Origin of the sequence: Actinophytocola sp. (assembly GCF_035942955.1) — a bacterium.
Taxonomy (GTDB): domain Bacteria; phylum Actinomycetota; class Actinomycetes; order Mycobacteriales; family Pseudonocardiaceae; genus DASYTH01.
In genome coordinates this window covers 1-95,070 of the sequence record NZ_DASZCQ010000128.1, presented here as the reverse complement: position 1 = coordinate 95,070, position 95,070 = coordinate 1, and the positions used below count along the sequence as shown (strand labels likewise).

90 protein-coding genes and 1 tRNA gene are annotated in these 95,070 nt (G+C 69.7%); 47 read left to right on the top strand and 44 right to left on the bottom strand.

Translation table 11 applies throughout. The annotated features are described in order from the left end of the window. Both VGX25_RS12900 and VGX25_RS12895 read right to left on the bottom strand, forming a co-directional pair. On the bottom strand, window positions 1-600 hold a 600-nt coding region (locus VGX25_RS12900), incomplete at its 3' end, for a hypothetical protein (RefSeq protein ID WP_326917947.1). Window positions 601-880: 280 nt separating this feature from the next. Next, window positions 881-2,272, bottom strand: coding sequence for a lysine 2,3-aminomutase (locus VGX25_RS12895; RefSeq protein WP_326917946.1), 1,392 nt, complete (start codon window positions 2,270-2,272; stop codon window positions 881-883). Between the two features lie 104 nt (window positions 2,273-2,376). On the opposite strand from VGX25_RS12895, the gene VGX25_RS12890 reads away from it, so the two are divergent. From VGX25_RS12890 to VGX25_RS12860, 7 genes are all read left to right on the top strand, one after another. Continuing rightward, a complete protein-coding gene (locus VGX25_RS12890) occupies window positions 2,377-3,411 on the top strand; it encodes an L-erythro-3,5-diaminohexanoate dehydrogenase (protein WP_326917945.1) in 1,035 nt (344 codons plus the stop codon). Continuing rightward, window positions 3,408-4,898 carry an amidohydrolase gene (locus VGX25_RS12885; protein ID WP_326917944.1) on the top strand — a complete coding sequence of 497 codons (1,491 nt, stop codon included), beginning with the start codon at window positions 3,408-3,410 and terminating at the stop codon, window positions 4,896-4,898. The genes VGX25_RS12890 and VGX25_RS12885 overlap by 4 nt, the downstream gene beginning before the upstream one ends. After that, window positions 4,895-6,460 carry a lysine 5,6-aminomutase subunit alpha gene (locus VGX25_RS12880; RefSeq protein ID WP_326917943.1) on the top strand — a complete coding sequence of 522 codons (1,566 nt, stop codon included), beginning with the start codon at window positions 4,895-4,897 and terminating at the stop codon, window positions 6,458-6,460. The genes VGX25_RS12885 and VGX25_RS12880 overlap by 4 nt, the downstream gene beginning before the upstream one ends. Further along, entirely contained in the window at window positions 6,457-7,191 is a 735-nt protein-coding gene (locus VGX25_RS12875) for an OAM dimerization domain-containing protein (RefSeq protein WP_326917942.1), read from the top strand. Before VGX25_RS12880 ends, VGX25_RS12875 begins: the two co-directional genes overlap by 4 nt. Next, complete coding sequence (locus VGX25_RS12870) at window positions 7,188-7,598, top strand: hotdog domain-containing protein (RefSeq protein ID WP_326917941.1); 411 nt, start codon at window positions 7,188-7,190, stop codon at window positions 7,596-7,598. The genes VGX25_RS12875 and VGX25_RS12870 overlap by 4 nt, the downstream gene beginning before the upstream one ends. A 66-nt stretch (window positions 7,599-7,664) precedes the next feature. Further along, complete coding sequence (locus tag VGX25_RS12865) at window positions 7,665-8,537, top strand: helix-turn-helix transcriptional regulator (protein ID WP_326917939.1); 873 nt, start codon at window positions 7,665-7,667, stop codon at window positions 8,535-8,537. Next, window positions 8,446-8,712 (top strand): DUF397 domain-containing protein, encoded by a 267-nt coding sequence (locus tag VGX25_RS12860; protein ID WP_414635786.1) that lies wholly within the window; start codon window positions 8,446-8,448, stop codon window positions 8,710-8,712. Before VGX25_RS12865 ends, VGX25_RS12860 begins: the two co-directional genes overlap by 92 nt. On the opposite strand, the gene VGX25_RS12855 is transcribed toward VGX25_RS12860, so the two are convergent. Beyond that, window positions 8,655-9,347 carry a hypothetical protein gene (locus tag VGX25_RS12855; protein ID WP_326917937.1) on the bottom strand — a complete coding sequence of 231 codons (693 nt, stop codon included), beginning with the start codon at window positions 9,345-9,347 and terminating at the stop codon, window positions 8,655-8,657. The two genes, VGX25_RS12860 and VGX25_RS12855, sit on opposite strands and share 58 nt — an antisense overlap. Window positions 9,348-9,421: 74 nt before the next feature. Here VGX25_RS12855 and VGX25_RS12850 point away from each other — a divergent pair, with 74 nt between their 5' ends. The 3 genes from VGX25_RS12850 to VGX25_RS12840 all read left to right on the top strand — a co-directional run bounded on the left by VGX25_RS12850 (window position 9,422) and on the right by VGX25_RS12840 (window position 11,494). Then, window positions 9,422-10,159 (top strand): metallophosphoesterase, encoded by a 738-nt coding sequence (locus VGX25_RS12850; RefSeq protein ID WP_326917936.1) that lies wholly within the window; start codon window positions 9,422-9,424, stop codon window positions 10,157-10,159. 121 nt (window positions 10,160-10,280) lie between these two features. Further along, a complete protein-coding gene (locus VGX25_RS12845) occupies window positions 10,281-10,772 on the top strand; it encodes a GNAT family N-acetyltransferase (RefSeq protein WP_326917935.1) in 492 nt (163 codons plus the stop codon). Between the two features lie 305 nt (window positions 10,773-11,077). Continuing rightward, window positions 11,078-11,494 (top strand): VOC family protein, encoded by a 417-nt coding sequence (locus VGX25_RS12840; protein ID WP_326917934.1) that lies wholly within the window; start codon window positions 11,078-11,080, stop codon window positions 11,492-11,494. A gap of 7 nt (window positions 11,495-11,501) precedes the next feature. On the opposite strand, the gene VGX25_RS12835 is transcribed toward VGX25_RS12840, so the two are convergent. Continuing rightward, on the bottom strand, window positions 11,502-12,068 hold the full coding sequence (locus tag VGX25_RS12835; RefSeq protein ID WP_326917932.1) for a helix-turn-helix domain-containing protein: 567 nt from the start codon (window positions 12,066-12,068) through the stop codon (window positions 11,502-11,504). A gap of 129 nt (window positions 12,069-12,197) precedes the next feature. Between VGX25_RS12835 and VGX25_RS12830 the strand changes: the two genes are divergently transcribed. Continuing rightward, window positions 12,198-14,366 carry an MMPL family transporter gene (locus tag VGX25_RS12830; RefSeq protein ID WP_326917931.1) on the top strand — a complete coding sequence of 723 codons (2,169 nt, stop codon included), beginning with the start codon at window positions 12,198-12,200 and terminating at the stop codon, window positions 14,364-14,366. A 188-nt stretch (window positions 14,367-14,554) separates the two neighbouring features. Then, window positions 14,555-16,621, top strand: coding sequence for an AMP-binding protein (locus tag VGX25_RS12825; protein ID WP_326917929.1), 2,067 nt, complete (start codon window positions 14,555-14,557; stop codon window positions 16,619-16,621). On the opposite strand, the gene VGX25_RS12820 is transcribed toward VGX25_RS12825, so the two are convergent. Further along, complete coding sequence (locus VGX25_RS12820) at window positions 16,618-16,833, bottom strand: dodecin (RefSeq protein WP_326917927.1); 216 nt, start codon at window positions 16,831-16,833, stop codon at window positions 16,618-16,620. The two genes, VGX25_RS12825 and VGX25_RS12820, sit on opposite strands and share 4 nt — an antisense overlap. Before the next feature lie 210 nt (window positions 16,834-17,043). Between VGX25_RS12820 and VGX25_RS12815 the strand changes: the two genes are divergently transcribed. From VGX25_RS12815 to VGX25_RS12805, 3 genes are read left to right on the top strand one after another with little or no spacing between them, the layout of a single operon-like run. Continuing rightward, entirely contained in the window at window positions 17,044-17,685 is a 642-nt protein-coding gene (locus tag VGX25_RS12815; RefSeq protein WP_326917926.1) for a helix-turn-helix domain-containing protein, read from the top strand. 42 nt (window positions 17,686-17,727) lie between these two features. Beyond that, window positions 17,728-19,344 carry an apolipoprotein N-acyltransferase gene (gene lnt / locus VGX25_RS12810; protein ID WP_326917925.1) on the top strand — a complete coding sequence of 539 codons (1,617 nt, stop codon included), beginning with the start codon at window positions 17,728-17,730 and terminating at the stop codon, window positions 19,342-19,344. Then, entirely contained in the window at window positions 19,341-20,087 is a 747-nt protein-coding gene (locus tag VGX25_RS12805) for a polyprenol monophosphomannose synthase (protein ID WP_326917924.1), read from the top strand. Before lnt ends, VGX25_RS12805 begins: the two co-directional genes overlap by 4 nt. 219 nt (window positions 20,088-20,306) lie before the next feature. Here VGX25_RS12805 and VGX25_RS12800 read toward each other — a convergent pair whose 3' ends face one another. From VGX25_RS12800 to VGX25_RS12790, 3 genes are all read right to left on the bottom strand, one after another. Then, a complete protein-coding gene (locus VGX25_RS12800; RefSeq protein ID WP_326917923.1) occupies window positions 20,307-20,651 on the bottom strand; it encodes an RNA polymerase-binding protein RbpA in 345 nt (114 codons plus the stop codon). A 355-nt stretch (window positions 20,652-21,006) separates the two neighbouring features. Further along, a complete protein-coding gene (locus VGX25_RS12795; protein ID WP_326917922.1) occupies window positions 21,007-22,434 on the bottom strand; it encodes an MFS transporter in 1,428 nt (475 codons plus the stop codon). A gap of 49 nt (window positions 22,435-22,483) precedes the next feature. Beyond that, window positions 22,484-23,257, bottom strand: a complete 774-nt coding sequence (locus VGX25_RS12790; RefSeq protein WP_326917921.1) for a glycerophosphodiester phosphodiesterase — start codon at window positions 23,255-23,257, stop codon at window positions 22,484-22,486. Window positions 23,258-23,375: 118 nt separating this feature from the next. Here VGX25_RS12790 and VGX25_RS12785 point away from each other — a divergent pair, with 118 nt between their 5' ends. The 4 genes from VGX25_RS12785 (at window position 23,376) to VGX25_RS12770 (ending at window position 29,210) form a co-directional block, all read left to right on the top strand. Then, window positions 23,376-23,738 carry a hypothetical protein gene (locus VGX25_RS12785; protein ID WP_326917920.1) on the top strand — a complete coding sequence of 121 codons (363 nt, stop codon included), beginning with the start codon at window positions 23,376-23,378 and terminating at the stop codon, window positions 23,736-23,738. Window positions 23,739-23,798: 60 nt separating this feature from the next. Further along, window positions 23,799-25,538, top strand: coding sequence for a putative bifunctional diguanylate cyclase/phosphodiesterase (locus tag VGX25_RS12780; protein ID WP_326917919.1), 1,740 nt, complete (start codon window positions 23,799-23,801; stop codon window positions 25,536-25,538). Window positions 25,539-25,871: 333 nt separating this feature from the next. Next, the gene (locus tag VGX25_RS12775; protein ID WP_326917918.1) at window positions 25,872-26,801 is read left to right on the top strand and encodes a sucrase ferredoxin; all 930 of its coding nucleotides are present in this window, start codon (window positions 25,872-25,874) and stop codon (window positions 26,799-26,801) included. A gap of 90 nt (window positions 26,802-26,891) precedes the next feature. After that, complete coding sequence (locus tag VGX25_RS12770) at window positions 26,892-29,210, top strand: choice-of-anchor Q domain-containing protein (RefSeq protein ID WP_326917917.1); 2,319 nt, start codon at window positions 26,892-26,894, stop codon at window positions 29,208-29,210. Between the two features lie 70 nt (window positions 29,211-29,280). Here the strand turns inward: VGX25_RS12770 and VGX25_RS12765 are convergent, their stop codons facing one another. From VGX25_RS12765 to VGX25_RS12755, 3 genes are all read right to left on the bottom strand, one after another. Continuing rightward, the gene (locus tag VGX25_RS12765; protein WP_326917916.1) at window positions 29,281-30,468 is read right to left on the bottom strand and encodes an SPFH domain-containing protein; all 1,188 of its coding nucleotides are present in this window, start codon (window positions 30,466-30,468) and stop codon (window positions 29,281-29,283) included. A 116-nt stretch (window positions 30,469-30,584) separates the two neighbouring features. Beyond that, window positions 30,585-31,013 (bottom strand): NfeD family protein, encoded by a 429-nt coding sequence (locus VGX25_RS12760; protein WP_326917914.1) that lies wholly within the window; start codon window positions 31,011-31,013, stop codon window positions 30,585-30,587. A gap of 89 nt (window positions 31,014-31,102) precedes the next feature. Next, window positions 31,103-31,915, bottom strand: coding sequence for a DUF3097 domain-containing protein (locus VGX25_RS12755; RefSeq protein ID WP_326917913.1), 813 nt, complete (start codon window positions 31,913-31,915; stop codon window positions 31,103-31,105). Window positions 31,916-32,022: 107 nt separating this feature from the next. On the opposite strand from VGX25_RS12755, the gene VGX25_RS12750 reads away from it, so the two are divergent. Beyond that, window positions 32,023-32,547 carry a sigma-70 family RNA polymerase sigma factor gene (locus tag VGX25_RS12750; protein ID WP_326917911.1) on the top strand — a complete coding sequence of 175 codons (525 nt, stop codon included), beginning with the start codon at window positions 32,023-32,025 and terminating at the stop codon, window positions 32,545-32,547. Beyond that, on the top strand, window positions 32,544-33,134 hold the full coding sequence (locus VGX25_RS12745; protein ID WP_326917910.1) for a VOC family protein: 591 nt from the start codon (window positions 32,544-32,546) through the stop codon (window positions 33,132-33,134). Before VGX25_RS12750 ends, VGX25_RS12745 begins: the two co-directional genes overlap by 4 nt. Here the strand turns inward: VGX25_RS12745 and VGX25_RS12740 are convergent. Beyond that, complete coding sequence (locus VGX25_RS12740) at window positions 33,127-34,077, bottom strand: YafY family protein (RefSeq protein WP_326917909.1); 951 nt, start codon at window positions 34,075-34,077, stop codon at window positions 33,127-33,129. The two genes, VGX25_RS12745 and VGX25_RS12740, sit on opposite strands and share 8 nt — an antisense overlap. Window positions 34,078-34,138: 61 nt before the next feature. Between VGX25_RS12740 and VGX25_RS12735 the strand changes: the two genes are divergently transcribed. Continuing rightward, window positions 34,139-35,299 carry an epoxide hydrolase gene (locus VGX25_RS12735; protein ID WP_326917908.1) on the top strand — a complete coding sequence of 387 codons (1,161 nt, stop codon included), beginning with the start codon at window positions 34,139-34,141 and terminating at the stop codon, window positions 35,297-35,299. On the opposite strand, the gene VGX25_RS12730 is transcribed toward VGX25_RS12735, so the two are convergent. Beyond that, complete coding sequence (locus VGX25_RS12730; protein WP_326917906.1) at window positions 35,296-36,090, bottom strand: SCO1664 family protein; 795 nt, start codon at window positions 36,088-36,090, stop codon at window positions 35,296-35,298. The two genes, VGX25_RS12735 and VGX25_RS12730, sit on opposite strands and share 4 nt — an antisense overlap. A 1-nt stretch (window position 36,091) precedes the next feature. Continuing rightward, the gene (locus tag VGX25_RS12725; RefSeq protein WP_326917905.1) at window positions 36,092-36,661 is read right to left on the bottom strand and encodes a DUF3090 domain-containing protein; all 570 of its coding nucleotides are present in this window, start codon (window positions 36,659-36,661) and stop codon (window positions 36,092-36,094) included. 79 nt (window positions 36,662-36,740) lie between these two features. On the opposite strand from VGX25_RS12725, the gene VGX25_RS12720 reads away from it, so the two are divergent. The 4 genes from VGX25_RS12720 to VGX25_RS12705 all read left to right on the top strand — a co-directional run bounded on the left by VGX25_RS12720 (window position 36,741) and on the right by VGX25_RS12705 (window position 41,813). Beyond that, on the top strand, window positions 36,741-38,690 hold the full coding sequence (locus VGX25_RS12720) for a S9 family peptidase (RefSeq protein ID WP_326917904.1): 1,950 nt from the start codon (window positions 36,741-36,743) through the stop codon (window positions 38,688-38,690). Then, window positions 38,687-39,601 (top strand): LD-carboxypeptidase, encoded by a 915-nt coding sequence (locus VGX25_RS12715; protein WP_326917903.1) that lies wholly within the window; start codon window positions 38,687-38,689, stop codon window positions 39,599-39,601. Before VGX25_RS12720 ends, VGX25_RS12715 begins: the two co-directional genes overlap by 4 nt. A 23-nt stretch (window positions 39,602-39,624) precedes the next feature. After that, window positions 39,625-40,884: an aminotransferase class V-fold PLP-dependent enzyme gene (locus VGX25_RS12710; RefSeq protein WP_326917901.1), complete on the top strand. Its 1,260-nt coding sequence runs from the start codon at window positions 39,625-39,627 to the stop codon at window positions 40,882-40,884. A gap of 260 nt (window positions 40,885-41,144) precedes the next feature. After that, complete coding sequence (locus VGX25_RS12705) at window positions 41,145-41,813, top strand: allene oxide cyclase barrel-like domain-containing protein (RefSeq protein ID WP_326917900.1); 669 nt, start codon at window positions 41,145-41,147, stop codon at window positions 41,811-41,813. Here VGX25_RS12705 and mptB (VGX25_RS12700) read toward each other — a convergent pair. From mptB (VGX25_RS12700) to VGX25_RS12675, 6 genes are all read right to left on the bottom strand, one after another. Then, window positions 41,738-43,297 carry a polyprenol phosphomannose-dependent alpha 1,6 mannosyltransferase MptB gene (gene mptB, locus VGX25_RS12700; protein ID WP_326917898.1) on the bottom strand — a complete coding sequence of 520 codons (1,560 nt, stop codon included), beginning with the start codon at window positions 43,295-43,297 and terminating at the stop codon, window positions 41,738-41,740. The two genes, VGX25_RS12705 and mptB (VGX25_RS12700), sit on opposite strands and share 76 nt — an antisense overlap. Then, the gene (mptB, locus tag VGX25_RS12695) at window positions 43,272-44,819 is read right to left on the bottom strand and encodes a polyprenol phosphomannose-dependent alpha 1,6 mannosyltransferase MptB (protein ID WP_326917896.1); all 1,548 of its coding nucleotides are present in this window, start codon (window positions 44,817-44,819) and stop codon (window positions 43,272-43,274) included. The genes mptB (VGX25_RS12700) and mptB (VGX25_RS12695) overlap by 26 nt, the downstream gene beginning before the upstream one ends. Window positions 44,820-44,867: 48 nt before the next feature. Then, window positions 44,868-46,595 carry an ABC transporter ATP-binding protein gene (locus tag VGX25_RS12690; RefSeq protein ID WP_326917895.1) on the bottom strand — a complete coding sequence of 576 codons (1,728 nt, stop codon included), beginning with the start codon at window positions 46,593-46,595 and terminating at the stop codon, window positions 44,868-44,870. Window positions 46,596-46,599: 4 nt separating this feature from the next. After that, window positions 46,600-47,499, bottom strand: coding sequence for an ABC transporter permease (locus VGX25_RS12685; protein ID WP_326917894.1), 900 nt, complete (start codon window positions 47,497-47,499; stop codon window positions 46,600-46,602). Continuing rightward, window positions 47,496-48,536: an ABC transporter permease gene (locus tag VGX25_RS12680; protein WP_414635789.1), complete on the bottom strand. Its 1,041-nt coding sequence runs from the start codon at window positions 48,534-48,536 to the stop codon at window positions 47,496-47,498. Before VGX25_RS12680 ends, VGX25_RS12685 begins: the two co-directional genes overlap by 4 nt. A gap of 74 nt (window positions 48,537-48,610) precedes the next feature. Continuing rightward, the gene (locus VGX25_RS12675; protein WP_326917892.1) at window positions 48,611-50,425 is read right to left on the bottom strand and encodes an ABC transporter substrate-binding protein; all 1,815 of its coding nucleotides are present in this window, start codon (window positions 50,423-50,425) and stop codon (window positions 48,611-48,613) included. A gap of 102 nt (window positions 50,426-50,527) precedes the next feature. On the opposite strand from VGX25_RS12675, the gene VGX25_RS12670 reads away from it, so the two are divergent. After that, on the top strand, window positions 50,528-51,355 hold the full coding sequence (locus VGX25_RS12670) for a M55 family metallopeptidase (RefSeq protein WP_326917891.1): 828 nt from the start codon (window positions 50,528-50,530) through the stop codon (window positions 51,353-51,355). Further along, on the top strand, window positions 51,348-52,652 hold the full coding sequence (locus tag VGX25_RS12665; RefSeq protein ID WP_326917890.1) for a M20/M25/M40 family metallo-hydrolase: 1,305 nt from the start codon (window positions 51,348-51,350) through the stop codon (window positions 52,650-52,652). Before VGX25_RS12670 ends, VGX25_RS12665 begins: the two co-directional genes overlap by 8 nt. 184 nt (window positions 52,653-52,836) lie before the next feature. On the opposite strand, the gene VGX25_RS12660 is transcribed toward VGX25_RS12665, so the two are convergent. Genes VGX25_RS12660 through VGX25_RS12650 form a run of 3 tightly spaced genes read right to left on the bottom strand, consistent with a single transcriptional unit; the run spans window position 52,837 to window position 56,414 of the window. Next, window positions 52,837-53,808: an aldo/keto reductase gene (locus tag VGX25_RS12660; RefSeq protein WP_326917889.1), complete on the bottom strand. Its 972-nt coding sequence runs from the start codon at window positions 53,806-53,808 to the stop codon at window positions 52,837-52,839. Between the two features lie 12 nt (window positions 53,809-53,820). After that, the gene (locus VGX25_RS12655; protein WP_326917887.1) at window positions 53,821-55,671 is read right to left on the bottom strand and encodes an AMP-dependent synthetase/ligase; all 1,851 of its coding nucleotides are present in this window, start codon (window positions 55,669-55,671) and stop codon (window positions 53,821-53,823) included. After that, window positions 55,668-56,414, bottom strand: a complete 747-nt coding sequence (locus VGX25_RS12650; RefSeq protein WP_326917885.1) for a GNAT family N-acetyltransferase — start codon at window positions 56,412-56,414, stop codon at window positions 55,668-55,670. Before VGX25_RS12650 ends, VGX25_RS12655 begins: the two co-directional genes overlap by 4 nt. A gap of 59 nt (window positions 56,415-56,473) precedes the next feature. On the opposite strand from VGX25_RS12650, the gene VGX25_RS12645 reads away from it, so the two are divergent. Further along, window positions 56,474-59,731, top strand: a complete 3,258-nt coding sequence (locus VGX25_RS12645; protein ID WP_326917883.1) for a GH92 family glycosyl hydrolase — start codon at window positions 56,474-56,476, stop codon at window positions 59,729-59,731. A gap of 12 nt (window positions 59,732-59,743) precedes the next feature. On the opposite strand, the gene VGX25_RS12640 is transcribed toward VGX25_RS12645, so the two are convergent. The 3 genes from VGX25_RS12640 to VGX25_RS12630 form a co-directional block, all read right to left on the bottom strand. Then, the gene (locus VGX25_RS12640; protein ID WP_326917881.1) at window positions 59,744-60,427 is read right to left on the bottom strand and encodes a hypothetical protein; all 684 of its coding nucleotides are present in this window, start codon (window positions 60,425-60,427) and stop codon (window positions 59,744-59,746) included. Window positions 60,428-60,496: 69 nt separating this feature from the next. Next, complete coding sequence (locus tag VGX25_RS12635; RefSeq protein ID WP_326917880.1) at window positions 60,497-61,219, bottom strand: histidine phosphatase family protein; 723 nt, start codon at window positions 61,217-61,219, stop codon at window positions 60,497-60,499. 24 nt (window positions 61,220-61,243) lie between these two features. Continuing rightward, complete coding sequence (locus VGX25_RS12630; protein WP_326917879.1) at window positions 61,244-62,212, bottom strand: YafY family protein; 969 nt, start codon at window positions 62,210-62,212, stop codon at window positions 61,244-61,246. A gap of 62 nt (window positions 62,213-62,274) precedes the next feature. Here VGX25_RS12630 and VGX25_RS12625 point away from each other — a divergent pair, with 62 nt between their 5' ends. The 3 genes from VGX25_RS12625 to VGX25_RS12615 all read left to right on the top strand — a co-directional run bounded on the left by VGX25_RS12625 (window position 62,275) and on the right by VGX25_RS12615 (window position 64,068). Further along, entirely contained in the window at window positions 62,275-63,366 is a 1,092-nt protein-coding gene (locus VGX25_RS12625) for an epoxide hydrolase (RefSeq protein ID WP_326917878.1), read from the top strand. 76 nt (window positions 63,367-63,442) lie between these two features. Beyond that, window positions 63,443-63,661 (top strand): type II toxin-antitoxin system VapB family antitoxin, encoded by a 219-nt coding sequence (locus tag VGX25_RS12620; RefSeq protein ID WP_326917877.1) that lies wholly within the window; start codon window positions 63,443-63,445, stop codon window positions 63,659-63,661. Beyond that, on the top strand, window positions 63,658-64,068 hold the full coding sequence (locus VGX25_RS12615; protein WP_326917876.1) for a PIN domain nuclease: 411 nt from the start codon (window positions 63,658-63,660) through the stop codon (window positions 64,066-64,068). The genes VGX25_RS12620 and VGX25_RS12615 overlap by 4 nt, the downstream gene beginning before the upstream one ends. A 5-nt stretch (window positions 64,069-64,073) precedes the next feature. On the opposite strand, the gene VGX25_RS12610 is transcribed toward VGX25_RS12615, so the two are convergent. Both VGX25_RS12610 and VGX25_RS12605 read right to left on the bottom strand, forming a co-directional pair. Then, window positions 64,074-64,913, bottom strand: a complete 840-nt coding sequence (locus tag VGX25_RS12610; RefSeq protein WP_326917874.1) for an undecaprenyl-diphosphate phosphatase — start codon at window positions 64,911-64,913, stop codon at window positions 64,074-64,076. Between the two features lie 30 nt (window positions 64,914-64,943). After that, a complete protein-coding gene (locus VGX25_RS12605) occupies window positions 64,944-65,993 on the bottom strand; it encodes an LLM class F420-dependent oxidoreductase (protein WP_326917873.1) in 1,050 nt (349 codons plus the stop codon). A 105-nt stretch (window positions 65,994-66,098) separates the two neighbouring features. Here VGX25_RS12605 and VGX25_RS12600 point away from each other — a divergent pair, with 105 nt between their 5' ends. Continuing rightward, a complete protein-coding gene (locus tag VGX25_RS12600; RefSeq protein WP_326917871.1) occupies window positions 66,099-67,070 on the top strand; it encodes an aldo/keto reductase in 972 nt (323 codons plus the stop codon). On the opposite strand, the gene VGX25_RS12595 is transcribed toward VGX25_RS12600, so the two are convergent. Continuing rightward, window positions 67,067-67,987: an ABC transporter substrate-binding protein gene (locus VGX25_RS12595; protein WP_326917870.1), complete on the bottom strand. Its 921-nt coding sequence runs from the start codon at window positions 67,985-67,987 to the stop codon at window positions 67,067-67,069. The genes VGX25_RS12600 and VGX25_RS12595 overlap by 4 nt on opposite strands. 313 nt (window positions 67,988-68,300) lie before the next feature. After that, window positions 68,301-68,687 (bottom strand): hypothetical protein, encoded by a 387-nt coding sequence (locus VGX25_RS12590; protein WP_326917869.1) that lies wholly within the window; start codon window positions 68,685-68,687, stop codon window positions 68,301-68,303. A gap of 151 nt (window positions 68,688-68,838) precedes the next feature. Between VGX25_RS12590 and VGX25_RS12585 the strand changes: the two genes are divergently transcribed. From VGX25_RS12585 to VGX25_RS12575, 3 genes are all read left to right on the top strand, one after another. Next, complete coding sequence (locus VGX25_RS12585; protein ID WP_326917867.1) at window positions 68,839-69,546, top strand: carbonic anhydrase; 708 nt, start codon at window positions 68,839-68,841, stop codon at window positions 69,544-69,546. A 113-nt stretch (window positions 69,547-69,659) separates the two neighbouring features. Further along, window positions 69,660-70,667: a hypothetical protein gene (locus VGX25_RS12580; protein ID WP_326917865.1), complete on the top strand. Its 1,008-nt coding sequence runs from the start codon at window positions 69,660-69,662 to the stop codon at window positions 70,665-70,667. Further along, the gene (locus VGX25_RS12575; protein WP_326917864.1) at window positions 70,664-70,882 is read left to right on the top strand and encodes a DUF5703 family protein; all 219 of its coding nucleotides are present in this window, start codon (window positions 70,664-70,666) and stop codon (window positions 70,880-70,882) included. The genes VGX25_RS12580 and VGX25_RS12575 overlap by 4 nt, the downstream gene beginning before the upstream one ends. A 14-nt stretch (window positions 70,883-70,896) precedes the next feature. Here the strand turns inward: VGX25_RS12575 and VGX25_RS12570 are convergent, their stop codons facing one another. The 3 genes from VGX25_RS12570 to VGX25_RS12560 all read right to left on the bottom strand — a co-directional run bounded on the left by VGX25_RS12570 (window position 70,897) and on the right by VGX25_RS12560 (window position 73,662). Beyond that, window positions 70,897-71,376, bottom strand: coding sequence for a DUF2231 domain-containing protein (locus tag VGX25_RS12570; RefSeq protein ID WP_326917863.1), 480 nt, complete (start codon window positions 71,374-71,376; stop codon window positions 70,897-70,899). Window positions 71,377-71,471: 95 nt separating this feature from the next. Continuing rightward, the gene (locus tag VGX25_RS12565) at window positions 71,472-72,350 is read right to left on the bottom strand and encodes an alpha/beta fold hydrolase (protein WP_326917861.1); all 879 of its coding nucleotides are present in this window, start codon (window positions 72,348-72,350) and stop codon (window positions 71,472-71,474) included. 10 nt (window positions 72,351-72,360) lie between these two features. Then, window positions 72,361-73,662 (bottom strand): M20/M25/M40 family metallo-hydrolase, encoded by a 1,302-nt coding sequence (locus VGX25_RS12560; protein ID WP_414635788.1) that lies wholly within the window; start codon window positions 73,660-73,662, stop codon window positions 72,361-72,363. Window positions 73,663-73,720: 58 nt separating this feature from the next. Between VGX25_RS12560 and VGX25_RS12555 the strand changes: the two genes are divergently transcribed. The 4 genes from VGX25_RS12555 (at window position 73,721) to VGX25_RS12540 (ending at window position 76,166) form a co-directional block, all read left to right on the top strand. Continuing rightward, a tRNA-Leu gene (locus VGX25_RS12555) sits at window positions 73,721-73,804 on the top strand. Between the two features lie 84 nt (window positions 73,805-73,888). Next, the gene (locus VGX25_RS12550; protein ID WP_326917858.1) at window positions 73,889-74,359 is read left to right on the top strand and encodes an AbrB/MazE/SpoVT family DNA-binding domain-containing protein; all 471 of its coding nucleotides are present in this window, start codon (window positions 73,889-73,891) and stop codon (window positions 74,357-74,359) included. Then, complete coding sequence (locus VGX25_RS12545) at window positions 74,356-75,414, top strand: site-specific integrase (RefSeq protein WP_326917856.1); 1,059 nt, start codon at window positions 74,356-74,358, stop codon at window positions 75,412-75,414. The genes VGX25_RS12550 and VGX25_RS12545 overlap by 4 nt, the downstream gene beginning before the upstream one ends. After that, window positions 75,411-76,166, top strand: coding sequence for a DUF2637 domain-containing protein (locus tag VGX25_RS12540; protein WP_326917854.1), 756 nt, complete (start codon window positions 75,411-75,413; stop codon window positions 76,164-76,166). The genes VGX25_RS12545 and VGX25_RS12540 overlap by 4 nt, the downstream gene beginning before the upstream one ends. 533 nt (window positions 76,167-76,699) lie before the next feature. Here the strand turns inward: VGX25_RS12540 and VGX25_RS12535 are convergent. Together VGX25_RS12535 and VGX25_RS12530 are read right to left on the bottom strand one after the other, a co-directional pair. After that, window positions 76,700-76,975, bottom strand: a complete 276-nt coding sequence (locus VGX25_RS12535; RefSeq protein ID WP_326917853.1) for a hypothetical protein — start codon at window positions 76,973-76,975, stop codon at window positions 76,700-76,702. Between the two features lie 46 nt (window positions 76,976-77,021). Further along, window positions 77,022-77,462: an Imm1 family immunity protein gene (locus VGX25_RS12530; RefSeq protein WP_326917852.1), complete on the bottom strand. Its 441-nt coding sequence runs from the start codon at window positions 77,460-77,462 to the stop codon at window positions 77,022-77,024. A 383-nt stretch (window positions 77,463-77,845) separates the two neighbouring features. On the opposite strand from VGX25_RS12530, the gene VGX25_RS12525 reads away from it, so the two are divergent. The 7 genes from VGX25_RS12525 to VGX25_RS12495 all read left to right on the top strand — a co-directional run bounded on the left by VGX25_RS12525 (window position 77,846) and on the right by VGX25_RS12495 (window position 85,118). Further along, window positions 77,846-79,261, top strand: a complete 1,416-nt coding sequence (locus VGX25_RS12525) for an XRE family transcriptional regulator (RefSeq protein WP_326917851.1) — start codon at window positions 77,846-77,848, stop codon at window positions 79,259-79,261. Window positions 79,262-79,469: 208 nt separating this feature from the next. Next, window positions 79,470-79,673 (top strand): helix-turn-helix domain-containing protein, encoded by a 204-nt coding sequence (locus tag VGX25_RS12520; protein ID WP_326917850.1) that lies wholly within the window; start codon window positions 79,470-79,472, stop codon window positions 79,671-79,673. Further along, window positions 79,670-80,014, top strand: a complete 345-nt coding sequence (locus VGX25_RS12515; protein WP_326917849.1) for a WhiB family transcriptional regulator — start codon at window positions 79,670-79,672, stop codon at window positions 80,012-80,014. The genes VGX25_RS12520 and VGX25_RS12515 overlap by 4 nt, the downstream gene beginning before the upstream one ends. Further along, complete coding sequence (locus tag VGX25_RS12510; protein ID WP_326917948.1) at window positions 80,014-80,349, top strand: hypothetical protein; 336 nt, start codon at window positions 80,014-80,016, stop codon at window positions 80,347-80,349. The genes VGX25_RS12515 and VGX25_RS12510 overlap by 1 nt, the downstream gene beginning before the upstream one ends. Then, window positions 80,346-81,158: a hypothetical protein gene (locus VGX25_RS12505; RefSeq protein WP_326917848.1), complete on the top strand. Its 813-nt coding sequence runs from the start codon at window positions 80,346-80,348 to the stop codon at window positions 81,156-81,158. The genes VGX25_RS12510 and VGX25_RS12505 overlap by 4 nt, the downstream gene beginning before the upstream one ends. Next, entirely contained in the window at window positions 81,155-83,410 is a 2,256-nt protein-coding gene (locus VGX25_RS12500; RefSeq protein WP_326917847.1) for a cell division protein FtsK, read from the top strand. The genes VGX25_RS12505 and VGX25_RS12500 overlap by 4 nt, the downstream gene beginning before the upstream one ends. A 691-nt stretch (window positions 83,411-84,101) precedes the next feature. Continuing rightward, window positions 84,102-85,118 (top strand): site-specific integrase, encoded by a 1,017-nt coding sequence (locus tag VGX25_RS12495; RefSeq protein WP_326917846.1) that lies wholly within the window; start codon window positions 84,102-84,104, stop codon window positions 85,116-85,118. A 74-nt stretch (window positions 85,119-85,192) separates the two neighbouring features. Here the strand turns inward: VGX25_RS12495 and VGX25_RS12490 are convergent, their stop codons facing one another. The 9 genes from VGX25_RS12490 to VGX25_RS12450 form a co-directional block, all read right to left on the bottom strand. After that, window positions 85,193-86,185, bottom strand: coding sequence for a hypothetical protein (locus tag VGX25_RS12490; RefSeq protein ID WP_326917845.1), 993 nt, complete (start codon window positions 86,183-86,185; stop codon window positions 85,193-85,195). A gap of 876 nt (window positions 86,186-87,061) precedes the next feature. Beyond that, on the bottom strand, window positions 87,062-88,009 hold the full coding sequence (locus VGX25_RS12485) for a caspase family protein (protein ID WP_326917844.1): 948 nt from the start codon (window positions 88,007-88,009) through the stop codon (window positions 87,062-87,064). A gap of 6 nt (window positions 88,010-88,015) precedes the next feature. After that, window positions 88,016-88,405: a TIR domain-containing protein gene (locus VGX25_RS12480; RefSeq protein ID WP_326917843.1), complete on the bottom strand. Its 390-nt coding sequence runs from the start codon at window positions 88,403-88,405 to the stop codon at window positions 88,016-88,018. Window positions 88,406-88,575: 170 nt separating this feature from the next. After that, window positions 88,576-89,304 carry a DUF6338 family protein gene (locus VGX25_RS12475; RefSeq protein WP_326917842.1) on the bottom strand — a complete coding sequence of 243 codons (729 nt, stop codon included), beginning with the start codon at window positions 89,302-89,304 and terminating at the stop codon, window positions 88,576-88,578. A gap of 301 nt (window positions 89,305-89,605) precedes the next feature. Continuing rightward, complete coding sequence (locus VGX25_RS12470; protein ID WP_326917841.1) at window positions 89,606-91,045, bottom strand: recombinase family protein; 1,440 nt, start codon at window positions 91,043-91,045, stop codon at window positions 89,606-89,608. A 217-nt stretch (window positions 91,046-91,262) separates the two neighbouring features. Continuing rightward, window positions 91,263-91,472: a hypothetical protein gene (locus VGX25_RS12465; protein ID WP_326917840.1), complete on the bottom strand. Its 210-nt coding sequence runs from the start codon at window positions 91,470-91,472 to the stop codon at window positions 91,263-91,265. A 711-nt stretch (window positions 91,473-92,183) separates the two neighbouring features. Beyond that, window positions 92,184-92,618, bottom strand: coding sequence for a hypothetical protein (locus tag VGX25_RS12460; protein WP_326917838.1), 435 nt, complete (start codon window positions 92,616-92,618; stop codon window positions 92,184-92,186). 91 nt (window positions 92,619-92,709) lie between these two features. Next, window positions 92,710-94,383, bottom strand: coding sequence for a DUF262 domain-containing protein (locus VGX25_RS12455; protein ID WP_326917836.1), 1,674 nt, complete (start codon window positions 94,381-94,383; stop codon window positions 92,710-92,712). Window positions 94,384-94,723: 340 nt separating this feature from the next. Continuing rightward, window positions 94,724-95,070, bottom strand: a 347-nt coding sequence (locus VGX25_RS12450; protein WP_326917834.1) for a hypothetical protein, incomplete at its 5' end; no start/stop codon positions are given.

The window sequence follows — 95,070 nt, the reverse complement described above, 5'->3', positions numbered from 1 at the left end:
CGCGGCCTTGCCGCGCTCAAACCGGTCCAGCTCGGTCAGGACCAGCTGCCGCAGGCAGGTCGACTTGCCCGACCCGGGCTCGCCGAGCAGCACCGCCCGTTCGAAGCGTTCCGGCACGGCGCTCAGGTCGATCTGCTCCGGCTCCGCGGAGGTGAAGTTGTGCCCGGTCTTTCGGCTCAGCCACTCCAGGTTGGGCAGCAGCTCGGGTCTCGTCACCGGCTTGGTCGTATCGGCGACCGTGGTCAGCGGCACGAAACCGGCCAGCTCACCGGCCAGCTCCAGCAGCCGCCTGCGCATTTGGCCGACGTATTCCCGGCAGGACTCCCACTCGCCCATTTCCGACAGTTGCACGGTCTGGATCACGCTGGGCATGGAAGCCGGTCGGGGCGATGTCCGTGCCTCGCGCTCCTTGAGCCGCTTTCGGCCGCCCACCCACCCGAACACCGCCGTGCCCACACTGGCGCACGCCACGACGGCCTTCAGCGCGAGCTCGATCTCGTTCTTGGTTCTGGTCAGCGACACGTCGAATGTGAAAATCGCGGTGACCGACGCGGCAAGCATGACCAGCAGCCCGAGCGCGACCCAGAGATAACGATTCATGCCACCCCTCACGTACGGCCAAAGCCATCATGCTAGAACGGTCCAGCCCGGTGAGATAGAGGCCAACGGCCAGATGTGCGGGCGAAATAAGGCAGTGCTTTACCGCGAACCGCCGGCGGGGTGTCGCGAAAGCGCGCCTGCCCGAGGGCGGAACACGGCTGCCCGGAGGCGGGACACGCCGGTGCGGTGGGCCGCGGCCGAGCGCGTCCCGGCTTCGGGCAGGTGTGTTCCGCTAACGCGCAGCCTCACCCGGCGTACCCCGGGCTTCTGACACCCTGGCTTAGCTGGCGACCTTGCCTTCCCACCAGCGTTGGCCCGCCGCCGGCAGCGTGGAGATGGGGTCGTAGTAGGGGTAGTGGCGGCTGAGGGCGTCGGGGTCGTCGAGCTCGATGCCGGTTCGGTAGTTCTTGGTCCAGTAGGAGATGCCGCGCTCGCGGTCGTACTCGGCGAGCTGGTGGACCCAGCGTTTGCCGACGTAGGGAACGTCGCAGATGATCCGCGGGGTGGCGTAGCCGGGGAGGTAGCCCATGATCGCGTGCTGGAGGTCCTGCGCCTCCCACACCGCCAGCCGCCAGTGCTCGGCGTTGGGGATCATGTCGCACATGTAGAAGTAGTAGGGGAGGATGTTCGCCTCGCCCTGCAGCGCGAAGCAGAGGTCGAGCAGCGCGGTCGGGGTGGCGTTGACGCCGCGCATGAGCACCCCTTGGTTGCGGACGTCGCGCACGCCCACCTCCAGCGCGGTGCGGGCGGCCTCGGCGACCAGCGGGGTGACCGACCGGGCATGGTTGACGTGCGTGTGGATGGCGAGGTTCACGCCGCGCCGGCCGGCGGTGCGGGCGACCCGCTCGAGGCCCTCGACGACCTTGGGCTGCAGCCAGTGCTGGGGGAGGCCGGCGAGGGCCTTGGTGGCCAGGCGGATGTCGCGCACGGTGTCGATGTCGAGCAGCCGCATGAGGAACGACTCGAGCTGGTGCCATGGGACGTTGGCCACGTCGCCGCCGGACACGACGACGTCGCGCACGCCCGGGGTGCGCTTCAGGTAGTCGATCATCTGTTCCTGCCGGTCGACCGGCTTGAGCAGCAGCTTGTGCTTGTCGACCGACGGTGTGGAGTTGCCGACCAGGTCCATCCGGGTGCAGTGGCCGCAGTACTGCGGGCAGGTGGACAGCAGCTCGGCCAGCACCTTGGTGGGGTAGCGGTGGGTCAGGCCCTCGACCACCCACATCTCGGCCTCGTGCAACGAATCCCGGGAGGAATGCGGGTGGCTGGGCCAGACCGGGTCGCGGTCGCTGCGCACGGGCAGCATGTACCGGCGGATCGGGTCGGCCAGGAAGGCGGCGGTGACCTTGGCTGGGTCGGTGCCGGCGTCGGGCGCCATCGTGTTGAGCATCTGCGGCGGCAGCAGCATCGACATGGTGGCCATCCGCTCCTGGTCGGCGGCCAGGTCGTCGAAGAAGCTCTCGTCGAGCAGGTTGCCGACCACGGCGCGGAGTTGCTTGGCGTTCTTGACGCAGTGCACCCGCTGCCACTGGGCGTCGCGCCACTCGGCCTCGGTGACGTGGGCCCAGCCGGGGAACCGCCGCCAGTCCGGCTCCACCAGCTCCTTGCGGACGTACTCGTATGGCTGCCGACCAGTCTTCGCGATCGCGTCGGATACTGTCGTTGCAGTCATCTGTACTCCTCGTCGGTCGGGCTGCGTAAAGATATGCTGCCAGAACGCTTGGATGACGTAAATTCTACGGGAACGGGTGTGATGTGGCCGATGTCGTCCGGGGCGTGTCGTCGCCCTACGGTCTGCACCGCGTGCTCGAGCCGCCCGGGGTGCTGCCCCAGCAGGCGTGGCGGCTGGACGCCGATCCGCGGCCATGGCCCGACGAAGTGATCATCGACGTCGAGCGGATCAACCTCGACGCCGCGTCCTACCGCCAGCTCCGCGAGCAGCACGGCTACGGGGCCGCGGTGCGCCGGGTCGTGCTGGAGATCGTCGAGCAGCGCGGGAAGATGCAGAACCCGGTCACCGGGTCCGGCGGGATGCTGCTCGGCACGGTCCGCGAGGTCGGGCCGGAGTCGCCCCACGGGCTGGCCAAAGGCGACCGGGTCGCGTCGCTGATCTCGCTGACGCTGACCCCGCTGCGCATCGACGACGGCCTGCGGGCCTGGGACGGCGCGACCGAGCAGGTGCCGTGCCGGGGGACCGCGGTGCTGTTCGGCCGCTCGATCGCCGCGGTGCTGCCGGACGACCTGCCCGATGCCCTGTCGCTGGCCGTGCTGGACGTGTGCGGCGCACCCGCGCTCACCGATCGGGTGGTTCGCGAGCACGTCGAACGGACGACGAACACGCCGTCGGTGTGCGTGCTGGGCGCCGGCGGCAAGTCGGGCTCGCTGTCGCTGGCGGCCGCGCGCCGGGCCGGGGCGACGCCGCTGATCGCCCTGGTGCCCACCGAGGCCGAGGCGCGCCAGGTGCGCGACGCCGCGCTGGCCGACCGGGTGGTGATCGCCGACGCGCGTGACCCGGTGGCCGTCGCGGACGCGATCGGCCGGCAGGTGGACGTCACCGTGGTGTGCGTCGACGTGCCCGGGTGCGAGCATGGTGCGATTCTGGCGACGGCCGACTCAGGAACGATCGTGTTCTTCTCGATGGCCACCTCATTTCCCGCGGTCGCGCTCGGGGCGGAGGGCCTCGCCGCCGACGTCCGGCTGCTGATCGGCAACGGCTACGTGCCTGGGCACGCCGAGTTCGCGCTGGACCTGATCCGCGCCGAGCCCGGGGTGCGGACGATCTTCGAGTCGCGCGGAGCCTCGGGGACGTGACCAGCACGCTGCTGCGTGGCGGCCGGATCCACGGCCCGTCCCGACCCCACGCGACCGCGTTGCTCGTCCGGGACGGGGTGGTCGAGTGGGTCGGCCATGATCCGGACCGGCCCGCCGATGAGATCGTGGACCTGGACGGCGCGCTGGTGACGCCCGCGTTCGTCGACGCCCACGTGCACAGCACCAGCGCCGGCCTGCTGCGCACCGGGTTGGACCTGACGGGCTGCCGGTCGATGGCCGAGCTGCTCGCGCGCGTCCGGGACCGGTCGGCGCCGGGCGCGCTGGTCTGGGGCCACGGCTGGGACGAGACCGCCTGGCCGGAGGGCCGCCCGCCCACCAGGGCGGAGCTGGACGAGGCCAGCGGCGGCGCCGCGGTGTACCTGTCGCGCATCGACGTGCACTCCGCGCTGGTGTCCACCGCCCTGGTGACCCCGCGGGCGCGGACCGCGGCCGGCTGGTCGGACGGCGATCCGGTCAGCCGCGCGGCCCACCACGTGGTCCGCAAGGCGTTCCTGGACTCGATCACGCCGGCGCAGCGGCGCGCCGCGCAGCGGGAGTTCCTGCGGCACGCGGCGTCGATGGGGGTGACCGCGGTGCACGAGTGCGCCGGCCCGGACATCTCCGGCGCCGACGACTTCGCCGATCTCCTTGCCCTTTCGGCGGAACCGCTGCCCGAGGTGATCGGCTACTGGGGCGAGCGCAACACCGTGCTGCCCGACGGCGCCCGCGGCCTTGCCGGTGACCTGTTCGTCGACGGCGCGCTGGGCTCCCGGACGGCCGCGCTCGGGACGGCGTACGCCGACCGGCCGGACACCGCGGGCGCGCTGTACCTCGACGCCGAGCAGATCGCCGAGCACGTGGTGGCCTGCACGCTGGCCGGGATCCAGGCCGGGTTCCACGTGATCGGCGACGCCGCGGTCGCCGCGGTGGTGGCCGGGTTCGCCCGCGCGGAGCGGATCGTCGGCGTGCCGGCGCTGCGCGGTTCCCGGCACCGGCTGGAGCACCTGGAGATGGTGACGGCCGAGCAGGCCGCGCTGCTCGGCCGGTGGGGTGTGATCGGCTCGGTGCAGCCGCTGTTCGACGCGGCGTGGGGCGGCCGCGACGGCATGTACGCCCGGCGGCTCGGGCCGGACCGGGGCAGCGCGCTCAACCCGTTCGCACATTTGGAAAAGGCGGGCGTGGTGCTGGCGTTCGGGTCGGACTGCCCGGTCACGCCGGTCGATCCGTGGGCCGCGGTCCGGGCCGCCGTGCACCACCGCACCGACGGGTTCGGCCTCGCGCCCTGGTCGGCTTTCGCCGCGCACACCCGGGGCGGCTGGTATGCCGCGGGGGTCGACGGGGCCGGCGAGCTGGTGCCCGGGGCGCCGGCGACCTATGCGGTGTGGGACTGCGCCGGGTTCCCGTCGCTCGAGCCCGGCGCACCGCTTCCGGTGTGCCTGCGCACCGTGCGGGACGGCCGGATCATTTACGAGAGGGGGTCGGCATGAGTCTGCTCAACCTCGATCCGACGGTGGTCGCCACCGCCCGCCGGCTCGCGGCGCGGGCGGCCGAGCCGGTGATCGCGCTTGCCAGGGCGCACACCACGGTCGCCGTGGAGCGGGCGACGCTGCGGCTGGCCGGGATCACCGGCGCCGACACCGGGCACCGGGCCGGGGACGTGCCGTGGGTGAACCGGGTGGTGGACACCGTGCGCGAGCACTGCGGGCTGGAGCACGGCGTGGCGCTGCCGGTGTTTCACGCGCTGCGGCAACACGATCTGGCCGGCCTGACCGAGTTGGCCGAGGCCACCGCCGCCGGCCAGATCCGTTACACGCTGCCGAAGGGCCGGGAGGCCACCCGCGCGCTGTCGGCCGCCCGCACCGCGATCGGCCGGGGGCTGCGCACCATCGACCGCAACCGGGCGCAGCGCGACCGGCTGGTGGCCAGGCTGGGCGACCCGCCGCAGCGGCCGTGGATCTACCTGATCGTGGCCACCGGCGACATCGACGAGGACGTGGTGCAGGCCGCCAGCGCGGCAAGGGCCGGGGCGGACGTGATCGCCGTGATCCGCTCGACCGGACAGTCGCTTTTGGACTACGTGCCGGAAGGCGCGACGCACCACGGGTTCGCCGGTACCTACGCCACCCAGGAGAACTTCCGGATCATGCGCGCGGCGATGGACGAGGTGTCCAAAGAGGTGGGTCGGTACGTCCGGGTGACCAACTACGCCTCCGGGCTGTGCATGCCGGAGATCGCCGTGCTCGCCGGGCTGCAGCGGCTGGACATGATGCTCAACGACTCGATGTACGGCATCCTGTTCCGCGACATCAATCCGATCAGGACCTTTGTGGACCAACGGTTCTCCCGCCAGGTGCACGCCCGCGCCGGGATCATCATCAACACCGGCGAGGACAACTACCTGACCACCGCCGACGCGGTCGAGGCCGCGCACACGGTCACCGTGTCGCAGCTGCTCAACGAGCATTTCGCGCACGAGGCCGGGCTACCGGACCCGTTGCTGGGGCTGGGCCACGCCTTCGAGATCAACCCCGACCTGCCCGACTCGTTCCGGCTGGAGCTGGCGCACGCGCTGCTGGCCCGCGAGCTGTTCCCGGACGCCCCGCTGAAGTGGATGCCGCCGACCAAGCACATGACCGGCGACGTGTTCCGCGGCCACCTGCTCGACGGGTTCTTCAACCTGGCCGGGGTCCTGACCGGGCAGAGCATCCTGCTGGTCGGCATGATGACCGAGGCCGTGGTGACGCCCTGGCTGTCCGACCGGGACCTGGCCCTGGCCAACGTGAGGTACGTGCTGGGCGCGGCCGGCAACCTGCGCGAGGACTTCCGCCCGGCCCCGGACGGGTTCATCGTCAAGCGCGCCCACCAGGTGCTCGGCGAGGCGGTGGACCTGCTCGAGCGAATCGTGGACGACGGGCTGCTCAACGCGATCGCCGACGGCACGTTCGGTTTGATGAAACGCCCACCGGACGGCGGAAAGGGCGCCGACGGCGTGGTCGAGAAGGCCGACGGCTACCGCAACCCGGCCATCGAGCTGCTGGAGGCCCGATGACCCAGGTCCGCCCGTACGGGGATGCCAAGGGCGACGGCATGGTGCAGCTGTCGTTCACGCTTCCGGTGCCGTCCGGCCCGCGCGCGGACGGCGCCGCCCAGCAGCTGGCCAACAAGATGGGCATGGACCCGGCGATGGTGGTGCACTCGCACCCGATCGGCGACGGGTTCACGTTCTTCGTGGTGTACGGCTCGGTGCGGCATCTCGTCGACCTCGACGAGGTGCGCGTGGTGGAGCGGGAATACCCGCTCCTGCCACCGTCCGAAGTGAACTCTACGGTAAAGAAGCTGTTGCGCCGCAAGCTGGTCGTCGTCGGCGGCTGCATCGGTACCGACGCGCACACGGTCGGCATCGACGCGATCCTCAACGTCAAGGGGTTCGCGGGGGAGAAGGGCCTCGAGTACTACCGGGAGCTGCGCGTGATCAACCTCGGCGCCCAGGTGAGCGTGCCCGAGCTGGTCAAGCGCGCCCGCGCGGAGAAGGCCGACGCCGTGCTGGTGTCCCAAGTGGTCACTCAGCGGGACGCGCACATCCTCAACACCCAGGAGATGTCCGCGGCATTCCGGGAGGCGATGGGTGATCGCCGCCCGATCCTGGTCGCCGGCGGCCCGCGGTTCGACCCGCTGATGGCCTCCGAGCTCGGTGTCGACCGGGTCTTCGGCCGCGGCACCACCCCCGGCGAGGTGGCCAGCTACCTCGTTCACGCGATCAAGGAGAAGAAGACCGCATGACCCTGGTCGAGGGTTTCTCGGTGACCCACAAGCGTTACGTGCCCTACTCGCACGCCCACTACGGCGGCAATCTCGTCGACGGCGCCTACGGCCTCGGCCTGTTCGGCGACGTCGGCACCGAGCTGTCCATCCGCACCGACGGCGACGAGGGCCTGTTCGCGGGATACTCCTCGGTCGAGTTCCTCGCCCCGATCCACGCCGGCGACGTCCTGGAGGCCACGGCCACCCTCACCCGCATCGGCAACCGCTCCCGCACCATCGAGTTCGAGCTGCGCGCCGTCTGCCGCGCCACCCCCGACCGCGGCCCCTCCGCGGCCAACGTCCTCGACCCACCCCTCCTGGTCACCCGCGCGACGGGAACTGTGGTCGTCCCCCTTGCCAGCCCGGCAAACCGCGACCCCGACTGATCCGTTGGAGTGGACTTCCCGCGCGCCGGGGTCGCACCCGTTACCGCAGGTCCTAGCGTTGTCGCCATGGCACGAACCCACGCCCCTGCGTGCTACCGCGAACTCGGCGCCGAACTCCGCAAACGGCGCGAAGCGGCCGGTGTGACCGGAGTGGAGCTGGCCGACCGCACCGGCTGGACGCAGACCAAGATCTCCCGAATCGAGAGCGGCCACCTCCCGGTCAGCACCGTAGATCTGCTGATCTACCTAGGGTTCTGCGAGATCTATCGCGGCCAGGCACTCGACGTCTTGGCAATGTGCCGCGCCGCCGAACGAGTTCACGGCTACTGGCTCAATCCGCACGAGCCCGGCCTGGAAGATACGTTGTGCTCCTTGATCTACCACGAGTCCACGGCCAGCGGATCCCTCAGCTATGAGCCGGAAATCGTGCCGGGACTCCTCCAGACCGAGAGCTACATCAGGGCCATGATCGCCGACCGATGGCCGCATCTCGAACCGGACGCAGCCGTTCGCGTTCGATTGGAGCGGCAGCAGGTCCTACACCGGCCCCGTCCGCGCCCCTTCACGTTCTTCATCAACGAGAACGCGTTCCGGCTCGAAATTGGCGACGCTGCGATCATGCATGAGCAACTGCTCGCGCTCACCTTGCTCGATACATTGCCTCACATCACGATCCGCGTGATACCCGCATCGGTCAGGGTGGGCGGTGCCTTCCGCATGTTCACCTTCACCGAGCACCTGCCGCTGGTGTACCTGGACACCTACGGTGGCGGGATATTCCTGGAGGACAACGAGTACGTCAACTCCTACCGCGAGCTGATTCCGGCACTCGCGCTCGCCGCCCTGGATGAGGGAGAATCTCGGGAGTTCGTTGCCGCCCTGGCATACGACCACGACCGAGGGAGCGCCCACGACCGTGTGGAGGAAAAGCAGCTTTAGCGGCGACCCCACTGCCAGCGACTGCGTCGAGGTGGCGCTGACCGACGAAGGTGTTGTGATTCGCGACTCCAAGAACGCCGATGGCTCGATGCTCCGGTTCTCCACCGAAGCCTGGCATCAGCTCCAGGGGGCGGAGGCGATCTTGTCGGCCATGTCCCGGGCGGCCTGCTCGTAGAGGGCGACCTCGGAGCGGTCGGCGATCGTGGTGGCCTGGCCGAAGTCGACGTACATCAGCACGGTCCGGCCCTTGCGCGTGAGCACGCCGCGGTGGTGGCCGTGCGTGCCGCGATCTCCTTCGTAGCGTTGGCCGGCGAGGAACAGGGCCTCGTCGCCGATGTCAAGCGGCTCCCAGATCCACACCGTGGTGGCGCCGTCGGGCTCGGGGTGGCGGGCGCACCGGGTGAGGGCGTCGCGGTAGCCGTCCATGGCCCGCGCGGCGGCGGACTCGTCGCGGTAGATCACCATTCGCTCGATCTTGTACAGGGTCGGCGCGACCAGGGCCATCTGCCGGCCGGCCGCGCGCCCGGCCTCGTCGCCGGGTTGCGTCCCACACGGGCTCAGCAGCGACGGCAGGCCGGGCTCGTCGGTGCGCACCCACCGCACCTCCGGCTGGTCGAGCGGCCGCCTGGACAGCTCCTCACCGCGCAGGAACCCCTCCGGAATGGTGATCCCGGCATCCGCTGTGCCCGTCGCGGTCGGCGTGATCGGCGGATGCACCGCCACGGTCTCCTGCCGGCCGGGCCGGATGATCAGGTACACCCCGGCCGCCACGATCAGGGCGGCCACCACACCGATGAGCACGATCCGCATGCCCGCTGATACACCGCCGCCCGCGCGGGAGTTCCGCCTTGCCGCGCCGGGCGGCGTCGCACAGGATCACGGGCATGATCGTGCTGGCGCACCTCAGCGACATCCATATCGACCTCGGCGACCGCAACCAGGAGCGGGCCGAGCGGGTCATGCGCTACCTCGCCGGCCTGCCCGGCCGGCTGGACGCGATCCTGGTCACCGGCGATCTCGCCGATCACGGCCTGCCCGCCGAGTACGAGCAGGTGGCCACGGTCCTGACCACGTCCCGCCCGGTGCTGACCTGTCCCGGCAACCACGACGACCGCGCCACCTACCGCAAGGCCCTGCTCGACGAGCCGGCCGACAACACGCCCATCAACCGCGCCCACCGCGTCGCCGGCGCGCTCTTCCTGCTCTGTGACTCCTCGATCCCCGGCCGCGACGACGGCTTCCTCGCCGACGAGACCCTCGCCTGGATCGAGGCCACCCTCGCCACCGACCCCGACGCCCCGGCGTTCATCTGCTTCCACCACCCGCCGATCCCGCTGCACGCGCCTTTCGTCGACCGGATAAGGCAGACCGGCGAGCAGCGCCTGGCCGGACTCGTCTCGCGGCATCCGAACGTCGTCGCGCTGCTGTGCGGCCACGCGCACACGGCCGCCGCCAGCACCTTCGCCGGCCGCCCCCTTCTCGTGGCGCCCGGCGTGGTCTCCACCCTCACGCTGCCGTGGGAGGCCGGCGGCCCGCTCGATCTGGTCCAGCCGCCGGCCATCGCCTTCCATATCCTGGCCGATGATCGACGGCTCACCACCCACTACCGCGTGATCCCCTAGCGACCATATTCCTGCGGCCCAGCGGAAATCGCGTTCCTTACGGCGGGAAATGGCGAGCAATTCCCTGGAATGGACCCGAATTTATGTTGAATCGTTCGTGACGCGCAAGTACGGTTCCGCCATGACTGGTGGCGTCCGGGTACGGCGGCTGGAGCCGGACGACTGGAAACTGTGGCGCGACGTCCGGCTGGCCGCCCTGGCCGACGCGCCCTACGCCTACGGATCCACCCTCGCCTACGAGCAGCAGTTCGACGAGGCCACCTGGCGCAGCCGGCTCGCGCCAAGCAGCGGCATGACGGCCGTGGCGCTGCGCGGCGACGAGACGATCGGCGCGATCGCCGGCTGGACTCCCGACGGCGCCGAGGCGGTCTTCCTCGTCGCCGCCTGGGTGTCCCGCGACGCGCGCGGCCAGGGCGTTGGCGACGCCCTGGTGACCGAGGTGCTGAACTGGTCCCGCGAGCACGGCTACGACACCGTGGAGCTGCGCGTGGCCGACGGCAACGAGCCGGCCCGCCGGCTGTTCCTGCGCAACGGCTTCGTCCCCACCGGCCGGCGCGAGCCGCTGGAGAGCGACCCCACCGTCGGCACCGAGTATTTCGTGCACGACCTGTGAGGGCTTACCGGCGCCGAGGCCGGGCCGCCAGGGTCGCCGAGGGGTCGGTGTCCGCCGACCGCCGGCCGGCAACGGTGAGTAGTGCTTCCAGCCTCGCCCTCACGTTGGATTCAACGCTGTGAGGGCTTACCGGCGCCGAGGCCGGGCCGCCAGGGTCGCCGAGGGGTCGGTGTCCGCCGACCGCCGGCCGGCAACGGCGAGAGCGGGGACGCGGCGGGGGGATGGCGGATGGGTGTGAACGGTGCTTCCAGCCTCGCCCTCACATTGAATCCCACACTGTCGTAGTCCCCGCGTACGGTGCGGGAATGGCACACAAGATCGATCTGACGCTCGACTGCGCGGACCCGGCCAAGCTGGCGGAGTTCTGGAAGCTGGCCCTCGGCTACCTCGACGAGCCGCCACCGGCCCCGTACAAGACCAGGGAGGAATGGCTGGCCCAGTTCGACCTCTCCGACGACGACGGGGACGGCGCCTGGCTGTGCGACCCGGACGGGCAGGGGCCGCGGCTGTCCCTGCTGAAGGTGCCGGAGCCCAAGGTGGTCAAGAACCGGATGCACATCGACATCCGGGTGGCCGGCCAGGGCAGCGCCGAGGAGCGCTGGGCCCGGATCACTCAGCACGTCGACCGGCTCACCGCGGCGGGCGCCACGGTCCTTCGGGTGGACGACGGCCACCACGTCACGATGGCTGATCCCGAGGGCAACGAGTTCGACGTCGCCTGAGGCAAGGCTAGGCGGGCGCCCGGTCGTCCAGCCGCAGCACCGCGGTGGCGCACTCCAGCAGCACCGCGCGCAGCTCCTCGTCGGGGACGTCGGTCACCGTGGGCCCCCAGCCGAGGGCCGCGCCGAGCGCCTCGGTGCAGGCCACCGCACGGACCCGGTCGGCGGCCGTGGGCGACGGGCCGGCCAGCCAGGTGTGCAGGCGCTGGCTGAGGTCGAACAGCTCCTCGTACACCTTGCCGACCGCCTCGAGCACCGCCGGAGCGTCCCTGGTGAACATGCCGGCGATCGGACGGTGCCGCAGCAGCACGTCGAGCAGCTCGCCGAGCACCCGCTCGACGTTGGCCCGGGTGTGCGCCAGGGTGTCGGTCTTGTCCGCGACGGTCTTCCACTCCGAGATCAACGGCTCGATGATCGCGAGCAGGAGGGCCTGCTTGGACTGGTAGTGGTAGTACAGCGCGGCCTTGGTGATGCCCAGCCGCTCGGCGATCTCACGCAGGCTGGTCCGCTCGTAGCCGTGCCGGGAGAACAGGTCCAGCGCGACGGCCCGGATGGCGTCCCGCGTGTCCTCGGTCATGCAGGCCACCTCCTCGCCCTCAGCATGCTCTCAGGGGGGTGAGGCTAGCTTGAGCTCGCACATGGGGTACCGTTCGATCGTACTTACCGTGCGGCAAGTAAGCCCACGCGCAAGAAGGGGAGGGGTGCGATGTTCGGTCGGTTAGCACGGTTCGTGGTCTACAACCCGTGGAAGGTGATCGCGGTCTGGGTGCTGGCCACGATCGCGATCGTGGCGTTCGCGCCGACGCTCGCCGACGTGGTCAACCGCGACCAGACCAACTTCCTGCCGTCGTCCTACGAGTCGGTGCAGGCGGGCGAGCTGGCGGAGCAGGCGTTCGGGCGGGGCAACGACTCGAGCGCGACGATCGTGGTCAAGCGCGCGGACGGCGGCACGCTGTCCGAGGCCGACCAGGCCAAGGTGGGGGAGCTGGCCCAGAAGATCCAGGGCGCCGGGATCGAGCGGGTGTCCCGCGTGGTCACCGGGCCGCAGGCGGTCTCGCCCAACCAGCAGGTGCAGCTGGTCAACGTGGCCCTGGACGGCATCGGCGACGATCCCAAGCTGCTCGAGGCGGTCAAGAAGGTCCGCGACGTCGGGCGGCCGGTCATGGACGGCACCGGGCTGACCATGAACGTCACCGGTGACGTGGCCATGTGGGCGGACAACGAGTCCGCGTTCAACAACGCGTTCGTGATCGTCGGCATCGCCACGATCACCTTGATCATCGTGCTGCTCGCGCTGATGTACCGCAGCCCGGTCGCGGCGTTCCTGCCGATCCTGACCGTCGGCCTGGTCAGCGCCGTCGCGCCGGGGCTGATCGCCATGTGCGCCAAGGTGTTCGGCTTCCAGGTAGACCAGTCGCTGCAGATCCTGCTGACCATCGTGCTGTACGGCGTTGGCACCGACTACATCGTGTTCCTGCTGTTCCGCTACCGGGAACGGCTGCGCGCCGGCGACGATCCCAAGCAGGCGCTGGTGACCGCGGTGACCCGGATCGGCGAGGTGATCGCCTCGGCCGCGGCCGCGATCATCATCGCGTTCAGCGCGCTGCTGCTGGCGGTGTTCGGCGGCTTCCGCAGCTTCGGGCCGGGGCTGGCGATCGCCGTGGCGCTGATGGCGATCGCGGTGGTCACGCTCATCCCGGCCGTGGTGTCGCTGTTGGGCGCCAAGGTGTTCTGGCCATCGAAGTCGTGGCAGCGCACCCCGAGGGGCACCGCCTTCCAGCGCCTCGGCAGGCTCACCGGGCGGCGGCCGGCGGTCGTCGCGCTGGCCTCCGGCGGGGTCATGGTCGCGCTCGCGCTTGGCATGCTGGGCTTCAAGACCGACTACGACCAGGCCAGCCAGCTGCCGAGCGGCACGGAGTCGGCGCAGGGCCTCGCCGATCTGCAGTCCGGGTTCCCGGCCGGCGCGCTCAACCCGACCTCGGTCTACGTCCGCAGCGACACCGGCCGGCCGCTGGACCCCGCGCCACTTGAGCAGTTCGCCAACGAGCTGCAGCAGGTCGACGGGATCGGCGGGGCGATGCCGGGTCCCGACGGAAACCCGGTGCAGCTCAACCCGGGCGGGACGGTCGCCAAGATCGACCTGTTGCTGGACAGCCGACCGTACTCCAACGAGGCGTTCGACCTGGCCGGCGACCGGTTGCGGACGTTTGCGCACGAGCGGACACCGGACGGCACCACGGCGTTCGTCGGCGGGCTGAGCTCGGCGTTCGCCGACGTCAAGGCCGCCAACAACCGCGACCTCGCGGTGATCTTCCCGGTGGCCGGTCTGTTCATCGCGGTGATCCTCGGCCTGCTGCTGCGCAGCGTGGTCGCGCCGCTGTACCTGATGATCGCCGTGGTGCTCGGCTTCTTCAGCACGCTGGGCGCCACCGTGATCGCGTTCGTGGTTCTCGGCGGCAACGCCGGGCTGACGTTCTCGCTGCCGATGATCCTCTACCTGTTCGTGGTGGCGATCGGCACCGACTACAACATCCTGATGATCGCCCGGCTGCGCGAGGAGGCCAGGGAGGGCAACGATCCGCGCACCGCGGCCGATCTCGCCGTCGAGCATGCCGGGCCGTCGGTCGGCGCGGCCGGCCTGATCCTGGCCGGCACGTTCGCCTCCATGCTGCTCGGCGGCATCTCGTTCCTGATGGAGATGGGCTTCGCGGTCTCCATCGGAATCCTGATCTCGGCGTTCGTCATGTCGATGTTCCTGGTACCCAGCGTGACCGCGTTGCTGTGGCACAAGGCATGGTGGCCGGGCCATGGTGACGAACCCGACAGGCCGAAGTCACCGACCGGCCGGCAACGGGAAACGGTGCAGGTCAACTAAGGTCGAGCCATGAGGGCCACCTTCACCGCGGTGACCGTGGTGAAGGTGGCCCTCGGTGCATATCCCACCTCGTGAGACGAACACCTTGCTCCAAACGGACCAATACTGGTAACTAATCGGGGCTAGCGTGCAACGGATGCATTGCGGGCAAAGGAAGTCGCCGTGACGCGTCCGCGGACGGAGTCCCCATGTCGACAGAGCTGGTCGAAGTAGCGAAGGTCCTTGCACACCGGCCGGAGCGGGTGTGGCAGGTGCTCAGCGACCCCGAGCTGTACCCGAGGTTCGTCCGCGAGGTCGCCTGGAGCGAGCGCGTCGACCACGGGCAGACCGGCGTCGGCGCGCGCTACCGGGTCCGGTTCAGCCTCGACGGCAGCGCGCCCGCGCCGGATGAGATCGAGATCCTGGTGTACCGGCCGATCGAGCACCTCGTCCTGGTCAGCCCGCGGTGGGACGGCGGCCACCTGTCGATCCGGCTCGCCGGCAGCGGGCGCGGGCGCACCGAGGTCCAGGTGATGCTGTCCATTCCGGACACATTGGGCTCGTCGATCGGGTTGACCGCGTCCTGGCTGCGCAAGCGGGTCCGGCAGGTGCTGACGCTGATCGACCACCACCTGTCCGGGCGGGCGATCACCGTGACGCGCACCGGGCTCGACCAGGCGGCCAAGGGCCAGTCCTCGCTGGCCGTCGCGAAAACCCTGATCCGGGCCGGCGCGCTGGCCCCCGGGCGGCCGGACCGCGTGCTGCGTCAGGTGAACGCGCTGGCCAGGTGGGGCGCGACGGTCGCGGGCGGGTACCGGGCCAACGCCGGGCGGCACCCGCACGAGCTCGCGCTGGTCGACGAGCACGGCAAGCTCACCTTCGAGCAGGTCGACCGGCGCACCACCCGGCTGGCCAACGGTCTGGCCGAGTACGGGGTCCGGCAGGGCCGCCGGGTCGCGCTGATGTGCCGCAACCACGCGGGAATCGTCGAGGCGACGGTGGCCTGCGGCAAGCTCGGCGCCGACGTGGTCCTGCTCAACACCGGGCTGTCCGCCGACCAGGTCGCCAACGTCGTCCAGACGCACCGCCCGGTCGCGCTGCTCGGCGACGACGAGTTCGTGCCGCTGTTCCACCACGTTCCCGGCAACCTGCCGTGGATCTCCACCTGGAGCACGCAACCGGGGGAGACCAGCATCGACACCGTGATCGAGCGGGCCTCGTCGCGCCCGGTGCGGCCGCCGTCGAAGCCCGGCAAGATCATCGTGCTGACGTCCGGCACCACCGGCTCGCCCAAGGGCGCCCGCAGGCGCAACCCGAAGGGGATGGGCACCGCCGCCGCGCTGCTGTCCCGGATCCCGCTGCGCGCGGGCGAGCGGATGTTCGTCGCCGCGCCGCTGTTCCACACCTGGGGACTGGCCGCGATGCAGATCGGCATGGTGCTGCACGCCTCGCTGGTGCTGCAGCGCCGCTTCGACCCGGTGGCCACGCTGGCCGCGATCGAGCGCTACCGGTGCACGTCGCTGTTCGCCGTCCCGATCATGCTGCAGCGCATCCTCGATCTCCCCGAGCGCGTCCGCAACCGCTACGACACCTCGTCGCTGCAGGTCGTCGCCAGCAGCGGGTCCGCGCTGCCCGGTCCGTTCGTCACCCAGTTCATGGACACCTTCGGCGACATCCTCTACAACCTGTACGGCTCCACCGAGGTCTCCTGGGCGAGCATCGCCGACCCGGCGGACCTGCGCGCCGCCCCCACCACCGCCGGCCGCTGCCCGATCGGCACCCGCGTCGGGATCCTCGACGCCGACGGCCGCCCGGTGCCGCCCGGGGTCGTCGGCCGCATCTGCGTCGGCAACGACATGCTCTTCGAGGGGTACACCAACGGCACCCGCAACGAGGTGCACGACGAGCTGATGGTGACCGGCGACCGTGGCTACCTCGACGCCGACGGCCGCCTGTTCGTCTCCGGCCGGGACGACGACATGATCATCTCCGGCGGCGAGAACGTCTTCCCCCGTCCGCTGGAGGACCTGCTGCTCACCCTGCCCGACGTGCTCGACGTCGCGGTGGTCGGCGTGCCCGACCGGGAGTTCGGCCAGCGCTTCGCCGCCTACATCGCCTTACGCCAGGGCAGCCGGCTCAACGCCAACGCCATCCGCAACTACGTCCACGACCACCTGCCGAGGTTCGCCGTCCCGCGTGACGTGATCTTCCTGGACAACCTGCCGCGCAACGCCACCGGCAAGGTGGTCAAGCGGATGCTGGCCAACGAATACTAAGCCGGCTCCTCGAGCCGGAAGCCGATCTTCATCGCCACCTGGAAGTGGCCGATGTCGCCGTCCTCGATGTGGCCGCGGATCTCGGTCACCTCGAACCAGTCCAGGCCGCGGACGGTCCGGGAGGCACGGCCGATCGCACCGCGGATCGCGTCCTCGATGCTGTCCTTCGATGAGCCGACGATCTCGGTGACGCTGTAGTTGTGGTCCGACATGCCTGCCACCCTAGGGCTCCCGATGGACAACCTGCTGTGGATCGGTGGCCCGCCGGGCTCCGGGAAGACCACCGCCGCCCGGCTGCTGGCCGCCGGCACGCACGGCGGAGGCCGAGCTGGCCATCGCGGACCTTCCGGCGGAACCCCTGTTGGCACCCGGCCACGGAATGGCAGAACGGAATGCTATGTTCTAGTGCTACACTCGAGGTCATGACGCAGTCACCGCCGATGAGCGGGCGCAAGGCCGAGGCGGCCCGCAACGACACCCGGATTCTCCAGGCCGCGCGGGAGGTGTTCGTCGCCAACCCGGACTCGCCGATCTCCGCGGTGGCCGAGCGGGCCGGTGTCGGGATCAGCGCGCTGTACCGGCGGTATCCCAGCAAGGAGGACCTGCTGCGGACCCTGTCGGCCAACGGGTTGCGGACCTACCTCGACGCCGTCGAGGAGGCGCTCGAGAACGCCGACGACGTGGCGGGCGCCTGGGCCCGGTTCCTCGAGCGGGTCGTGGAGGCCGACACGCACGCGCTGACCACCGCGCTGGCCGGCACGTTCACCCCGACCGAGGAGCTGTACCGCGACTCCGAGCTGGCCAGGGTGAGCAACGAGCGGCTGGTCGAGCGGGCCAAGCAGGCCGGGGTGGTCCGGAAGGATCTCGACGTCAACGACCTGTCGTTCATCTTCGAGCAGCTGTCGGCGGTCCGGCTCGGCGACGAGCAGCGCACCCGGATCCTGCGCAGGCGCTACCTGACGCTGTACCTGCGGGCCATGCGTCCCGACCCCACCGAGCCCGACCCGTTGCCCGGCCCACCGCCGACCTGGCAGGAGATCGGCGAGCGGTGGGCGCCGAAGTAGCACCTTTGCCGTGATCACACAGCCGGTGCGTACGCTGTGCGGGTGGCTGCACCTGCGGTGACGTCCGAGCCGGGCGCGCCGGATGACGAGCAGGGACCGCGATCTTCCCGACGTCCGCTCCCGGTCCTCGGCCGCTCGCTGGCCGCCGTGTGCGCCGGGCTGCTGCTGTTCCTCGCCGCGCCGCCGCGGCCGACCTGGTGGCTGGCCCCGCTCGGCTTCGCGGTGCTCGGCGCCGTGCTGCGCGGGCGGCGGGTGCGGGCCGGCTTCGCCTACGGCTTCCTGGCCGGCGCCGGCTACTTCGCCCCGCTGCTGTCCTGGACCGGGGAGTTCGCCGGGGCGGTCGCCTGGCTTCCGCTCAGCGGCGCCGAGGCCGCGTTCGTGGGCCTGACCTGTGCGGCCATCGTCCTCGCCACGACGCTGCCCGGCGCGCCGGTGATCGCGGCCCTGCTCTGGGTGGGCGGCGAGGCGCTGCGGACGGTGTTCCCGTTCGGCGGTTTTCCGTGGGGCAACGTCGCCTTCGGCCAGCCCGAGGGTGTGTACCTGCCGCTGGCCGTGGTCGGCGGCGCCCCCCTGATCGGCTTCGCGGTGGCGCTGACCGGGTTCGGCCTGGCCGAGCTGGCGCACCGGGTGATCGTCGAGCGGTCCCGCCGGGTGCTCGTCCCCGCACTGGCCACGGTCCTGCCGATCCTCGCCGCGCTGGCCGCGATTCCTTTGGTGGCAACGGAGGCGCAGGACGGCGAGGTGACCGTGGCGGCCGTGCAGGGCAACGTGCCGCGCGCCGGCTTCGACTTCAACGCCCAGCGCCGGGCCGTGCTGGACAACCACGTCAGGCGCACCGAGCAGCTCGCCGATGACGTCCGCGCCGGCCGGGTGCCCAAGCCGGACCTGGTGATCTGGCCGGAGAACTCCTCGGACATCGACCCGATCCGCAACCGCGACGCCTACGCCGTGATCGACCGCGCGGCCAAGGCCATCGACGCGCCGATCGTGGTGGGCGGCGTGCTGCGCCGCGACGACGGGCGCCCGACCAACACCATGATCCTGTGGGATCCGCGGCGCGGGCCGATCGACTTCTACACCAAGCGCCAGCTGCAGCCGTTCGGCGAGACCATGCCGTACCGCTCGCTGTTCCGGATCTTCAGCTCGGACGTGGACCGGGCGGGCAACTTCGCGCCCGGCGACGAGCCGACCGTGTTCGGCGTGGGCGGCGCCAGGGTGGCGATGGCGACCTGCTACGAGGTGGCCTTCGACGGCGTGGTGCGCGACTCGGTGCTCAACGGGTCCAACCTGCTCGCGGTGCCGACCAACAACGCCACGTTCGGGTTCACCGAGATGACCTACCAGCAGCTGGCGATGGACCGGGTCCGGGCCGTCGAGCACGGCCGGTCGGTCGTCGTGGCCGCCACGAGCGGGGTCAGCGCGATCGTCCGGCCGGACGGCTCGGTCACCCGACGGACGGGACTTTTCACCCCCGCGGCCCTGGTCGAACGGGTGCCGCTGCGGTCGGCGACTACGCTGTCCGATGAGTTGGGTGCGTGGCCGCAGTGGATCATGGTGATCGGCGGGCTCGCCGCGCTCGTCGCCGGGGTGGCCGTGCGGCGGAAAGCTCAATCCCAGTCGGGGACCGGCGCACGCGCGCCGCAAGGAGGAGACGAATGACGGAGGCGCTCGAGCCGGTGCTCGTGGTGATCCCCACCTACAACGAGCGGGAGAACCTTGAGCCGATCGTCAAGCGGCTGCACGCGGCCGTGGCCAAGGCGCACGTGCTGGTGGTCGACGACGGCAGCCCGGACGGCACCGGCGAGGTGGCCGACAAGTTGGCCGCCGCCGACGACCGGGTGCACGTGCTGCACCGCACCGAGAAGGCCGGCCTGGGCCGCGCGTACGTCGCGGGGTTCGAGTGGGGCATCGAGCGGGGCTACGCCGTGCTGGTGGAGATGGACGCCGACGGCTCGCACGCGCCCGAGGACCTGCCCCGCATGCTCGACGCGCTCACCGACGCCGACCTGGTGATCGGCTCGCGGTACGTGCCGGGCGGCAAGGTGGTCAACTGGCCGAAGAGCCGGGAGGTGTTCTCCCGCGGCGCCAACCTGTACTCCCGCATCGCGCTCGGCGCCCGGATCAAGGACATCACCGCCGGGTTCCGCGCCTACCGCCGCGAGGTGCTCGAGAAGCTCAAGCTGCAGACCGTGGCCTCGGCCGGCTACTGCTTCCAGATCGACCTGACCATCCGCACCGAGGAGGCCGGCTTCACCGTCGTCGAGGTGCCGATCACGTTCACCGAGCGGGAGTACGGCGAGTCCAAGATGACCGGCCCGGTGGTGCGCGAGGCCCTGCTCCGGGTGACCAAGTGGGGCCTACGTCGCCGCGGCAACCAGCTCCGCTCCCTGTTCACCCGCTAGCCGGCGGCCGGACCAGCTCCGGCGCAGGTCGCGCATCGACCGAGCAGCGCTCGGGCGCGCGCAGCGGCAGCCGGTGTCTGGACGACAGGAGCGCCAAAGGCCGCCCGCGGCCGACGTGCGACGAGGAAGACACCGGATCAAGGCCGCGAGCACGACCGAGCAATCAAGCACGAAGGCCGCCCGGTGCGGGACCCGGGCGGCCTCCTGGTCTTGCGTGCTCTACGCGGAACGGCTACGCCGACCGCGCAGCTCCTGCAGCCGCTCGGCGAGCAGGTCCTCCAGCTCGGGAATGGACCGGCGCTCGAGCAGCATGTCCCAGTGCGTACGCGGCGGCTTGCTCTTCTTGGGCTCGGGATCGGAGCCGTCGATCATCTTGGACTCGGTGCCGTGCAGCCGGCACTCCCATACCGGCGGGATCTCGGCATCGTCGGAGAAGGGAACCTCGAACTCGTGATCCTTCGGGCACGCGTAGCGAACGGTACGGCGGGGCGCAAGATCATGGTTACGGTCGGTCTCGTAGCTGATCGCGCCAAGCCGGCTTCCTCGGAGAACTCTGTCGGCCATGGCGTGTCCTTTCGTTAGGCTCGTGGGGAGCCAGGGTGGTGCTCACCTAGAGCAACGACGTACCCGGTCCGATGGTTCCCGCCTGCCCGGACGCAGTTGCTCAGGGTGACAAGTTTCACCCCTCAACTACAGCTTCCTCCATAGGGACAGAATCTGAATGAATTTGTGACGCCTAATTCCAGATTCGGCAGACCGAGATCGCCCACTTGGGGGAGGGCGTTCGCCAGGATGGGGGCCCGCGATAGCCGCGCCGTCCAGCTTTGCCCACCATCGGGGCGCACGATGCGGGGAAGTGCCCGCAATCGGTGACTGCCAGTGATCACCGGCTGGCGACGCCGGCGCCTCACTGTGCGTGTCAGAGCACGGACGGCTCGGGGTTGCCGGCCGCCTGGATGGCCCGGCGCACCGGCACGAAGTAGAGCAGCACGAGGCCGGCAAGGAAGAAGATCACCAGGGAGATGATCGCCGGCCGGAACGAGCCGGTGATCTGCGCCATCGCCGCGAACAGCAGCGGCCCGAGCCACGACGTGGCCCGCTCGCCGACCTCGTAGACCGAGTAGTACTGGGCCTCCTTGCCCGGCGGGATCAGGTGGCTGAACAGCGACCGGGACAGCGCGTTGGTGCCGCCGAGCACCAGGCCGATGCCGACCGCCAGGCCGTAGAACTGCAGCTGCTGGCCGGCCTGCACGAAGTAGGCGGCGCCGACCACCAGCACCCACACGGTCAGGCTGAGCATGATCGTGGTCTTGGCGCCGAGCCGGCGGGCGACCACGCCGTGCAGCATCCCGCCGATGAACGCGATGAACTGCACGATGAGGATCGTGGTGATCAGCACGTCCTGGTCGAACTTCAGCTCCTCCCGGCCGTACTGGGCCGAGACGTTGGCGACCGTGGCGATGCCGTCGGTGTAGATCAGGTAGGTGCCGAGAAACGCCAGGGTCAGCGGGAACGCCCGCGCGGCGCGCAGCGTGTCGCGCAGCTCCCGGAACCCGCCGCTGAGCACGAACGCGCCCTGCTCCTCGCCGTGCGGCCGCTGCTGATCACGCAGCCGGCGCAGCGGGATGAGGGTGAAGCCGGCCCACCACAGCCCGGAGATCAGGAACGCCAGCCGGGCCGCGTCGCCCTCGGAGATGCCGATGCTGTCGCCGCCGAGCACCAGCACCAGCTGGATGAGCAGCGCCGTGCCGCTGCCCAGGTAGCCGAACGCCCAGCCGCGCGCGGACAGGCCGTCGCGCTCGTCGGCCGTGGCGATCTCCGGGATGAACGAGTAGTAGATCGCGATCGAGGTGCCGTAGCCGATGTTGGCCAGGACGAACAGCACCACGCCCAGGCCCCAGTTGCCCCCGGTCACCAGCGCCATGAGCGCGGTCGCGCTGGCCCCGCCGAAGGCGAAGATCGCCAGCATCCGCTTCTTGTGCCGGGTGCGGTCGGCGATGGCGCCCATCAGCGGCACGATCAGCACCTGGATCACGGTGGCCAGGGCCAGCAGGTAGCCCCACAGCGAGCCGGCCGGGAAGTCGAAGCCCAGCACGCTGATGTCGCAGTCGTGCAGCTTGTCCCGGTTGCCCTCGGCGTCGGCCGGGCACGCGTTGGGCCCGTTGCGGCCGACGTCGACGCGGGCGCCCTCGGCCGCGACGGCGGTGAGGTACAGCGAGCCGAACACGGTGACGACCGACGTCGGGAAGACCGAGTTGGCCCAGTCGTACCAGACCCAGCCGTTCTGCTCGCGGCGGCGATCGGCCTTGCTCTTCGCCATTCCCGGGCTGTTGTCCACCGCGCTCATGCGTCCTCCATGCGGCCACCCCGGCGAATCGCCGGCACGGGGACTTTACTCAGACCCAGACTCCGCGTTCGCGCAATACCCGCCTGAGGATCTCCGGGTGGTCGGTCATGATCCCGTCCACGCCGAGGTCGAGCAGCTGGTGCATCTGGGCCGGGTCGTCCACCGTCCACACGTGCACCTCGATGCCGCGGCGGCGGGCGGTGGCGATCAGGCGCCGGTCGACGACGGTCAGGCCGCCCTGGCGGACCGGCACCTGGGCCACCGGCTGGTACCGCGAGTTGCGGAAGATCCACGACAGCCGGCCGGCCGCCCACAGCCGGGCGATCGCGCCCACGCCCATCGAGGTGAGCAGGCCCTCGCCGGCGCTGCGGCGCACCTTGACCAGCCGCGCCTCGGAGAACGACGCCACGCACACCCGGTTGAAGGCGTTGGTCCGGCGCAGCGTGGCGACCAGCGGCTCGATCGCCGTCTCGGCCTTGACGTCGATATTGAACTTGGCGTCTGGCAGCTCGTCGAGCACGTCCTCCAGCCGGCTGACCGGCTCCCGACCGCCGATCCTGGCCCGCCGGACGGTGCGCCACGGCAGGTTCGCGATCATGCCCGAGGCGTCCGTCGTGCGGTCGAGCATCGGGTCGTGGTGCACGACGACCACGCCGTCCCTGGTCGCGTGCACGTCGGTCTCCAGGTAGTGGTAGCCCTCGTGGACCGCTCGGCGGAACGCGGTCAGCGAGTTCTCCATGCCGGCCAGCTCGCCGGCGTGCCACCCCCGGTGCACGAAGGCCCGCGGGTGCGGCCCCGCCAGGAACGCGTGCTTCAGCTTCACCCTTTCGAGTGTGCCTGACCTGCGTGGAATGCGCGTGTATTGACGATGGCCGGACAGGTGACGGACACCCGGCGTGGCGGGTTCGGCGGCGGCGGGTCGCGAGATAACGTGCCCGGCCATGGCGGTACTGACGGATCCCGCGGCCGAGTTCCGGCGGCCGGCGCCGGTCCGGCACTGTGGCTGGTGCGGTGGACGGTTGCCCGACGAGGGCCGGGTGGGGCGGCCGCGGCGCTACTGCACCCAGTCCTGCCGGCAGCGCGCCTACGAGCGGCGGGCGGCCGTGCAGCGCGGCGGTCTGCCCGATGACGCCGTCGTGCTGTCCGCCGCCGAGCTCGCCGATCTGCAGGACCGGCTGTTCCAGCTGCGCTGCGCGGCCGAGGACGTGGTCACCGCCGCGGAGGACGGCGCGGGGCCGGCGGAGCTGAAAAGCCTGGCCGCCAACGTCATGGCCACGGCGGCGGGCCTGGAACGGCTGCGCTGAGCGCTCTTCGTCCACTACCCTCCACTAGATCGTGTCCACATCCGGCCAAAAGGTGACCGCATGAGCACTGACAGCCTGTCGCTGGCTGAGGTGCTCGACGCGACCGACGCCGCGTTCGCGGTCACCGACCAGCGCTGCCGGGTGCGCTGGGCGAACCGGGTCATGGCCGAGCTGCTGGGGCTTTCCGCCGAGCAGTGCGTCGGCCGGTCGCTTCCGGCGCTGCTGGCCGGCGCGCCGGACGGGCCGCACGACGGTGTCGTGGTGTCGTTCCGGGTCGTCAGCGCCTCGGCGTGCCGCAAGGGCGGGCCCGAGCCGGACGCCGAGATCCGGTGGCTGGAGGTGCGCTGCACGGCGCTGCCGGACGGCCGGCTGCTGTACCGGGCCGCCGACGTCACCCGGTGGCGGGAGCGGGAGCTGGACTCCGCGCAGCTGGGCAAGAACGACCTGCTGCGGATGGCCGAGGAGGACCCGCTCACCGGCCTGCCGAACCGCCGCACGCTGACCAGGGCGCTTGAGCATCACCTCGCGCTCGGCGGCCGCGGCGCGCTGCTGCTGCTCGACCTGGACAACTTCAAGGACATCAACGACTTGCGCGGGCACCCGGCGGGGGACCGGGTGATGTGCATGCTGGCCAACGTGCTGCGCGAGCGGCTCAACGACGGTCAGGTGCTCGGCCGGCTTGGCGGCGACGAGTTCGCCGTCGTGCTGCCCGGCGCCGACGAGCGCGAGGCCACCGAGGTGGCCGACCGGCTGCGCACCGCCGTCGCCGCGGTCCCGCTGGCCGGTGGCTCGACCGCGACCCGCACGACGGTCAGCGCCGGCGTTGCCAAGTTCGACTCGGGGGAGAGCTGGCAGGCCGTGCTGGCCAACGCCGACCTGGCGCTGTACGCGTCCAAGGCGGCCGGGCGCAACCGCGTCACGGTGTACGAGCAGGGCCACTACATGGACACCGCGCTGCGGGTCACCGTGCTGGACCGGGTGCGCGCCGCGCTGGCCAACGGGCACCTGTCGCTCAACGCCATGCCCATGGTCAAGCTGGGCAGCGGCCGGGTCATCGGGCACGAGCTGTTGCTGCGCCTGGAAGACGGCCGGCAGCCGGCGATGGGGCCGGGGGAGTTCCTGCCCGCCGCCGAGCGCAGCGACCTGGTGCTCGACATCGACCGGTGGGTGGCCGGCACCGCCATCGATGCGTTGGTCGCCCATCCGTACCCGGGGTTGCGGTTCAACGTCAACGTCTCCGGCCGCACGCTGGAGGACGAGGACTTCGGCGACTTCGTGCTCGACCGGCTGGCCGCCGCCGGCGTCGCGCCGGGGCGGCTCGGCTTCGAGATCACCGAGACCGCCGCGGTGACCAATGTGGACGCCGCACGCAGCCTGGCCCAGCAGCTACGGGCCAGCGGCTGCCGGATCTCCCTCGACGACTTCGGCGCCGGCTTCGGCTCGTTCGTCCACCTCAAGCAGCTGCCGATCACCGGCGTGAAGATCGACGGCGAGTTCGTCCGCGGCATCGACTACGGCAGCCGCGACACCGTGCTGGTGCAGGGCATCGTCGACATCGCAAGGGGCCTTGGCCTGTCCGTGGTCGCCGAATGGGTCGAACGATCGTCCCAAGTGGACGCTCTGGCCCGCCTCGGCGTCCGCGTCGCCCAGGGCTTCCACCTCGGCCGCCCCGAACCCCTTGCCGACCTGCTGGCCCGGCCCCAGGGCGCCTGGATGCGCCGGCCCCAACTGATGCGCGAGCCCACCAACCACTACGACGTCCCACGCAACGTGCCGACCGCACCTAATAACGTCACGTGACGTTATGGCCCCGGTGTCCAGGAGAACCTCGGTCCGGCCACGGGAGAGCCGTGTCAACCGGGCGTGTCGGCGCCTCACGTCGTTGTGTGTCGGCCGCGCACGACGCCAACGCGACGACGGCACAGGGCCCGCACACCGAAGCCAGGGGGTACGCGAGTGTGAGGGGCGGGTCCCGGCGTGCCTCCCTCCACCTGCTCAAGCCCAGTAAGTTCGATAAAGTTCGATAATCGACATTATGTCAAGTAGGCGACCCGGGAGTCATGAGGGCTTGGTTACCGCGGATTGACCACTCCTCTCCCGTGGAGCGGTGCCGGGCGTGAGAGCCTGGAGTTGATGGACCTGTACCGGGCTTCAGCGATCGGTGGGCCGCGTTGCTCGGTCCTGGCCGGTCGGCTCGACGAGCCGCTGGCCGGGACCTCGGCGGTGGCCTCGACCTGGCTGTGCATCGAGCAGCCGGGTCCGTGGGGTCGTGAGGCGCTGCTGGAGAGCCACCTCGAGCAGGTGGTCGGGCGGGAGCTGGCGGAGCGGGCGAAGGGCACCGGCGTGCGGATCGCGATGATCCGCCGGCCGGGCAACCACCCCGACCGGCACCGCCCGACGCCGCACCGGATCTACGTCGCGCACACCCGGCCCGGCCGGTCCTGGTTGGAGCGCGGCCGGGTCGCCGACGTCAAGGAGCTGCTCGATCTGGACTTCGCCGCGGCCGGTGCGGGCGAGCCGACCGGATACGGCGAGCCGGTCACCGAGCCGCTGCTGCTGGTGTGCACCAACGGACGGCGCGACGTCTGCTGCGCGTTGCTCGGCCGCCCGGTCGCGGCCGCGCTGTTCGCCACGCACGGCGAGCAGGCCTGGGAATGCAGCCACCTCGGCGGGCACCGGTTCTCCCCCACCGCGGTGCTGCTCCCCCACGGCTACTCCTACGGCCGGCTCGACGTCCTCGCCGCCGAGCGGTTGCTGGCCCCGGACGCCGGCGTGCTGATCGAGCGCTGCCGGGGCCGGTCGACCTGGTCGCCCGCCGGGCAGGTGGCCGATCTTGCGGTGCGGTGGGCGATCTCCGACCGCGACCCGGACGGCGTGCGGGTGGCCGAGGTCAGGCCGGACGGCGCCGGCAGGTGGCTCGTCACGGTGTCCCATGTGGACGGACGGCGGTGGGCGGTTCCGGTGGTCGAGCGGACCTCGGCCGAGCTGCGGTCGGCCAGCTGTGGCGCCAAGCCGACGCCGATGACGGTGCTGGACGTCGACGGCCGGCCCGAGTTGATCTGACTTTGCCCTTTCGGACGCCCCCCAGACGGCTGTGTCGCCCCGGTTTGCCCGCTACCTTTCCGCCCTAACTCGCGGCAGAAGGGGAGCACCATGCGTCGAGCTTGGCGGTCAAGAACGCTCAGAATCCTCGGGGTCGGCGCCCTGGCGATGGGCGCCGGTCTGGTGGTGGTCTCCCCCGCCGAGGCGGCCCCGGTCGCCGACGCCACCGCGCTGCGGGCCGCGGTCACCGACCTCAACGGGGAAGGGCCGGCGGCCGAGATCGAGCTGGTGCCGGGCACGACCTACAGCCTTCCCGGCGACGCCGGGTGCGACGACGAGGACGACAACAAGTCCGGCGACCTGGACATCCGGCGCAGCCAGCCGTTGAAGATCTTCGCGCCGGCCGGCCAGGCGCCGGCCGTGCTCGACATGACGTGCGATCCGGCGAAGACCCCGGACCGGGTGATTCACGTGCGGGCGCCGGAACGGGCCAGCGCGGTCGGCAAGCTCACGCTGAGCAACGTCGTGATCAAGAACGGGCACGCGCCGAACGGTCCGGCGCTCGGGCGGAACCTGGGCGGCGGGGTGCTCAGCGGCGGCGACGTGGACCTGCTGAACGTCCGCTTCGAGAACAACACCGCGGGCGACGGCGGCCCCGGCGATGCCGGCGGCGGCAACGGCCGGGCCGGTGGCTCCGGCGGCGCGGTGGCCGCCTTCGGCGTGCTGTCGATCGACGGCAGCACCTTCACCGGCAACCGTGCCGGCGCCGGCGGCGCCGGGCTCGGCCTCGCCGACGGCAAGTGCACCGGCGCGGCCGGTGGCCACGGCGGGATCGGCGGGCACGGCGGCGCGGCGTTCTCGCTCGGCGGGCTGACCATCACCAACTCGACGTTCAGCGGCAACTCGTCCGGCAACGGCGGTGACGGCGGCGCGGGTGCGTGCGGCGCCATCGCGGACGGGCAGGCAGGTGGGGCCGGCGGCGACGGTGGTCCGTCCGGGCCCGGCGGCGCGGCGCTGTGCGGCGGGTTCGTCGCGGCCAACAACGACCTCCAGCCGATCCCCTGCTCCGGCAGGATGACCGTGCGCGGCTCGACCTTCGACGGCAACACGACCGGCAACGGGGGCGCGGGCGGCGCCGGCGGCAAGGGCGGGCTCGGCGCGGCCGGTGGCAACGGCGGTGACGGCGGGTCGTTCGAGCTCAACGGCCTCGGCGGGGCGATGGTGTTCATCGGGCGCAGCGCCGAGACCACGCTGCTGGTGGAGAACTCCACCATCGACGGCAACTCCTCCGGGACCGGCGGCGCCGGCGGCAACGGCGGGCCGGGTGGCGACCAGCCGCCGACGGGTGCGCCGGCGGGCAACGGCGGCAACGCCGGGGACGGCGGCCGGGGCGGCACGGCCGGTGCGATCGTCGCCGGGTTCACCGACGACGACATCAAGGCCGAGGTGGCCCAGCTGGTGCACGTGACGATCACTGAGAACGGCGGCGGGGGCGGCGGCGGTCAGCCGGGGCAGGCCGGTCCGGCCGGTAGCGGTGGCGGCGGCGACGCCGTGGTGGCGGCCGCGGCCCCGGGCCAGGCCGGCGAGGCGGGCGACTCCGGTGGCGGCAGCGTGGGGATCTTCGGCGTGTGGGCCAGCGTGTCCACCGTGATCGGCACGACGGCCGCGAGCACCGACGGGCCCGACTGCTTCACGCCGGCGAAGCGCTCGGAGTTCAGCCGGTCCACCGACGCCGACGTCTGCGGCTTCGCCGACGGCAGCACGCTGGCCTTCGACACGTTCGGGCTCGGCGCCCTGGCGAGCAACGGCGGGCCGACCAGGACGCGGCTGCCGGCCGCGACCAGCTCGCTGGTGGACAAGGTGACCGGAGTCAACGGTCAGCTCGCCTCCGACCAGCGTGGCGTCGGCCGGCCGCAGGCAGCCGGCGCCGACATCGGCGCGGTCGAGTTGCAGCTGATCGACATGGTGGTGACCAAGTCGGCCTCGGCGACCAGCGTTCCCGCCGGCACCGCGGTGACGTTCACGATCACCGCCAAGAACGTCGGCACGAGCAGCCCGCAGCCGGGCGTCACGGTCGACGACCCGAACTGCTCGGCGGTGTCGGCGGCGTCCGGCGACGCCAACACCAACGACACGCTCGACCCCGGCGAGACGTTCAGCTACACCTGCACGGCGACGCCCACCGAGGTCGGCACGTTCACCAACACCGCGACGGTGAAGATCACCGACGGCGCCGGCGGCGAGATCAGCCGCACGGCCAGCGTCGACGTCGAGGTGACCGCGGCCGCCGGCACTCCCCCGCTGGCCAAGACCGGCGCCAACAACCCCGCCCCGGAGCTGCTGACCGGCGTCGGCCTGCTCGCCGGCGGCGTGGTGCTGGTGCTGCTCGGCCGGCCCCGGCGGATCAAGACCCAGCCCTCGACGAGGTAGAGCCCCGGGTCAGGTGTCGTGAGTCCTTTCTGGTGCCACATAGGCCCAGGAAGGACTCACGACACCCTTTTCAGCGCTCGTCGTCGGGCAGGTCGGGCGGGGAGAGGGCGGAGCGGGAGCCGCCGAGCGCGGCCGAGGTGGACCGGCCGGCGGCGGCGATCGGGCTGGGGACCTCCTGGCGGGCGACCGCCTCGGCCTCGCGGACGGCCTGGGCGACCTTGGGGTCGGTGGAGGTGTCGAACCAGCCGGCGACGGCGGCCTCGTCCTCCTCGGGGCGGGCCGGGGGCTCGTAGGCGGGCGGCTCGTAGCGGAACACGCCGTCCTCGCCGGGCGCGCCGAGCATGCGGGCGAAGCCTTCGAGGGCCTTGCCGTAGTCCGAGGGGACCAGCCAGACCTTGTTGGCGTCGCCCTGGGCCATCTGCGGCAGGGTTTGCAGGTACTGGTAGGCGAGCACCTCGGGGGTCGGGCGGGCGGCTTTGATCGCGTTGACCACCTTCTCGATGGCCTTGGCCTGGCCCTGCGCCTGCAGGTAGCGGGCGGCGCGCTCACCCTGGGCACGCAGGATGCGGGACTGGCGCTCACCCTCGGAGGCCAGGATGGCGGCCTGCTTGGCGCCCTCGGCCGACAGGATCTGGCTCTGCTTCTGGCCTTCCGCGGTCTTGATCGCCGCTTCCCGGGAACCCTCGGCGGTGAGGATCATGGCGCGCTTCTCCCGGTCGGCGCGCATCTGCTTCTCCATGGAGTCCTGAATGGACGGTGGAGGGTCGATGGCCTTGAGCTCGACCCGGGCTACCCGGATCCCCCAGCGGCCGGTGGCCTCGTCAAGGACGCCGCGCAGCTGCTGGTTGATCGAGTCGCGGGAGGTCAGCGTCTCCTCCAGGCTCATGCCACCGACCACGTTGCGCAGCGTGGTGGTGGTCAGCTGCTCGACACCCACGATGTAGTTGGAGATCTCGTACACCGCGGCGCGCGAGTCGGTCACCTGGAAGTACACGACGGTGTCGATGGACACGGTCAGGTTGTCCTGGGTGATCACCGGCTGCGGGGGGAACGACACGACCTGCTCGCGGAGGTCGATGCGGGCCCGCACCTTGTCCAGGAACGGCATCAGGAAGTTCAACCCCGGCTCGGCGACCGTGCGGAACCGACCGAGGCGCTCGATCACGGCGGACTGCGCCTGCGGGATCACCAGGATCGACTTGACCACGATGATCGCCACCAGCAGCACTCCGATGGCGACGATGATGAGGACGGCCAAGGTTTCCTCCACTCAGGACGTGGTGTGTGCCGCGGAAGTAGACCACACCGGCCGGCTACCCGCAGGCATGCACGACCGGGGACGCGGTGGGGAGATGGCGGGCGGGAAGAACACGGTCAGATCGTCTCGGCCCACACGATCGCCGTGGCGCCGGCGATCTCCATGACGGTCACCGAGGTGCCCGGCTCGATCACCTGCTTCTCGTCGAACGCCCGGGCCGACCACACCTCGCCGTTCAGCTTCACCTGGCCGCCGTGCTCGTCCACTGTGGACAACGCGACGGCCTTGCCGCCGATCAGCGCCTGGACGTTGTCGGGCACGATCGCCCCGTGGAACCGGGCCTTGAGCCACGGCCGGGCGAAGGTGACCAGCCCGATCGACGAGAGCGCGAAGATGATCAGGCTGACGAACGTGTTGCCGAACAGCACCTCGCCCAGCGCCGCGCTCAGCGCCCCTATGCCCAGCATGAGCAGGAAGAAGTCGCCGGAGAGGATCTCGGCTGCGACCAGCACGATTCCGCCGATCAGCCAGATGAGCGCGGCCATGACTCTATGTTCTCAGAAAGCAACGCTCCGGCGATACGGGGACGCGGTGGGGGACGGCGGGCGGGTGGGTTCAGTGACCCATGGCGTCCTCAGGACTCCGGCTCGGTGACGAAGTCGATCAGCCGCTCGACGGCGCCGATCAGCGGGGTCTCCAGGTCGCGGAAGCTGGTCACGCCGGCCAGCACCCGCCGCCAGCCGTCGGCCGGGTCGCCCCAGCCGAGCGCCGCGCAGATGCCCTCCTTCCACGGCACGCCCCGTGGCACCCGCGGCCAGGCGGCGATGCCGACCGCGGCGGGCCGCACCGCCTGCCAGATGTCGACGTAGGGGTGCCCGGTCACCAGGACGTTCGGATCGGCGAGCCGTTCGGTGATGCGAGCCTCCTTGCTGTCGGCCACCAGGTGGTCGACCAGCACGCCCAGCCGGCGGCCCCGCCCGGTGCCGAACTCGGCGACCCGGTCGGCGAGCTCGTCGATGCCGTGCAGCGGCTCCACCACGACGCCCTCCACCCGCAGGTCGTGCCCCCAGACCCGCTCGACCAGCTCGGCGTCGTGCCGTCCCTCGACCCAGATCCGGCTGTCCCGCGCGGTTCTGGCCCGGACCCCGGCCACCCGGACCGAGCCGGACGCGGACAGCCTTGCGGCCGCCGGCGGCGTACGCGCCGGGCGGACCAGCGTCACCGGCTTGCCGTCGACCAGGAACCCGGCCGGGGTGAGCGGGAACAGCCGGCGCCGGCCGTGCCGGTCCTCGAGCACCACGTTGCCCTGCTCGAAGCCGACGACGGCGCCGCAGAACCCGCTGCCCGGGTCCTCGACCACGAGCCCCGGCTCGGCGGTGATCTCCGGAACGGCCCGTCGCGGCCGGCGGCCGGCGAGCACATCGCGGCCGTAGTCCTGGAAGCGCACGGCTGGCAACGGTAGGCGAGGCCGGCCCGCCGGGGTCCGCGACTCGCCGGAGGAGAATTTCTCGGGTTGCCCGTCGGAGTGTGTCCCGTTCGGACGACGATAGGGACGTGAGCACGCAACCCGGCGTGCGGCCCGACCCGGCTTTCGGGCTGCTGGAGCTGTACGACGAGGCGTTGCCGCACGTCTACGGCTACCTGCTGGCCCGGTGCGGGGAGCGGTCGCTCGCCGAGGATCTCACCGCGGAGACCTTTCTCGCGGCGGTGAGCGCGGTGCGCAAGCCCGACGCGCCGGAGCTGTCGATCGGCTGGCTGATCGGTGTGGCCCGGCACAAGCTGGCCGACCACTGGCGGCGGGTCGAGCGCGAGCAGCGCGGGCTGCGGGTGCTGGAGGGCGATCCGGACCCGGTCGAAGACCCGTGGGAGGTCAAGCTCGACGCGATCCGGGCCAGGGCCGCGCTGGCCGAGCTCGGCGCGCACCACCGGGCCGCGCTGACGTTGCGGTACCTCGACGGGCTGCCGGTGCCCGAGGTGGCCGCGCACCTCGGCCGGACGGTGCACGCCACCGAGGCGCTGCTGGTCCGGGCCCGCAACGCGTTCCGCCGGGTCTACACGGGAGAGGAGGGCCGGCCATGACCGATCCGCTGGACGCCCTCCGCGCGCCCGTCGAGCCGGTGGATCCCGATCCGGCCTTCGCGCTGCGGCTGCGCGAGCGGCTGCGGCAGGCGGTACTGAACCCAGAAGGAGGAGCCATGACCGAAACCGTTGCGGCGACCCAGGATCTGGACTGGGGGCCGGCCCTGTCGCCGTACATCGTCGTGTCCGACGCCCGCGCGGCCATGGACTGGTACGTGGAGGTGCTCGGTGCGAAGCGGCGCGGCGAGATGTACATCAACGAGGACGGCACCGTCGGGCACGCCGAGGTCCGCATCGGCGACGCGGTGCTGATGTTCGCCGAGGCGTCCGAGCTGTGGCCCGACGTGCCGGTCGCTCCCCCGCCCGCGACACCGTCGACGCACAGCCACACCCTGCACCTGCAGGTGTCCGATGTGGACGGTATGACGCGGCGCGCGGCCGAGCGCGGAGCGACCGTCGAGCGGGAGCCGACCGATCAGCCGTACGGGCGGGGCTCGGTGATCGTCGACCCGTTCGGCCACCGCTGGATGCTGCTCAAGCCGCCGTGGCGGACCACCGACACCGGCACGGCGACATCGTCTACGTGACCGATCGACTGAACATGCCGGCCAGCGTGCGCACCTGCTCGATCAGCTCCGGCGGCTCGAGCACGGTGAACTCGAAGCCGATCCGGGCCAGGTAGATCGGGATCACGCTCAGCTCGGGGCCGCCGACGTGCAGCACGCAGCTGTCCTCGTCGACGGCTTCGACCATCCCCGACGCCGGGGTCACCCGCTCGCGGACCCGCTCGGCCGGGGCGTGGACGACCACCTTGGCCCGGTAGGGATAGGGCGCGGAGGAGATCGCGCGGCTGACGTAGCCGGCGATGTCGGCCTCCGGCGGCTCGCGCGGGGTGAACCGGGCGCCGAGGCCGGGTGCGGCGGTGATCCGGTCCACCCGCAGCGTGCGCCAGTCGCCCCGGCCGGTGTCCCAGGCCAGCAGGTACCACAGCCGGCCCGTGCAGGCCAGCCGCGCCGGCTCGACGACCCGCCGGCTCGCGGTGCCCCCGGCGCTGCGGTAGTCGACGTGCAGGCGCTGGTGGTCGCGGCAGGCGGCGGCGATCGTGGTCAGGGTCTGCGGGTCGACGGCCGGGGCGCCGCCGGGCATCGGCACCACCGCCGACTGCAGCGCGTTGATCCGGCGGCGCAGCCGCGACGGCAGCACCTGCTCCAGCTTGGTCAGCGCGCGCACCGAGGTCTCCTCGATGCCGGCGATCGTGCCGCCCACCGCGGTGCGCAGGCCCATCGCGACGGCCACGGCCTCGTCGTCGTCGAGCACCAGCGGGGGCAGCGCGGTGCCGGACCCGAGCCGGTACCCGCCGGCCACCCCGGGCGTCGCGGCCACCGGATAGTCCAGCTCGCGCAGCCGCTCGACGTCCCGGCGGATCGTGCGCGGCGTGACCCCGAGCCGCTCGGCCAGCTCGGCGCCTGTCCAGTCCCGCCGGATCTGCAGCAGCGACAGCAGCTTCAGCAACCGGGCCGCGGTGTCCACGGGAGAATTCTCTCATCGATCGCGGACCGGTCCTGTCCGCAATCGCCGATAGCGTGAGCGCATGGCGAACAACAGCGAGATCCGACCCTTCCACATCGACGTCGCGCAGGCCGACCTCGACGAGCTGCACACGCGGCTGGCCAACACGCGGTGGCCGGCCACGCTGACCGGCGTCGGCTGGAACCGCGGGGTCCCGGTCGAGTACCTGGAGGAGCTGGCCGAGTACTGGCGCACCCGCTACGACTGGCGGGCGCACGAGAAGCGGCTCAACGACATCCCGCAGTTCACCACCGAGATCGACGGCCAGAGCATCCACTTCCTGCACGTCCGATCCCCCGAGCCGGACGCGCTGCCGTTGCTGCTTGCGCACGGCTGGCCGGGCTCGGTGATCGAGTTTCTGAAGGTGATCGGCCCGCTGACCGACCCCCGGTCGCACGGCGGCGACCCGGCCGACGCGTTCCATGTGGTGATCCCGTCGATGCCCGGGTTCGGCTTCTCCGGGCCGACCAGGGACGGCGGGTGGAGCAGCCGCCGGATGGCCGCCGCGTACGCCGAGCTGATGCGCCGCCTCGGCTACGAGCGCTACGGCGCCCAGGGCGGCGACTTCGGCGCGTTCGTCGCGCCCGACCTCGCCCGGGTCGACCGGGACGGCGTGGTCGGGGTGCACGTGAACGCGGCCACGTACGGCTTCATCCCGCTCGGCGAGGTCAGCGAGGAGGAGCGCGCCTCGCTGACCGAGGTGGAGCGGGCCCGGCTGGAACGGCTCACCAACTTCCTCAGCGAGGGCAACGGCTACTTCCAGATCCAGGCCACCCGGCCGCACACGGTGGCGTACGGGCTGACCGACTCGCCGGCCGGCCAGCTGGCGTGGATCGTCGACAAGTTCAAGGAGTGGACGCACCCGTCGAGCGGGCTGCCCGAGGAGTCGGTCGACCGCGACCACATGCTGACCAACGTCATGCTCTACTGGCTGACCGGGACCGCCGGCTCCGCGGCCCAGATCTACTACGAGAGCATGCACGCGCAGGAGTGGCCGACGCCGACCGACGTGCCGGTGGGAGTCGCCGTGTTCGCCGAGGACATCGCCATCCGCCGCTATGCCGAGCAGGCCAACAACATCGCGCACTGGTCGGACTTCGACACCGGCGGGCACTTCGCCGCGATGGAGGTCCCGGAGCTGCTCGTGGGTGACGTTCGGAAGTTCTTCCGCCCGCTGCGTTAGAACGCCGGCCAGGGGATTGCGCGCCAGTCGGAGGTGGGCATCGGGAAGACCGGGTCGGCGAGCAGGCCGTCGATCCGGTCTTCCAGCGCGCGGACCTCGGCGCGGGTGAGGTGCTCGGTCAGCCGCTCCCCCAGCCCGGCGTCGATGGCGGAGCGCAGCTTGCCGAACGCCTCGACGGCTTCGGCGGGCATCGGCTCGCCCACCCAGCCCCACAGCACCGTGCGCAGCTTGTGCTCGGCGTGCAGGCAGATCCCGTGGTCGACGCCGTACACCCGGCCGTCGGTGGCGTGCAGCACGTGCCCGCCCTTGCGGTCGGCGTTGTTGATCACGACGTCGAGGGCGGCGAGCAGGCACACGCTCGGGTGGTCGGCGTGGGCAAGGACGGCCGGATCGCCGAACCGGTCCCTGGCCCGCAGCACGCGCCGCCAGCCGGGCGGCACGTCCCGGGGGGTGAGCACGTCGACCAGGTCGTCGCCCTCCTTGGTGTCCACCCACAGCTGCACCATGCCGGGGCCGAACGGGCCGTCGCGGTAAACCGTTGGCGGCACCAGGTGCAGGCCGGCGGCCTCGGACACCAGGTAGGTCGCGACCTCCCGGCCGGCAAGCGTGCCGTCCGGGAAGTCCCACAGCGCGCGCTCCCCGCTGACCGGTTTGTACACGCATTTCGCCTCGGCGCCGGCCGAGCTGATGCCGCAGAACAGCGTGGTGTTCGACGCGTCGACCAGGCGGCCCTCCACCTCGATCCGGCCGCGGGCCACGAGCTCGATGGCGGCGGGATCCGTGGGCAGCACCTCAGTCGGACTCTCCGCCTCGGCGGTACCCGTTCTGCCGCGGGCACACGTGGCCGTCGGGGTCGAGCGGCTCGGCGCACAGCGGGCACGGCTTGCGCCCGGCCCGGACCACGCGGTCGGCCCGCTCGGCGAACGCCCTGGCCTTGGTCGGCGTGAGGAACACGCGCACCGCGTCCGGGCCCTCCTCGGTGTCGTCGAGCACGACGGACTCGTCGACCTCGCCCTCGGTCACCGCCAGCAGCTCGATCACCACCGCCCGGCTTTCGGAGTCCCAGCCCAGGCCCATCGTGCCCACCCGGAACTCCTCCTCAAGCGGGATCTCCAGCGGGTCGACGTCGAGCTGGTCCTCCGAGGGCTCCTCGGGCAGCTCGGCCCCGAACCGCCGGTGAACCTCCTCCAGGAGCGAGCCGATCCGTTCGGCGAGCACCGCTACCTGCTGCTTCTCCAGCGTGACGCTGACCGTCCGAGCGTCCTCGACGGCCTGCAGGTAGAACGTGCGGTCGCCGGGTTGCCCGACGGTGCCGGCGACGAACCGGTCGGGCTGGCGAAAGATGTGAATGACCCGAGCCATAGCACCTCCGACCCTAAGGCAATCGGCACTCCGGAGCAGGCTCGTTCTCGGTCTTCGCCGACCGGTTAGGGTCGTCGCCGTGACGAAGATCGCCGCCTACGGCACCTGGACCTCGCCGATCACCGCCGCCGACGCGGCCACGGCCCAACGCGGCGTCGGCTGGGTGAACCTGCGCGGCGGGTTCGTCTGGTGGACCGAGACCAGGCCGCAGGAGGGTGGCCGGGTCACGCTGCTGCGGGCCGAGCCCGGCGGCGCGGCGGTGGAGCTGCTGGCCGCGCCGTGGAACGTGCGCAACCGCGTGCACGAGTACGGCGGCCGGCCCTGGACCCCGGTGGACACCCCGGCCGGCCCGCGGGTGGCGTTCACCGACTGGGCGGACCAGCGGGTGTACCTGTTCGACCCGGACGGTGGCGAGCCGGAGCCGATCAGCCCGGCGCCCGAGCGGGAGCACGGCATCCGCTACGCCGATCTGTCGGCCGGGCCGGGTGGCACGCACGTCTGGTGCGTGCGCGAGACGGTCACCGGGGACCGGCCCACCGACATCCGGCGGGACCTGGTCGCGCTGCCGGTCTCCGGCGGTGCGGTCGTCCGGCTGACCGCCAGCCACCACTTCATGACCGGTCCGAAGGTGAGCCCGGACGGGCGGCACGCGGCCTGGATCGGCTGGGACCACCCGCGGATGCCGTGGGACGGAACCGAGCTGTGCGTCGCGCAGATCGAGCCCGGCGGGGAGTTCGGACCGCACCGGGTGCTGGCCGGCGGGCCGGCGGAGAGCGTCTGCCAGGTCGAGTGGGACGGTCCGGACGCCGTGCTGGCGCTGACCGATCCGGACGGCTGGTGGAACCTGCACCGGTTCGGCCTGGACGGCACGGGCCGGAACCTGGCGCCGTGCACCGAGGAGCTGGGCGGCCCGATGTGGCAGCTCGGCTGGCGGTGGTTCACGCCGCTGGGCGGTGGCCGGCACGCCGTCCTGCGCTCAGGGCGGCTCGCGATCCTCGACGAGCACGGCGGGACCGTGACCGACGTGGCCACCGACCGTCCCGTGTGGACGCCGGATCTGACGGCGACCGGCGAGGTCGTGGTGGCGCCGGCCGGTGGGCCGACCCGCGGCACGGCGATCGTGTCGCTGGATCTGGCCACCGGCCGGCTCGCCGAGGTCAGCAGCCCGGCCGCCAACCTGCCGGACGAGCGCTACCTGCCCGTGCCCGAGGAGCGGCGCTTCACTGACCACAGTGGACACTCCATTCCGGCCTACGTGTACCTGCCGAGAAATCCCGATTTCGCCGGCCCGGATGGCGAGCGTCCGCCGTTCGTCGTGCACGCGCACGGCGGGCCCACCGGGAAGTTCTCCCCGACGCTGAGCCTGGATCTTGCCTACTTCACCAGCCGGGGCATCGGCGTGGTCGCGGTGAACTACGGCGGCTCGTCCGGTTACGGGCGCGCCTTCCGGGAGCTGCTCTACGAGCAGTGGGGCGTGGTGGACGTGCGGGACTGCGCCACGGTGGCCGCCGAGCTGGCCAGGACCGGCGTGGCGGATCCGGCGCGGCTGGCGATCCGCGGTGGCAGCGCGGGCGGTTGGACCGCGGCGGCGTCGATGACCACTGTGGACACCTACCGGTGTGGCACGATCATGTTCCCGGTCCTTGACCTGATCACATGGAACCACGAGGGCGGCCAGACCCACGACTTCGAGTCCCGGTACGACGAGCGGCTCGTCGGCGCCCTGCCCGAGCACGCCGACCGCTACGTCGAGCGCTCCCCCATGAACCACATCGACACGCTGGCCGGTCCGGTGCTCCTGCTGCAGGGTCTGGAAGATCAGGTGTGCCCGCCGGAGCAGGCCGACCGGTTCGTGGCCAGCCTGGACGGCAGCGGGATCCCGCACGCCTACCTGGCCTTCGAGGGCGAGCAGCACGGGTTCCGCCGGGCGGAGACCATCGAGGCGGCGCTGCAGGCGGAGTTGTCGTTCTACGGCCAGGTGCTCGGCTTCACCCCGCCCGGCATCCCGGAGCTGGAACTGCGCCGGTGAGCACGCGGCCGCGCCGGTTGGCGCCGGGTGACCGGGTCGCCGTGGTGGCGCCGGCCGGGCCGGTCGACGCCGCGCGGCTGGACCGCGGGGTGGCGGTGCTCGAGGCCTGGGGACTGCGGGTGGACGTCGGCAGGCACGTGCTCGGCCGGCACCCCAAGCTGCCGTACCTGGCCGGCGGCGACGCCGACCGGGCGGCCGATCTGCAGCGGGCGTGGTGCGATCCGGGTGTGGCCGCGGTGATCTGCGCCCGCGGCGGCTACGGCTGCCTGCGCATGGTGGACCTGCTGGACTGGGACGCGATGGCCGCGGCGGGGCCCAAGGCGCTCGCCGGGTCGAGCGACGTCACGACCCTGCACGAAGCGATCCGCGCGCACCTGGGCGTGGTCACGCTGCTCTCCCCCATGATCGCCGGTGACCTGTTCGACCCGGTGGCCCAGGATCACCTGCGCCGCATGCTGTTCGAGCCGGAGCGGGCGCTCACGCTGACCGGCCCGGCCGCCGCCACGCTTGAGCACGGGACGGCCGAGGGCGTCCTCGTCGGCGGCAACCTCAGCCTGCTCGTGGCCGGGTTGGCCGCGCCGGACGCTCCCCCGCCGCCGGAGGGCGCGATCATGGTGCTGGAGGACGTGACCGAGCCGCCGTACCGGCTGGACCGGATGATCACCCAGCTGCTCCGGGCCGGCTGGTTCACCGCCGTCTCCGGGATCGCGCTCGGCTCGTGGACCGGCTGCGGCGAACCGTCCGATGTGTATGACGTGATGGCGGATCTCCTTGGCTCCCTTGGCATCCCGACGATCTGGGAGCTCGGCTTCGGGCACTGTCCCTGCTCGCCGACGATCCCGCTCGGCGCACCGGCGAGGCTCGACGCCGACGCAGGCACGCTCACCCTGCGGCAACCGGCCCTGTCGTGAGCCTTGCGGGATACCGTGGAGGCATGGTCAGGCTTGGGCGGCGGGCGGTGCTGGGGGCCGGGCTTGCGTCCGGGGTCGGGGTGCTTGCCGGATGCACGGACAACGCCGGCCCGGCGCAACCGTTGTTCAACCCCAACGACTGGGACTCGGTGCGGGCGCAGTTTCCGTTGAACGCCGAGCTGGCGCACTTCGCGGCGTTCGTGCTCGCCGCGCACCCGGCGCCGGTGCGCGAGGCGATCGAGCGGCACCGGGCCGGGCTGGACGCCGACACGCATGGATACCTGCGTCGGGACACTGAGCTCGAGCGGCAGGCCCGCGAGGCGGCGGCGGCCTACCTCGGCGCCGTCCCCGGCGAGATCGCGCTGACCGACAGCACCACGATGGGCATGGGGCTGCTGTGCGGCGGGCTGAAGCTGTTGCCCGGCCAGGACGTGCTGACCACCGAGCACGACTTCTTCGGCACCCACGAGGCGCTGCGCCTGATGTCCGAGCGCACCGGCGCGCCGGTGCGGCGGGTCGCGCTCTACGACGACCCGGCCGCGGCCACCGAGGGCGACATCGTGGCGCGGCTGCGGGACGGGATCGCCCCGCGCACCCGGGTCGTGGTGATCACCTGGGTGCACTCGAGCACCGGCGTCCGGCTGCCGGTCAAGGCCATCGCCGCGATGCTGGCCGAGGTGAACGCCGGCCGGGATCCCGCCGACCGGGCGCTGCTGTGGGTCGACGGGGTGCACGGCTTCGGCGCGGTGGACACCACGGTCACCGAGCTCGGCTGCGACTTCCTGACCACCGGCACGCACAAGTGGCTGTTCGGCCCGCGCGGCACCGGGCTGGTGTGGGGCCGGGCCTGGGACGCCGTCGGCCCGGTGATCCCGAGCTTCTCCGATCGGGGCACTCCCGGCGGGGCCGCGACCCCGGGCGGCTACCACTCCTTCGAGCACCGCTGGGCGCTCACCGAGGCGTTCCAGTTCCACCAGAGCATCGGGCGGGACCGGATCGCCGATCGGATCCGGGTTCAGGTCGCCCGCCTCAAGGAGGGCCTGGCCGGCATCCCGACCGTCAAGTTGATCACGCCGATGGACCCGGCGCTGTCCGCCGGCCTGGTGATGTGCTCGCTGGCCGGGATGAGCCCCGGGGTGGCCGTGCGGCGGCTGCGCGACGAGCACCGGATCGTGGCCAGCGTGACCCCGTACGACGACCCCTTTCTGCGCTTCGGCCCGAGCATCGTCACCACGCCGGAGCAGGTCGACCAGGCGGTGCAGGCCGTCGCGGCGCTGCGCTGACCGCATTCCACGTTGCCCCAGAAAGTGCAGTGTTTTCCAATTGGCGGGTATTTGTTCGGGCGGCCGCGAAAACATCGCGTGACATTGTTCTCGGGCCGTCACGGACGGGGGATCCGGCGGGCTCACTCTTTTGTTTTGGATCGCCGTCACGTGTCGTAGTCGTCGCTGGCAGCCGGGGTTGCCGATGATCGATTGATCCCTACTGTGTGTGTTGGCCACGTTCCGTGGCCGGACCTATTACGGAGGGAAAGGTCGATCACATGAAGCTCGTCATTCCGGGGGCGTTGGCCGTTCTGCCGGCGGCGGCGCTGATCACGGTGGCGTCGGCGACCATCGCTACGGCGGCACCGCAGGCCGACCCGCTGGTGGACGCCACCGCGACGATCAAGAGCACCACGTTCACCGCGGAGCTGGAGGAAGGCGCGCCGTTCACGGCGAGCCTGTCGGTCGTCGACAACCTGACCGGTTACGAGGGCGACGGCTCCAGCGAATGTGCCGTCGTCAGCAAGGACGACAGCGGGATGCTGTCCCAATGTGTGGCGATCCTGCGGCTGGAGAACGGCGAGGTCCACATCAGCGGTCTGGTGTCGGACGACGTGTCCACACCGAAGAAGGGTGCGGTGATCGGCGGTACCGGCGACTACAAGGACATCACCGGGGAAGCCGAGATCACCGTGACGGACGACGTGACGATCAACTTCACGGTACCGGGGTCCGAGGGTGCCGAGCCGGCGGAGGAGCCTGCCGAGGAACCCGCGGAAGAGCCGGTCGATGAACCCGTGGTGGACGAGCCCGTGGTCGACGAGCCGGTCGTCGATGAGCCCGTGGTCGACGAGGAGATTCCGGCCGTGGATCAGCCCGACGTGGAGACCCCGGAGGTGCCGGACGCGCCCGAGTCGGGCACCGTCGTCGGCCCCACCGGGCGCTGACGACCTCCGAGTCCCAACGGGTCGGGACGCACCAGCGACACCCCGGCCAGAACGGACAGGGCGATCGCCACGGCCATGAACGGCCACACGTAGAGCAGGGTCTCGCCGTCCGGCGAATACGGGACCACCAGGAACGCGGCGACCGCCACCATGATCGCGAGATGCCCGCGCCGCCAGGCGAGGCCGGCGGCGAGCACGAGGCTCCAGGTGAGGTACCAGGGCAGCGTGCTCGGCGACAGGACCGCCACGGCGAGTAGGGCGATGGCCGCCCGGCGGACGGCGTCCGGACCGCCGTCCCGGGCGAGCCACCACTGCCTGACCAGGATCGCCGCCAGCGCCGCCATGCCGAGCAGCCGGGTGACCGCCACGAAGTCGTACCGGCTCACGTCGGCGACGATGGCCGTGAGGGCGTGCAGCAACTCCCCCACCGCCGTCGACAGGGACAGCCAGTTCACGATCCTCGACGAGGCGCTGAGCATCGAGATCCAGCCCAGGTCCACCCTGGCGAGCACGGTGACCACCGCGAACACGGCGCCGACCGTGACCAGCGAGCCTGCCGCCGCCCTGGCGAACCCGCGCCAGCGCGTGGCGTCCAGGTGCCCGGTCCAGATCCACACCAGGAACGGCAGGGCGACCACGGCGGTGGCCTTGATCGCCACGGCAAGGGTCAGCAGTGCGATGCCCAGCAGGTGCCGCCGCTCGAGCACCAGCGCGGTGCCCGCCGCCAGCAGGCCGATCATGAGGACGTCGTTGTGCGGCCCGCCGATCAGGTGCACCACGGTCACCGGCCCTGCGATCGCCAGCCACGCCGCGACCGGCAGGTTCCCGCCAAGGTGCCGGACCAGCCTGGGCAGCGCCCACAGCAGCGGCACGATGCCCAGCGTCAGCACCAGCCGCATCAGGATCACACCGGCGAGCACGTTCGTCCCGGTGATCCACACGACGCCCTTGGCCAGCAGGATGAACAGCGGCCCGTACGGCGCCGGCGTGCCCATCCAGAACGGGTGCACCCCCGACACGAGCTCCGGCGAGTCGAGCACGGCGGGGCCGACCGCGTAGGGGTCGAGGCCGCGCAGCGTGATCGCCCCCTGCGCGAGGTAGGAGTAGACATCCCGGCTGAACAGGGCCGGCGCGACCAGCAGCGGCGCCGTCCAGCACGCCGCGGCCGCGAGCACCGGCCGGGTCCCCACCCGACCCGCCAGCACGTGCCGGCCGAGCCGCACCCAGGCCCAGAGCAGCAGTCCGAAGCCGGCGTAGACCATCAGCCCGGCCAGCATCCGGCCGTGCCCGAAGCGCAGCCAGGACAGCGGCCCGGTGCCAAGGACGGGGTCGGGCACGAGCACCGCCGCCGCACCGAGGCTTCCGGCCAGCATCAGCAGGCTGCCCGCGGTGCCGAGCGCGATCGTGCGCACCGGTGGGGGACCCGCGGACGCCGGACTTGCCGGTGCGCCGCCGGTCTCAGCGGTCAGCAGGGTGCGGGTCATCGGATTCGCGGTTCGACGAGAACAGCTTCAGCGGGTCGGGCCGCAGCAGTGACACTGCGGCCAGCACGGATATGCCCACCGCGCCGGCCATGAACAGCCAGTTGTAGAGCAGGTCGCGGCCCGCGGGCGAGTACGTGAGCACCAGGAACACGGCCAGCGCCACCAGCGCGGCCAGCTGCCGCCGGCTCCACCGCAGGCCAGCGGCGAGCACGAAACCCCAGGTCAGGTACCACGGCAGGGTCGCGGGCGAGAGGATCGCCACGGCGAACAGCGCGATGGCCGCCCGCCGCACCGCGTCCGGGCCGCCGTCCCGGGCCGCCCACCACTGCCGGGCCACGATCACGAGCAGCACCAGCCCGCCGAGAATCCGGGTGACCGTCACGAAATACGTCTTGTTCAGATCGCTGAAGAAGATCCCGGCCAGCGTGTGCAGGAACTCCCCCACCGCGGTCGGCAGCGACATCCAGTTGACGATCGCGCCCGGCGCGTCCAGCGCCGTGATCCATCCCAGGTCCACCCCGGACACCAGGGTGGCCGCCGCGAACGTGACCAGGAAGATCGTCACCGATGCCGTGACCGCCCTGGCGAAGTTGCGCCACCGGGTGGAGCTCAGGTGCCCGGCCCATACCCACACCAGGAACGGCAGCGCGACCACCGCGGTCGCCTTCACCGCCACCCCCAGCGTCACCAGCGCGATGCCCAGCACGTGCCGCCGGTCCAGCACCAGCACGGTGCCCGCCGCCAGCAGGCCGATCATGAGGACGTCGTTGTGCGGCCCGCCGATCAGGTGCACCACGGTCATCGGTCCGGCGACCGCCAGCCACACCGCGACCGGCAGCTTCCCGCCAAGGTGCCGCACCAGCCCCGGCAGCGCCCACAGCAGCGGCACGATGCCCAGCGTCAGCGCCAGCCGCATCAGGATCACGCCGGCGATCATGTTCGTCCCGGTGATCCACACGACGCCCTTGGCAAGCAGGATGAACAGCGGTCCGTACGGCGCCGGCGTGGTCTGCCAGAACGCGTCGACGTTCTCCACGATCGGCTGGATCTCCAGCACCCCGGGCCCCACCGTGTACGGATCCTGCCCGTGCAGCGGCAGCGTCCCGTACGCGATGTACAGGTACACGTCCCGGGTGAACAGGGCCGGCGCGATCAGCAGCGGCGCCGTCCAGCAGGCCGCCGCGAGCACCACCGGTCGCGTCCCGACCCGCCCGGCCAGCACATGCCGCCCCAACCGCACCCAGGACCACACCACAAGGCCGAATCCCAGGTACACGACCATCGTGGCCAGCATCTGCCCGTGCCCGTACCGGATCCACGACAGCGGCCCATTCCCCAGGATCGGGTCGTGCAGCAGGATCCCGCCCGCCCCAAGGGCGCCGAGCAGGATCAGCACACTCCCGACGGATCCGAGCAGGATCGTTCGGACCGGCAGCGGCGCACCGGTCTCCCCGTGATCGCCCGTACTGACGGACTGCGCTTCTGTCTCCACGTCTGACGACGCATCGGCGGTGGTGGCCATGGCGCCTTGAGATTACACAGTGCACTCGCCCTGTTTCCGCCCAACGGCCTATTGAACGTTCACGGTGCCGGAGTCCGGGAGGGCGGCGAGCAGGGAGCGGGTGTAACCGTGCCGGGGATTGGCGAGGACGTCGTCGACGGGGCCGACTTCGACGAGGGCGCCGCGGTACATGACGGCGACCCGGTCGGCGATGTTCCAGGCCAGGCCGAGGTCGTGGGTGATGACGAGGGCGGCGAGGTCGAGGCGGGCCCGCAGGCGCAGCAGGAGGGCGAGGATCTCGCCGCGCACGGAGGCGTCGAGGGAGGCGACGGGTTCGTCGGCGACGAGCAGGCGGGGCTCGAGGGCAAGGGCGCCGGCGATGACGACGCGCTGGCGCTGGCCGCCGGACAGCTCCTGCGGGAGGACCGGCATGAACTCCTCCGGCGGGCGCAGCTCGGCGTTGCGCAGGGCCTCGGCGACGCGCTCGTGCTCGTCGCCGGCGAGGCGGTGGATGCGCAGGCCCTCGGCGACGGCCTCGTAGACGGTGTGGCGGGGGTTGAGCGCGCTTGTCGGGTCCTGCAGGACGAGCTGGACCTGGCGGCGGTACGCGCGCAGGCCGCGGGAGGTGGTGGGGATGGGTTCGCCGGCGAAGATCACTTGCCCGGCGGTGGGTTTCTGGAGGCCGAGGATGGTGCGGGCGAGGGTGGTCTTGCCGGAGCCGGACTGGCCGACCAGGGCGACGATCTCACCCTCGTGCACGTCGAGCGAGACGCCGGCGACGGCGTGGGTGATCTCGCGGTGCCGGCCGTGGAACGTCACCCGCAGGTTGTCAACCCGCAGCAGCGGTGCTGTGGACACCTCCGCCACCTGTGGATGGCCGGCCGGATCTGGATCTTGTTGTCGGGGATCGGCGGTAAACTGCCCACGAACCCGCCCCCCACCCCATATCGGGGTGGGGGCTGGCTGTTGAGGGGTTGGCGAGGTGAGGGTGGCGGGGGCGTAGCGGTAGATCGGGTCGCCGACGGTGGGGAAGGCGGCGGCGAGGGCCTTGGTGTGGGGGTGTTGGGGGTCGCGGATCAGGGTGCGGGAGTCGCCCTCCTCGACGATCTCGCCCCGGTACATGATCGCGAGGCGGTCGCAGGTGGCGGCCAGGACGGCAAGGTCGTGGCTGATCATGATCAGGCCGAGGTGGTGCTCGGTGACGAGGCGGGTGAGGACCTCGAGGACCTGGGCCTGGACGATGACGTCGAGCGCGGTGGTCGGCTCGTCGGCGATGATCAGGCGGGGCCGGCAGGCAAGGGCCATGGCGATCATGACGCGCTGCTTCTGGCCGCCGGACAGCTCGTGCGGGTAGGCGTCGGCCTTGGCGGCGGGCAGTTCGACCTGGCCGAGGAGCTCGTTGACCCGGGCGCGGAGCGCGGGCGCGGACTGCGGGCCGGAGTGGTGGATGACGAGCGGCTCGGCGATCTGCTCGCCCACCTTGCGGACCGGGTTGAGGGCGTGCATCGCGCCCTGGAACACCACGGACGTGCTGGCCCACCGGACGGCCCGCAGGCGGCCCCAGGACATGGCGCCGACGTCCTCGCCGTCGAGCAGGATCTGGCCGGACACCGTGGCGGAGCGGGGCAGCAGGCGCAGCACCGACATGGCCAAAGTGGACTTTCCACAGCCGGACTCCCCGGCAAGGCCGAGCTTCTCGCCGCTGTCCAGGCGCAGGCTCACCCCCCGCACCGCCGGCACGCCGGTGCGGGCCCCGGCGTAGCTGACCGAGACGTCCCGGAACTCCAGCAAGCTCATCGGGCTACCGCCTCCCGGCCTTCAGGTTGGGGTTGACCACGATCTCCAGTGCCCGCCCGCAGAGGGTGAACGACAGCACGACGGCGACGATGGCGATGCCGGGCGGCAGCAGGTACCACCAGGCGCCGGCGGTGACCGAGCCGGTGTCCAGCGCCTGCTTGAGCATCAGGCCCCAGGAGACCTTGCTCGGGTCGCCGAGGCCGAGGAAGGCCAATGTGGACTCGGAGATGATCGCACTGCCGACCGCGAGCGTGGTGTTGGCCAGCACCAAGGGAAGCACGGCCGGGAGCACGTGCCGCAGGAGGATGTGCGGGTGCCCGCCGCCGAGCGCCTGGGCCCGCTCGATGTACGGCCGGGCCTCGATGGTCAGCGTCTGCGCGCGCACCAGGCGGGCGGTGGACGGCCAGGAGGTGACGCCGATGGCCAGGATGATCGTCGACAGGCCCCGTTCGAGCATCGTGGACAGCGCGATGGCCAGCACCAGTGCTGGCAGCACAAGGAAGAAGTCGGTGACCCGCATGAGCACCGCGGACACCCACCGTCCAAAGTGGCCGGACAGCATGCCGACGATGGTGCCGATGCCCACCGAGAGCACCGCCGCCGCGATGCCGACGAGCAGCGACACCCGGGCGCCGTAGACGGTCAGGTCGAGCACCGAGCGCCCGGCGTGGTCGGTGCCCAACCAGAACTCGCCGCTCGGCGGGGTGAGGATCCCGCCGGTCGCCTTGATCACCGACAGGTCGTCCGCGCTGATCCACAGCGGGGCCAGCAGCGCGATCAGCACGATGCCGAGCAGCGCGGCCAGGCCGACGAGGCCGGAGCGGCTGTCGGCGAAGTCGCGCCACAGCTTGCCCGCCGCCCGGCGCCGCCGGGCCCAGGCGATCCGTCCCGCTCCGGTGCTCATGCCGCACGCACCCGCGGGTCGAGCAGCCGGTACACCAGGTCGGCCAGCACGTTCATCACGACGACCGCGCCGGCCAGCACGATCATCGTGCCCTGCAGGAGCGGGTAGTCGGGGAAGCCGATCGCGTTGTAGGTGAGCAGGCCCAGCCCCGGCCAGGAGAACACGGTCTCCACGGTCACCGCGCCGGACACGAGCAACCCGGTGTGCAGGAAGATGATCGTGACCGTGGGCAGCAGCGCGTTGGGCACCGCGTGCCGGCGCCGGACCTGGTCGTCGGTGAGTCCCTTGGCCCTGGCCGTGGTCAGGTAGTCGGCGTTCATCTCCTCCAGCAGCGACGAGCGCATCACCATGAGGTACTGCGCGTAGGTCACCGCGGTCAGGGTGACCGCGGGCAGCACGAGGTGGTGTGCGACGTCCAGCACGGCGGGCAGGAACCCGTCGACGCCGCCGGGCGTGGTCATCCCTGCGGTCGGGAACAGGTCAAGCGCCACCGCGAACACCATGAGCGCGATCAGGCCGAGCCAGAACGTCGGCACCGACCACAGCACCAGCGAGGTGCCGGTGGCCAGCCGGTCGAACCGGCTGCCGTGCCGCCACGCCGCCCTCGTGCCCAGCCACAGGCCGAGGACGAGGGCGAGCAGCAGCGCGGCGCCGGTCAGCAGCAGGGTCGGGCCGATCCGCCCGAGGATCAGGTCGCCGACCGGCTGCTTGTACTTGAACGAGGTGCCGAGGTCCCAGCGCAGCAGGTCGCCGAGGTACTCGACGAACTGGCCGGGCAGGGGCTCGTCCATCCCCCACTCGGCGCGCAGCTTCTCGATCTGCTCGATGCTGGTGTGCGAGTCGGTCGTGATCGACCGGATCGGATTGCCCGGCAGGGCGCGGAACAGGAAGAAGCCGAGCACGACCACCAGCAGCAGGCTGACCAGCCCGCCGCCGATCTTCACCGCGACGAAGCGGGCGGTGCCGAGGGCGCGGACCCGCCCGGCGGCCCGCTCGCCGCCGGGCAGCTCCGCGACCGGTTCGGTCGTGGTCAGCATGTCGACCACTGCTGCGCTCCCAGGTCAGGTGTCGTGAGTCTTTTGTGGGCACCGCAAAGACTCACGACGGTGGACTACTCCCGGTCGTCGGCGGTGGCCCGGCGCCGGCGGCTGAGGCCCCACACGGCGCCGGCCACGAGCACCGCGGCGCCGCCGACGATGCCGACGACCGCGCCGGTGCCGAGGCCGGAGTTGGGCTCGGACGCCGCCTGCGTGTCCTCGGCCCCGACCGGGACGGCGTTGTAGTAGCCCCAGTAGCCGCTCTGGTTGGCGATGATCCCGTTCTCGGCCGGCTGAGTCGCGAACGAGCTGAACCGGTCGGAGCGGTAGGCCTCGAGCTGCTTGTCGTAGTAGAGCATGATCGCGGACACGTTGTCGTGCAGGATCGCCTGCGCCTGCTGGACGAGCTGCATCCGCTTGGACTTGTCCAGCTCGCCCTGCTGCTTGGCGTAGAGCGCGTCGTACTCGGTGCTGCAGAAGTTGGAGTCGGACAGCTCGGTGCCGACCACCTTGCAGGTCTGCTGGGCGAGCTGGTAGTCGGGGTCCGGGCTCACGCTCCAGCCGCTGATCGCCATGTCGTAGTTGCCGGCGTTGGTGTCGTCGTTGACCTGGTTGGAGCCCTTGAACTCGACCGTCACGCCGACGCCGAGCTCGGCGAACCAGCCCTTGACGAACTCGGCGATCTGCTGGCGCTCCGCGTCGTCGCTGGTGACCAGCAGGCGCAGGTTGATCTCCTTGCCCTGCTTGTCGGTCCGGGTTCCGCCGGCGCCCTTGGCGTACCCGGCCGCCTCGAGCAGGGAGTTCGCCTTGGCCAGGTCGAAGTTGTGCTTCTGCGACTCCGACGGCTTGAACGTCCAATCGGGATAGACCGCCGGCATGACCTGGGTCGCCGGCTCCGCCAAGCCCTGCTTGACCTTGTCGATAATCGTCTTCACGTCGACGGCGTGGGCCAGCGCCTTGCGGAAGTTGACGTCCTTGAGCACGGGGTTGCCGTTGCCGAACGCGCTGCCGTCGGCCTTCGGGTTGCCCGGGTTGAAGATGATCTCGGTGTACCGCCGGTTGTTGCCCGCGTGGGTGGTGATGTTCGGCTCGTTCTGCAGGGCCTTGTACTGGTTGGCCGTGAGCCGGTAGACGAGCTCGACGTCGCCCTTGCGCAGACCCTGGACGGCGGCGTCGGTGCTCTCGTACTTGACGTACTGCAGCTTGTCCACCTTGGACCGGCCGCGCCAGAACTTGTCGTTGGCCTCCAGCGTGACCGACTGGCCCTCCTGGTACCCGGTCAGCACGAACGGGCCGCTGCCGACCACCGGGAACTTGTCGGTGTTGGTGAAGTTCTTGATGTCCTTGACGTCCTTCCAGACGTGCTCGGGCACGATCGGGACCTCGGAGGTGAGCATGGACGCCTGGGGCTGCTTGGTCTTGATCACGAGGGTGGTGTCGTCCTTGGCGGTGACCGACTCGTAGTTGGTCACCGCGACGCCGTTGGCCGCGGCCGCGTCCTCGTTGGTCATGATCAGGTTGTAGGTGAACGCCACGTCCCGCGCGGTGATCGGCTGCCCGTCCGACCACTGCATGCCCTTGCGGATGTGGAACGTCCAGGTCAAGTTGTCGCTGGAGGTCTCCCAGCGCTCGGCGAGGCCCGGTTCGGGCGACGAGTCCTTGGCGCTGGCCACCGTCAGGTACTCGTACATCATGCGCAGGATCTGCGTGGGAACCAGCAGGACGGACTGGAACGGGTTCATCGAGTCGACGTCCGTCGTGAACGCCACGCGCAGCGTGACGGGCCCCTGGGCGCCTGCCGCCGGGATGCTGTTCGGGGTTGCCAGCGGGGCCGCGACCAGCGTTGATATCGCCAGTACGGCGCCGAGTCCCCATCGCCTCAATCGCACGGTGACCACCTCTTCCTTCCCGGATTGCAAGGAAGTAACCATCTACCGGCCTACAAAGTCAATGACTGCCGGCGAGTGGTGCCAAGAAGTAACGTAGCGCGCATGCGGATCATGATTTCGGCGGACATGGAGGGCGCCACCGGCGTCACCTGGGCCGCCGACGTGGAGCCCGGCACCGAGCAGTGGCAGCGGTTCCGCCGGATGTTCACCGGCGACGTGAACGCCTGTGTGGCCGGGCTTGTCGACGGCGGCGCCACCGAGGTGCTGGTCAACGAGGCGCACTCCAGCCAGCGCAACCTGCTGCTCGAGGAGCTCGAACCCCGGGCGCGCCTGCTCACCGGCCGGCACAAGCCGCTGTCGATGATGCAGGGCATCGACGCGGGAATGGATGGCGTGGTGTTCCTCGGCTACCACGCCGGCGCCGGCGTCGACGGCGTGCTGTCGCACACCTACCTGCCGAACTCCATCACCGGGGTCTGGCTCGACGGGGTGCTGGCCAGCGAGGGCCGGCTCAACGCGGCCATGGCCGCCGAGCACGGCGTGCCCGTGCTCCTGGTCACCGGCGACGACCTGACCTGCGTGGATGCCGAGGACTACGCGCCGGGCGCGCGGCGCGTCGCGGTGAAGGAATGCGTCAGCCGCTACGCCGCGATCTGCTCCCCGCCCAAGCACACCGCCGCGGAGATCTTCCAGGCCGCCAAGACCGGCATGGCCATGGCCGGGCGGGTTGAGCCGGCGTCAAGCTCGCATCGAATCGAGGTTGAGTTCGACGCCACACACTTGGCCCACGCGGCCGCGGTGATACCCACGGTCGAGCTGGTCGGGGTGCGTCGGGTCGGGTTCGACGCGCCGACGATAACCGAGGCGATGAAGGCGTTCAAGGTGGTCACCGCGATAGCCTCGGGGGCCGTGGAGGGTGCTTATGGTTGACGCGGTCGAGGAGCTGTGCGCCCAGCTGATCAGGTTCGACACCACGAACCGGGGGCACGGCCAGTGTTGCGGGGAGCGCGAGGCCGCCGAGTTCGTCGCCGATCACCTGGTCGACGCCGGGCTCAAGCCGCTGACGCTGGAGCGGGCGCCGCGGCGCACCAACGTGGTGGCCCACCTGCCCGGCCTTGACCCGGCGCTGGACCCGATCCTGGTGCACGCCCACCTCGACGTGGTGCCGGCCGACCCGGGCGAGTGGTCGGTGCCTCCGTTCGCCGGCGAGATCCGCGACGGCTACGTGTGGGGGCGCGGCGCGGTGGACATGAAGGACATGTGCGCCATGCTGCTCACGGTGGTGCACCGCTGGGCGGCGGAGGGGCGCGGCCCGCGGCGGGGGCTGGTGCTCGCGTTCGTCGCCGACGAGGAGGACCGCGGCGACTACGGCGCGCACTGGCTGGTCGACGAGCACGCCGAGCTGTTCGCCGGCTGCCGGGCGGCGATCGGCGAGTCCGGCGGCTACACGATCCCGATGCGGTCGGCGTCCGGCCGGCGTGTGCAGCTGTACCCGGTGGGCACCGCCGAGCGCGGCACGTCGCACCTGATGCTGACCGCGACCGGCCGGGCCGGGCACGGGTCCCGGCGCAACGACGACAACGCGGTGGTCACGCTGGTGAACGCGCTGGCCCGGCTGGCCGCGCACCGCTGGCCGGTGCGGCTGATCCCGGCCGTGCGGGCCTATATCGAGCGGACCGGAGCCGCGCTCGGCGTAGAAGTCGATCTGTCCGATGTGGACGCCACGCTGGCGCGCCTCGGGCCGGCGGCGAAGCTGGCCGAGAGCACGGTACGCAACAGCACCACGCCGACCGTGCTCAACGCCGGCTACAAGGTCAACGTGATCCCCGGGGTGGCGCAGGCCCAGGTGGACACCCGGGTGCTGCCGGGCACCGAGGAGGAGCTACTGTCCGAAGTGGACGCTCTGCTCGGCCCCGGCGTGCGCCGCGACTTCATCACCCGGCAACCGCCCGTGCAGGCCCCGGTCGACTCCCCGTGGTTCACCGCGATGGCCGACGCGTTGCGCGCCGAGGACCCGGACGCCGTGGTCGTCCCCTACTGCATGGGCGGCGGCACCGACGCGAAGGCATTCTCCCAGCTGGGCATGGACTGCTTCGGCTTCGCTCCCCTGCTCCTACCGGAGGGCTTCGACTACCGCGCAATGGCCCACGGCGTCGACGAACGGGTCCCCATTGAAGGCCTCCGATTCGGTGCCAACGTGCTCGACCGGTTCCTCTCCACGGTTTGAGCCGAGGCGCCACGTGATGTGGCTTTCCTCAGGGCAACTTCTCGAACATCGTGCGGAACGAGACCGCGCCGCGCGCGCGGCGCGCGGCGGCGCCTCGTTCCCCGCGGCGATCATGTTCGGTACCCGACAACACAAGCCCCGCCACTGCGGCGGTGAGACCTCGCTTCCTTCGGTGAGGACGGTGTCAGGCCGGCAGGTAGAAGTTGCGTTCCCAGCGGTGGCGGGTCAGTGTGGCCAGTTGGTCGTCGGTGAGGGGGCCGGCGTCGCCGATGGCGGCGTTGCGTTCGACGTTGCGGACGTTGCGCATGCCCGGGATCACGGTCGACACGGCGGGGTGGCTGAGGACGTAGCGGAGCGCGATCTCGGCCACCTGGTCGGGCGTGATGCCGAGGTCGTCGACGAGGGCGTTGACCCGGCGCTCGATCTGGGCCGGGCGGTCGCCCTGGAAGTAGACGCGGCGGAAGTCGCCATCGGGGAAGGTGGAGTCGGCCGTGATGGTTCCGGTGAGGCCGCCCTCGTCGAGCGCCACCCGGACGATCACCCCGATGTCGTGCTCGGCGCAGGCGGGCAGCAGCCGCTCCCGCGGCGCCTGGTGGAAGACGTTGTAGATCACCTGAACGGTGTCGACATGTCCACTTTCGATCAGACCGAGCACGTTCTCCGGCTGGTAGTCGTTGATGGACACCCCGAAGAACCGTAGCTTGCCCTCGTCCCGCAGCGCGGCGATGGTCTCCAGCCAGTCCCCGCGGCCGATCCACTCGTCGCTCCACACGTGTAGCTGCACGACGTCGAACGCCTCCAGGCCGGAGGCGCGCAGGCTGGTCTCCAGGCTGGCGCGGATGTGGTGGCCGGGGAACACCTCGGCCGGGTCGAGGCCGTCGCGGGCCGGCCACTCCAGGTTCGCCGGCGCCACCTTCGTCGCCACGAAGATCCGTTCACCCGGGTGGTCGCGCAGGACCTTGCCGACGATGCGCTCGCTCTCGCCGTAGCTGCGGGCGGTGTCGATGAAGTTCACGCCGAGCTCGATCGCCCGGTGCAGCGCCCGCACCGACTCGTCCTCGGTGGCGCCGATCCACCGCCGCTCGCCGATCCCCCATGCACCGTACCCGATCTCCGACACCTCCAGGCCGGTCCGGCCCAGCGTGCGGTATCGCATTGATCTCTCCTTCTACCCGGACGTCTGCAGGGCTTCCGCGTACAGCTTGTCGATTTCGCCGGCGTACCGCTCGGCGATCACCCGGCGGCGCAGCTTCAGGGTCGGGGTCAGCTCCCCGGACTCGGCGCTCCACGGGCGGTCCACGACGTGGAAGTACTTGATCTGCTCGACCCGGGACAGCACGGCGTTGGCCGCATCCACGGCCGCGGCGAGCTCACGCCGGACCTCGGGGTGCGCGGCCAGCGCGGCCAGATCGCCGGTGATGCCGCGGGCGGCGGCCCAGACCGGCGCCGCCTCCTCGTCCAGCACGAGCAGCGCGGTCAGGTACGGGCGCCGGTCGCCGACGCAGACCGCCTGGCCGATCAGCGGGTGCGCCCGGAGCAGACCCTCCACTTTGGACGGAGCGACGTTCTTGCCGCCGGAGGTGATGATCAGCTCCTTCTTGCGGTCGGTGATCGACAGCAGGCCGCGCTCGTCGAGGGTGCCGATGTCGCCGGTGGCCAGCCAGCCGTCGGCGTCGGTGTCCGGGCGGATCGTGCCGTCCTCCTGCAGATAGCCGGCGAACACGATCGGCCCGCGGACGAGGATCTCGCCGTCGTCGGCGAGGCGGACCTCCACGCCGGGGCCGACGGCGCCGACGGTGCCGGGACCGAAGGCGTCCGGCCGGCTCAGCGTCGCCGCGCCGGTGGTCTCCGAAAGGCCCCACACCTCGGTGACGGTCAGGCCGATGCCGGCCAGGAACTCCAGCACGGCCACCGGGATCGGCGCGGCGCCGCTGGAGTTGCGCAGGGACTCGTCGAGGCCGAGCCGGGCCCGGATCGGCCGCAGCACGGCGGCGTCCACCTGCTCGAACCGCGCGGCGAGGTCGGCGGGGACCTCGGCGCCGTCGGCCCGCAGCCGGTACACCCGCAGGGCCAGCTCGCGGGCGGCGTCGACGTGGGCGCGCTGCTCGGCGGGCAGCGCGTCGAGCCCGGCCCGCAGCGCGGCGGCCATCTTCTCCCACACCCGGGGCACGCCGAAGAACCCGTGCGGCCGCACCGCAAGCAGGGTGGGCACCAGCTGGGCCGGGTCGGCGCAGATCGTGACGTGCCCGGCCTGCCAGATCGGCAGGTAGATGCCGAGCATCCGCTCGGCGATGTGCGCAAGCGGCAGGTACGCCACGGTGCGCGGGTGCTCGACGAACTCCGGCCAGACCCGGTCCGACATCACCGCCTGGTAGATCGCGTTGGCGTGGGTGAGCACCACGCCCTTAGGGTCGCCGGTCGTGCCCGAGGTGTAGATCATGCACAGCGGCCGCTCGGGCGTGGCGGCGTCGGTGAGCCGCTCGAACTCCGCGGCCCGGTCGGCGCGTTGGATGCCGCCGCTCTCCCAGACCTCCTCGTAGCCGACGAACCGGTCGTCGCCGGACGGCATGGCGTCCTCGTCGAGCACGATCACCCGGCGCAGCGCCGGGAGGTCGTCGAGCACCGGCAGCAGCCGCTCGAGCTGGACGGCGCCCTCGGCCACGATCACCGGGGCGGCGCTGTGCCTGGCCACGAACCGGACCTGGTCGGAGCTGAGCGTCTCGTAGGTGGTGCACGGGATCGCGCCGAGGTGCACGGCGGCGAGGTCGGCCACCCAGTGCTCGGGCCGCTTCGACATCATGATCAGCATCCGGTCGCCCCGGTTCAGCCCGAGGCCGGCAAGGCCGTGGGTGAACGCGGCGATCTCCGAGCGCAGCCGCGACCAGCTGTAGGTCAGCGCCTTGTCGCCGATCCCCTCGGTCAGCGCGGGGTGCTCGGCGTGCTCGATGGCGTTTCGGCGCAGGAGCGTGGGGATGGTCCAACCCGCGGCCAGGTCGCGGATCTCGTCGGCGGTGCTCATCGGGCGTCCCTTCGCCAGACACGGTTGCGGTAATGATGATGTCGGGTGAAGCCCATCCCGCGATAGAAGGCCCGGGCGGGTTCGTTGGTGGACTCGAACTGCAGGTAGCACCGTGTCGCGCCGTGGGAGGCGCCCCAGGCCAGCAGCGCGCGCAGCATCCGGGCGGCAAGGCCGCGCCGGCGGTGCTCGGGCAGCACCTCCATGGAGGTCACGCCGAGCCAGCCGGCAACGACGACGCCGCGGCCGATCGCCACGGTCCGTCCACCGTCCACAATGGACCCAAAGGTCACGGTGTCCGGCGCGGCCAGGATCCGGACGCCCACGGGCGGAACGGTCTTGGCCCGGTAGACGGCGATCCAGCCGGCGTCGGGCGTGGGCGCGAACGTGACCCCGGAGTCGGGCGGGCCCGGGGTCACCGGCGCGGTCAGGACCTCGGCGTCGATGTCGAACTCCCAGCCGAGGGCGGCCGCGACCTCGTCGACGTTGGCCATGGCCGGCAGCGGGACGGCCAGCCTCGGCGGCAGGCCGCGCTCGGCGTACCAGGCGCGGACCCGGTCGAGGGCCTCGGTCAGCGGCAGCCCGGGGTCGCCGACCAGCAGCGCCGAGTTGGCCCGGCGGGTCCAGCCCTCCCCCGCCCGCAGCAGCCAGTCGCCGAGCCGGGCGGTCTCCGGCGCGGGCCACCCTTGAGCCGCGACCACCTCCAGGGCCAGGATGTCGGCCCGGAGTTCGGGTGTCACGGACATTCGGCGAAGATCTCCAGTCATCGGGTCGGCAGCTTGATCCTAGGAAAGGGAGCGGTGGCATGAGCGCCGAGGACTTCTTCACGTCGTTCGAGGAGTCCGACCCGGCGCCCACCTGGTCCGACACCGTCGACACCGACGACGACGGCAAGCCGCGGGCCGACGGCGCCACCCTGCGCACCCACGCCGGAAGCGGGCCGGGTCGCGCCTACACCGCCCGGACCCACGCCGGGTTCACCGGCGCGCGGTCACTGCGGTACCAGGGCGCGCACCGCGCGACCGGGCCGGCGCACGTGTTCAACAAGCTGTTCTGGACCGAGGTGCCGGTGACCGCGGACACCGAGCTGTCCTACGTGATCTTCCCGGAGACCGACGCGGCCACCCACGTCGCGATCGACCTCGCCTTCGACGACGGCACGTTCCTCAGCGAGCTCGGCGCCACCGACCACCTCGGCTTCGGGCTGTCGCCGCGGGGGCAGGGCGAGTCCAAGGCGCTGTACGTCAACCAGTGGAACCGGCGGGCCGTGCGGCTGGGCGAGGTGGCCGAGGGCAGGACGATCATGAAGATCCTGGTCGGCTACGACGGGCCGGCCGGGCCGGCCGACGTGTCGGGCTGGATCGACGACCTGGCGATCCGTGCCGTGCCGCGGCGGCCGCGCGACCGGCCGACCGACTACGTGCTCACCACCCGGGGCACCAACTCCACAAGGGACTTCTCGCGGGGTAACACCTTCCCGGCGACCGCGGTGCCGCACGGGTTCAACTTCTGGACGCCGATCACCAAGGCCTGCGTGACCAACTGGTTCTACGAGTACCACCGGGGCGCCGCGCTGCAGGCGTTCGGGTGCAGCCACCTGCCCAGCCCGTGGATGGGCGACCGGCAGACATTCCACGTCATGCCGAGCGCCTCGACAGGACGGATCCGGGCCGGGCGCCGCCATCGGGCGCTGACCTTCAGCCACGACAACGAGATCGCCCAGGCGCACTACTACAGCGTGCTGTTCGACAACGGCATCCGGACCGAGATCGCCCCGGCCGACCACGCCGCGATGCTCCGGTTCACCTTCCCCGGCAAGGACGCCGCCCTGATCTTCGACAACGTCGGCTGCCACGGCGGGCTGACCCTCGATCCGGCCACCGGGACCATCTCCGGCTACAGCGATGTCCGAAGTGGACTGTCGGTGGGCGCGGGCCGGATGTTCGTCTACGCCACGTTCGACCGGCAGGTGACCGACAGCGGCAAGCTGTGGCGCGGCCTGCAGCGCCGGGTCACCGGGTTCTTCCAGTTCTTCCCCGAGGACGATGGCCCGACCGTGGTCACCATGCGGATCGCCACCTCGCTGATCAGCCTGGCGCAGGCCAAGAAGAACCTCGCCCTGGAGATCGCCACCGACGACACGTTCGACGACGTCCGCGACCGGGCCCGGCGGCAGTGGGACGAGGTGCTCGAACGGGTGGAGGTCGAGGGCGCGACCGAGGACCAGCTCGTCACCCTCTACTCAGGACTGTACCGGCTGTTCCTGTACCCCAACGGCGGGCACGAGAACACCGGCACCGCCGAGCGGCCGGAGTGGTACTACGCCAGCCCGTTCGCCCCGCGGCTCGGCGCCGACACCCCGACCACGTCGATGGCCAAGCTGGTGCCCGGCAAGGTGTACGTCAACAACGGGTTCTGGGACACGTACCGCACCTGCTGGCCCGCCTACGCCCTGCTCGCCCCCGGCCGGTGCGGCGAGCTGATCGACGGGTTCGTCCAGCACTACCGCGACGGCGGCTGGATCTCCCGCTGGTCGTCCCCGGGCTACGCCAACCTGATGACCGGAACCAGCTCCGACGTGGCCTTCGCCGACGCCTACCTCAAGGGCGTGACCAACTTCGACGTGCGCGGCGCCTACGAGGCGGCCGTGCGCAACGCGACCGTGCTGCCGCCCAACGATTCGGTGGGGCGCAAGGGCATCGGCGAGTCGACCTTCCTGCACTACACGCCGACCTCGACGCACGAGAGCGTCTCCTGGACCCTGGAGGGTTGCGTCAACGACTTCGGCATCGCGAACCTGGCGCGCGCGCTCGGCGACGAGGACAACCACGCGTGGTTCACCGATCGCGCCCGGCACTACGTCAACCTGTTCGACCCGGACGTCGGGTTCTTCCAGGGCCGCAGGGCCGACCACGCGCGCCGGCTGTCCCCCGCCGACTACGACCCGCGGGTGTGGGGCTTCGACTACACCGAGACCAACGGGTGGAACACCGCGTTCAGCGTGCCGCACGACGGGCAGGGCCTTGCCAACCTGTACGGCGGCCGGGAGGCGCTGGCGGCCAAGCTGGACGAGTTCTTCACCACGCCGGAAACCGCCCGGTTCCCGGGCTCCTACCGCACGGTCATCCACGAGATGACCGAGGCGCGCGACGTGCGGATGGGGCAGTACGGGCACAGCAACCAGCCGTCGCACCACATCATCTACATGTACGCCTACGCCGGTCGGCCGTGGAAGGTGGCCGAGAAGGTCCGGGAGATCCTGTCCCGCGGCTACTCCGGCAGCGAGATCGGCCAGGGCTACTGCGGCGACGAGGACAACGGCGAGATGTCGGCGTGGTGGCTGTTCAGCGCGCTGGGCCTGTACCCGCTGCAGGTGGGCACCCCGTACTACGTCATCGGGTCGCCGCTGTTCCGCAAGGCGGCCGTGCGCCTGGAGAACGGCCGCAAGCTGATGATCAACGCGCCGAACAACGGCCCGCGCAAGGTGTACGTGCAGAGCCTGAAGGTCAACGGGCAGCGCTACGACAAGGCCTACATCGCCCACGAGGTGATCGCCGCCGGCGCGGTGCTGGACTTCGTCATGGGGCCCGAGCCGTCCCGCTGGGCCACGTCGCCAGACTCCCTGCCGCCGTCGATCACCACCGGCGACGAGATTCCCCTTCCGCTGCACGACATCACCGGCTCCCGCGCGGGCACGGCGAGCTGGAGCGGCGGCGACGACCCCGGCCCGATCTTCGACGACACCCTGCGGGAAACCACGTTCGGCGCGTCCACCCCGTGGATCCGCTACTCGCTGCGTGACTCCCGCGCCACCGTTCGCCGCTACACCCTGACCTCCGGCTCCCGCCCCGGCGACCCGAAGAGCTGGGTGCTTGAAGGCTCCAACGACGGCGCCACCTGGACCGTCCTCGACACCCGCACCGACGAGGAGTTCCGCTGGCGCCGCCAGACCCGCGCCTTCACCGTCCGTACCCCCGGCGAGTACGCCCACTACCGCCTGCGCATCACCGCCAACACCGGCGAGCGCACGACCACGCTCGCCGAGATCGAGCTGCTCGCCTAGGTTCGGCCCGGGTCAGAACCCGCGCCTGGCCCGCAGCCACTGGGTGGTCGACCCGCCCAGGGCGAGGATCAGGCTGATCGCCGGCATGACCGCGAAGAACAGCGCGCTGCCGATGAGGAAGGCCTTGGCACCTTCGACGACGTCGATCCCGTAGTCCGGCACGGCCGCGAAGACGATGAGGTAGAACAGGCAGATCACCAGCTCGAGCGCCGCCCCGACGATCAGGATGACCCGGCCCTTGCCCTGGGTGATCTGAATGCCGCCCCAGATCAGCAGGACGATGCCGGCGGCCTGGGCGAGCAGGACGACCCATCCGACGACCGCGTTGGATCCGCCCTGGCTGGCGCCGGAGATGCCCAGGATCGTGGTGATCAGGGTGATGCCGGCCTGGACGTAGGCCAGCACCGCCGCCGCGGTCACCGTGCCCGGCCGCGACGCCGGGCCGGCGCCGTGGCCGTAGTCGGGCGGGGCCTGCGGCAGGCCGCCGGTGCCCTGGGCGTAGCTGGGCGCCTGCGGGTAGGTCGGCTGCTGGCCGTATGCCGGTTGCTGGAAACCGGCGGGCGGCGACTGCGGGTAGCCACCGGGCTGCTGCTGCTGGTACCCCTGCGGTGGGTAGCCGCCCTGCTGCGGGTAGCCGCCCTGCGGAGCGCCGGGCTGACCGTAAGATCCGGGTTGCTGGCCGTAAGGCTGAGACATGGTGACGCTCCTCGGGGGCCGACGGTGGCGCCTGATGATGGCACAGGCGCATGTCACAAGTCGTCCGATTCACCCAGAACGTGTCGGCGGATCTGTCCGTGTGTCGCCGGTGGAGCCGCCGATGGTGGCGTCGCCGGCGGACTCGGCCGGTTCGGGCTTGCGGGGGACGATGCTGGCCAGCTCGCCGCCGGTGTCGTTGACGCGGAGCACGAACGGGCGGGTGTCGGTGTAGCGCACGACGGACACCGAGGCCGGGTCGACCACGATGCGCTGGAACGTGTCGAGGTGCTGGCCGAGCGCGTCGGCCAGGATGGACTTGATCACGTCGCCGTGGCTGCACAGCAGCCAGACCGCCTCGGCGCCGTGCTTGGCGGTGATCCGGCCGTCGTGGGCGCGCACCGCGGCGACCGACCGGGCCTGGACCGCCGCGAGGCCCTCGCCGTCCGGAAACACCGCGGCGGACGGGTGCTGCTGCACGACCGTCCACAGTGGCTCCTTGAGCAGGGTCTTCAGCTCCCGGCCGGTCCACTCCCCATAGTCTACTTCGGACAGACGATCCTCGGTGCGCACGTCGAGCCCGCGGGCAAGGGCCAGCGGGCGCACCGTGTCCTGGCAGCGGGTCAGCGGCGAGCACACGATCTCGGCGAGCGGGACGTCGGCCAGCCGGTCGACCAGCGCCGCGGCCTGCCGCTGCCCGGAGGGGTCCAGCGTGACGCCCGGCGACCGGCCGGCGAGCACACCCGATCCGTTGGCCGTCGACCGGGCGTGCCGGAGCAGGACGAGGGTGGCCACACGGTGCAGCCTACGGACATCTGACTACGTACGCCGCGGGATCGCCCGGTGGTAGCGATCGGCGAGCGTGGCGATCAGCTCGACCAGCTCGGGCGGCTCGGTCACCTCGAAGTCCACGCCGAGCATGCCGAGGTAGACGGCGAGCGTGTCCAGCGCGTCGGCGCCGGTGTCCAGCACGCATGTGGTGTCGTCGACGGCCTCGACCAGGCCGACCGCCGGGGTGATCCGGCTCAGCACGGCCTCGGCCGGGGCGTGCACGAGCACCCGCGCCCGGTACCGCCAGGCGGCCGCCGACACCCGGCGCGAGACATAGGCCGCGATGTCCGGCTCGGGCGGCTCGCGCGGGGTGAACCGCGGCCCGGCCGGCGGGCGCGGTGCGATCCGGTCGGCCCGGAACGTCCGCCAGTCCCGGCGGTCGGTGTCCCAGGCGACCAGATACCAGCGGCGGCCCCAGTTCACCAGCCGGTACGGCTCGACGGCCCGCCGGGTCACCGCGCCGCGGTGGTCGCGGTAGTCCAGCCGGAGCACCTCGTGGTCGCGGCAGGCCGCGGCCAGCGTGCTGAGCACGGCGGGGTCGACGCCGGGGCCGGCGCGGTCGGGCGGCACCGGAACGGTGTACGTCTGCACCGCGTTGACCCGCCGGCGCAGCCGCGACGGCAGCACCTGCTCCAACTTGGTCAGCGCGCGCAGGGAGGTCTCCTCGATGCCGAGGATCGCCGTGCCCACCGCGGTGCGCAGCCCGACCGCGACGGCGACCGCCTCCTCGTCGTCGAGCAGCAGCGGCGGCAGCGCGGCGCCGGCCCCCAGCCGGTAGCCGCCGACCGGGCCCCTGGTCGCGTCCACCGGATAGCCCAGGTTGCGCAGCCGGTCGATGTCGTTGCGCACCGTCCGGCGGCTGACTCCCAGCCGCTCGGCCAGCTCGGTGCCGGTCCAATCCGGACGGCTCTGCAACAGCGACAGCAGGCGGAGCAATCGCGCCGACGTCTCCAACATGTGCCCTAGCCTGCAGACCAAGTAGGAATGAACCTTGCCTAATTGTCTCCTACGCTACCCGCATGGCTGACGACACCGAGATCCGACCGTTCCGCATCGACGTTCCCCAGTCCGATCTGGACGAGCTGCGCCACCGGCTGTCCCGCACCCGATGGCCCGACGAGCTGCCCGGCGTCGGCCGAGCCTACGGCGTGCCCGTCGAGTATGTGAAGAAGCTGACCGACTACTGGCTGGACGGCTACGACTGGCGCGCCATGGAGGCGAGGCTCAACTCCTACCCGCAGTTCACCACCGAGATCGACGGCCAGAATGTCCACTTCCTGCACATCCGCTCGGCCGACCCGGACGCGCTGCCGCTGATCCTCACGCACGGCTGGCCGGGCTCGGTCGTCGAGTACCTCGATGTGATCGAACCGCTCTCGGAGACCTTCCACCTGGTGATCCCGTCCATCCCCGGCTTCGGCTTCTCCGGCCCCACAAGGGAAACCGGTTGGAACCGGTACCGGGTGGCGGCCGCCTGGAAGGAGCTGATGGCCCGGCTCGGCTACACCCGGTACGGCGCGGTCGGCAACGACGCCGGCTCGTTCATCTCCCCCGAGGTCGGCCGCCTCGATCCCGAGCACGTGGTGGGCGTGCACGTCACGCAGATCTTCTCGTTCCCGTCCGGTGATCCCGCCGAGCTCGCCGACCTGACCGAGGAGGAGCAGGCGGCGCTGGCGCACCTGCAGTGGTTCCACGAGAACATGGGCGCGTTCGGTCAACTGCACGCCCAGCAGCCGCAGACGCTGGCGTTCGCGCTCGCCGACTCCCCCGCCGGACTGCTCGGCTGGAACGCTCAGCTGATGGGCGAGGACTGCACGCCCGACTTCGTCCTCACCAACGTCGCGATCTACTGGCTCACCGGCACCTCGGCGTCCGCCATTCGCCTGTACTACGAGGACGCCAAGGCCACCCACCCCACCGAGCCCACCACCGTCCCCATCGGCGTGGCGGGCTTCGCCGGCGACTTCGCCTCCATCCGCCGCTTCGCCGAGCGCGACCACAAGAACCTCATCCACTGGGCGAAGTACGACCGCGGCGGCCACTACGCCGCCCACCAGGCCCCCGACCTCCTGGTCCCCGACATCCGCGACTTCTTCGCCAAGGTCCGTTGACCCATCGGGATATCATGGATATCCGACGTAGATATCGATGATATCCCGATGGTGTCTCACCGAAGGAGGTCGAGCCATGGCCACGATCAAGACCCCGATCGAGATCGACCAGGAGGCCCTGGCGACAGCCTCCGAGGTCCTGGGTACCAAGACGAAGAAGGACACCGTGAACGCCGCGCTCCGCGAGGTGGGTCAGCGGCTTGTGCGGCAGCGGGCGCTGGCCAGGCTCGGGGAGATGGCCGATCGCGGTGACTTCGACGAGTTCGTGGCCAACAAGGCGGCATACCGCAGGTGATCCCGGCCCTTTACCTGATCGACACCTCCGGCCTGTTCCGGATCTTGCAGGACGAGCTGCGGCAGGCATGGTCGGACGCCCTTGCCGCGGGTGTCATCGCAACCTGCCCGGTCGTGGAGTTGGAGTTCCTGCACTCCGCGCGATCCCTTGCGGACCGGTTGGAGAAGGTGCGGCTGCTGCGTGATCTGTTCGGCTGGGTGCCGATTGCTGAACGTGCCTGGGAACGGGCGGCGGAAGTACAACAGTTGCTCACCGAGTCCGGCAAGCATCGCTCGGCCGGTGCCGTCGACCTGCTCATCGCCGCGACCGCGGAGCACGAGCGCCTCACGGTCCTGTGCGACGACCGGGATTTCGCGTCCGTGGCAGCGGTTACCGGGCAGAACGTCAAGCTGGTCACCGACATCTGAGTCGACTACGGCTCGAGGGTCCCGGCGGCCAGCAGGCCGAACAGCAGGAGGCCGACGAGGACCCGGTACAGGCCGAAGCCGTTGATGCTGTGCCGGGCGACGAACCGCAGCAGCCAGGCGACCGAGGCGTAGGCGACCACGAAGGACACCACGGTGCCGACGATCAGCGGGCCGGCGCCGACGCCGGCGCCGAGGGCGTCCTTGAGCTCGTAGATGCCGGCGCCGGTCAGCGCCGGGATGGACAGGAAGAACGACAGCCGGGTGGCCGAGACCCGGTCCAGGCCGAGCAGCAGCGACGCCGAGAGCGTGGCGCCGGACCGGGAGAAGCCGGGGAACAGCAGGGCGAGGATCTGCGACGAGCCGACGATCATCGTGTCGGCCAGCGTGACCTCCTTCTCGCCGCGCTTCTGCGTTCCCCGGCGCTCGGCCAGCCACATCACGCCGCTGCCCACGACCAGCGAGCCCGCCACGATCCACAGCGACGCAAGCGGGCCCTTGATCAACGACTGGGCGGCGATGCCCACCACCACGATCGGGATGGTCGCGAAGATCACCCACCAGGCGAACCGGTGGTCGTGCTCGCCGCGGGCCGCCGGGTTCACCAGCCCCCGGAACCAGGCGCCGAGGATCCGCCTGATGTCGCCGAGGAAGTAGACGAGCACCGCGGCGATGGCGCCCACCTGGATCACCGCGGTGAACCCGACGACGGCCGGGTCGTCGACGGGGATCTTCAGCAGGCCCTCGGTGATCTTCAGGTGGCCGGTGGAGGACACCGGGAGGAACTCGGTCAACCCCTCGACGACCCCGAGAACGACAGCGTCGAGAACGCTGATGGTGCTACTCAAGAACGATCCTCGCCATCCGGGTGGCGAGCGTCAGTCGCCTACCCCCGCCTTGTCCAGAGCTTCCGCGGCCACGCGCAACGCCGCCGTGCCGCGCTGCACATCTTGCAGGGCGACCGAGACGGTCAGGGTCGTGACCCCCGTTTCGGCCAGCGCCCGCATCCGGTCGGCGATCCGCTCCATGGGTCCCAGCAGCGACGTCGAGTCCAGGAACCCGACCGGGACCTTGGCCGCGGCGCCGAGATAGTCCTTGGCCAGGTACAGATCCTGGATCTCGGCCGCCTCGGCGGCGTAGCCCATCCGGCAGGCGAGGTTGTTGTAGAAGTTCTGCTCGCGGCTGCCCATCCCGCCGACGTAGAGCGCGGCGTACGGCCGCACGAGGTCGGCGGCGGCCCGCCAGTCGTCGTCGACGACCAGCGGCAGGGTCGGGACCACGTCGAAGCCGTCGAGCGTCTTGCCGACCTTCGCCCGGCCCTGCCTGATCAGCTCGAGCGACTCGCGCCCGTGCTCCGGCGAGTAGAAGATGGCCAGCCAGCCGTCGGCGATCTCGCCGGTGAGCCGAAGGTTCTTCGGCCCGATCGAGGCCAGATAGATCGGGATCTCCGCGCGCACCGGGTGCACGGTCAGCTTCAGCGGCTTGCCCGGCCCGTCCGGCAGCGGCAGCGTGAAATGCCGGCCCGCGTAGCTGACCCGCTCGCGGCGCAGCGCGGTGCGGACGATGTCGACGTACTCGCGGGTGCGGCCGAGCGGCTTGTCGAACTTGACGCCGTACCAACCCTCGGAGACCTGCGGGCCGGACACGCCGAGCCCGAGCCGGAACCGCCCGCCGGACAGCGTGTCCAGGGTCGCCGCGGTCATCGCCGCCATCGTCGGTGCCCTGGCCGGGATCTGCAGGATGGAGCTGCCGACGTCGATCCGCCGGGTGTGCGCGGCCACCCAAGCCAGCACCGTCGGCACGTCCGAGCCGTACGCCTCGGCCGCCCACGCCACCGCGTAGCCGAGCCGGTCGGCCTCCTTGGCTAGCTCCAGATTGGCCGCGTCGTTCCCGGCGCCCCAGTAGCCGAGGTTCAGTCCGAGTCGCACCCGCCCGACCCTACTCCTAGTTGGCCTGCTGCCAACTGTGTCGTGCCACGCCGTTGACGTGTGCCTGCCATCGTGATACGGGACCGGCGTTTAGGCTCGCTTTCCGTGGAGCAACGACACCTCGGTCGCAGCGGCCTGCGGGTGTCCAGGCTGGGGCTGGGCACCATGACCTGGGGCAAGGACACCGACGCCGACGAGGCCGCCAGCCAGCTGGTGGCCTTTGTGGACCTCGGCGGCACCCTGGTCGACACCGCGGACGTGTACAGCGACGGAGAGGCCGAGCGGATCCTCGGCGGCATTCTGGGCGACCTGGTGCCCCGCGACGCCGTCGTGCTCGCGACCAAGGCCGTGGCCCGGCGCGACGACGGGCCCTTTGGCGGCGGCGCGTCCCGCGGCGCTCTGCTGTCCGCATTGGACGGATCGCTGCGCCGCCTCGGCGTGGACCACATCGACCTGTGGCAGCTGCACGCCTGGGACGACCGGGTGCCGCTGGAGGAGACGCTGTCCGCTGTGGACTTCGCGGTGCGCGCCGGAAAGGCGCGCTACGTCGGGGTGTCCAACTACTCCGGCTGGCAGCTGGCCACCGCGGCCACACTGTCGCGTTCGGACACCGCGCCGATCGTGAGCAACCAGGTGGAGTACTCCTTGCTGGAGCGTGGGATCGAGCGGGAGGTCGCGCCGGCGGCCGCCTACCACGGCATCGGGTTGCTGCCCTGGGCGCCGCTCGGCCGCGGCGTGCTCACCGGGAAGTACCGGACCAGCACCCCGGCCGACTCGCGCGGGGCGTCGCCGCACCTCGCCCCGTACGTCGAGCACCATCGCACCGATCGCGCCGCCCGGATCGTCCAGGCCGTGGTCACCGCCGCCGACGGGCTGGCCACCTCGCCGCTGTCGGTGGCCCTGGCCTGGGTCCGCGACCGGCCCGGCGTGGTCGCGCCGATCGTCGGCGCCCGCGACACCGGCCAGCTGCTCGGCTCCCTGCTGTCCGAGGAGCTCACCCTGCCGTCGGCCATCCGCGCCGCGCTCGACGACGTCAGCAACATCGAGCTCGGCTATCCGGAGCTGCCGCTCGACTAGGTCAAGATCCTCGTCGACACGTTGATCCGCTCGGTCAGCATGCCCTGCGACACCATCAGGTCGGCCACCCGCTGCGGCCGGACCGCGCGCAGCGAGCTGGGGTACGTGCCCACGTTCATCAGGGAGGCCACGGTGCTGGTCACCCCGGCGTTGCGCAGGTAGTCGGTGAACTCGCGCTCGAGGGCCGTCCGGTCCTGGGCCCGCACCTGCGCCTCCACCAGCGCGTTCTGGAACGCCCGCACGGTGCGCGGGTTGCGCTGGGCGAAGCTGCGCGCGCACACGTACCCGGACTGCGGCAGCTCCAGGGTCGCGCCGGTGGCCGTGTCGACGAACGGCACGGCGCCGGTCTGGAGCGCGGCCACGGTCAGGAACGGCTCGATCAGCCAACCGGACTGCGCATCGCCCCGCTGCACGGCCGCACCGATCTGGTCGAACGGCGTCTCCACGATCTGCACGTCGGCCGGGGTCAGCCCGTTCGTGGCGAGCAGCGCGTTGATCAGGAGCACGCCGAGACCGGCCGTGTTGTTCACCGCGATCCTGGTGCCCTTCAGATCGCGCACGGTCCGCAGCTTCGAGCCGGGCGCGGTCACCAGGACCGCCGTGTTCGCGCTGGCCTGGAACGCCTCGCCGACCAGCACCCAGTCGGCGCCGTCCCGCATGTTGAGGAAGATCGTCACCCAGCTGTCGAAGTGGATGTCCTCGTTGCCCCGCTCCAGGTCGAACCGGTTGTCGCCGGTGAGCTTCGACTCGACCATCCTCGGCCGCAGCCCGTACTTCTCGAAGATCCCTTCCCGCTCGGCGATGTGCAGTGGCGCCTCGTCGGGCACCCCGAGCACGCCGAGGCGGACCTCGGGCAGCTCCACGTCGGTGGCGGCCGAGCCACCACCCTGGTTCGACGCGCAACCGGCGAGCAGCATCGCTCCCGCAGCCGTGAGAACACTTCGCCTGCTGAACGTAACTGGTGAGTTATTGACGAGCTCGCGTGAGCGAGCCGTCAATCTCCGCGCAGCCGTAGCGCTCAATCTGGACACTCCTCGGAATACTCATGGCCCTCCCCCTCGAAGGGCCTCAAGTCAGGCGACAGGCTACGTCGCCGTAACTTGCATTGAAAGAGTCCCCGGGTCCAGGTTCGCGCAGTTCACACCGGTGCTGACCGGCCGCTCACGGTTGGGCACGCAAGGTCAGTGGACAGATTTCTCTGAACTGCTAAATGCACGCAAAAGAATCGCGTCATACCCCAAAGTAGTCGCTCACGTCGGTCCGCCACATCATTCCGATCGAGGTGAGCAGAAACACTGCCGACACGGCCAGTGCAATCATTCCCAACAGCGAGTAATCGACCATCAGAGCGGTCATCGCGATCATGAGACAGGACAGCACGCTCGACGCGGTCCGCGCCCAGTTATGGCCGGAACGCACGGACAGCGCGAACCAGACGGCCAGCGCGAACGGGATCAGGTAGAGCCAGAAGGTGCCATCGAAGGCGAGGTAGAGCCGGTAGCCGGCGGCGACCCCGACCTGGGCCAGCACGAGGGCGGTGGCGATGCGGACCGGCCGCGGTGGATCCACCCGGGCGACGTCGCCGAAGATGGGCGCGTTCATCGGATCGATGGTCACCGTTGACCTCCTCCGCATCCTCACCAGGGATTCGACCAGTGATACCAGTTCGTTACAAGCCTCCACCTGCGCCAACGGGTTTTCACTCATTCGGGCGAACCGGCGGCGCTCGCCTGGCTGGGTTCCGCGCGCGCCCGTGACCATCGCGTGCATGAGCCACGTCCTTTCCCGCCGGCTGCTGCTCGCCGCCGGCACCGCGACCGCGGCCGGCCTGGTCGCCGGCGCCGGCCTCGCCGCGTCACGGCCGACCGCGCCGCCCGACCCACCCGACGCCGCGGAGGCGTGGCGCAGGTTGGAGTCCGGCAACGCCCGCTTCGCCGCCGGCACCCCGGACCATCCGCACCAGGACCCGGCGTGGCGCGAGTCGCTGGCCGGCGGGCAGCACCCGTTCGCGTGCGTGCTCGACTGCGCCGACTCCCGGGTTCCCCCGGAGCTGATCTTCGACCAGGGTCTCGGCGACCTGTTCACGGTGCGCACCGCGGGCGAGGTGCTCGACGACGCGGTCGTCGGCAGCATCGAGTACGCCGCGGAGCACCTACACGTTCCGCTGATCGTCGTGCTCGGCCACAGCGGCTGTGGCGCGGTGCGGGCCGCGATCGACCTCGTGCACGGCGCCGGATCGACCACCGGCGCGGTCAACACCATGGCCAGGGCCATCGAGGCCGCGGTCCGGTCCACCCCGCCGGATCCCGACCCGGCCGCCTTCTGGCTGGCCTGCGTGCACAACCAGGCGCGACGCGTCGCCGTCGAGCTGGCCGAGCGGTCCAACGCGATCGGGTCGGCGGCGCAGGCCGGCGCGGTGGAAATCGTCCCGTCCGCCTACGACCTGCGCAGCGGGCGGGTCCGCCGGCTGGACTGATGGCGCTCACTTGCCAGGGTGGTGAAACACAGGGGATGCTGGCCGTAACGTTCCGATGACAGCGACGTGAAGTCGGGCGGGCTTCGCGCAGTCAACGGGCCGGTGGGAGGTCGATGTTGCGTCGCGTGGTTGCCACCCTGCTGGTGGGCTCAGCGGCGCTCGTCGCCGGGTGTTCCACCGACGCGCAACCCGACGACGAGCTGATGGTCACCGACTCCCCGGTGTCCGCCACCCCCGCGGTGTCCCCGCGGCCCGCCGTGGCGCCCGCCGGCACGGTGCTCCCGCTGTCCGGCCGGCCGACCGCCATGGTGGTCGACCCGGCGACCCGGCTGCTCGCGGTGGCCGTGGACGGCCCGCCCGCCGTGTTGCTGTTCTCCGTAGACACGCTCGACGCCGCGCCCCGGACCGTGCCGATCCCCGGCGTCGCCGAGGATCTGCGGCTGGCCGGCGAGGGCGGACCGCTGCTCGTCGCCGCCGACCGGGCGCTGGTGCGGGTCGCGCTGCCGGCCGGCGCCGCCACGACGACCTCCGTGGACGGGACACCGGCCAGCGCCGCCCAGTTCCGGGACCGCACCCTGGTGGCCGTGCGGGACCGGCGGGAGGTCGCCGTGCTGGACGGCGCGGGTGGCCGGCGGGTGATCACGGGTGGCCTGTTCAGCGCCGACCGGGTGCTGTCCACCGGCGACGCGGCCGTGGTGCTCGACCGGCTGCGCAACGCCCTGTTCGAGCTGGACGTGCCGGCCGGCTCCGTCCGGCAGGGGCTGCGCGCCGGGCAGGGCTCGACCAACGCGGTCACCGACCGGTTCGGCCGGGTGCTGGTGGTCGACACCAGGGGCGGGGCGCTGCTGGCGTTCTCCCTCGACCCCCTGCTGATGAGGCAGCGCTACCCGGTCGGCGAGGCGCCGTTCGGCATCGCCTACGACCCCGCCCGGGACCTGGCGTGGGTCACGCTGACCGCCACCAACGAAGTCGTCGGCTACCACGTGGCGGGCGAGGAACCCCGTGAGCGGTACCGGTTCCCGACCGTCGGCCAGCCGAACACCGTGACCGTGGATCCGGGCAGCGGGCGCGTGTTCGTCGCGTCCGCGACCGGAGGAGGGATGCAGGTGATTCCCATATGAGCGATACCGACGGGGTGATAGACGGAGACTGGGAGTACCGGCCGCTGCGGCTGCCGCCGGCGGTGTCGCGGCGCTCAGCGGCCACCCAACTGTCGATCCATGCGGAGTTCTCCGGATGGGAGCTGTCCACCGTGCGGCTCTACTCGGACGGCTCCCGCAAGGTCTGGCTGAAGCGGCGCCGGCGGCCGGGGCTGCTGCCGGACCTGATCATCTAGCTCCCAGCGGGGGCCTACCGCGGCGGGAGGTCCTCGACGTAGTCCCACACCGCGCGCGACCCCGCGTCGCCGACGCGATAGACGTGTATGCCCGCGGCCACGGCGAGGCCGAGGGTGAGCACCGCGGCCGCCACCGTCGCCAGCCGGGCCCAGCGCAGCGCCTGACGCTGGCCCATCGTGTGCACGACCATCAGCGCGACCACCGCGACGAGCAGCGGGATCGCGTACCACAACAGCTGGTTGCCGAGCCGCTCGTGCTCGTCGATCTGGGAGTTCGGCGGCAACCGGTTCTTCAGGCTCTCCCCGCTGTCGGTGGCGATCGGGACGAGCGCCGTTGCCACCGCCGCCACCGCGACCACCAGCCACCCGTAGCGCCGCCGGGCGGCCGGCCACAGCGCGACTACCACCGCGCCGAGCACCGCGAGAGGCATCAGCACCACCAGGAAGTGGATCACCATCACGTGCGTCGGAAGTCCGTTCACGAACTCAGGCATCGTCGCCTCCACCTAAGTAGTCCACCTAAGTAGTCCGGGTGTAGATCCAGACCTACGCATCGGCCTCACCGGGGGTTCATGTGAGCGGAAGATCGTTATGTAGCCCGTAGCACGGCGTGCACCAGCCCGACCATCCGCGGAATGATCTCAGCGGACCCCTCGAGCGGCAACATATGACCTACACCGGGCAGCACCACGGCGGTTCCACTCTGGACGGAGCCGGCCAGCGCGCGGGCGTGCGCGGCGGGCACCAACCGGTCCCTGTCCCCCACGACTGCCAGCACCGGCGTGCCCGCCGCCACGGTCAGCGCCACCTCACGGGCGTAGCGGTCAAGCGCCGGCAGGAACAGCGCCACGGTGTCCGGCCAGTGCTTGGAGATCATGTGCGCGACCAGCGCCGTGTCCGCCGGGTCGGGATCGTCGCCGAGCAGCAGCCAGCGCAGACCGATCGTCGTGGCCTTGTCGATGCGGTTGCGGACGTGGTCGAGGAGGCGGGAGCCGAGGATCGCCTCCAGGTCCCGCACCAGCCGGCCGACCGACTGCGGCAGCGTCGCGGAGGCCTCGGCGAGCCGACCGGCCGGTGTGGACAGAAACACCAGCCCGGCCACCCGTTCGGTGAACAGCTCCGGCTGCCTGGCGGTCAGGGCCATGCACACCAGCCCGCCCATGCCGTGTCCGGTGAGCACGACGCGTCCACGTGGGACGGCGAGCCGGACCAGCTCGGCCAGGTCGTCGCCGAGCCGCTCGACGGTCGCCGTCGCCTCGTCGGCCGGGCCGGACTCGCCGTGCCCGCGGTGGTCGTAGGCCAGCACCTGGATCGGCCGCTCGGTCGCCCGCGGCAGGATCTCCAGGACCTTGTGCCAGATCCGCAGGTCCTGCGCGTAGCTGTGCACCAGCACCACGGTCAGCTCGGCATCCGGGTCGCCGGCCCGCACGAGGTTGATCGCGGTGCCGTCCGACAGGGTCTCGCTCACCCGGCGGTTGTCAGCAGGTCCGCAGAAACCGATCGAGCACCCTGGTGCCGAACTGGATCGCCTCGACCGGCACCCGCTCGTCCACGCCGTGGAACAGCGCGGTGAAGTCCAGGTCCGGCGGCAGCTTCAGCGGCGAGAAGCCGAAGCAGCGGATGCCCAGCGTGCTGAACGCCTTCGCGTCGGTGCCCCCGGACAGCACGTACGGCAGCGTGTGCGCGGTCGGGTCCTCGGCGACGATCGCCGCCCGCATGGCGTCCACCAGCTCGCCGTCGAACGTGGTCTCCACCGGGGGCAGATGAGTGATCCACTCCCGCTCCACGTCCGGCCCGAGCAGCTCGTCCAGCTCGCGCTCGAACGCCTCCTGGCGGCCCGGCAGCACCCGGCAGTCCACAGTGGCCTCGGCCACCGACGGGATGACGTTCGCCTTGTACCCCGCGGTGAGCATGGTCGGGTTCGCCGTGTCCCGCAGCGTCGCCCCCACCACCCTGGCCAGCGGCCCCAGCTTGGCCACCGACCCGTCCATGTCCTCCTCCTCGAACGGGATCCCGGTCACCCCGGTGACCCCCTCGAGGAACTGCCGCACCGAGTCCGTGATCACCAGCGGGAACTGGTGCCGCCCGAGCCTGGCCACGGCCTCCGCCAACTTCGTCACCGAGTTGTCGTCGTGGATCATCGACCCGTGCCCGGCCCGCCCCCGCGCCCGCAGCCGCATCCAGGCGATCCCCTTCTCGGCGATCTCGATGAAGTACGCCCTGGTGTCCTCGGCCAGCGACACCGAGAACCCGCCCACCTCCCCGATCGCCTCGGTGGCCCCCTCGAACAGCTCCGGCCGGTTCTCCACCAGCCACTGGCTGCCGTACGCTCCCCCGGCCTCCTCATCGGCCACGAACGCAAAAATCAGATCCCGCGGCGGCACGACGCCGTCCCGCTTGAACCGCCTCGCCGTGGCCAAGGTCATGGCCACCATGTCCTTCATGTCCACGGCACCCCGCCCCCACACGTACCCGTCCTGCACCGCCCCCGAGAACGGATGCACCGACCACTCCGCCGGGTCCGCCGGCACCACGTCCAGGTGCCCGTGAATCAGCAGCGCCCCCCTGGTCGGATCGCTCCCCTCCAGCCGCGCGAACACGTTCCCCCGCCCCGGCGCCCCGGACTCCACGTACGTAACCTCATACCCCACCTCGGCCAGCTTCGCCCCCACATACTCGGCCGCCGCCCGCTCACCTACCGTAGTCCCGAGCTCACCCGTGTTCGTCGTATCGATCCGGATCAACTCACTCGTCAACCCGACTACCTCGTCCTCCGCCACTTCGGTCACCCGGCCTTCCTACCACCCACCCCCCATCAGCTACCCTGTCCCCCATCAAGTCCGAGTGGCGGAATGGCAGACGCGCTAGCTTGAGGTGCTAGTGCCCGACAAGGGCGTGGGGGTTCAAGTCCCCCCTCGGACACCCCCCGGTGGCATCCCTGCCACATCTGACGTACCAGTGTTCAAGTGCCCATGACCACCTCCCCGCGTGCCGGGGGTGGTCTCGATGAGCGCGTCACTGATCAACTCTGTCGTGCCCGCGCTGCTGCCCCGCTCGGGCGGCCGGGCGGCTGGTGACTCAGCGGTGCCCTCGCTGGTGCGGGGACCGTTACCACTCCCGTCGTTGATCTCGGACAGAACGTCGAACCTGGTCTACGGGTTGGCGGCGCTCGATGATCGCGGCCGGGTTGCCGACCGCATCGTGATGCGAGCGTTGGGCTGGTACGCCGGGCTGCGCCTGGCCATCGAGGAAACCGGCGGTGTCCTCACCGTCCGAGCCGATCCCACCGGCGCCTACCAGGTCACCGGCCAGCGTCACCTGCGGCTCCCCGCTCCGTTGCGGCACCGGTGCGGGCTCGCGGCGGGGGATCGTGTGCTGCTGGCCGCCGATCCGGACCGGTCCCGGCTCGCCATCTACCCACCTGCGGCGCTGGACAACGCCCTTGCCCAGTACACGGACGGAGGTGAGCCCGCATGACGCAGCAGTCCGCGCCCAGCTCCGCCGACCTCGACGCCGCGCGGCTCCTGCTCGCCCGCCTGGGCGTCTCTCCGGCCGATCTGATGGCAGCGGCCGAGGACCGCGCTCCCGCGCCGACCTTCGCCGACTACATCCCTGTTGTCCGGGCGGCCGTCACCGACGGCACCCGCCGCGTCTACGGCTCCTATTGGAACCGGATCGTGGACCACTGGGGTCCTCGGCGGCTCGACGAGCCGACACCCACCGAGATTCAACAACTCGCCGAACACGTCAAGGCACACGTGGTCTCCCGACGAAACGCCCGAGGTGGACGCTCAGCCGCCGAACACCTCATCGCCGCACTGCGCTGCATCTACCGACACGCCGAAAACGACAAACACATAGCGGCGACCGACAATCCCGCGCGGAAAGTCACCAAACCCCGACGACTACCGTCCACCCGCCGAGCGGTGCCAGACAGCCGGCTCGCCGAGATCAACCGCGTAGCCGCGACCACTGGTGATGATCCCGCGCTGGACACCCTGATACTACGGCTGCACACCGAAACCGCCTGTCGCCGCGGCGGCGCACTCGCGCTCACCCCCGCCGACCTCGACTCTGACCAATGCCTCATCCGACTCAAAGAGAAAGGAGAAACCGTCCGCTGGCAACCCGTCTCCCCAACCCTGATGACGCATCTACAACACCACGCCGACCAACGCCGAGCCCCAGCAAACAGCCAACTCCTGCGCTACGCCAACGGTCGGCCGATCACCTCTCGCCGATACGACCACCTCTGGGTCCGCATCGGTCGACATCTGCCCTGGGTGGCCACGCAGCAGATCAGCACCCATTGGCTACGCCACACCACGCTGACCTGGGTCGAGCGCAACTTCGGTTATGCCGTCGCCCGCGCCTACGTCGGGCACACCGACTCCGGCAACGCCGGCACCACCGCCACCTACGTGCGCGCCAGCCTCCCCGAGATCGCAACCGCCTTAGCCGCGCTCACCGGAGAGCCCCACCCGCTCGCTCTCGGCGAGTCTCGCCACCGGTCAGGGGGTGATGCTCGATGACCGAGACCAGGACCGAGAGCACCCGGCCACGCAGCCGAGACCGCGAGCTGTGGCTGCGGCGCGGGTGCGCGCTGATCGTCGCGGCCGTCGCCGCGTACGGCTCCTACGAACACCAACGCGACTTCGCCCTGCACGGCGGCGCCGATCCAGTCGGCGCCGCGTTGTGGCCGCTGTCGGTCGACGGCTTGCTATTCTTGGCCACGGCCGGGCTGCTCAAGTCCGGCCAGCAAGCCAGCCGCCGAGTCCGGCTGGCGGCCTGGCTGTCCTTCCTGCTGGGTATCGCGGTATCCCTTGCGGCCAACATCGCAGCCGCCCCAACCCTGGCGTGGCAGTCGGTCCTGGTCGCCGGCTGGCCACCGATAGCGCTCCTGCTCGCGGCCGAGTTGCTCACCCACCATCCCCGGCCGCGAGAGCAGATCGAGACCGAACCGGTCACACCCGAGCAGGAGCCAGACCGCGAGACCGGTACCGAGACCGAACACGCCGTCACACCGAACGAAGTCTCCAAGCCCGACAAGCCACCGGCCGAACAGGCCATGTGGCAGCACTTCCTTCGCGAACAGACCCACGGACGCACACCGACCGGCGCGGAGCTGGACCGGGTCGCCGGCACGAACAACTATGGGCGCACCGTGCTACGCCGATGGCGCCAGCAAGGCCGCATTCCACCAGCAGAGCCGTCTAGGCGCAACGGGCATCGGGTGCCCGGTCCAGGCGGCACGCGATCAGCGCCGAGGGTGCATACCGGGTAGAACTTGCCTGCGAACGGGCATGGCCGCTGCGGCGATCGCAGCGGCCATGCCCGTTCGCCGGTGGTGCCCGGCACGGGTGGCCTCGCTACTCGATGAACCTCCAGTGCGTTTGCCCGTGTCGCTCGGCCAGCTCGGCCCCATGCAGCAGCAGGCATCCCTGGCACTTCCGGTCCGTTTCTTCCGGTTTTGTCAGCCGACTCGTCGACGCGGAATGCGAGCAGATGGCTTCTGAGACCACCTCACCGAGCACACGGAAAGCGTGAACGTTGTGATCCCATGGCGACTTCCGCCAAATCAGTTGGTCCGTCACCGTTCGCCCTTGGTGGTCCCGCGCAGAACATCCGGCGGCACATACGGCCGAGGGGCATTGACAACGACGGGGACCGGTCTTGTCTTCGATGCGAGTAGGATCCGGATTGCCTTGATCAAACCTTGGCGACAAGTGCATTCATTGCCGTGGTCCGGGTGCTCCCGATCGTGCTCCGTGAGCAATGCAACCAGTTCTCGTGTGGAGTAGATCGGAGCATGGTTACTCATGGCTTCTCATCATCCAAACCGTCGATGGCGCGCCGGAACCGGGCGACAAGAGTGTTTCGCAAATTCAGTTCAACCTGATTGGCAATCTCCAGCGGCAGGATCACCGGGTCATCCGAAGTATTCGGTGGCGTGATCACGAGACCGATTTGGATGCCGCCGGAGTGTGTCTCAACCAGGCCAACCGTGATTGTCCGCTCAACCCCGCGCTCGTCCCGCCAGGCGATGACCAGCGGCGTGTGCCAATCGAACGCGGGCCTGCCATCGTTCGGCACAACTAGTCACCTTCCGCTACGCGATTTCGGATATCCGTGCCGTGTTCTAGTACGAGTCGTAGGGGCGCCACTCGATGCAACCCGGACGTTTCCGCGTTTCCAGCCACTCAATCAACGCCTTACGCGCGTCAGCGATGGATATCAGTGCCGTGCGCGGAAATACTGACCCCGTGGTGCCGTTGAAGACTAGGTCAACCTCGGGTAAGGGCCGCTTCGGATTGAATGAGTTGGCGATCGGCATGTGCGGGTCGTCGTGGTCCATGTAGTTCATTGCCGCGAGACCTGACGATGGACGCACGCTGATGCGAAGTTGGTGATTGGGAAAAGGTCCATCCTTCGTGCGATGAAATTCGACATCACCGACGAAGAGTGTGGTCTCCCACTCTACGTGGTCCGTCGTCAATATCTCGTTGACCAGGCGCACAGCCTCCCGGTGTCCGCGGGCGACGCGGGCTACGCCAGTGGTGAGCGATGCCGTAACGATCATGGATGTCACGGCGCCGTTCGCGGTGTTGCCATCGTCAGCTACCTACCTCGGGGCGTTGTCGTGCGAGCGGTTGGAGGGCGGACAACCGAGGGGCTCTGGTCCCCGTCTTGGCCGGTGCCGCCCTGCCCCCAGACCGTCGCGCCGCGCGGTAGCCGGGTCTATATCTAGTTCGGCATGCTCCATGTCACGGTTGGAATATCGCCTGGTCGGAGGCCACTTTGGCGGCGGCACGTGGACCGGTTGGTAGGGGGCTGTCACCGTATGTACGCTGGTCAGAGGCAGATGGGGTTCCAACGCGGCGGGATTGGATGAGCGCTCCAGGTCCACAGCGGCGACGCCCTACCGGTACCGCCGGGGGGCGTCGCTGTCAGGGCTGCCACACGGTGCTCGCCGCGGACAACACCGCGCGGCTGTGCAGCAGGTGTCACAGGGAGCAGCGTGACCAGCTCCGCACGCCCCCAGCCCAACTCAGGAATGAGTTCTTCGAGACGGATGAGTTCCGGGCAGCGTTTGATAGCCAGCACATTGGCAAGGTTTTCAAGGCGTATCGAAATCATCCTCGTCATCTCCAACTGTTCGGAAAGGCGCTGAACCAAGAACTTCTCGGAAGGTGGCTCGGTCTCACACAAGCTCAGGTAAGCAAGCTGGAAAATGGCAAGCCGGAGCAGAACCTCGAGGCCCTGCGGAACTATGCGAGAATTCTGCACTTGCCAGTGCACATGCTTTGGTTCGACTTTCCCGGACGAAGTCGACTGAGATCGCTGCGGTCTGCGGAGGCGGGGGCTGGCGCCGGTGCTGCGTCGAGCGGCTTGGTGGTGCCCAGATCGCAGGACGAGATTCTGGTCGCGAACACCGGGATGGACACGCTCGAATTACTTCGTCGCGTTCGCACGTCAGCGATCGACTCATCGACGATCGACGCACTCGACATCACCGTCGAACAACTGTGTTGCGACTATCCACACGCGGATGCTCGAGAGTTGATGAAAACCAGCAAAGAGTGGCTTGGCAAGATGACCGAACTACTCGACAACCGCCTGACGCTGGACCAGCACCGCCACATACTCAACAACGCCGGAATGCTCGCCTTGCTTGTAGGCTGTCTCGAATACGACGTTGGCGACGCTCGATCAGCCGAAGCAACCCGACGCATGGCCATGGAACTCGGCAAGGAGTCCGGCGAGCCGGGAATCGTGGGCTGGGCCCACGAAATGCTCGCCTGGTTCCATCTTACGGCGGGCAACTACCGTGCGGTCATTGCCGCCGCAGAGGCGGGCGCTCTGGCAGCACCGTCACACTCAGTCGCGGTACAACTCTACGGCCAACAGGCGAAGGCTTACGCGCGGATGGGAATGGCTGAAGAAGTCCATGAGGCTCTCGAAAAGGGCCGGGCCCTGCTGGACAGGTTGCCGTTCCCGGATCGACCAGAGCACCATTTCGTCGTTGATCCCGACAAATGGGACTTCTACGCAATGGACACCTACCGAATCGTCGGTTCGGACCAACTCGCCAAGCGCAACGCCGAGGAGGTCATCCGCCGCAGCGTCAATCCGGAAGGCGTGCTGGTGACCCCCATGCGCAACACCGAGGCACAGTTGACGCTGGCTGTCATCGCCGCCAGGCAGGGCGATGTCGAGGAAGCTACCGCGTTGGCCGTCCGGGCGCTACAGAACGGCCGGCAGAGCCGGCCATCCCTCCTGATGGTCGCCTCCGAGCTGGCCCGCGAGCTGGACACCTACGGCGCGGCGGCCGGGGCGGACTTCCGTGACCTGCTCAACGAGATCAAACGCACCACCTAGATCAACATTCTCTGGCGGGATATTCTGTCCGCTCGATATTCCCGTAGAGAATATCGGCCCTCCCTAACCCGGCTCTGACCTGCTGATATTCCTCCGCGAAATATTCTATTCGCAGGTCCGCATAGTTGTCGCATTGCATCGCCGCCTTACTTGATGGCGACGGCTCCCAAACGGCGAGCCGCAACCATCGAGTAAAGGACCAACAACGATGCAAACCATTATCTCTGCCGGTTCGCCGATATTGCTTTCCATCCCGGAAGTCGCGTGGCTTCTGGGTGTTGATCAGCCGCACGTCTGCCGGTTGATCCGGGTCGGGATGCTGCCTGTCGTGCGGCGCCGGTCTCGGGTGTTGGTGCCCACGCACGTGCTGGCACATCTGGCCGACGACACCTCCGAGGGGGTGTCGCCGTGAACAACCACGAGGAGGAGTTCCACGAACGGGTTGCGGCCGATCTCGATCGGTTCGCGGACCTATCCACCAGCCGTCTGCACGACGCGGTGTCTCGCCAGGGCCTGTGTCAATGGCTCTACACCTCCGGTGAGGTTCCCGCGTGGTCGGGCGACGACCGCGCCGATCGAGTAACAGCGGCGCGGATCTGCGCCGAGTGTCCGGTCGCCGGTGAGTGCCTGGAGTGGGAGCTGCGCACCGCTGGTTACGCCACTGACGGTGTGTGGGGCCTGCTCGCGGCCGACGACCGTCGCCGGGTGTTCCTGTCCTGGGTGCAGCGTCGGGACGGGGGTGAGCGGCCGTGATGACGTTCAACCTCACCCCGGAGCAACTGTTGGCCGGTGTCGGCGTGCTGCTGGCGCTGTTGTGGGTGTGGCGAGCCGGAGCCCGCCGGGCACGGGCGGCGGCCGACGCCGCGCGGGCCGGAGCGCGGTTGTTATCGCTGTTCGGGCGGGTGGTGTTCACCGCCGGGCTGATCGTCGGCGTCCAGTGGATCGTGATCACCCATCCCGCGACGAGCAAGTGGCTGCTCCTGGCCGTGCTCGGCCTGCCGGCCCTGTTCGCCTCGTACGCGCTCACCCGGGCGTTGACCGTGACCACCCTGGACACGCCCCGCCGCCGCGGACGTGGTCGCCGATGACCACCCCCACACCGGCCGGCCGGGTTACAGACCCGCATGATGCCCGGCACGTGCCGCTGACCAGGGCACAGCGGCTGGCGCAGGACGCGGCCGAGGCCGCTGAAGTGCGCGCCTACCAGACCCATCCGGACGTGGTCGCGTTGCGAGTGGAGCGGGTGCGCACGCAGGTGGACCGCATCTGCTGGGCCGGCATCTGCCTCGGGCTGGCGTTCACCATGACCAACGTTCAGGCGTTCGCCTCGGCCGGATCAGCGGCGTGGTCGCTGCCGTGGCTGGCCGCCTGGCTGCTCGACCCGACGGTGTCCCTGGTGCTGCTGGCAATCCTGCGGGCCGAGCAAGTCACCGCCCGCTACCAGGTCCACACCGGACCGTGGGTGCGGGTGGCGAAGTGGTTCACGCTCACCGCTACCTACGTCATGAACACCTGGGCGTCCTATGCGGACGGTTCGTTGTCGCGGATCGTGTTGCATTCGGTGCCGCCGCTGGTGGTGTTCGTCGCCGCCGAAGCCGTCACCGACCTTCGGGACAAGCTGACTGAAGCGGTGCTGGTGGCGTTCACGGACGCCGTTCACCGCGCCGGGTCGGCCGTTCATGAACGCCACCCGGCCACCGGCCCGAACCGGCGCACCTCGTTCGCCGAGTACTTGTCGGTGGCCCGGCAGGCATGGACACCGGGTGTCGTGATCACTCCGGCGTGGGTGCGGCAGGTCACCGGCTGCTCGCGCGGCCTGTCCTCTCGGCTCGCCGCCGCGCTGCACGCCGAGATCCCCACGGGCGGAGCTGGTGCGGGAAGCGGGGACGGGCGATGAACGGCCATGTACCCGACGACCGTTCACGGCGAGAGACCGTGAACACCGACGAGTCGTCGCCGCTCCCTGGACCTGCTGATGCTCGAGACCTGGTGCCGGGCGAGCCGGTGTACGACGCGGAGCTGGTCGACGGGCCGCCCCAGCCGGTCTACTACTCGCCCCGGCTGGGCCGGTTCACCGCATGGTGGTTGCGCTCCCGGCGCGTCCCCCTGTGGCTGAAGAGCCGCGCACAAGCCAAGCAGGCCGCAAAGGATGCCATGGCCGCCGTGCTGCGCTCGCCGTTGCGGTTCCTCGGCGCGGTGTTCCGCGGCCTGGTGGCGGCGGCGCGGTGGTGGCGTCGGTGGGTGACCGTGCGGGACTACCGGGAGGCCGCCGAGCAGGCCGAGAAACTCGCGGACAAGTTCACCGAGATCCGCGCACTCACGCTGTTCCGGTGGAAGGTCACCGGCGCCGTGACCGTGGTCGCGGTGCTCGGCGTGGCGATCGCTGAGTTGATCTACGGCACGCGCGTGTTGTGGATCGTCGCAAGTGTCGCGTCGGTGGGCCTGGCGGTGCTCGGCCGGCGCCGGGATGGCAGCCCCGGCCGCAAGGCCGTGCTCGCCGGCCCGCGCACCCTTACCTGGACGATGGACCCGCAAGTCCTGGTCGATGCGTTCCGGGACGCCAAACTCATCGGCAAGGACGAAACCCTGCGCCTGGTCGAGCGCGCCACCCACACCGGCGGCGGGTGGGCGATCACGGTGGACTTGCCGCCGACCCGTAAGGCCGCGGACGTGATCAAGAACCGGGAGGCGCTGGCGTCGGCGTTGGCGGTCGACGAGGTTCAGTTGATCGTTGAGCGGGTGCGCGGCAACGGCGGCCACGCCGGGCGGGTGTCGATGTGGGTGGCCGATGCCGACCCGTATGCCTCCCCACCGGTGCGGACGCCGCTGCTGGACGTGCCTCGGTGGGATGCGTGGCGGCCGATCCCGTTCGGTCGGGACGCCCGCAACCGCGCGATCACGCTGACGTTGGTGTGGACCTCGCTGTTGATCGGCGCGATTCCCCGGCAGGGCAAGACGTTCGCGGCCCGGCTGGCTGCGGCCGGGCTGATCCTGGACCCGTTCGTCCGGCTGTACGTGGCGGACTTCAAGGCAGGCAAGGACTGGGGCTCCGACGACAACGGACAGCTACGCGGCGCGGCGCTGGTAGCGCACCGGTTCCTCTCCGGTGACGAGCCCGAGCACATCCTGTCCCTTGTGGACTGGCTGGTGGAGCTGATCGGCGAGGTGCAGGGCCGGTATCGGCGCATGCGGCAACTCGACGATGTGACCTGTCCGGAGTCGAAGGTCACCCCGGCCATGTCCCGCGACCCCGCGCTGAACATGCCGATCACCACCATCGTCATCGACGAAGTCCAAGTGCCGCTGCTGGACCGCACCCCGATCACGGTGGACGGCAAGAAGATCACCGCCGGAGAATACGTCGGCGAGCTGCTCACCTGGTTGGCCAAGAAGGGACCGGCCGCCGGCATCGTCCTCATCCTGGCCACCCAGCGGCCGGACTCCAAGACCATTCCCAGTGGACTCCGCGCCGTGCTCGGCTCCCGGTTCGCCCTGCGGGTCATGGACTGGCGCGACAGCAACATCGTGCTCGGCGAGCAGATGAACACCCGCGGCTACGACAGCAGCCGGCTGCTCGCCTCACACAAGGGAGTGGGCATCCTGCGCCCGGACGGCGACACCCAAGCCGGTGCCGAGGTGCTCGCGCTGACCGTGCGCACCTACTACATGCCCAACGACGACTGGCAGACCCTCTGCCAACGCGGCCGGGCACTGCGCGAGGCCGCCGGCACGCTCACCGGGCAAGCGGCCGGCCACGACACGGCGCCCGTGCTCGATCACGCCGCCGTCGCCAAAGCCATCGGTGCCGGCATCGCCCCGGCTCCCGACCGCGCGGAGGAGCCGGTCGAGTTGCCCGAACCCCTGGCGTCCATCGTGGACTACCTCGGAGACGATCTCGACGAGCACGACGGCCGCGACTTCGTGCCCTCCGCCGAGCTGGCCGAAGCCCTCGACCTGGACCCAACGGAACTCGGCCTGCAGATGCGCGACGTGGGGTGCCGCCCCACCCGGGAACGCATCCCCACCGACGACGGCAAGCTCCGGCAGATCCGCGGCTACCTCACCGCCGACATCCGCGCCGCTATCCAGGCCGCAAGCACCCGCGAACGGGTCATCGAACAACCCCAGGTGGACACCGATGACCACTGACCCCCGGTCCACCCAACCCGTCACACCCGTGACAACCACCCCGTCACGCCGTCACACCTCCTGTGACGGGTCGAAACGAGCTACGACCTGCGCAATCGGCTCCTGTGACGGGTGTGACGGGTACCCGCGCATCCCGTCACACCCGTCCCAAACGGCCCTCGAAACGCGGTGTGGGAGACCCGCCGTCCGACCCGTCACACGCGGCACGGGAGTCGAGGACCCGCCGTACGGGTCGCTGGTGGAGCACGTCGCATCGGCCTTGGTGTCTGGGGAGGCATCCACGCGGACGGCAGGTGCCGGGCTGCCGCTACCACCGTTGTCGGCACCGACTCCAACACCGACGCTGTACTACACCGTGACGCCCATCGATGCCCGAGGTCGGCTTGCCGACCGGTCGCCGATCCGTGCTCTGGGTTGGTGGCCGGGCCAGCCCATCACGATCAGGCTGCTACACCAGGCAGTAGTCGTCACCTCCCAGGCTGGCGCGGCCGACTCCATCACCAGTCAGGGCCACCTCCGGCTCCCGGCCCACGTCCGGCACGTCTGCCGCCTGAACACCGGCGACCGGCTCCTCGTGGCCGCCGCACCAACCGCCACCAACCGCCGGTGTGCTCGTGGCCTACACCATGGCGCTCCTGGAGTCGATCCTCCTGGACCACCACACCGCGGCCTCACCCGGCGAGGTACCGAGATGAACACCGCCGACCTCAACGCCGCGCGTCTGCTCCTGGCCCGCATGGGCATCACCCCCGAGCAACTGATCGGAGCCGACCCCGCCGACAACCGGTCGATGCCGACGTTCCGCGACTACATCGCCCAGGTCTCGGCAGCCGTGCCGGACGGAACCCGCCGGACGTACGCCACCTACTGGCGCCGCATCGATGACACCTGGGGCGACCGACGCATTGACGAACCCACGCCCCTGGAGATCAAGCAACTCTGCGAGCAGACCAAAGGCCATCTGGTCGCCCGGAAGAACTCCCGCGGCGGCCGTTCCGCCACCGAACACCTCATCGCCGCGTTCCGCTGCCTCTACCGCCACGCCGCCGCAGACGGACTCATCACCGACGCCGACAACCCAGCTCTCCGAGTGAGCAAGCCGCGCCGGCTCCCCAGCAACCGCCGCGCCCTCCCCAACCAGCGACTCGCCGAGATCAACCGGGTCGCCGCCACGACCGGTAACGACCCCGACCTCGACACCCTCCTCCTGCGCCTGCACACCGAAACTGCCTGCCGCCGAGCCGGCGCCCTCGCCCTACGCCCCTGCGACCTCGACCCTGAGCAATGCCTTATCCATCTCCACGAGAAAGGCGGCACCACCCGCTGGCAACCCGTCTCCCCCACCCTCATGCGCGCCCTCATCCACCACACCCAACAACGCGGCGCCACCCCCACCGAACAACTCCTCCGCTACCGCAACGGCCACCCCATCACCGCCCGACGCTACGACCACCTCTGGACCCGAATCGGCAAATACCTACCCTGGGTCGCAACCCAACAAATCACCACCCACTGGCTCCGCCACACCACCCTCACCTGGGTCGAACGCCACCACGGCTACGCCGTCGCCCGCGCCTACGCCGGCCACACCAGCAAGAACAACGCCGGAACCACAATCACCTACATCACCGCAGACATCCACGAAGTAGCCACCGCCCTCGCTGCCCTCACCGGCGAACCCCACCCACTCGCCGGATCGCAAGCCTGATTTGCCGTCCGTGCAACTGAGAGTCCGCTCAACCGGCTAGCCTCCGGGATGATTTCAAAGATGGCTAGGCAAAGTCAGGCGTCGTCTCCCACGAGAATTCGGGCCAGCGCCTCCGTCTCACTCAGATTCGACAGGTCAATTGTACTGTATTCAACAATATGCGGGAATCTGGCGAGCACGTCAGAAGCTCGAACTGGTTCGTATGTCACTCCGTTGCCTATGGCCTGACCCGTAATACTCTCTAAAATCTCCACCAGAAAACGATCGACCGACGGACCGTCCGAGATCACTACAATTGTATCTGCCTCACGACCAAGCTCGAGGATCGTCTCCAATTCGTAGCGTACACCGGGAGACATCTCCGACAGGTGCACCACAATGGATGAAGCGCAGGTAATGGCACGTCTCAGTGCTGGTTTCCAATTCTCTCGCGGCAGGTACAATCGAGGAATCCGGGAAGTCTGGTAATTCGGAGAGGCAGTCGAGTCGTTCCAGACACCGATAATTGGAAGAAATTTTGCAATACTCGCCCCAAGTAGATCCTCCGCTGTGTCGAAGGTCGTGATCGCTTGCACTCGACGATGCGCCTTTTCCTTCGCCTCTTCCTTCAGATATCTGGCCTGCAGCTTGAGCGACTCGCGGAGATTTGTCTGAATGTATTCACTACCCTCGCCGATGCCGAATCGACGCTCGACACCGTCTAAGCCAAAACTTCGAAGAGACAGTACGAACTTGACACGACTTGTCTCAAAATTCTGAATAATAACGGCTGCCTGTTCGTGGCTCGTGAAGATTCGTTCCGTAGCCTTGTTTGCGTGATTCACAGCGAATTGAAGTGCATCTGCGCAAGATCGCAACTTAACTTTGGCATGCACCCGGTGCTTTAGAGTCGCAACGAATACTATCAGAGATACACAAAAGGCCAACAATCCGATCTTCGCAGGTAGCATTACTGAGATCACCACGGCTGCTTCCGTGGGTAGGAATGCCAATCGTCGCATGGCCGCCTGACGTAGAGCGCCCTTGCCCTCAAGTAGCACTCCAATGTCAAAGGTCGGTGCCGGCATATTCGTAGCAGTAGCACGATACAGGTATAGGGTAGCGTGAAGCCACGCCCGAAGCGCCTTAAGCAAGATCAGGTCACCGTCCAGCGTTCAGGACCATCTGGTCCTCCTTCGAGCATGAGCCGGAGTCTCGGCGGCGAGATGTGGCGGGGGTGAAACGCGGTCGATCTGCGACCATGAGTCGACACTCCAAGCCATTGTGTTACATGACCGGCTGTCTTGGCTGGACGGGACAGGTCATGTGTCGACGTAGGCCCTGGTGAGAGGAAGGCGGTGTGGTAGACGACGTAGGTGACCAGCGGGCAGGCCGGCGCTAAGCACGTTGTAGGTGGATGCGGTACTTGCGCTGCGCTGGTTCTCGGCGGCCGAGACTAGGTGGAAACTAACCTCTACTTGATCCCTCCGGCCAGATAATCTCGACTGGCTTACCTTGAGCACGAGCGTACTGCACGACGTCAGCAGTACCGCCAAGACCTCCTGCTGGTTGTCCGTCCCATACGGCCAGGAGGCGATGGGCTCGCCTTACTATTTCCTGCCCCGCGGCCCAGTACGCTTCCTCCGAGGGTCTATCGAACGGCAAGAACGTGACACGCTCGGCCTGATCCAACAGGCGACGACAGTTCAGCAGGTGTTCGGGTTTGTCGAACGACTCTTCATAATGTTTGGCAGGCAATATCGCAACAATACGGCCACCCAAGGCAAGCACAACGCCAGCGAATATCTGATCTGCTCCTGCGGCCAGAGAAGTTATCCCAACAAGATTGGTCTCCCTCTGAAGCGAATCTCTTATCGCACATGCCACCAACTCGCTCGTGCGTTGAGTAATCGCTTGGTGGCCAGTAACTCCTACGACATGCTGTGTTGTAGCTTGACTTTGACTCATATCCTACCCTCATTTGCAAGCCGCCAGTAATGCCGGCCCAGTGGAGTCAGTCTGCATGACTTGGAGTTCATCGCTGCAAAATACATGTGTTCTTCGCCGACTGGCTCTACGAGTTTAGCTGCCCGACACTTCTGGAGACAACCAAAGACCTTCTCATGCTCGTCGTTTGCTGGTTCAGCATCCGGCTCGTATGAAGGATCTAGGCTGAACTCACCGTCAGGCCGCGGAAACCATTCAGGCAGCTTGCGGAGGATGGCGACATCAATGGCCGGTTGAGCATTGCGCAAGGAAACTAGAGTAGAAATGTGGGCCTTAAAAAGTGGCCGCTGATCCCACGGCCCAAGAGTCTCCTCCACGTAGTCATAAACACTAGCAACAGTTACACGACCAATAGCATCCGCCGCCCCTCCTTCGAGTGCTGCGACCACTAGCGACGTGAACAGTCCCATACCACCGGTCTCGACGGCCGCTTCACTCGATCGGCTCGCTGTTAGTATCGTGATGCCCTCACGTATGTTAGCATAGTCATTATCAATGGCGGGCAGTTGACCCAGCGCACCGCTGTGGCAAGAATCGAGCAAAATGACGATTTCTCGCACGCGTGATCGATTAGCAAGGGTAAGCACATCTGTTAGCGCCACACCCTCGTCATATCGCGTCGCGTCCTGTGTGACGAGGTAGCCTCCTAGGTTGTTCTCGGTACCATGTCCGGAGAAGTAGAGGAGAGCAACATCCGCCGGTTTCTCGAACAGCTGCTCAATGTACCCGCGCAGCACCGAGCGAGTTATTTGGTCGGGCGGTGCAGAGAGAAGCCTTACGTCAAAGTTTGGAGAACCGTCATGGTGCTTTGAGAGACAACCAGCTAGAGCAATTGCGTCATTAACACACCCGGCTAGTGGCGCAGTCGCATAGTCGTCGATACCCACGATGAGAGCCTTGCGCACTGCCAGTCACCGGCCGCCCGCGATTAGCGTCTTCAGGTTCTCCCAAGTCCAATTGTAGAGCTGGTCAGTAGAAAGAGCTGACGTAGGCTTCCTATTGGTGCCCGTAGCTCGACCAGCCAAGAGGAAGTAGGGTTTGCTCTCCGAGCGAGCGATCTCCACTTCGGCCGAAACACCGGTTGCCGTGTTCGTATAGTGACCGCAAATTACTGCTACCTGCGAAACAGCGCGAATGCGTGGCTTGATCTTCTCCTTCCAGTTCCCGATCAGCGGCTCCTTTAGGGACCAATCGGCAATCTCGAATGGTGAGCCGGGTAGCTTGGCTTGGCCCAGCAAGAGAATTCGGAGATCATCGTCGTGGTCGTAATCAAAACTAATAAAGACACGTGTTTTAGCCATGGTAGGAGCACATCCTTTAATCAGAGTATCTTCGCCGAGCCGGTCGACGTGTTTCCTTGGTCGGCGGAGGTGGGGGCGGTGGCGGAGGTGGGAGAGGATTGGTAGCGGGCTTTCGGCCACGTTCCTCGTGAGGCTGACTTCTCGGTCGGTAACCCTCCTGGGTTCGACGGCTATCTTCGTTCGTCATGCACTGGCTCCAATTGACTTTGTTTACTGGGCTGTGATGGCTGGGGAGTCTGCCTGTCGGCGATGTACTCGACAAGCTGAACATCGTCACAACGTATCCACATGCTCGCTCGGCCATTAAACGTTGGCTCTGTAAAGTTGCCTTCGTTGTCGAATTCGTAGACACAATCGATATAGAGATCCCGCGACTCGGGGTATGATGATATGTACGAATGCGCGCCTGCCCAACCTCCAATCCACTTGTTTTCCTTAGTCAACACACGCACATAGCCGCTGCTCCGCACCTTGCCGAACCAGTCCCATGCCGTAGGAGCCGGATCGTACTGCCAAAAGTCAGCAAGGGCGTCCTTAATGCCTCGTCGGCGCCACAGGCTCATGAAATGAGCCAAGGCAGCGAGCAATACCGGTATGACGATCGTGCAACCGAGCGCGAGTAGGGCCAACTGGCGTGCGGAGCTTTGCACGGTCTCCAACCTCGTAGCCGACCTCACGATGAGGTCGGTAAAGATCACGAGGTAGATCAAATCAAGCGCGGCGCTCACGGCGATAGCTCGGAGCACACGGAACGTGACATCCCGATCGTCAGGGCCCGGACCGCGCAGCCGACCGCGCACTACCTGGAAGACGACGCCCGGCATTACGAAGAGAACCACCAGCAAGATCTGCTGGACCGTCGTTGGAAGCAACTTGTCTGCCCTTACGCCGCCGCCCACCTCCCACGGCGCGAAGCGGCCATGGCTTAACTGGAGGACGATAGCTCACGGAAAGATCGACAGCATGTCGACACGCGGGCGCGGGTAGAGGCTCCGTTGAGGCTTGAAACCTGCTTCTACCTGCGATAATCCGCTCCATCATACTCGGCCTTTGACCGTGCGCGGTGCGGCACCAACGGCGGATGTCAGGCACACCAAGTCTGGTAGCCTTTGTCACATGGATACCTGCATTGCGCAGGTATGCCACGGGGCTGTGTTGGTTTCCCTCGGACACAGTATTACCCCACGGGATTCGTCATGGTCAGGCGATCATGATCTCGTGACTTCTGCCGCTGGTCGTTGGCAGATTGGGTGTCAGGGCCCAACCGGTGTGATCGCACACGATGGTCATGCGGTGGGTTCGGAGCAGCTCGGCCAACCGCGTTGGATGATGGCTGGTTCCGGCATCTGTCCCCGGAGGGGCTTGGTCGATGCCCAGTGCGGCGAGACGGGTGGATATCGCGGCGAGGATATGGTCCTCGCGCTGGTAGACATTCTTGGCCTGGCCAGGTTGCCGCGGATGCCCGGTGGTGTGGCCATGGCGGCAGCGGTATCCGGCTCGATCGTGGACCCAGTGGGCATCCATGCGCCGGCCACACAGGCCGCAGCGGATCAGCCCGGCGAGTTGGTAGCGGCGAAAACGGCCGTCCTGGGTGGGCCGAGCGGCGTGAATGTTTTGCACGGCGACGAAGTCTCGCTCGGTCACTAGCGGTGGGTGCGCGATCATCTTCGAGATCACCCACTCGTGGATCGGGTTCCAGCGCTGGACCACCCGCCGTCGCCCAACTCGGCCAGGACGAGCGACTGGGTCGGTGCTTTGTCGGTTCCAGACTTGCCGACCGGTGTAACGCGGGTTAGCCAAGATCGAGGCGACGGTGTGCACCGTCCATATACCACGATGCCGATGCGGATTGCGTCGTCGGTCTGCTTGCGATGGGCACGGCACCCCGCGTTCGTTGAGCCGGCGGGCGATGCTGGCCACGCTCATTCCGGCGAGCCGTTGCGCGAAGATCCAACGCACCTGCGGCGCAGTCACCGGGTCCAGGTCCAACCGGTGCAGCCGCCGACCCCACATAGCGTGTGCTCGGTTGGGATGCGGCCCGGCGTCGACCAGGCGGTAGCCGTAGGGTGGGCGGCCACCCAGATGCCGACCCTGCTCGAGAACCTGGGCACGCATCGCCGACAAGACCCGGTGCCGGGCCCGCAGCACCTCTCGCCGCGACTGCGCCCCCAACATCAACAACAACGCGCGATGCGCTGGATCAGTCAGGTCGAGTGGCCCATTGGTCTCGGGCAGCCACAGCTGGACCCTGTGTCGGTGGAACAGTGGCAGGAGTTGCTGGAGTTGGTCGCCGAAGAACGCCCGCTCATACTCCCCCACCACAATCGCATCGAACGCCCGGCCCGGGTCAGCCAGCGCGGCCAGCAAGGCGGCGGCTTCGGGCCGGTCCGCCCACGGCAGGCGCCGCGAATAGCCAGCATCGAAGAACTCCACCACGATCTCGCCACGACCGGCGACCACGCACTCCGCGACCTCACGCTGCCACGCCTGAGACGATGCCCGGTCCTGAAAGTCTACAGTGGACGTACGACCGTAGAACGCCAACCGCAGCCCGTTACGGTCACGCTGGAGACGCAAACTCGTCAGACGGCGCTGGTCTCGGACCCAGCCGACGAGCAGATCCGTGTCGCATGGCTCCATCAGGCGCTATCCCTCGCCGTGTCGGTCGTGAGCATCTCCGAGACTCATCAGACGGCCGGCCATGACGCCGACAACACCGACCGCTGAAACCCCGCCATCACCATCGGCCGGATCTTCAGCGACACCTCCGCCGGCATCGCCCCCGGCTGCGCTCTGCGCTCCATCGCCGCCCAACTCCTCGGCGGCATTCTCGGGTCTGAGCCTGGCCACCTGCCCGCTATCCCAGGCGCTCGAGATCGTCGACACCCGAGCCGCCATCCACAAACTGGTCCTCGACACAGCAGCCCTCCCGGACCTGAGGGGCTGTAAGAACAATGGTGTAACTGTCAAAAGTGGAGGGTAGTGCATCGATGACGAGCAGGGAAAGACGCAGGCCGCGACGGTCACGCCCGGCGGTGGACCAGCAGATGGTGGCCGCGCTGGTCAAGCGAGCTCACGCCGTCAGCCTGCGCCCGAGCCACCATCTCAACCACCAACTGCCGATCCACCACCGGCTCGGCCGTCGCGGTCTGGGCCTTACTTTCGTCACACATCGGTGCATCCTCCACTTTGGACAGTTATACCGTTGTTCTTACACCCCCACAACGAGAAGCGGCAGGCCCGGGAGGGCAATAGGGGACGACTCTGCCTCCAGCGTGACCGGCCTGACCCCGGACGCCGGCCCTTCGGACAAGCCACAACCCGGGCCCACCACCGACAGACTAACCCCATCGCCACCACCCCCTTGACACAAAGGGGAGCCATGAGAGTGCGTTGCGCGCGTGCCGTCCGACGTTGGCGCTGAGCACGCTGATACCCGGACGGGGATCCCCGGAGATCATGATGCCTGTCTACTCGGACCCGGGCGTGGTAGATCGCGTCGCTGCCAAGGACGCGACCGGGAAAGGTCCATGGTGGCCCGGGCGCGTAGGACCGCTGCCACCGTGCGCACAGCGGCCCTGTCCAGCGCTCGCATGTGTTCCTTGTGCCGGAGGTACTGCACCCAGCCGTAGACCACAAGCCCGGCCAGGCCGAACACCAGCACCACCGGCCATGGAGCGCCGAACGGCGTGGCGATCACCACCGGTGCTCCAGCGACGCCGAAGTCAGGCCAACGCATGTCCCCAATACAACACTCCCGGACTGAAACGATTCCGAGCTACCCGCCAGTAGCAGGACTGAGCGGAACCGCAGAAGCGGTCAGCGAGCGACCAGGTGGTGCTGCCGTACCGCGTCGGCGATCAGGATGCGCGGGCGCAGCACCTCCGGCGAGCGCCTGGGCGACCGCGCGACGCTGGTAGAGCAGGTCGTCGGCGAGCATCCGATGAGCCACGGCGAGCCGCTGTTCGTGCAGTGGCAGTGGAGTCTTGCGCAGTACGGCCTCCAGCCACAGCCGGGTGCGCCGGAACCCGGGTGAGTCGTCGGCCACCAGCCGGGCGCGTGCCGGGTCCAGCGGCTCAACGTCCGGTTCCAGCTCGGTGTAGAAGGTGGCCTCGGTGTCCCGGACCAACTCGGAGGTGCCCAGGCAGGCCAGCTTCCACCCATCCCCCACCGGCTCGCACGCCTGGATCAGCCACTCCTCGTCGCGGACCACCACGCTCGTGCCCGCGGCGTAGCCCGCTCCCGTCGCGCATGGGTCCTCCGCTATCGACTGCTCCGTGCGTCCCGGACGATAGCGCCAGACCTCAGCCTGCAAGGTCCCACGCGCGGGTGAGAGTGCCGATCAGGTCAGACTGGCGTTGCTCCAGCACCTCTGGCGTCCACGCGTCGGTGGCCAGCACCTGCGTGGTCAGAGGGAAGTTAGACACGCCGGACCTGGATCGGAAGTAGCGGGTCTTCTTGGTGGCGAAGTCGAAGTTCTGGGCCTCGCCGTTCTTGGTGCGGCTGAGCAGGACGAGGTTGGCCAGGCGGTGAGTCCAGTGAGCCCGCTGCTCGGGGGTGAACTGCCAGCACCACTCACTGTCAGCCTTCGGACTCTGCGGCAGCACGTGTTCCACCGTGACGATCTTCGGCTCATGCTGGAACACCGGCGGGTCCGACAGCAACTCATCGAGCCGGATGAGGACGTACTTGCGCACGGTGGTCTGGATATAGATCTCCCCCTCGAGCCTGGAGATCATTTCGGCGCGCTCGTCATTGGTGAGATCGAGTGCGGGCGAGTTCAGCCCGTGTCCGGCGTCGAGTTCGCGGAGCAGTTGCCCGATGCGCTGACCCCGACCGTGGGTGTTGTAGCGGCGGACGAGCATCCAGGCGCAGAGCCGGTCGAGCCGGCGCAGGAACTCGACCAGCCAGTCGCTGTCGAACTGGTGGTTGGTGAGAGCCCAGAGCGTGGGTGCCTGCCAGTCGAAGTTGTCCAGTCGGTGCAGTCGGCGCAGCCACCGGTTGATCACGCCGGCATCGGGAACCGACTGGTAGTCACTGTTGAGAATGTCGAGGTACGCGCGGCCATACGGTTCCAGCACCGAATCGACGAAATCGGTCGGGCGATCCGGCAGGTACCGGTTGAGAACGTGGTTGTCGAACTCAAGGAGCAGCTGTTCGCGGGCCCGGACCTTCATGTAGACCATTCGGATATGTGAGAACAGGTCGGAGAATGCTTCCCGGCCGAGGTCGGCCTCCAGGTCTTCCCACCTAGCGGCGTACTTCTCCTTCAGGTCGTCAAGCAGGGCGCCGATCACCTTCGATTTGAAGATGTCGGCGGGCGCCAACTCGACGCCGCGTGAGTTCATCACCGAGAAGATGCGATACGCGCTGGTCAGGTCGGATGTGCTGACCACTACCAAAAAGGTTCGCTGCACGATTGTCTTGGCCAACGCCAGCCGTTCAACGTCGGACTTCTTGCCCAAGAGCCGGCGCAACTCCCGCACGTTGGCCACAATGCGTTCCTGGGCGTCGTTCGCCGGCGCCACGCCCGCCTCCAGCACCGCGAGGGCGCCCCTGTCCTGTACGTGTTTGCGGAAGAAGTCCTCGTCCCTCCGTCTTAACCGGACCCTCGGCCGGGACGCGAGGTCCTGGATGGTGTCACCGGGTTCCCAAATCAACTTGTCAAGGTTGCCCGCGTCGGTCGGATTGTCACACAGCTCGCGGAGCACCGACAGCAGTATGGTGAGTGTGGTCAACCGCTGCTGTCCGTCGATCACCTCCGCCAGCGGCGCGTTGGCCTCCTTCACCAGGACGATGGAGCCGAGGAAGTACGGATCATCCGGGTCCCGCTCCACCGCCTCGTAGAGGTCTTCCAAGAGCTGTGTCGCCTGCTCGACACCCCACGTGTACGGCCGCTGATAGTCGGGGATGGCAAACTCATAGTCACTTGAGAACACCTTGGACAACGGGACTTCGTGCGCTTCGAGCTTCTTCATCCACCGATCCGATCAGGGATGTCGTCAGACCACCTATGAGTCGACCTGTCGGCACTGCCCGTTACGTGGTGACCGGCAAACTCCGTCGCGTGTCCGGGCGGCAGTTCCGCGCGACCGCAGTTCGCGCGGAACCTCCTGCAGCCTGCCACCTGGCAAAGATGTTTCCGACTCGTGTGGTTAGCGTGCACGACTCGGACAAGTCACCGCCCCCACGGAACGTTCGCATACAGCGGCCCTCGGCAGCCGAGGCTGGCGCTCAGGTGCCAAGTACGCGGCGGGTGAATAGTGCGCAAGATCGTCCTCGGACACGTAAACCCCACGAACGTCAATGCGCGGCGGCCTACATCGGTGTCATGGTCAGCCGCGGGGCGTCGACCGTACAGGTGATCACCATCCGGGTTACCCGGACAAGCTGCGCCAGCTCCCGGGCAACTGGTCGCCGGAGGTCCCGGCGTGGTTGCGAACAGGTCGTGGTGATACTGACTTCGGCGGATTCTCGGCTGCGGGGTCGAGGCTTGACGGTCGGTGGGTTATACGGCCGAGGCAGGGTGTCCCGGGCCACTGCCGCCTCGACAAGCAGGTGGGCGTAGCGCAGGTTGCGGACCGAGCTGCTGCGCACGAACCGGTAAAGCTGCGCTTCGGGCGGCCGGCCGCCCGGCGGGCTGGGGTTGAAACGATCGGAATGCG

Coding starts and splice junctions, on each gene's coding strand:
- VGX25_RS12685 (WP_326917894.1), bottom strand. CDS start 47,499: ATGAGCACCGGAGCGGGACGGATCGCCTGGGCCCGGCGGCGCCGGGCG.
- VGX25_RS12650 (WP_326917885.1), bottom strand. CDS start 56,414: ATGTCCGTGACACCCGAACTCCGGGCCGACATCCTGGCCCTGGAGGTG.
- VGX25_RS12760 (WP_326917914.1), bottom strand. CDS start 31,013: ATGGCCGCGCTCATCTGGCTGATCGGCGGAATCGTGCTGGTCGCAGCC.
- VGX25_RS12575 (WP_326917864.1), top strand. CDS start 70,664: ATGAGCGATACCGACGGGGTGATAGACGGAGACTGGGAGTACCGGCCG.
- VGX25_RS12875 (WP_326917942.1), top strand. CDS start 6,457: ATGACCCAGGTCCGCCCGTACGGGGATGCCAAGGGCGACGGCATGGTG.
- VGX25_RS12495 (WP_326917846.1), top strand. CDS start 84,102: ATGAACACCGCCGACCTCAACGCCGCGCGTCTGCTCCTGGCCCGCATG.
- VGX25_RS12805 (WP_326917924.1), top strand. CDS start 19,341: ATGACGGAGGCGCTCGAGCCGGTGCTCGTGGTGATCCCCACCTACAAC.
- VGX25_RS12825 (WP_326917929.1), top strand. CDS start 14,555: ATGTCGACAGAGCTGGTCGAAGTAGCGAAGGTCCTTGCACACCGGCCG.
- VGX25_RS12745 (WP_326917910.1), top strand. CDS start 32,544: ATGACCGATCCGCTGGACGCCCTCCGCGCGCCCGTCGAGCCGGTGGAT.
- VGX25_RS12455 (WP_326917836.1), bottom strand. CDS start 94,383: ATGAAGAAGCTCGAAGCGCACGAAGTCCCGTTGTCCAAGGTGTTCTCA.
- VGX25_RS12625 (WP_326917878.1), top strand. CDS start 62,275: ATGGCTGACGACACCGAGATCCGACCGTTCCGCATCGACGTTCCCCAG.
- VGX25_RS12530 (WP_326917852.1), bottom strand. CDS start 77,462: ATGATCGTTACGGCATCGCTCACCACTGGCGTAGCCCGCGTCGCCCGC.
- VGX25_RS12780 (WP_326917919.1), top strand. CDS start 23,799: ATGAGCACTGACAGCCTGTCGCTGGCTGAGGTGCTCGACGCGACCGAC.
- VGX25_RS12585 (WP_326917867.1), top strand. CDS start 68,839: ATGAGCCACGTCCTTTCCCGCCGGCTGCTGCTCGCCGCCGGCACCGCG.
- VGX25_RS12545 (WP_326917856.1), top strand. CDS start 74,356: ATGACGCAGCAGTCCGCGCCCAGCTCCGCCGACCTCGACGCCGCGCGG.
- mptB (WP_326917896.1), bottom strand. CDS start 44,819: ATGGCCACCACCGCCGATGCGTCGTCAGACGTGGAGACAGAAGCGCAG.
- VGX25_RS12800 (WP_326917923.1), bottom strand. CDS start 20,651: ATGGCCGACAGAGTTCTCCGAGGAAGCCGGCTTGGCGCGATCAGCTAC.
- VGX25_RS12655 (WP_326917887.1), bottom strand. CDS start 55,671: ATGAGCACCGCCGACGAGATCCGCGACCTGGCCGCGGGTTGGACCATC.
- VGX25_RS12770 (WP_326917917.1), top strand. CDS start 26,892: ATGCGTCGAGCTTGGCGGTCAAGAACGCTCAGAATCCTCGGGGTCGGC.
- VGX25_RS12690 (WP_326917895.1), bottom strand. CDS start 46,595: ATGAGCTTGCTGGAGTTCCGGGACGTCTCGGTCAGCTACGCCGGGGCC.
- VGX25_RS12855 (WP_326917937.1), bottom strand. CDS start 9,347: ATGCGGATCGTGCTCATCGGTGTGGTGGCCGCCCTGATCGTGGCGGCC.
- VGX25_RS12640 (WP_326917881.1), bottom strand. CDS start 60,427: ATGTCTCAGCCTTACGGCCAGCAACCCGGATCTTACGGTCAGCCCGGC.
- VGX25_RS12595 (WP_326917870.1), bottom strand. CDS start 67,987: ATGCTGCTCGCCGGTTGCGCGTCGAACCAGGGTGGTGGCTCGGCCGCC.
- VGX25_RS12840 (WP_326917934.1), top strand. CDS start 11,078: ATGGCACACAAGATCGATCTGACGCTCGACTGCGCGGACCCGGCCAAG.
- VGX25_RS12540 (WP_326917854.1), top strand. CDS start 75,411: ATGACCGAGACCAGGACCGAGAGCACCCGGCCACGCAGCCGAGACCGC.
- VGX25_RS12660 (WP_326917889.1), bottom strand. CDS start 53,808: ATGCGATACCGCACGCTGGGCCGGACCGGCCTGGAGGTGTCGGAGATC.
- VGX25_RS12480 (WP_326917843.1), bottom strand. CDS start 88,405: ATGGCTAAAACACGTGTCTTTATTAGTTTTGATTACGACCACGACGAT.
- VGX25_RS12710 (WP_326917901.1), top strand. CDS start 39,625: ATGGTCAGGCTTGGGCGGCGGGCGGTGCTGGGGGCCGGGCTTGCGTCC.
- VGX25_RS12665 (WP_326917890.1), top strand. CDS start 51,348: ATGGTTGACGCGGTCGAGGAGCTGTGCGCCCAGCTGATCAGGTTCGAC.
- VGX25_RS12795 (WP_326917922.1), bottom strand. CDS start 22,434: ATGAGCGCGGTGGACAACAGCCCGGGAATGGCGAAGAGCAAGGCCGAT.
- VGX25_RS12505 (WP_326917848.1), top strand. CDS start 80,346: ATGACCACCCCCACACCGGCCGGCCGGGTTACAGACCCGCATGATGCC.
- VGX25_RS12490 (WP_326917845.1), bottom strand. CDS start 86,185: ATGCCGGCACCGACCTTTGACATTGGAGTGCTACTTGAGGGCAAGGGC.
- VGX25_RS12865 (WP_326917939.1), top strand. CDS start 7,665: ATGGCACGAACCCACGCCCCTGCGTGCTACCGCGAACTCGGCGCCGAA.
- VGX25_RS12820 (WP_326917927.1), bottom strand. CDS start 16,833: ATGTCGGACCACAACTACAGCGTCACCGAGATCGTCGGCTCATCGAAG.
- VGX25_RS12550 (WP_326917858.1), top strand. CDS start 73,889: ATGAGCGCGTCACTGATCAACTCTGTCGTGCCCGCGCTGCTGCCCCGC.
- VGX25_RS12850 (WP_326917936.1), top strand. CDS start 9,422: ATGATCGTGCTGGCGCACCTCAGCGACATCCATATCGACCTCGGCGAC.
- VGX25_RS12775 (WP_326917918.1), top strand. CDS start 25,872: ATGGACCTGTACCGGGCTTCAGCGATCGGTGGGCCGCGTTGCTCGGTC.
- VGX25_RS12630 (WP_326917879.1), bottom strand. CDS start 62,212: ATGTTGGAGACGTCGGCGCGATTGCTCCGCCTGCTGTCGCTGTTGCAG.
- VGX25_RS12880 (WP_326917943.1), top strand. CDS start 4,895: ATGAGTCTGCTCAACCTCGATCCGACGGTGGTCGCCACCGCCCGCCGG.
- VGX25_RS12580 (WP_326917865.1), top strand. CDS start 69,660: ATGTTGCGTCGCGTGGTTGCCACCCTGCTGGTGGGCTCAGCGGCGCTC.
- VGX25_RS12510 (WP_326917948.1), top strand. CDS start 80,014: ATGACGTTCAACCTCACCCCGGAGCAACTGTTGGCCGGTGTCGGCGTG.
- VGX25_RS12785 (WP_326917920.1), top strand. CDS start 23,376: ATGGCGGTACTGACGGATCCCGCGGCCGAGTTCCGGCGGCCGGCGCCG.
- VGX25_RS12895 (WP_326917946.1), bottom strand. CDS start 2,272: ATGACTGCAACGACAGTATCCGACGCGATCGCGAAGACTGGTCGGCAG.
- VGX25_RS12725 (WP_326917905.1), bottom strand. CDS start 36,661: ATGGCTCGGGTCATTCACATCTTTCGCCAGCCCGACCGGTTCGTCGCC.
- VGX25_RS12500 (WP_326917847.1), top strand. CDS start 81,155: ATGAACGGCCATGTACCCGACGACCGTTCACGGCGAGAGACCGTGAAC.
- VGX25_RS12705 (WP_326917900.1), top strand. CDS start 41,145: ATGAAGCTCGTCATTCCGGGGGCGTTGGCCGTTCTGCCGGCGGCGGCG.
- mptB (WP_326917898.1), bottom strand. CDS start 43,297: ATGACCCGCACCCTGCTGACCGCTGAGACCGGCGGCGCACCGGCAAGT.
- VGX25_RS12620 (WP_326917877.1), top strand. CDS start 63,443: ATGGCCACGATCAAGACCCCGATCGAGATCGACCAGGAGGCCCTGGCG.
- VGX25_RS12670 (WP_326917891.1), top strand. CDS start 50,528: ATGCGGATCATGATTTCGGCGGACATGGAGGGCGCCACCGGCGTCACC.
- VGX25_RS12860 (WP_414635786.1), top strand. CDS start 8,446: ATGAGGGAGAATCTCGGGAGTTCGTTGCCGCCCTGGCATACGACCACG.
- VGX25_RS12845 (WP_326917935.1), top strand. CDS start 10,281: ATGACTGGTGGCGTCCGGGTACGGCGGCTGGAGCCGGACGACTGGAAA.
- VGX25_RS12520 (WP_326917850.1), top strand. CDS start 79,470: ATGCAAACCATTATCTCTGCCGGTTCGCCGATATTGCTTTCCATCCCG.
- VGX25_RS12645 (WP_326917883.1), top strand. CDS start 56,474: ATGAGCGCCGAGGACTTCTTCACGTCGTTCGAGGAGTCCGACCCGGCG.
- VGX25_RS12470 (WP_326917841.1), bottom strand. CDS start 91,045: ATGGAGCCATGCGACACGGATCTGCTCGTCGGCTGGGTCCGAGACCAG.
- VGX25_RS12570 (WP_326917863.1), bottom strand. CDS start 71,376: ATGCCTGAGTTCGTGAACGGACTTCCGACGCACGTGATGGTGATCCAC.
- VGX25_RS12815 (WP_326917926.1), top strand. CDS start 17,044: ATGACGCAGTCACCGCCGATGAGCGGGCGCAAGGCCGAGGCGGCCCGC.
- VGX25_RS12735 (WP_326917908.1), top strand. CDS start 34,139: ATGGCGAACAACAGCGAGATCCGACCCTTCCACATCGACGTCGCGCAG.
- VGX25_RS12830 (WP_326917931.1), top strand. CDS start 12,198: ATGTTCGGTCGGTTAGCACGGTTCGTGGTCTACAACCCGTGGAAGGTG.
- VGX25_RS12680 (WP_414635789.1), bottom strand. CDS start 48,536: ATGCTGACCACGACCGAACCGGTCGCGGAGCTGCCCGGCGGCGAGCGG.
- VGX25_RS12835 (WP_326917932.1), bottom strand. CDS start 12,068: ATGACCGAGGACACGCGGGACGCCATCCGGGCCGTCGCGCTGGACCTG.
- VGX25_RS12870 (WP_326917941.1), top strand. CDS start 7,188: ATGACCCTGGTCGAGGGTTTCTCGGTGACCCACAAGCGTTACGTGCCC.